This is a genomic window from Pseudomonas sp. NPDC007930 (assembly GCF_042958985.1).
Taxonomy (GTDB): Bacteria; Pseudomonadota; Gammaproteobacteria; order Pseudomonadales; family Pseudomonadaceae; genus Aquipseudomonas.
Window position 1 is genome coordinate 1 of the sequence record NZ_JBIBKC010000004.1, and the last position, 112,914, is coordinate 112,914.

The 112,914-nt window shown below is 63.9% G+C and carries 82 protein-coding genes, 1 other RNA gene, 6 pseudogenes and 1 riboswitch; of the genes and pseudogenes, 43 read left to right on the forward strand and 46 right to left on the reverse strand.

Annotation, left to right across the window (positions count from 1 at the left end; all coding sequences use genetic code 11):
- Nucleotides 1-370: 370 nt before the first annotated feature.
- From ACFZCE_RS10420 to ACFZCE_RS10460, 9 genes and pseudogenes are all read right to left on the reverse strand, one after another.
- On the reverse strand, nucleotides 371-559 hold the full coding sequence (locus ACFZCE_RS10420; protein ID WP_390938654.1) for a DUF1289 domain-containing protein: 189 nt from the start codon (nucleotides 557-559) through the stop codon (nucleotides 371-373).
- An 85-nt stretch (nucleotides 560-644) separates the two neighbouring features.
- Nucleotides 645-920, reverse strand: a pseudogene (locus ACFZCE_RS10425) (Fic family protein); the annotation flags it as partial.
- A gap of 52 nt (nucleotides 921-972) precedes the next feature.
- On the reverse strand, nucleotides 973-2,349 hold the full coding sequence (locus tag ACFZCE_RS10430; RefSeq protein ID WP_390938656.1) for a Fic family protein: 1,377 nt from the start codon (nucleotides 2,347-2,349) through the stop codon (nucleotides 973-975).
- A gap of 115 nt (nucleotides 2,350-2,464) precedes the next feature.
- The gene (locus tag ACFZCE_RS10435) at nucleotides 2,465-3,790 is read right to left on the reverse strand and encodes a C4-dicarboxylate transporter DctA (protein WP_390938658.1); all 1,326 of its coding nucleotides are present in this window, start codon (nucleotides 3,788-3,790) and stop codon (nucleotides 2,465-2,467) included.
- A 285-nt stretch (nucleotides 3,791-4,075) separates the two neighbouring features.
- The gene (locus tag ACFZCE_RS10440; protein ID WP_390938660.1) at nucleotides 4,076-5,422 is read right to left on the reverse strand and encodes an ATP-binding protein; all 1,347 of its coding nucleotides are present in this window, start codon (nucleotides 5,420-5,422) and stop codon (nucleotides 4,076-4,078) included.
- Nucleotides 5,419-6,120: a response regulator gene (locus ACFZCE_RS10445; RefSeq protein ID WP_390938662.1), complete on the reverse strand. Its 702-nt coding sequence runs from the start codon at nucleotides 6,118-6,120 to the stop codon at nucleotides 5,419-5,421. Before ACFZCE_RS10445 ends, ACFZCE_RS10440 begins: the two co-directional genes overlap by 4 nt.
- Nucleotides 6,121-6,323: 203 nt before the next feature.
- Nucleotides 6,324-6,923 carry a hypothetical protein gene (locus ACFZCE_RS10450; RefSeq protein ID WP_390938664.1) on the reverse strand — a complete coding sequence of 200 codons (600 nt, stop codon included), beginning with the start codon at nucleotides 6,921-6,923 and terminating at the stop codon, nucleotides 6,324-6,326.
- Between the two features lie 103 nt (nucleotides 6,924-7,026).
- A complete protein-coding gene (locus tag ACFZCE_RS10455; protein WP_390938665.1) occupies nucleotides 7,027-8,229 on the reverse strand; it encodes an aminotransferase class I/II-fold pyridoxal phosphate-dependent enzyme in 1,203 nt (400 codons plus the stop codon).
- A gap of 107 nt (nucleotides 8,230-8,336) precedes the next feature.
- Nucleotides 8,337-9,263 (reverse strand): LysR substrate-binding domain-containing protein, encoded by a 927-nt coding sequence (locus tag ACFZCE_RS10460; protein WP_390938667.1) that lies wholly within the window; start codon nucleotides 9,261-9,263, stop codon nucleotides 8,337-8,339.
- Nucleotides 9,264-9,396: 133 nt separating this feature from the next.
- Here ACFZCE_RS10460 and ACFZCE_RS10465 point away from each other — a divergent pair, with 133 nt between their 5' ends.
- From ACFZCE_RS10465 to ACFZCE_RS10475, 3 genes are all read left to right on the forward strand, one after another.
- A complete protein-coding gene (locus tag ACFZCE_RS10465; protein ID WP_390938669.1) occupies nucleotides 9,397-10,305 on the forward strand; it encodes a glycine betaine ABC transporter substrate-binding protein in 909 nt (302 codons plus the stop codon).
- Nucleotides 10,306-10,332: 27 nt separating this feature from the next.
- Nucleotides 10,333-12,375 (forward strand): FAD-dependent oxidoreductase, encoded by a 2,043-nt coding sequence (locus tag ACFZCE_RS10470; protein WP_390938671.1) that lies wholly within the window; start codon nucleotides 10,333-10,335, stop codon nucleotides 12,373-12,375.
- A gap of 89 nt (nucleotides 12,376-12,464) precedes the next feature.
- A complete protein-coding gene (locus tag ACFZCE_RS10475; protein WP_390938673.1) occupies nucleotides 12,465-13,073 on the forward strand; it encodes a TetR family transcriptional regulator C-terminal domain-containing protein in 609 nt (202 codons plus the stop codon).
- Nucleotides 13,074-13,264: 191 nt separating this feature from the next.
- Here ACFZCE_RS10475 and ACFZCE_RS10480 read toward each other — a convergent pair whose 3' ends face one another.
- The 4 genes from ACFZCE_RS10480 to ACFZCE_RS10495 form a co-directional block, all read right to left on the reverse strand.
- On the reverse strand, nucleotides 13,265-14,596 hold the full coding sequence (locus ACFZCE_RS10480) for an MFS transporter (RefSeq protein ID WP_390938675.1): 1,332 nt from the start codon (nucleotides 14,594-14,596) through the stop codon (nucleotides 13,265-13,267).
- 79 nt (nucleotides 14,597-14,675) lie between these two features.
- The gene (locus ACFZCE_RS10485; protein ID WP_390938677.1) at nucleotides 14,676-15,521 is read right to left on the reverse strand and encodes an NAD(P)-binding domain-containing protein; all 846 of its coding nucleotides are present in this window, start codon (nucleotides 15,519-15,521) and stop codon (nucleotides 14,676-14,678) included.
- 11 nt (nucleotides 15,522-15,532) lie between these two features.
- On the reverse strand, nucleotides 15,533-16,534 hold the full coding sequence (locus ACFZCE_RS10490; protein WP_390938678.1) for a transketolase C-terminal domain-containing protein: 1,002 nt from the start codon (nucleotides 16,532-16,534) through the stop codon (nucleotides 15,533-15,535).
- Nucleotide 16,535: 1 nt separating this feature from the next.
- A complete protein-coding gene (locus tag ACFZCE_RS10495) occupies nucleotides 16,536-17,408 on the reverse strand; it encodes a thiamine pyrophosphate-dependent enzyme (protein ID WP_390938680.1) in 873 nt (290 codons plus the stop codon).
- A gap of 132 nt (nucleotides 17,409-17,540) precedes the next feature.
- Between ACFZCE_RS10495 and ACFZCE_RS10500 the strand changes: the two genes are divergently transcribed.
- From ACFZCE_RS10500 to ACFZCE_RS10520, 5 genes are all read left to right on the forward strand, one after another.
- Nucleotides 17,541-18,446, forward strand: coding sequence for a LysR substrate-binding domain-containing protein (locus ACFZCE_RS10500; protein WP_390938682.1), 906 nt, complete (start codon nucleotides 17,541-17,543; stop codon nucleotides 18,444-18,446).
- 138 nt (nucleotides 18,447-18,584) lie between these two features.
- The gene (locus tag ACFZCE_RS10505; protein ID WP_390938683.1) at nucleotides 18,585-19,667 is read left to right on the forward strand and encodes an AbrB family transcriptional regulator; all 1,083 of its coding nucleotides are present in this window, start codon (nucleotides 18,585-18,587) and stop codon (nucleotides 19,665-19,667) included.
- Between the two features lie 159 nt (nucleotides 19,668-19,826).
- Nucleotides 19,827-20,144, forward strand: a complete 318-nt coding sequence (locus tag ACFZCE_RS10510; protein ID WP_390938684.1) for a hypothetical protein — start codon at nucleotides 19,827-19,829, stop codon at nucleotides 20,142-20,144.
- A 418-nt stretch (nucleotides 20,145-20,562) separates the two neighbouring features.
- The gene (locus ACFZCE_RS10515; RefSeq protein ID WP_390938685.1) at nucleotides 20,563-21,417 is read left to right on the forward strand and encodes an EamA family transporter; all 855 of its coding nucleotides are present in this window, start codon (nucleotides 20,563-20,565) and stop codon (nucleotides 21,415-21,417) included.
- A 174-nt stretch (nucleotides 21,418-21,591) separates the two neighbouring features.
- Nucleotides 21,592-22,236: an isochorismatase family protein gene (locus ACFZCE_RS10520; protein WP_390938687.1), complete on the forward strand. Its 645-nt coding sequence runs from the start codon at nucleotides 21,592-21,594 to the stop codon at nucleotides 22,234-22,236.
- A 92-nt stretch (nucleotides 22,237-22,328) separates the two neighbouring features.
- Here ACFZCE_RS10520 and mqo read toward each other — a convergent pair whose 3' ends face one another.
- Complete coding sequence (gene mqo, locus ACFZCE_RS10525; protein WP_390938689.1) at nucleotides 22,329-23,963, reverse strand: malate dehydrogenase (quinone); 1,635 nt, start codon at nucleotides 23,961-23,963, stop codon at nucleotides 22,329-22,331.
- 303 nt (nucleotides 23,964-24,266) lie between these two features.
- A complete protein-coding gene (locus ACFZCE_RS10530) occupies nucleotides 24,267-24,638 on the reverse strand; it encodes a winged helix-turn-helix transcriptional regulator (RefSeq protein WP_390938691.1) in 372 nt (123 codons plus the stop codon).
- A 135-nt stretch (nucleotides 24,639-24,773) separates the two neighbouring features.
- On the opposite strand from ACFZCE_RS10530, the gene ACFZCE_RS10535 reads away from it, so the two are divergent.
- Nucleotides 24,774-25,382, forward strand: coding sequence for an NAD(P)H-binding protein (locus ACFZCE_RS10535; protein ID WP_390938693.1), 609 nt, complete (start codon nucleotides 24,774-24,776; stop codon nucleotides 25,380-25,382).
- Nucleotides 25,383-25,632: 250 nt separating this feature from the next.
- Here ACFZCE_RS10535 and ACFZCE_RS10540 read toward each other — a convergent pair whose 3' ends face one another.
- From ACFZCE_RS10540 to dnaX, 5 genes and pseudogenes are all read right to left on the reverse strand, one after another.
- Nucleotides 25,633-27,711 (reverse strand): PAS domain-containing protein, encoded by a 2,079-nt coding sequence (locus ACFZCE_RS10540; RefSeq protein WP_390938695.1) that lies wholly within the window; start codon nucleotides 27,709-27,711, stop codon nucleotides 25,633-25,635.
- Entirely contained in the window at nucleotides 27,708-29,009 is a 1,302-nt protein-coding gene (locus ACFZCE_RS10545) for an ATP-binding protein (protein ID WP_390938697.1), read from the reverse strand. The genes ACFZCE_RS10540 and ACFZCE_RS10545 overlap by 4 nt, the downstream gene beginning before the upstream one ends.
- Nucleotides 29,010-29,112: 103 nt before the next feature.
- A pseudogene (locus ACFZCE_RS10550) lies at nucleotides 29,113-30,744 on the reverse strand (ATP-binding protein); the annotation flags it as partial.
- Between the two features lie 199 nt (nucleotides 30,745-30,943).
- Nucleotides 30,944-31,270 carry a YbaB/EbfC family nucleoid-associated protein gene (locus ACFZCE_RS10555; RefSeq protein WP_390938699.1) on the reverse strand — a complete coding sequence of 109 codons (327 nt, stop codon included), beginning with the start codon at nucleotides 31,268-31,270 and terminating at the stop codon, nucleotides 30,944-30,946.
- A 34-nt stretch (nucleotides 31,271-31,304) separates the two neighbouring features.
- Nucleotides 31,305-33,365 carry a DNA polymerase III subunit gamma/tau gene (dnaX, locus tag ACFZCE_RS10560; protein ID WP_390938701.1) on the reverse strand — a complete coding sequence of 687 codons (2,061 nt, stop codon included), beginning with the start codon at nucleotides 33,363-33,365 and terminating at the stop codon, nucleotides 31,305-31,307.
- A gap of 118 nt (nucleotides 33,366-33,483) precedes the next feature.
- Here dnaX and ACFZCE_RS10565 point away from each other — a divergent pair, with 118 nt between their 5' ends.
- Both ACFZCE_RS10565 and ACFZCE_RS10570 read left to right on the forward strand, forming a co-directional pair.
- Complete coding sequence (locus ACFZCE_RS10565) at nucleotides 33,484-34,221, forward strand: substrate-binding periplasmic protein (protein ID WP_390938703.1); 738 nt, start codon at nucleotides 33,484-33,486, stop codon at nucleotides 34,219-34,221.
- An 86-nt stretch (nucleotides 34,222-34,307) separates the two neighbouring features.
- Entirely contained in the window at nucleotides 34,308-34,790 is a 483-nt protein-coding gene (locus ACFZCE_RS10570) for an N-acetylmuramoyl-L-alanine amidase (protein WP_390938705.1), read from the forward strand.
- Here the strand turns inward: ACFZCE_RS10570 and ACFZCE_RS10575 are convergent, their stop codons facing one another.
- The 7 genes from ACFZCE_RS10575 to ACFZCE_RS10605 form a co-directional block, all read right to left on the reverse strand.
- On the reverse strand, nucleotides 34,791-35,054 hold the full coding sequence (locus ACFZCE_RS10575) for a hypothetical protein (protein WP_390938707.1): 264 nt from the start codon (nucleotides 35,052-35,054) through the stop codon (nucleotides 34,791-34,793).
- Nucleotides 35,055-35,135: 81 nt separating this feature from the next.
- A complete protein-coding gene (locus ACFZCE_RS10580) occupies nucleotides 35,136-35,450 on the reverse strand; it encodes a hypothetical protein (protein ID WP_390938709.1) in 315 nt (104 codons plus the stop codon).
- 48 nt (nucleotides 35,451-35,498) lie between these two features.
- Nucleotides 35,499-37,010: a hypothetical protein gene (locus tag ACFZCE_RS10585; RefSeq protein ID WP_390938711.1), complete on the reverse strand. Its 1,512-nt coding sequence runs from the start codon at nucleotides 37,008-37,010 to the stop codon at nucleotides 35,499-35,501.
- Nucleotides 37,011-37,034: 24 nt separating this feature from the next.
- On the reverse strand, nucleotides 37,035-39,200 hold the full coding sequence (locus ACFZCE_RS10590; RefSeq protein ID WP_390938713.1) for an autotransporter outer membrane beta-barrel domain-containing protein: 2,166 nt from the start codon (nucleotides 39,198-39,200) through the stop codon (nucleotides 37,035-37,037).
- A 196-nt stretch (nucleotides 39,201-39,396) separates the two neighbouring features.
- Nucleotides 39,397-41,442 (reverse strand): hypothetical protein, encoded by a 2,046-nt coding sequence (locus tag ACFZCE_RS10595; protein ID WP_390938715.1) that lies wholly within the window; start codon nucleotides 41,440-41,442, stop codon nucleotides 39,397-39,399.
- Nucleotides 41,443-41,473: 31 nt separating this feature from the next.
- Nucleotides 41,474-43,765 (reverse strand): hypothetical protein, encoded by a 2,292-nt coding sequence (locus tag ACFZCE_RS10600; protein ID WP_390938716.1) that lies wholly within the window; start codon nucleotides 43,763-43,765, stop codon nucleotides 41,474-41,476.
- Nucleotides 43,758-52,418 carry a hypothetical protein gene (locus tag ACFZCE_RS10605; RefSeq protein WP_390938718.1) on the reverse strand — a complete coding sequence of 2,887 codons (8,661 nt, stop codon included), beginning with the start codon at nucleotides 52,416-52,418 and terminating at the stop codon, nucleotides 43,758-43,760. Before ACFZCE_RS10605 ends, ACFZCE_RS10600 begins: the two co-directional genes overlap by 8 nt.
- A 251-nt stretch (nucleotides 52,419-52,669) precedes the next feature.
- Here ACFZCE_RS10605 and ACFZCE_RS10610 point away from each other — a divergent pair, with 251 nt between their 5' ends.
- The 5 genes from ACFZCE_RS10610 (at nucleotide 52,670) to ACFZCE_RS10630 (ending at nucleotide 62,843) form a co-directional block, all read left to right on the forward strand.
- Nucleotides 52,670-57,721 (forward strand): RHS repeat-associated core domain-containing protein, encoded by a 5,052-nt coding sequence (locus tag ACFZCE_RS10610; protein ID WP_390938720.1) that lies wholly within the window; start codon nucleotides 52,670-52,672, stop codon nucleotides 57,719-57,721.
- Between the two features lie 135 nt (nucleotides 57,722-57,856).
- Entirely contained in the window at nucleotides 57,857-58,414 is a 558-nt protein-coding gene (locus ACFZCE_RS10615) for a fimbrial protein (RefSeq protein WP_390938722.1), read from the forward strand.
- A 59-nt stretch (nucleotides 58,415-58,473) separates the two neighbouring features.
- The gene (locus ACFZCE_RS10620) at nucleotides 58,474-59,211 is read left to right on the forward strand and encodes a fimbria/pilus periplasmic chaperone (RefSeq protein ID WP_390938724.1); all 738 of its coding nucleotides are present in this window, start codon (nucleotides 58,474-58,476) and stop codon (nucleotides 59,209-59,211) included.
- Between the two features lie 29 nt (nucleotides 59,212-59,240).
- Nucleotides 59,241-61,697: a fimbria/pilus outer membrane usher protein gene (locus ACFZCE_RS10625; protein WP_390938726.1), complete on the forward strand. Its 2,457-nt coding sequence runs from the start codon at nucleotides 59,241-59,243 to the stop codon at nucleotides 61,695-61,697.
- Between the two features lie 21 nt (nucleotides 61,698-61,718).
- Complete coding sequence (locus ACFZCE_RS10630; protein WP_390938728.1) at nucleotides 61,719-62,843, forward strand: fimbrial protein; 1,125 nt, start codon at nucleotides 61,719-61,721, stop codon at nucleotides 62,841-62,843.
- A gap of 70 nt (nucleotides 62,844-62,913) precedes the next feature.
- Here the strand turns inward: ACFZCE_RS10630 and ffs are convergent.
- An RNA gene (ffs, locus tag ACFZCE_RS10635) (signal recognition particle sRNA small type) lies at nucleotides 62,914-63,010 on the reverse strand.
- Between the two features lie 141 nt (nucleotides 63,011-63,151).
- Nucleotides 63,152-64,342: a putative zinc-binding metallopeptidase gene (locus ACFZCE_RS10640; protein WP_390938729.1), complete on the reverse strand. Its 1,191-nt coding sequence runs from the start codon at nucleotides 64,340-64,342 to the stop codon at nucleotides 63,152-63,154.
- Between ACFZCE_RS10640 and ACFZCE_RS10645 the strand changes: the two genes are divergently transcribed.
- Nucleotides 64,341-64,847 carry a hypothetical protein gene (locus ACFZCE_RS10645; RefSeq protein ID WP_390938731.1) on the forward strand — a complete coding sequence of 169 codons (507 nt, stop codon included), beginning with the start codon at nucleotides 64,341-64,343 and terminating at the stop codon, nucleotides 64,845-64,847. The genes ACFZCE_RS10640 and ACFZCE_RS10645 overlap by 2 nt on opposite strands.
- Nucleotides 64,848-65,180: 333 nt before the next feature.
- Entirely contained in the window at nucleotides 65,181-65,552 is a 372-nt protein-coding gene (locus ACFZCE_RS10650) for a hypothetical protein (RefSeq protein WP_390938733.1), read from the forward strand.
- Here ACFZCE_RS10650 and ligA read toward each other — a convergent pair.
- The 4 genes from ligA to ACFZCE_RS10670 form a co-directional block, all read right to left on the reverse strand.
- Nucleotides 65,549-67,870 (reverse strand): NAD-dependent DNA ligase LigA, encoded by a 2,322-nt coding sequence (gene ligA, locus ACFZCE_RS10655; RefSeq protein ID WP_390938735.1) that lies wholly within the window; start codon nucleotides 67,868-67,870, stop codon nucleotides 65,549-65,551. The two genes, ACFZCE_RS10650 and ligA, sit on opposite strands and share 4 nt — an antisense overlap.
- 112 nt (nucleotides 67,871-67,982) lie before the next feature.
- Nucleotides 67,983-68,894 carry a cell division protein ZipA gene (gene zipA / locus ACFZCE_RS10660; protein ID WP_390938737.1) on the reverse strand — a complete coding sequence of 304 codons (912 nt, stop codon included), beginning with the start codon at nucleotides 68,892-68,894 and terminating at the stop codon, nucleotides 67,983-67,985.
- Between the two features lie 200 nt (nucleotides 68,895-69,094).
- On the reverse strand, nucleotides 69,095-72,583 hold the full coding sequence (gene smc, locus ACFZCE_RS10665) for a chromosome segregation protein SMC (RefSeq protein ID WP_390938739.1): 3,489 nt from the start codon (nucleotides 72,581-72,583) through the stop codon (nucleotides 69,095-69,097).
- Nucleotides 72,584-72,586: 3 nt separating this feature from the next.
- Nucleotides 72,587-73,246 carry a GntR family transcriptional regulator gene (locus ACFZCE_RS10670; protein ID WP_390938741.1) on the reverse strand — a complete coding sequence of 220 codons (660 nt, stop codon included), beginning with the start codon at nucleotides 73,244-73,246 and terminating at the stop codon, nucleotides 72,587-72,589.
- 281 nt (nucleotides 73,247-73,527) lie between these two features.
- Between ACFZCE_RS10670 and xdhA the strand changes: the two genes are divergently transcribed.
- From xdhA to guaD, 4 genes are read left to right on the forward strand one after another with little or no spacing between them, the layout of a single operon-like run.
- Nucleotides 73,528-74,982, forward strand: coding sequence for a xanthine dehydrogenase small subunit (xdhA, locus tag ACFZCE_RS10675; RefSeq protein ID WP_390938743.1), 1,455 nt, complete (start codon nucleotides 73,528-73,530; stop codon nucleotides 74,980-74,982).
- On the forward strand, nucleotides 74,975-77,368 hold the full coding sequence (gene xdhB / locus ACFZCE_RS10680; protein ID WP_390938745.1) for a xanthine dehydrogenase molybdopterin binding subunit: 2,394 nt from the start codon (nucleotides 74,975-74,977) through the stop codon (nucleotides 77,366-77,368). The genes xdhA and xdhB overlap by 8 nt, the downstream gene beginning before the upstream one ends.
- Before the next feature lie 3 nt (nucleotides 77,369-77,371).
- Nucleotides 77,372-78,217 carry a xanthine dehydrogenase accessory protein XdhC gene (gene xdhC / locus ACFZCE_RS10685; RefSeq protein ID WP_390938747.1) on the forward strand — a complete coding sequence of 282 codons (846 nt, stop codon included), beginning with the start codon at nucleotides 77,372-77,374 and terminating at the stop codon, nucleotides 78,215-78,217.
- Nucleotides 78,218-78,221: 4 nt separating this feature from the next.
- The gene (gene guaD, locus ACFZCE_RS10690; RefSeq protein WP_390938749.1) at nucleotides 78,222-79,520 is read left to right on the forward strand and encodes a guanine deaminase; all 1,299 of its coding nucleotides are present in this window, start codon (nucleotides 78,222-78,224) and stop codon (nucleotides 79,518-79,520) included.
- 245 nt (nucleotides 79,521-79,765) lie between these two features.
- Here guaD and ACFZCE_RS10695 read toward each other — a convergent pair whose 3' ends face one another.
- The 3 genes and pseudogenes from ACFZCE_RS10695 to ACFZCE_RS10705 all read right to left on the reverse strand — a co-directional run bounded on the left by ACFZCE_RS10695 (nucleotide 79,766) and on the right by ACFZCE_RS10705 (nucleotide 82,256).
- Nucleotides 79,766-80,500 carry a methyl-accepting chemotaxis protein gene (locus tag ACFZCE_RS10695; protein ID WP_390939313.1) on the reverse strand — a complete coding sequence of 245 codons (735 nt, stop codon included), beginning with the start codon at nucleotides 80,498-80,500 and terminating at the stop codon, nucleotides 79,766-79,768.
- A gap of 123 nt (nucleotides 80,501-80,623) precedes the next feature.
- Nucleotides 80,624-81,391: pseudogene (locus ACFZCE_RS10700) on the reverse strand (cache domain-containing protein); the annotation flags it as partial.
- 103 nt (nucleotides 81,392-81,494) lie between these two features.
- Nucleotides 81,495-82,256, reverse strand: coding sequence for an FCD domain-containing protein (locus ACFZCE_RS10705; RefSeq protein ID WP_390938751.1), 762 nt, complete (start codon nucleotides 82,254-82,256; stop codon nucleotides 81,495-81,497).
- A 174-nt stretch (nucleotides 82,257-82,430) separates the two neighbouring features.
- On the opposite strand from ACFZCE_RS10705, the gene ACFZCE_RS10710 reads away from it, so the two are divergent.
- Nucleotides 82,431-83,057 carry a LysE family transporter gene (locus ACFZCE_RS10710; RefSeq protein ID WP_390938753.1) on the forward strand — a complete coding sequence of 209 codons (627 nt, stop codon included), beginning with the start codon at nucleotides 82,431-82,433 and terminating at the stop codon, nucleotides 83,055-83,057.
- 49 nt (nucleotides 83,058-83,106) lie between these two features.
- Here ACFZCE_RS10710 and uraH read toward each other — a convergent pair whose 3' ends face one another.
- On the reverse strand, nucleotides 83,107-83,460 hold the full coding sequence (gene uraH / locus ACFZCE_RS10715) for a hydroxyisourate hydrolase (protein ID WP_390938755.1): 354 nt from the start codon (nucleotides 83,458-83,460) through the stop codon (nucleotides 83,107-83,109).
- A 299-nt stretch (nucleotides 83,461-83,759) separates the two neighbouring features.
- Between uraH and puuE the strand changes: the two genes are divergently transcribed.
- From puuE to ACFZCE_RS10775, 12 genes are all read left to right on the forward strand, one after another.
- Nucleotides 83,760-84,686: an allantoinase PuuE gene (gene puuE, locus ACFZCE_RS10720; RefSeq protein ID WP_390938757.1), complete on the forward strand. Its 927-nt coding sequence runs from the start codon at nucleotides 83,760-83,762 to the stop codon at nucleotides 84,684-84,686.
- A complete protein-coding gene (uraD, locus tag ACFZCE_RS10725; protein ID WP_390938759.1) occupies nucleotides 84,683-85,198 on the forward strand; it encodes a 2-oxo-4-hydroxy-4-carboxy-5-ureidoimidazoline decarboxylase in 516 nt (171 codons plus the stop codon). The genes puuE and uraD overlap by 4 nt, the downstream gene beginning before the upstream one ends.
- A 24-nt stretch (nucleotides 85,199-85,222) precedes the next feature.
- Entirely contained in the window at nucleotides 85,223-86,218 is a 996-nt protein-coding gene (gene alc, locus ACFZCE_RS10730) for an allantoicase (RefSeq protein ID WP_390938761.1), read from the forward strand.
- A 32-nt stretch (nucleotides 86,219-86,250) separates the two neighbouring features.
- Nucleotides 86,251-86,754 (forward strand): ureidoglycolate lyase, encoded by a 504-nt coding sequence (locus ACFZCE_RS10735; RefSeq protein WP_390938763.1) that lies wholly within the window; start codon nucleotides 86,251-86,253, stop codon nucleotides 86,752-86,754.
- Nucleotides 86,755-86,802: 48 nt separating this feature from the next.
- On the forward strand, nucleotides 86,803-88,131 hold the full coding sequence (locus ACFZCE_RS10740) for a urate hydroxylase PuuD (RefSeq protein ID WP_390938765.1): 1,329 nt from the start codon (nucleotides 86,803-86,805) through the stop codon (nucleotides 88,129-88,131).
- 276 nt (nucleotides 88,132-88,407) lie between these two features.
- Entirely contained in the window at nucleotides 88,408-89,193 is a 786-nt protein-coding gene (locus ACFZCE_RS10745) for an outer membrane protein OmpK (RefSeq protein WP_390938767.1), read from the forward strand.
- A 700-nt stretch (nucleotides 89,194-89,893) separates the two neighbouring features.
- On the forward strand, nucleotides 89,894-90,616 hold the full coding sequence (locus ACFZCE_RS10750) for a 4'-phosphopantetheinyl transferase superfamily protein (RefSeq protein ID WP_390938769.1): 723 nt from the start codon (nucleotides 89,894-89,896) through the stop codon (nucleotides 90,614-90,616).
- A gap of 338 nt (nucleotides 90,617-90,954) precedes the next feature.
- Nucleotides 90,955-93,834: a ribonucleoside-diphosphate reductase subunit alpha gene (locus ACFZCE_RS10755; protein WP_390938770.1), complete on the forward strand. Its 2,880-nt coding sequence runs from the start codon at nucleotides 90,955-90,957 to the stop codon at nucleotides 93,832-93,834.
- A gap of 191 nt (nucleotides 93,835-94,025) precedes the next feature.
- Entirely contained in the window at nucleotides 94,026-95,222 is a 1,197-nt protein-coding gene (locus ACFZCE_RS10760; protein WP_049860753.1) for a tyrosine-type recombinase/integrase, read from the forward strand.
- Nucleotides 95,219-96,676, forward strand: coding sequence for a hypothetical protein (locus tag ACFZCE_RS10765; RefSeq protein WP_296252985.1), 1,458 nt, complete (start codon nucleotides 95,219-95,221; stop codon nucleotides 96,674-96,676). Before ACFZCE_RS10760 ends, ACFZCE_RS10765 begins: the two co-directional genes overlap by 4 nt.
- Nucleotides 96,676-98,808 (forward strand): hypothetical protein, encoded by a 2,133-nt coding sequence (locus ACFZCE_RS10770; protein WP_082223645.1) that lies wholly within the window; start codon nucleotides 96,676-96,678, stop codon nucleotides 98,806-98,808. Before ACFZCE_RS10765 ends, ACFZCE_RS10770 begins: the two co-directional genes overlap by 1 nt.
- Nucleotides 98,809-99,225: a hypothetical protein gene (locus ACFZCE_RS10775; protein WP_049860751.1), complete on the forward strand. Its 417-nt coding sequence runs from the start codon at nucleotides 98,809-98,811 to the stop codon at nucleotides 99,223-99,225. It begins immediately after the preceding gene.
- Nucleotides 99,226-99,404: 179 nt separating this feature from the next.
- Here ACFZCE_RS10775 and ACFZCE_RS10780 read toward each other — a convergent pair whose 3' ends face one another.
- From ACFZCE_RS10780 to ACFZCE_RS10790, 3 genes are all read right to left on the reverse strand, one after another.
- Entirely contained in the window at nucleotides 99,405-100,034 is a 630-nt protein-coding gene (locus ACFZCE_RS10780) for an HAD family hydrolase (protein ID WP_049860750.1), read from the reverse strand.
- Nucleotides 100,035-100,472: 438 nt separating this feature from the next.
- Complete coding sequence (locus ACFZCE_RS10785; protein ID WP_049860748.1) at nucleotides 100,473-100,781, reverse strand: hypothetical protein; 309 nt, start codon at nucleotides 100,779-100,781, stop codon at nucleotides 100,473-100,475.
- Nucleotides 100,781-101,509, reverse strand: coding sequence for a metallophosphoesterase (locus tag ACFZCE_RS10790; protein ID WP_049860766.1), 729 nt, complete (start codon nucleotides 101,507-101,509; stop codon nucleotides 100,781-100,783). The genes ACFZCE_RS10785 and ACFZCE_RS10790 overlap by 1 nt, the downstream gene beginning before the upstream one ends.
- A 298-nt stretch (nucleotides 101,510-101,807) precedes the next feature.
- Between ACFZCE_RS10790 and ACFZCE_RS10795 the strand changes: the two genes are divergently transcribed.
- Complete coding sequence (locus ACFZCE_RS10795) at nucleotides 101,808-102,284, forward strand: helix-turn-helix domain-containing protein (protein ID WP_049860747.1); 477 nt, start codon at nucleotides 101,808-101,810, stop codon at nucleotides 102,282-102,284.
- A gap of 12 nt (nucleotides 102,285-102,296) precedes the next feature.
- Here the strand turns inward: ACFZCE_RS10795 and ACFZCE_RS10800 are convergent, their stop codons facing one another.
- From ACFZCE_RS10800 to ACFZCE_RS10820, 5 genes are read right to left on the reverse strand one after another with little or no spacing between them, the layout of a single operon-like run.
- Nucleotides 102,297-102,851, reverse strand: coding sequence for an arsinothricin resistance N-acetyltransferase ArsN1 family B (locus ACFZCE_RS10800; RefSeq protein WP_049860746.1), 555 nt, complete (start codon nucleotides 102,849-102,851; stop codon nucleotides 102,297-102,299).
- A gap of 19 nt (nucleotides 102,852-102,870) precedes the next feature.
- Nucleotides 102,871-103,605: an arsenical resistance protein ArsH gene (gene arsH, locus ACFZCE_RS10805; RefSeq protein ID WP_049860745.1), complete on the reverse strand. Its 735-nt coding sequence runs from the start codon at nucleotides 103,603-103,605 to the stop codon at nucleotides 102,871-102,873.
- Complete coding sequence (locus tag ACFZCE_RS10810) at nucleotides 103,605-104,075, reverse strand: arsenate reductase ArsC (protein ID WP_049860744.1); 471 nt, start codon at nucleotides 104,073-104,075, stop codon at nucleotides 103,605-103,607. The genes arsH and ACFZCE_RS10810 overlap by 1 nt, the downstream gene beginning before the upstream one ends.
- A 9-nt stretch (nucleotides 104,076-104,084) precedes the next feature.
- The gene (locus tag ACFZCE_RS10815; protein WP_049860743.1) at nucleotides 104,085-105,374 is read right to left on the reverse strand and encodes an arsenic transporter; all 1,290 of its coding nucleotides are present in this window, start codon (nucleotides 105,372-105,374) and stop codon (nucleotides 104,085-104,087) included.
- Between the two features lie 22 nt (nucleotides 105,375-105,396).
- Nucleotides 105,397-105,747, reverse strand: a complete 351-nt coding sequence (locus ACFZCE_RS10820; RefSeq protein ID WP_049860765.1) for a metalloregulator ArsR/SmtB family transcription factor — start codon at nucleotides 105,745-105,747, stop codon at nucleotides 105,397-105,399.
- Between the two features lie 638 nt (nucleotides 105,748-106,385).
- Between ACFZCE_RS10820 and ACFZCE_RS10825 the strand changes: the two genes are divergently transcribed.
- The gene (locus ACFZCE_RS10825) at nucleotides 106,386-107,363 is read left to right on the forward strand and encodes an SIR2 family protein (RefSeq protein WP_236690506.1); all 978 of its coding nucleotides are present in this window, start codon (nucleotides 106,386-106,388) and stop codon (nucleotides 107,361-107,363) included.
- A 2-nt stretch (nucleotides 107,364-107,365) separates the two neighbouring features.
- Nucleotides 107,366-109,072 (forward strand): ATP-binding protein, encoded by a 1,707-nt coding sequence (locus ACFZCE_RS10830; protein WP_049860742.1) that lies wholly within the window; start codon nucleotides 107,366-107,368, stop codon nucleotides 109,070-109,072.
- A 376-nt stretch (nucleotides 109,073-109,448) separates the two neighbouring features.
- On the opposite strand, the gene ACFZCE_RS10835 is transcribed toward ACFZCE_RS10830, so the two are convergent.
- Nucleotides 109,449-110,611 (reverse strand): IS3 family transposase gene (locus ACFZCE_RS10835; RefSeq protein ID WP_152965737.1). Its coding sequence is split into 2 segments (ribosomal slippage): nucleotides 109,449-110,359 and nucleotides 110,359-110,611, totalling 1,164 coding nucleotides; the frame shifts between segments, so codons are not numbered across the junction.
- Nucleotides 110,612-110,797: 186 nt separating this feature from the next.
- Here ACFZCE_RS10835 and ACFZCE_RS10840 point away from each other — a divergent pair.
- The 5 genes and pseudogenes from ACFZCE_RS10840 to ACFZCE_RS10860 all read left to right on the forward strand — a co-directional run.
- Nucleotides 110,798-111,145, forward strand: a pseudogene (locus ACFZCE_RS10840) (AzlC family ABC transporter permease).
- Nucleotides 111,146-111,433: 288 nt separating this feature from the next.
- The gene (locus ACFZCE_RS10845) at nucleotides 111,434-111,715 is read left to right on the forward strand and encodes an AzlD domain-containing protein (protein WP_349679031.1); all 282 of its coding nucleotides are present in this window, start codon (nucleotides 111,434-111,436) and stop codon (nucleotides 111,713-111,715) included.
- A 202-nt stretch (nucleotides 111,716-111,917) separates the two neighbouring features.
- A pseudogene (locus ACFZCE_RS10850) lies at nucleotides 111,918-112,073 on the forward strand (fluoride efflux transporter CrcB); the annotation flags it as partial.
- Between the two features lie 10 nt (nucleotides 112,074-112,083).
- Nucleotides 112,084-112,152 (forward strand): annotated as a pseudogene (locus ACFZCE_RS10855) (DUF190 domain-containing protein); the annotation flags it as partial.
- Between the two features lie 146 nt (nucleotides 112,153-112,298).
- A riboswitch (Fluoride riboswitch) is annotated at nucleotides 112,299-112,371 on the forward strand.
- Nucleotides 112,372-112,450: 79 nt separating this feature from the next.
- Nucleotides 112,451-112,914 (forward strand): chloride channel protein (locus ACFZCE_RS10860; RefSeq protein ID WP_390939315.1); only part of this gene is annotated, 464 nt, incomplete at its 3' end.

Below are 112,914 nucleotides of genomic sequence, written 5' to 3' on the forward strand. Positions count from 1 at the left end.
ATGCACAAAATCAGCAGAGCTCACAGATTGATCTCTTCCGTAAAGCCGTGAAATGGCTTAAGTGAACAACATTACAGCACAGCCGGCCTCCCACGAGCTCTGTGTTGCCTTGTAAATCAAGCACTAACACAAATCTGGTGGGAGGCCGGCTGTGCCGGGCGAAGGGCCCTGAAGCTCATGCACAAAATCAGCAGAGCTCACAGATTGATCTCTTCCGTAAAGCCGTGAAATGGCTTAAGTGAACAACATTACAGCACAGCCGGCCTCCCACGGGTTCTGTGTTGCTCGGTAAATCAAGTAGTTACAAAAATCCGGTGGGAGGCCGTGGTTCGGCACTCCGGCTGTGCCGGGCGAGGGGCCGGTGGCCTTGTCAGCCCTTCTTGCGCGCCTTTTTCATCGCCTTCACCCGCTGCTGCGCGGCTTCGGCCACCTGTTTCTTCTCGGCCTTCTTCATGCCCTTCCAGCCCTTGATCTGCTCACGCAACCGCCCGCAGCCCAGGCACACGCCGTCGCGGACCTTGCACTCGGAAATACAGGGGTTCTTCACCTCTTTGCTCACGGGGGCACCTCGTTGGCCGTTTGCATCTGGACTCGGCGGCGGGCGAGGTGGTTCGGCTCAAGGTAGCGGGCGGGCCTTCCAGGAGGTCAGAGGGGCGCAAGCCGTAGCGGGCCAGCACGCCCTCATGCAGGCGGCGCAGTTCCTCGATGATCAGCGCCTGCACACTGTCGCGGGCCTCAGCGGGCACGGCCTCGCCCACATGGCGAGCAATCAACCCGACCGGGTCGGAAGGCCGCTGCAGCACCACATCCTTGATCGTGCGCTTGATCAAGGCCCGTCAGGCCAGGCGCAATGGGTCTGGCTCGGCGAGCGCCTGGCGGATCGTCAGGTATTCCTGGGCCGAGCGCTCGTAGGCCCACACGGCTTGGCGCGATTCGGCTAATCGCGCCACGCTGCCTCGAATCGCGCCAACCTCACCCCGCCCCGCGTCTGCTTTCCCACGCCTGCATGAACGTACGCCCGGCCACACTCGAAAACACCCACTCACGGCCTTGCTGGCGTTTTTCGAACAGGCCGAGCTCCACCAGCCCGTTCAACGCCGTGGCCGCCGTGTTGTAGGCACAGCCCAGTTGCTGCTGGGCCTGGTTGGCAGTGAACCAGCGGGTTTGCCCCGAGCGCGCGGCCTGCAACAGCACTTGCTGCTTGTCACTGAGTTGCCGGTACAGGCCTGTGTCATAGAGGTAATGGTTGAAAGCGGTGATCTGCCGCAGGCTGTTTTCATGGCAGTCGATAAAACCGCGCACCGCGCGCAGGATCATCGCCGCCTGGAAGTCGACGAAATAGGTCAGGTCCATGCCGTCGGTTTCGCTGTACAGATAGCTGCGCCCGTACTGCACGTTGGCCTCCTTGAGCAGGGTGCTCAGGGCGATGTAGCGAAACGCGCCGTAGCCATGCTTGAACAGATACCAGTAGAACAGCGACCGCGCCACCCGCCCGTTACCATCGCGAAACGGGTGCTCGTAGCCAATGAAAAAATGCACCACGATCGCCTTGATCAGCGGGTGCCGGGCCAAGGCTTCACGGTGGGGGCCGTGTTCGTCGTTCAGCCAGCGCGCAAAGCGCTCGATGCGCGCCTCCAGGCCCTGAACCGGCGGCGGTTGGTGCACCACGTTGCCCTCGCCGTCTTCGACCACGACGTCGTCGCCCTGGCGAAACGCACCCGGTTGGTAGGCGTCGTCGTCCAGGCCCTCTACCCCTTCACTGTGCAGTTGCTGGATCAACTCCACGCTCAGCGGCTGGTCACGCAGGCGCCAGGCGCATTGCATCAGGCGGAAATTGCCAAGGATCATGCGCTCATCAGGCGTTCTCGGCTTGCGCCCTGCGCGCAGCATGTCTTTGGCCACGGCGGTGGTGGTCGCCGCCCCCTCCAACTGGCTACTGCTGATGGCTTCGTCCTGAATCAGATCGTTGAGCAGATAGCCCAACCGTTGCTCCTCGCCCAGTTGCCGCCCGAGCAGCTCCAGCCGCGCGGTGGTGGCGTGGCGGTCAACCGCCGACACCGCCTCCTGAATGGCGGGGGTGAGAAACACCGTACAGGTACGTGCCGGCGCGCCCATCTCGGCGAGTACCTGCGCCTGGCCCTGGCGGCCGAACTTGACCACGCTCCAGACCAGCCGGTGGTCCAAGCCCTGGGGGATGCGAAAACGCAGCTTGTCGTAGGGTAGGTAGCGGCCTTTGCTGTCTAGCGGCGAAACAAACGCCATGTACCGCGGCAGGTCGAGTGGCGCATGGCCAACGATGTCGCCGAACGGCTCGAGCGAATGCTCCGGAGGCGGCTTGATCGTTTTCATCTCAAAACCTCTCGAAATTGAGACAAGCCTACGCTCACATTGGCCGCTTCACCAAGCCCTGAATGCAAAAAAGCCCCTCACCAGGAGGGGCTTTTCAGTGCTTGCCGGCTAACCCTTAGCGGGTTTCCGCCACGCCCAGGTCGTCCTGGGGGGTGGTCAGTTCCAGCGGCGCGCCGCCAGAAGCCAGTTCGCTTTGCAGTTTGGCTTCGTCCAGCTCGCCAACCCACTTGGCAACCACCAGGGTGGCCACGGCGTTGCCGACCAGGTTGGTCAGCGCGCGGGCTTCGGACATGAAACGGTCGATGCCGAGGATCAGCGCCAGGCCCGCCACCGGCAGGTGGCCCACCGCCGAGAGGGTGGCCGCCAGCACGATGAAGCCGCTACCGGTCACGCCGGCCGCGCCCTTGGACGACAGCAGCAGCACCGCCAGCAGGGTGATCTGGTGGGTGATGTCCATGTGGGTGTTGGTCGCCTGGGCGATGAATACCGCGGCCATGGTCAGGTAGATCGAGGTGCCGTCGAGGTTGAACGAGTAACCGGTCGGGATCACCAGGCCCACCACCGACTTGGCGGCGCCGGCGCGTTCCATCTTGGCCAGCAGGCGCGGCAGGGCCGATTCACTCGACGAGGTACCCAGCACGATCAGCAGTTCTTCACGGATGTAACGCACCACGCGCAGCACGCTGAAGCCGTGGAAGCGGCAGATCGCGCCCAGCACCAGCAGCACGAAGAGCACGCAGGTGATGTAGAAGCAGATCATCAGCTGGCCCAGTTGCACCAGCGAGCTCACGCCGTAGGCACCGATGGTGAAGGCCATGGCGCCCAGCGCGCCGAGCGGGGCGAGCTTCATGATCATGTTGATCACGTTGAACATGCCGTGGGCGAAGCGATCGATCAGGTCGAGCAGCGGCTTGCCGTAGGCGCCCAGGCGGTGCAGGGCGAAGCCGAACAGTACCGAGAACATCAGCACCTGCAGCACGTCGCCCTTGGCGAAGGCGCTGTAGATGGTGTCGGGGATGATGCCGAGGATGAAGCCGATCACGCTCTGGTCAGCGCCCTGGCTCACGTAGCTGGCAATCTTCGAGGCGTCGAGGGTGGCCGGGTCGACGTTCATGCCAGCGCCAGGCTGGACAACGTTGACCACCACCAGGCCGATGATCAGCGAGATGGTCGAAACGATTTCGAAGTACAGCAGGGCGTAGCCGCCGGTCTTGCCGACCGACTTCATGCTTTGCATGCCGGCGATGCCGCTGACCACGGTGCAGAAGATGATGGGCGCGATGACCATCTTGATCAGTTTGATGAAGCCGTCGCCCAGCGGCTTGAGGGCCTTGCCGGTGTCCGGGTAGAAGTGGCCGATCAGGACACCGATGATGATCGCGACGATCACCTGGAAGTACAGCGATTTGTAGAGCGGCTGGCGCGCAGTCGAAGCAGTCATAGCAATTTCCTCAAGCGTATCGTCTGGCTATCCCTGGCCAAACGCTCACGACACCTTGTGTGCGAACCCTCCTGTCTGGAGGGATTTGTTGTTGGCATGGCCCCACCGGTAGCGGTGGCCTGCGTTCCCTATCGCAAGGCGCGTGCCAGCCTGCCGGGATAAGGCGTTTCGCTAGCATTGACGGGGGTTGCAGTGAGTATAGAAGCGTATAGGGCCGCGGCAAGGCTGGCGGGTTTCCGCCAATCGCCACCTACCGCCCCGCGCCGTTGGCGGAAAACCGCCACGCTACTGCGGGCGAAAGCGGATGCGGAATGCCGCGCCGCCGAGGGCGGATTCGTCCAGGGTGAGCTGGGCGTCGTAGCTGTCGATGATGTCCTTGACCACCGCCAGGCCAATGCCCTGGCCGGGGTGTTGGGTGTCGAGGCGTTCGCCCCGTTGCAGGATGCGCTGGCGCTGGCCGGCCGGCACGCCGGGGCCGTCGTCCTCGATGAACAGCGCCAGGCCCTGGCCGTCGTCCTTGAGGATGATCGCCACCTGTTCCAGGCACAGCCGGTAGGCGTTTTCCAGCAGGTTGCCGAGCAGTTCGAGCAAGGCGCCCTCCTCCATCGGCACCAGGCCCGGCTCGGCGAGCTCATAGCGCACCCGCACGGGCTTGTCGCGGTACACCTTGCTGAGGGTGGCGCACACGCTTTCGGCCAGCGGGCGCAGGGCGGCATGGTGGCGCACCAGGCCGCTTTTGCGCAGGCTGGCGCGCTGCAGCTGGTAGCCGATCTGCTGGCTCATGCGTTCTATCTGTTGCTGCAGGATGTACGCCTGGTCCAGGCTCTGGCCACGCTGGGCGATGTTCTCGCTCACCCCTTGCAGCACCGCCAGCGGGGTTTTCAGGCTGTGCGCCAGGTCGCCCAGCGAGTCACGGTAGCGCCCCCGCTGCTCGCGCTCGCTGCGCAGCAGGCGGTTGAGCGAGCGGGTCAGGCGCAGCAGCTCACGCGGGTGGTCGTCGGAAAGGTCTTCACGGTGGCCGGCTTCCACCTCATCGAGCTCGGTGCTCATTCGCCGCAACGAGCGCAGCGCCCAGGTCAGCCCGCCCCAAAGCAGTAACAGCAGCACCAGCAAGGCGGCGCCAAAGCCCAGGTAGAAGTGCTCACGCAGGTTGCGCAGGGTGTTCTGGTAGTCGTCGACCGACTGCAAGGCCAAAAAGCTGTAGGCCGCGCTCTGGCCGCCGAGCAGCTTCACTTCGACGTCGTACACCCAGTACTGGCGGCCGTCGTCGCTTTGCGCGCGGGAGAACTCATTGCCGGCGCCGTCGTAGCGCGGGGTGTAGGCCACGTTCTCCTCGGCGGCGGCGCGCGAGCGCCACACCAGCTTGCCGCGGCGGTCGTACACGTAGCCGAGCAGGCGGCCGTCAGGCAGGTTGAAGCGCTCGTCGGGCAGCAGGTCAGGCATGCGCAACTGGCCGCCTTCTACCCGCGCCGCGGAAATCAGCGTGGTCACGTCCGAGGCCAGGCGTTGCTCGATGGCCTCCTTGAGCGCCAGGCTCACCGCGCTTTGCAGCGCCGGCAGCAACCCGGCCATGAACAGCACCGAGAGGATTGCCGCCCCCAGCATCAAGCGCAGGCGCAGCGAACGGGTCATCGGCAACGCTCGGTGAACAGGTAGCCCAGCCCGCGCACGGTTTCGATCGGCTTGAAGCCGTCGGGGAAGCCGTCGAAGCGCCCCGGCGCGCCTTCGAGCTTGCGGCGGATGCGCCCTACCAGCACTTCGATCACGTTCGGGTCGCGCTCGTCGTCATCGGGGTACAACTGCTCCATGAGGCGGTCTTTGGCCACCACCTGCTGGTGATGGCGCATCAGGTACTCGAGGATGCGGTATTCGAACGCGGTGAGGTTCAGCGCCTCGCCATCAAGGCTGCCCTGCTTGCGGTTCAGGTCCAGAGCCAGCGGGCCGGCGACGATGCTGGCCTGGGTAAAGCCGCTGGAGCGGCGCAGCAGCGCATGCAAGCGCGCTTCGAGCTCTTCGAACTGGAACGGCTTGACCACGTAGTCGTCGGCGCCGGCGGCCAGGCCTTCGACTTTGTCTTGCCAGTTGCCGCGGGCGGTGAGGATCAGGATCGGAAAGGTTTTACCGGCGCTGCGCAGTTGGCGGATCAAATCCAGCCCGCCCATGCCCGGCAGGCCGAGGTCGATCACCGCCAGGTCATGGTGGAACTGCTCGGCCTGGTACAACGCCTCTTCGGCGTTGGCCACCGCGCTGATCACGTGGCCGCTTTCACCCAGCCGGGTTTTCAGGTGATGGCGCAACAGCGCTTCGTCTTCGACCACCAGTAGTTTCATTGAGGCTCCGGTTTCTGTGGGGGCCCTTCGCCCGGCACAGCCGGCCTCCCACGGGTTCTGTGTTGCCCAGTAAATCAAGTACTTACACAAATCTGGTGGGAGGCCGGCTGTGCCGGGCGATGGGCCAGTCAGGTCATGCGCTCGGTAAAATTGCTTAAGTGAACAGCATCACGGCACAGCCGCGCGAAGGGCCCTCAACGCCATCAGAAGTGATAGTTCGCCGCCAGGTACGTTTGCGCCGAGCTGTTCATCTGCAACGAGCCCTGCTTCTCGCCCGCCTGGTCGAAGTCGACCTTGGCGTTGCTCAGCAGGTAACGGTAACCCAGTTCCACCGACACGTTCTGCGACAGTTGCTGGAGGATACCGGCTTGCGCGCCGATCACATAGCCGGTGCCGCTGTCGTGGCCATAGCCGGCGCTCTTTTGCGTGAGCTCGGTCAGGCCCAGGGTGCCGCCGCCGAACAGCTTGGTGTTGCTGGCCACCGGGTAGAACAGGTCATAACTGCCGAGCAGGTTCTGCTGGCGCAGCTTCAGCCCTTGGTGGCTGCCGGCGTTGTACTCGTAGGTGGCGTAGTAACGGCCCTGGTCGTTCTGCTGGCCCACGCGGATGCCGCCAGTGTTTTCATGCTTGATGATGCCGTCGGTACCCGGGTTGCCCAGGTTGGCGTTGAGCGGGTTGGACTTGTCGAACTGGTCGCTGGTCTGGCCGTAGGTGATGCCGGCGAAGGTCGAATCTGCGGCCTGGGCCAGTTGGGTCGCGCCAAAGAAGGCGGTGGCGAGCAGCAGGCTTTGCAGGGTTTTCATCTAGCGCTCCTTATCGGGCGGATGCCCGTGGTTTGGATGCGCTCAGGTTATGAGGGCCGCCCTGAACGGCCCCTGAACCCTCCCTGAACCTGCGCTGAACCGCTCAGGCAAAAGCCGCGCGCAAGCGTTCCAGGCCCTGGTCGATGGCCTCGAGCCCCGGCGCGGCGAACGACAAGCGCAGGCTGCTGGGGTCGGGCTGGTCGCCAAAAAACGCCGCCCCCGGCACGAACAACACGTTGTGCTCAACCGCCCGCTCGAACACCTCGCGGGCCTGCACGCCATGGCGGCAGCGCCCCCACACGAACATCCCGCCCTCCGGCGGCGCCACCTCCAGGTGCTCGGCAAGCCCGGCCAGGCCGGCGAGCATGCGCTCGGCCTTGGCCCGGTAGCCGGCCACCAGGGCCGGCAGGTGCTGCTCCAGGGCGCCGGCGGCCAGGTACTCGGCGGCGATGCGCTGGGCCCATGGCGAGGTGCACAGGTCGACCGTTTGCTTGGCGATGGTGCAGCGCTGGCGCACCGGCAGCGGCGCGACCATCCAGCCTACCCGCAGGCCCGGCGCGACCACCTTCGACAGGCTCGACAGGTGCACCACCCGCCCTTGCGCGCCGGGCACCTGGTTTTGCAGGGCAAACAACGACGGCAGTGCCTCGCCACGGAAGCGCAGGGCGCCGTACGGGTCGTCCTCGACGATCAGAAAATCGTGCTCGGCCGCCAGCGCCAGCAACGCCAAGCGGCGCGCCAGCGGCAGGCAGGCACCGGTGGGGTTGGCGAAACTCGGCACGCAGTACAGCAGGCGGAAGTGCCCGCGCGGCTGCCCGGCCAGTTGTTCGGCCAAGGCCTCGGTGCTCAGGCCCTGGGCATCGGTGGCCACCCCGGCCAGCGCGCAACCGGCCAGGCGCAGCGCCTGCAAGGTGGCCGGGTAAGTGGGGCGCTCGACCAGCACGCGGTCCCCCGGGCTGAGCAGTACCTTGATCAGTAAATCCAGGCCCTGCTGCGAGCCGGTGGTGACCATCAGTTCATCCAGCGCCACGGGGCAGCCGCGCCGCGCCATCAGCGCCTGCAACTGCTCGCGCAGCATCGGCAGGCCCTCAGTGGCGGCGTATTGCAGGCAGTCGATCGGTGCCTCGCGCAAGGCACGCTCGGCCGCCGCCGCCAGGCCGGCCTGGTCGAACAGCGCCGGGGGCGGGTAGCCGCCGGCAAAGGAGATCATCCCCGGTTGCGAGAGGTACTTGAACAGCTCGCGGATCGCGGAACCGCTGGGAGCCTCGAAGGCGGGGGCGAAGCGGTAGGAAGGCTGTTCGGTCATGGTAGGGCTCGGGGCTGGGGCTGGGGCTGGGGCTGGGGCTTAGGGCAGCGTTATCTCGAAGTATCAAAGCCCAACCCCCACCCCACAAGCGACGATAATTCCCGACATCATGCCATCGCGGCATGGCTGACCCGTTCCAGCCAGCCCTGCAACTCGGCCACCGCCCGCGGCCGGGTGGAATGTTCGTTGATCGCCAGGTAATAGCCGCGGCGGGTGTTCAGCCGCTGCGGCAACACTTCCACCAGCCGCCCGCTGGCCAATAGGTCGGCGAGCATGCGCGGGCTGCCCAGGGCGATGCCGCGGCCGTCGAGGGTGGCCTGGATCTGCTGGGCATGGTTGTTGAACGCCAACCGCGCCGCCGGCAGCGTGCCGCGCACCTGCATGTGGTCGAACCACGCCGCCCAGTCGACCACCGCCCAGTTGAAGCCACGCCAGTGCTCGCGGTCGAGGTTGAGCAGGCGTTCGCCGAGCAGTTCGCCGGGCTCGCGCAGCACCCTCCCCGCCAGGTACGCCGGGCTGCACAACGGCACCAGTTCTTCGTCCATCAGGTGCGCCATGCGCACGCCGTGGCGCTGGCCTTCGCTGCCGCAGGTGATTGCCATGTCGACGTTCTCGGCGCGCAAATCCACCTCGCGGTCCAGCGCGAACAGGCGCAGCGCCACATTCGGGTGCTCTTGCTGGAAGGCGTCCAGGCGTGGCATCAGCCAGTAGGTCGACATGCAGATGGTCGCGGCGATGGTCACCGCATCACTGGCGTCGCCGCGGATTTCCGTGCTGGCCTGGGCGATGCGTTCGAGGCTTTCGTCGACCGCGCCGAACAGCCGCTGGCCGGCGGTGGTCAGCGCCACGCTGCGGTGGTTGCGAATGAACAGCGGGTTGCCCAGGTGCTCCTCAAGCTGGCGGATCTGCCGGCTGACCGCGGCCTGGGTGATGCACATCTCTTGCGCGGCGAGGGTGAAGCTTTGCAGCCGCGCGGCGGCTTCGAACACCACCAGGGCGGTGAGCGGCGGCAAACGCCGGCGTAGCCTTTCCATAATTTTTCCTCATGGCAACCGGCAGTATTAATCGGTTGTGCCCTGGGCCCGGCTTTGGTGTTATCAAAGAAAAACAGCCCGCGTTTTCTTCTACTGCCAAGCAAAAACAATACCTAACGGTAAGGAGAAGCCCATGCACGCCCTCTCGTTGTATAGCCCAAAAGCTTATGGCTGGCTCGCCGGCCTGGCGCTCGCCAGCTGTGCCGCCCTCGCCCAAGCGGCCGACCCCGCCCCGGTGCGCATCGGCTGGGTGAACTGGTCGGACACCGAAATCACCGCCAAGCTCGCCGAAACCGCGCTCAAGGACCACCTCAAGCAACCGGTGACGATGGTCCAGGCCGACATCGGCATTCAGTTCCAGGCCCTGGCCAACGGCAGCATCGACCTGATCCCGATGGTCTGGCTGCCCAACACCCACAAGGGCTACTACGACAAGTACAAAGACAAGCTCGAAGACCTCGGTGTGCTCTATGAGGGCCGCATCGGCTGGGCGGTGCCCGACATCGTGCCGGAAAGCGAAGTGGCGACCGTCGAAGACCTCAACAAGCCCGAGGTCAAGGCCAAGCTCAACAGCCAGATCCTCACCTCCGAGGCCGGCAACGGCCAGTACAAGCTCTCGCTCAAGGCCATCGACGAGTACCAGCTCAAGGGCTACAAGCTGGTGGCCAGCTCCGAAACCGGCATGCTCACCGAGATGGACCGCAACCTCAAACGCGGCCAGTGGTCGGTGATCAACGCCTGGAACCCGCACTGGATGTTCTCCAAATGGAAGCTGCGCTACCTCAAGGAGCCGAAAGGCCTGTTCGGCGGCGCTGAGCAGATCCACGCCGTGGCGCGCAAGGGCTTCAGCGCGCAGTACCCGCAGGTGGCGTACTTCTTCGCCCACTACAGCATGCCGCTGGCAGACCTCGAAAAACTGATGATGGACGCCAAGGGCAGCTCGACCGACAAAGTCGTGGCCGATTACTACGCCGCCAACCAGGCGCGCTTTGCCGCGATGTTCGCCCCAGCGGCGCAGACCGCCAGCACCGCCCAGCCCTGATTTCGCCGCCATCGATGAGGATGCACCATGGCCAGCGCCAATGATCCGCTGTTGCAACCCTTTACCCTGAAAAACCTGCACCTGCGCAACCGGGTGGTGAGCACCTCCCACGAGCCGGCCTACTCCGAGGGCGGCATGCCGCGGGCGCGCTACCGGCTGTACCACGAAGAAAAAGCCAAGGGCGGGGTGGCGCTGAGCATGATCGGCGGCTCGGCGATCGTCGCCGCCGACAGCCCACCGGCGTTCGGCAACCTGCACCTGTACAAGGACGAAGTGGTGCCATGGCTGGCAGAGCTGGCCGACGCCGTGCACCAGCACGGCAGCGCGGTGATGTGCCAACTGTCGCACCTGGGCTGGCGCGCGAGCAACTTCACCGATGACTGGCTGCCGCTGATGTGGCCCACGCGGGGCCGCGAACACAGCCACCGCAGCTTCACCAAGCAGATGGAAGACTTCGACATCCAGCGCATCGTACGCCAGTACGCCGAAGCCGCCGAACGCTGCAAGGCCGGTGGCCTGGATGGGGTGGAGATCGAAGCTTACGGGCACTTGTTCGACGCGTTCTGGAGCCCCGGCAACGGCCGTGAAGACGGCTACGGCGGCGGCCTCGAGGGGCGCCTGCGGTTCCCCCTGGAGGTGCTCGCGGCGATGCGCAAGGCGGTGGGGCCGCAGTTCATCATCGGCGTGCGCATGGCGGTGGATGAAGACATGCCCGGTGGCCTGGGCCAGGAAGAAGGCCTGGCCATCGCCCGCGCCCTGGCCGACCACGGCATGGATTTCATCAGCGTGACCAAGGGCCGCATCGACAGCGGCGAGGCGCTGGCGCGGGTGATCCCTGGCATGGGCACCCCCGCTGGGCCGCACCTGGAGCTGGCCGGGGCAGTGCGCCGCGCGGTGCCGGTGCCGGTGATGCACGCCGCGCGCATCAGTGACGTGGCCACCGCCCGCCACGCCCTGCGCGAAGGGCTGGTCGACCTGGTCGGGCTGACCCGCCCGCAGATGGCCGACCCGTACCTGCTGGCCAAGGTCATCGCTGGCGAAGAAGAACGCATTCGCCCCTGTGTGGGCGCCAGTTATTGCATCGACCGCATTTATATTTCCGGCGAGGCGCACTGCATTCACAACCCGGCCACCGGCCGCGAGGCGCGCATTCCCCAGCTCACCCCGCCAAGCAGCAACCCGGGCAAGCATGTCGTGGTGATCGGCGCCGGCCCCGGCGGGCTGGAGGCGGCGCGGGTGTGCGCCGAGCGCGGGCACCGGGTGAGCGTGCTGGAGGCGGCCGACAAAGCCGGCGGCCAGGTGCGCGTGGCGGCCACGCCGTTTCGCCGCCGCGAGTTGATCGGCGTGGTCGATTGGCGCCTGAGCGAGTGCGAGCGGCTGGGGGTGAGCATTCGCTACAACTGCTATGCCGAGGCCGACGACGTGCTCGCCCTGGCGCCCGACGTGGTGATCGTCGCCACCGGCGGCATCCCTGACTGCGACTTCCTCGAGGCGGGCAACGAGCTGGTGCACAGCAGTTGGGACGTGCTCACCGGTGACTTCAAACCCCAGGGCCGGGTGCTGGTGTTCGACGGCCACGGCGGCCACCAGGCCATGAGCTGCACCGAGGTGCTGGCGCAAAGCCCAGAGGTCACGGTGGAGTTGGTGACCGGCGAGGCGATGCTCGGCCCGGACGTAGGCGGGCTGAACATGCCGGCTTACCTCAAGGCGTTCGTCGAGCATGGCGTACAGCAAACCTTTTCCCAGCGCCTGGTGGCGGTGCGCCGCGACGGCGGCCACCTGGTCGCCACGCTGTGGAGCGAGGCCACCCGCGCCCACTATGAGCGCACGGTGGACCACGTGGTCGTCGAGCACGGCACGCTGCCGATGGATGAGCTGTACTTCGCCCTCAAGGAAGGCTCGCGCAACCGAGGCGAGCTGGACCACGAGGCGTTCACCGAGGTGCGCCCGCAAACCCTAGCGCCCAACCCGCAGGGCAAGTTCAGCCTGTTCCGGATTGGCGACGCGGTGGCCAGCCGCGACATCCACGCGGCCATCTATGACGGCCTGCGCTTGTCGCTGGCGCTCTGAAGCCTGGCGGGGGCTGTGCTACCCTAGCGGCCCCCGCCCGCTTCCTTTTACCTGCCACCGGGCGGCAACACAGGGCCCCCGCACCGCCGATGAGCAGCATTCGCGAACGCAACCGGGCGTTGATCCTGCGCGCTGCCAGTGAAGAATTCGCAGCCAAGGGCTTCGCCGCCGCCAAAACCCAGACCATCGCCGAGCACGCCGGGCTGCCCAAGCCCAACGTGTACTACTACTTCAAGAGCAAGGAAAACCTCTACCGCGAGGTGCTGGCGAGCATCATCGAACCGATCCTGGCCGCCTCGGCACCGTTCGACCCGCAAGGCGAACCGCGCGAGGTGTTGAGCCAGTACGTGCGCGCCAAGGTGCGCATCTCCCGTGAGCTGCCCCATGCCTCGAAGGTGTTCGCCAGCGAAATCATGCACGGCGCGCCGCACCTGGCGGCGGACCTGGTAGAGCGGCTGGACCGCCAGGCGCGGCATAACATCGCCTGCCTGCAAGGCTGGATCGACCAGGGCAAGATGGCCCCGATCGACCCGCAGCACTTGATGTTCACCCTGTGGGCGTCGACCCAGACCTACGCCGACTTCGACTGGCAGATCAGCACCGTGACCGGCAAACCGAAGCTCGACGAGGCGGATTACGAGGTGGCGGTGAAGACGATCCTCACCTTGGTGTTGGCGGGGTGTGGGTTGCCGGCTTGAGGGCCCTTCGTGAGGGTGAAAAGCCCCGACTTCTCTCGATGGTTTTACCGAGCGCATGACCTGGCTGGCCTATCGCCCGGCACAGCCGGCCTCCCACGGGTTCTGTGTTTCCCATTAAATCAAGTACTTACACAACCTTGTGGGAGGCCGTGGTCCGGCACTCCGGCTGTGCCGGGCGAGGGGCCAACCGATCAGGATTGCTGCATCCGCAACCCCGCGGCCCGCAGCCCTTCAATCTCAGGCTTGGCCACCGCCGGCGCGGTTTCGCGCATGCGCAGCGCGCACAGCGTACTGACCACGCCCAGGCAACTGAACAGCACCGCCGGGCCCACCCAACCGACCATACCGTACAAGCCGGTGGCCACGAACGGCAGCAGGCCTGCCACCAGCGAGGCGCCGTTGTAGCCCAGGGAGATCCCCGAAGAGCGCACGTTGGCCGGGAACTGCTCGGTGAACCAACTGGCCTCGACCGCGAAGATCGGGTCGTGGCTGAGCAACAGCGCCAGCGCCACCGCTGCGGCAATCAATACCACCGAGCCGCTGTTGACCATCATGAACATCGGGATGCCAAAGGCGATGGTGAACAACGAGCCGATCAGGAACACCGGCTTGCGCCCGATGCGGTCGCTCAGCGCGCCGTACAACAGGTGGCTGCCCAGGCCCAGCGCCGAGCCGATCATCGTGCCCCAGAGCACGTTCTGCTTGGTCGCCACACCGGCAAGCAACACGTAACTCAGCATAAAGCTGGTGGCGATGTAGTAACCGCCGGTTTCGGCCAAGCGCAGGCCCATGATCTGCAGGATCTTGCGCCAGTCGCTGCGGATCACTTCCAGCGCCGGTTGCTTGACCAATTTGTTCTCTGCCTTCATTTTTTCGAACTCAGGCGATTCGCTCACGCCCAGGCGGATCCACAGGCCCACGCCGACCATCAGCACCGACGCCAGGAACGGCGCGCGCCAGACCCAATCACCCTCGAACAACGCCGCCGACGCAAGAAACGCACCGTTGGCCATCAGCAGGCCCGCCGGAATGCCGATCTGCGGCACCGCGCCAAAGAAGCCGCGGCGCTTGGGTGGCGCGTGCTCACAGGCCATCAGCACCGCCCCGCCCCACTCCGCGCCAAAGCCGATGCCCTGCAGCATACGCAGCAAAATCAACAGCAACGGTGCCCACACGCCGGCTTGGGAGTAGGTCGGCAAGGCGCCGATCAGCACAGTGGCGCCGCCCATCAGCAGCAGCGACCACAGCAACACCGCCTTGCGGCCGATGCGGTCACCGTAGTGCCCGGCCAGGTAGCCGCCCAGCGGGCGCATGAAAAACCCCACGGCCATGGTGGCGAAGGCCGCCAGGATGCCGACGATCGGCTCGGTGGTGTGGAAGAACACACTGCCGAACCAGCCCGCCGCCGCGGTGCCGTAGATAAAGAAGTCATAACTTTCGACCGCCGAACCGACCATCGAGGCGAACGAGGTTTTCGCCGCGCGATCATGGGGTTGGGCGGGGGCCGCTGGTGAGTGGCTCATGGGGTAACTCCGAGGCTTATTGTTGTTGTGTCGGGGGCGCGAGGGCCCCCTTTTTCGGCACTGCGATATTAATACGCTACTACGACCAGGTTTCGATCACCCGGCTGTCGTCGCGCTTGCCCAGGCCCGCGTCCGCGGCCTGGCAAAAACGCGCGTGGGCGGTGGCCAGCAGCGGCACCTGGGCGTTGCAACCGCGGGCGGCTTCGGCCACCAGGCTGCTGTCCTTGACGAAGATGTCGACCATGCTGGTGACCTGCGTGTCGGTGCCCTCGAGCATCCGCGGGCCGCGGTCAGAGAGCATCCACGAGCCCCCGGCGCCGCGTTCGACCAGCGCCAGCACCTTGGCCGGGTCCATCCCCAAGGCCTTGGCCAGGCTCAGCGCTTCGGCGGCGGCGACCATGTTCACCGCACACAGGTGCTGGTTGACCACCTTGATCGCCTGGCCGTCGCCGACCTGTTCGCCGGCATCCTTCACCTCGCCCATGGCTTGCAGCACCGGGCGCACCGTGGCCACCGCGTCGGCATGGCCGGAGGCGAAGATCAACAGGCTGCCGGTCAGCGCGCGGGCCACGCCGCCGGTCACCGGGGCGTCGACCACGTTGGCTCCCAGGGCCTGCAGGCGCAGCGCTTGTTCGCGCACCGAATCCGGGCCCACGGTGCTCATGATCACCCAGTGCTGGCCGGCGCGCAGTTCACTGAACTGGCCGACCAACGCGGCCAACTGGGCCGGGGTGGCGACCATCACCACCACCACCTCGGCGGCGCTCGCGGTGTTCCAGTGGGCACTGGCTTCCACGCCCTGGGCCAGGGCGGTGGCGCGGTTCTGTTCACTCAACTCAACGCCGACCAGCGCGTGGCCGGCTTGCTGGATTCGCTTGGCCATGGGCAGGCCGATGGCGCCCAGGCCGATAAAGGCAACGTTCATGGCAGCACCCCTCAGGCCAGCCAGCGGCGAATGCTCGCCACCATGGTTTCAGTGGAAATCCCGTAGCGGTCGTGCAGCGTCGGCAAGGCGCCGGCGTCGAGGAACGCATCGGGCAGGGCGATCTGCTCGAACGCCGGGTGCACCCGCGCCTTGAGCAGCGCCAGGGCGATGGCTTCGCCGAGGCCGCCGATGGTGCTGTGGTTTTCCGCCACCACCACCAGCCGGCCGCTGCGCCGGCATTGCTCGATGATGGTCGCTTCGTCCAGCGGCTTGATGGTCGGCACGTGCAACACGGCCACCTCGGCGCTGCCGTCGCTCATGGCCTCGGCCACTTCCAGGGCGCGCATGGTCATGATCCCACTGGAGATGATCAGCACGTCCTTACCGTCGCGCAGCAGCTTGGCCTTGCCCAGCTCGAACTGGTAGTCGTACTGGTCGAGCAGCATCGGCACCTTGCCGCGCAGCAGGCGCATGTACACCGGGCCCTGGTGGGCGGCCATGGCGGCCACGGCCTGGGCGGTGTCCAGCGCGTCGCACGGGTCGATCACGGTCAGCCCGGGGATCGCCCGCATCAGCGCCAGGTCGTCGGTGGCCTGGTGGCTGGGGCCGTAACCGGTGGTCAGGCCGGGCAACGCCGCGCAGATCTTCACGTTGAGGTTTTCTTCGGCGATCACCTGGTGGATGAAGTCATAGGCCCGGCGGGTGGCGAACACCGCGTAGGTGGTGGCGAAGGGGATCAAGCCCTCCTTGGCCATGCCGCCGGCGGCGGCCATCAGCAGTTGCTCGGCCATGCCCATCTGCCGGTAGCGCTCAGGGAAGGCCTTGGCGAAGATGTGCAGGTCGGTGTACTTGGACAAGTCAGCGGTCATGCCGACGATCCGCGCATCGCGCTCGGCGGCCGCCACCAGGGCGTGGCCGAACGGCGCGGCTTCGGTGCGTTGGCCTTCGCTGGCGATCGAAGCGATCATCGCCGAGGTGGTCAGGCGCGGTTTTGCTACGGTTTGGCTGCCCATCTCAGTGCGCCCCTTGGTCGTAGTTGGCATCCAGTACGGCAATCGCGGCTTGCCACTCGTCGGGCTCGACCCGGATAAAATGGTTCTTCTCGCGGCTTTCGAGAAAGTCCACGCCCTTGCCCATCAAGGTGTCGAACAGGATCACCCGAGGCTTGGCCTCGGCCAGCGCCATGGCGGCGTCGAACGCGGCCAGTACCGCCGGCAGGTCATTGCCGTCGACCCGCTGCACGTGCCAGCCAAAGGCTTGCCACTTGTCTACCAGCGGCTCGAATTCGAGGATTTCGTGGGAGTTGCCATCGGCCTGCTGGCGGTTCAGGTCCACCAGCGCGACCAGGTTGCTCAGCTTGTGGTGCGCGGCGCTCAGCGCCGCTTCCCAGGTCGAGCCTTCGTCGAGCTCGCCGTCAGACATCGAGTTGAACACCCAGCGTGGGCTTCCCTTCATCTGCAGCGCCATGGCCATGCCGACACCGATCGCCAGGCCTTGGCCGAGCGAGCCGCCGGAGATTTCCATGCCGGGGGTGTAGGTGGCCATGCCCGACATCGGCAGGCGGCTGTCGTCGGAGCCGTAGGTGTCCAGCTCGCTTTCGGGGATCACCCCGGCTTCGATCAGCGCCGCGTAGAGGGCAATGGCGTAGTGCCCGTGGGACAGCAAGAAGCGGTCACGGTCTTCGGCTTCGGGGTTGTCGGGGGTCACGTTCATGGCGTGGCAGTAGGCCACGGCGAGCACATCGGCCCAGCCCAGGGCCTGGCCCACGTAGCCTTGGCCTTGTACTTCGCCCATGCGCAGGGCAAAGCGGCGGATCCGCCAGGCGTGGTAGGCGAGCCGGGCGAGCGTGTCCGCCGCCGGGTCGGCGCTTCGAGGAATTGTTGTCATTATGGTTTCCTGCTGTTGCTGTGTAGGTCCCGCGCCGCGACAGGTGTTCAGGATTCACCAAAGCCGGCAGCTTCGAGGTGGAATCACGCTATCATCGGGCCACACACCCTTACAAAAGGCATTTTTGCAGCAATGAGTGAACTCAATTCACGAATCGCCCTGCTACGCCGGGTGCCGCTTTCATCCTTGCGGGTGTTCGAGGCGGCCGGGCGCAGCGGCTCGTTCATCCAGGCCGCGCAGGAGCTGGGCCTGTCGCCCAGCGCCGTCAGCCATTCGATCCGCAAGCTTGAGGGCACGATCGACCTGGCGCTGTTCGAGCGCACCACCCGCGAAGTGCAGCTCACCGCCAAGGGCCAACTGCTGCTGGAGCACGTGCAGCGCGGGCTGGACGAAATGCACCGGGGCTTTGCCCTGGCCCACAGCAACGAACCACCGCCGCTGCGCCTGCACACCGCGCCGAGCTTCGCCACCCAGTGGCTGATGCCACGGCTGGGGCGCTTCGTGCAGGCCTACCCGCACATCGACCTGCGTTTTTCCGCCAGCACCGATTACGCCAAGTTCGACAACGACGACTTCGACCTCGACATCGTTTACGGCGAACCCCGGCAAACCCTGCACGAAAAAGTGCCGCTGGCGGTGGAGCACCTTACCCCGCTGTGCAGCCCGGAGGTGGCCGAGCGCATCCACAGCCCGCAAGACCTGCACGGCCACACGCTGATCCAGTGCGAGGTGCAGATGCTGCAATGGAAGGGCTGGTTCGAAGCCAACCACCTGCTGCCGCCGCACCACTACGCCCTGCGCTTCGACCGCAGCGCCATGGCCATCGCCGCGGCGGTGAACGGCATGGGCGTGGTGCTCGAATCCACCCTGCTGGCCGCCGGCGAACTGGAAAAAGGCACGCTGGTGGCCCCGCTGCGGGCGCTCACCCACGACATCCAGTACATCGGCCACTACCTGGTGTACCCGCGCCGGCGCACCCGCCATGAAGCCTTCGAGGTGTTCAAGAAATGGTTGCTGGATGAGTTGGGGGTGAGGTAAAGCCGCAACCGCCAGGCAGCCGGCAAACCCATTCCTGAAATCTATCAAACCATTCCCTTTAGCAAATAGACCGAATAGGTCCAGCGGCGGATAATTCGCACAAGCTTGGCCCCTTGCCCAGGCCCGGAGAACGCCACTTTGCCCCCCACCACCGCTACCCTGTCGCTCACCGCGCTGCCCGTTCGCCTGCAATGGCTGGCGCTGATCCTCCTGGCTGGCGGCGCCGGCCAGTTGCTCAAACACTTCAACCTGCCCGCCGGGCAATTCGTCGGCCCGATGCTGGTCGGCATCGCCTTTGGCGTCAGCGGCGCCACGCTGCGCATCCACCGCCAAGCGTTTCGCCTGAGCCAGGGCTGCGTAGGCCTGCTGGTGGCGCACTCGATCACCTGGGCGGTGCTCTCGGCGGTGGCGCAGTCCTGGCCAGAGATGCTCGGCGCCACGGTGCTGACGGTACTGCTCAGCGCCGTGGTGGCGCTGGCGCTGGTGCGCTACGGCGGCATCAACGGCAATACCGCGGCCTGGGGCACCTCACCGGGGGCGGCCTCGGCGATGGTGGCGATGGCCGAAGACCACGGCGCCGACCCACGGGTGGTGGCGACCATGCAATACGTGCGGGTGGTGTGCGTGGTGGTGGTCGGCGCGTTGGTCAGCCGCCTGTTGGGGGTCGAAGGCGGCGGCAGCGACAGCCACAGCACGGCCATGCTGCTGAGCACCCCGCACCTGGCCACCCTCGGCCTGAACCTGCTGGTGCTGGTGCTGGGCGTAAGCCTCGGCACTTGGGTGCCGGCCGGCGCGCTGCTGGTGCCGATCATGCTCGGCGGCGCCCTGCAACTGGCTGGCCTGTTGCCGATCAACCTGCCGGGCTGGCTGCTGGCGGTGGCCTACGGCACCATCGGCTGCTACATCGGCCTGCGCTTTGACCGCGCCACCATGGCCTACGTGTGGCGGCGGCTGCCGGCGATGGTCGCCGGCTCGTTGCTGCTGATCGTGTTGTGCGCGCTGTCGGCGTGGGTGCTGGCGCACCTGATGAACAAAGACTTCCTCTCGGTGTACCTGGCCACCAGCCCCGGCGGCCTGGATTCGATGGCGATCATCGCGGTCGACACCCACTCCGACATCGGCCTGGTGCTGGCCATGCAGACCATCCGCCTGTTCGGGGTGATCCTCACCGGCGCGTTCATTGCCCGGCAGATCATTCGCTTCACGGCGCGCCGCGCCTGACCGGTCGCTTTCCGGCGGGGCGTGCGGCCCCTTTCGCCACCCCGTGCTGCGCCATCGCCGACGCAGCCCTGGGTTTCATCGGTTTTCCCCGAGGGTTGCGCACAGGGGCGGTGAATGTGTGAAAATGCGCGCCGTTTCAATGCTTTGGAGATTTCAGGCTTGGTTATTCACTATTCCACCAATGGCCAGGACAGCGCCTGCGGGCGCAGCAGCGCCACCTTGAACAGCAGCGCCAGCGCCGAACAGGTGTCTTGCAAAACCTGCCAGCGTTCGCTGGGCAAGCAGGAACAACCCGCCGTGGCGGTGAAAAAGGCCACCCCGTCGCTGGCCGACCTGCGCAAGCCCAAGCCGGCCCCGGCCCCGGCCAGACCGGCGGCTACCGGTTTCAGCGTGGCCGCGGCATGGCAGCAGCGCCTGAGCGAACTGGGCGGTGGCTCGCGCCTGCCCCGCGGCAAGGCGCGCCAGCGGTTCGTCTAGTGCCTGGCTGAAGGGCCCCTCGCCCGGCACAGCCGGCCTCCCACGGGATCTGTGTTTCCTAGTAAGTCAAGTACTTACACAAATCTGGTGGGAGGCCGGCTGTGCCGGGCGAGGGGCCCTTCAACCCACCGCGGCCAGCAGGGCTTCGGCGGGCTTGCCGCGGCCGGCGCAATCTTTTACATTCGCTGCCACACCTCAGCCGAGTTTCTCTTCATGTTCGGGCACACCTCCAACGCCGTTGTTGCAGCCGCCGCCGTCCAGGCGCGCGGCCCGGGCGTGCCCGCTTGCGTGGTCGTTGCCACTGCGCCGCCGCCTCCTGGCCGCTGACCCTTATCGCCCTTCGCCCGTAGCCCGCCGCGCCTGTAAAGGCCGCCGGCGCGCGCTCGGGTGCCGTTCGACGATTCGACGCAGGTACACCATGAATACGCTGAAACACGCCTGGGCCGCGTATGGCCCGACCACTCTGTTCGTGCTGCTCTGGGGCAGCGCGGCGATCTTCTCGCGCTGGGGCCTGGACCACAGCTCGGCGTTCGCCATCCTCACCTTCCGCTTCACCGCCGCGCTGCTCGGCCTGAGCGTGCTCGCGCTGTTCCACCGCCACTGGCTGCCCGCCCGCGGCCAGCGCCTGGCCACCGCCGGCACCGGCGCGCTGCTGATCGGCGGCTACTCACTGTGCTACTTCCTGGCCCTGGAGCATGGCGTAACCCCCGGTGTGCTGGCGACGGTGCTGGGGGTGCAGCCCATCCTCACGCTGTTGCTGGTCGAGCGGCGCGCCTCACCGCTGCGCCTGGCCGGGCTGCTGTTGGCGCTGGCCGGCCTCACTCTGGTGGTGTTGCAAGGCTTGCGCGGCGCCCACCTGGGGCTGGCCGGGATTGGCTTCGCGCTGGCGGCGCTGGCCTGCATGACCGCCGGCGCGATCCTGCAAAAGCGCCTGCAACAGCCGCCCCGGCAGGCGCTGCCGCTGCAGTACGCGGTCAGCCTGCTGATGTGCCTGGCGTGCGTGCCGTTCAAGCCGTTCCACGTGGAGTGGGTGGCGGGGTTCATCATCCCCATGCTGTGGCTGGGCCTGGCGATCTCGGTGGGCGCGCAGTTGCTGCTGTACCGGATGATCGGCAGCGGCAACCTGGTCAACGTGACCAGCCTGTTCTACCTGGTGCCGGTGGTCACCGCGCTGCTCGACTACCTGATCCTCGGCAATGCCTTGAGTGGCTGGGCGATGCTGGGGATGCTGGCGATCCTCGCGGGGTTGAAGCTGGTGTTCCGCCGCGCCTAGGCCCCTCGCGCACGCTGAAGCACCCCGGGGCACCGGGATGTTTCTTTTTTTGAATCAATGAGTCTCGTTTTTGCTGGATTGTCTCACCTTCCGTGCAGCCCTAGAGTATCACCCATGCCACCGCGAACACGCCGGGCGCCAGTGATAATCCATTGATCTCAGAAGGAAATGACCATGTCCAAGCGCGAACTGCTGAACCCCTCCAACGCTGCCCTGATCCTCATCGACCACCAGCCACAAATGGCCTTCGGCGTGCAGTCGCTCGACCGCCAGACGCTGAAGAACAACACCGTGGGCCTGGCCAAGGCGGCCAAGGTGTTCAACGTGCCGACGATCTACACCTCGGTGGAAACCGAGAGCTTCAGTGGTTACATCTGGCCCGAACTGCTGGCGGTCAACCCCGGCAGCCAACCGATCGAGCGCACTTCGATGAACAGCTGGGAAGACGCCAAGCTGGTGGCGGCGGTCAAGGCCACCGGGCGCAAAAAGCTGATCATCGCCGCGCTGTGGACCGAGGTGTGCCTGACCTTCCCGGCGCTGGAAGCGATGGACGAAGGCTTCGAGGTGTACGTGGTCACCGACGCCTCCGGGGGCACCACCCAGGAAGCCCATGACATGGCCATCCAGCGCATGGTGCAGGCCGGCGCGGTGCCGGTGACCTGGCAGCAAGTGTTGCTGGAATTCCAGCGCGACTGGGCCCACAAGGGCACCTACAACGCCGTGATGGACCTGGTGCGCGAGCACAGCGGCGCCTACGGCATGGGCGTGGACTACGCCTACACCATGGTGCACAAGGCGCCGCAACGCACCCTGGGCTGAGCCACCCGAGCCCTTCGCCCGGCGCATGCCCATAAAAAAACCAGGCCACCGAAGTGGCCTGGTTTTCAGGGGTTACCCAGCAAACGCTTGGCTTACAGCGCCATGTCCTGCGAAGCCTTGGCGGGCTGCGCGGTACCGGCTGGGCCAACCGCGGCGGCCTGGTCGATCACCGGCGGCTTGGTCAGTTGCAGCACTTCGGCGGTGTAGTCCCATTCCTGCTGTACGCGGGCGGGGCTGTCGTTCAGCGCGGTGCCGTAGCTCGGCACGATCTGGTGCAGCTTCTCTTGCCAGGCCGGGGTGGCGACCTTGTCCTTGAACACCTTCTGCAACACGCTCAGCATGATCGGCGCAGCGGTCGAAGCACCCGGCGAAGCACCCAGCAGGCCGGCGATGCTGCCGTCCTGGGAGGCCACGATCTCGGTGCCCAGCTTCAGCACGCCGCCGTGCTCGGCATCACGCTTGATGATCTGCACGCGCTGGCCGGCTTGCCACAGGCGCCAGTCTTCAGCCTTGGCGTTCGGGAAGTATTCACGCAGCGCCGCCAGGCGGTCAGCGTCAGACAGCATCAGTTGGCCCGCGAGGTACTCGACCAGCGGGTACTCGTCGATGCCCACGCTCATCAGCGGCCAGGCGTTGTGCGTGGTGGTGGTGCTGAGCAGGTCGAGGTACGAGCCTTCTTTCAGGAACTTGGTCGAGAAGGTCGCGAACGGGCCAAACAGGATCACCCGCTTGCCGTCGAGCACACGGGTGTCCAGGTGCGGCACCGACATCGGCGGCGCGCCCACCGAGGCTTTACCGTAGGCCTTGGCCAGGTGCTGCTCGGCGACCGCCGGGTTATCGGTCACCAGGAACGAACCACCGACCGGGAAGCCGGCGTATTCCTTGGCTTCCGGGATGCCGGATTTCTGCAGCAGCTTCAGCGCGCCGCCGCCCGCGCCGATGAACACGAACTTGGCGTCGGTCTGGGTGACGCTGCCGTCCTTGAGGTTCTTGTATTCCACGTGCCAGCTGCCGTCGGCGTTGCGCTCGATGCTCTCGACTTCGCTCGACAGGTTCAGCTTGAAGTTCGGCTGGGCTTGCAGGTGGCTGGCGAACTGGCGGGTGATCTCGCCGAAGTTCACGTCGGTGCCGATCGGCGTCCAGGTGGCGGCGATCTTCTGGTTCGGGTCGCGGCCTTCCATCATCAGCGGCACCCATTGCTTGATCTGCGCTGGGTCTTCGGAGAACTGCATACCGGCGAACAGCGGGCTGGCCTTCAGCGCTTCATAGCGTTTTTTCAGGAACGCGCGGTTCTCGTCACCCCAGACGAAGCTCATGTGCGGGGTGGAGTTGATGAACGAGTGCGGGTTCTTCAGCACGCCGTTGCGCACTTGCCAGGCCCAGAACTGGCGGGAGATCTGGAACGACTCGTTGATCTCGATCGCCTTGGCGATGGTCACCTTGCCGTCTTTGCCTTCGGGGGTGTAGTTCAGCTCCGCCAGGGCGGAGTGGCCGGTGCCGGCGTTGTTCCAGCCGTTGGAGCTTTCCTGGGCCACGCCATCGAGGCGCTCGACCATTTCCATCGACCAGCTCGGCTCCAGCTCGTTGAGCCAGATCCCCAGGGTGGTGCTCATGATGCCGCCGCCTACCAGCAGCACGTCGACTTTCTTGGCGTCGGCGGCGTGCGCCGAGCCCATGGAAACTGCCACCGCAAGGCCGAGCAGCGCTCCATTGATTTTTTTCAGCATGTTTGTGTCCCATCGCTAAGAGCAAAATCTGCCCCCTTCTTCACCCCATGCCGGCGCATCGACACGCGCACGGCAACGGCGGCGCACCGGAAAACGGGCGCCCGCAGATGATCGGGGGCAGGCGTATACCTGTCCTCGCCACTGGTTTTTAGAAGTCGTTGGAATCAGAGGCTGGTGTGGCTTTTTTTGGCCACGCGATGCGGCGCGGGCTCTGGCCTGGCATCACGGTGCCAGGGCTCTGGCCACAGGGTTCGGCCGCATCGGGGCGGCATTGTAGCGCAGTGCTAGTACATTACCAATCCTTCAGATACTGACCGCCGCGGCCTGCCGGCGGGCCTGGCAAATGGCCCCGTGGTGGGTGTCTGCCCAGCGGATCAACTCGCGCAGCGGCACCAGGAACGAGCGGCCGAGGTCGGTCAGTTGGTACTCGGTGCGCGGCGGTACTTCGGCGTAGACCGTACGCAGGATGAACCCATCCTGCTCCAGGCGCTTGAGGGTGCGCGAGAGCATCTGCTTGGAGATGTCGCCGATCTCCCGGCCCAGTTCGTTGAAGCGCACCACCCGGCCGTCGAGGGCCCCGAGCAGCAGCAGGCTCCACTGGTCACCGATGCGGTCGAGCACGTCGCGGATCGGGCAGGGCTGGTCGAATTCCAGGGCTTCGGCGTTCGGTTGCATGGTAGGGCTCCAGGTGGGGGTGGTCAGCGCCGGGTGACCATGTCTCGTGGCGCTGACTTCTTGTGCGCGGCTGCGGCGCACCGTACCGTATTGCAGGTCTACTTTCCAGACCACTCTATCAGGAGCACTCCCCCCATGGCACACGTAGCATTGATCGGCGCCTCCGGCCAGGCCGGCTCGCGCATCCTCAAGGAACTCGCCGAGCGCGGCCACCGCGTGACCGCGCTGGCACGCCACCCGGAGCATATCGCCCAACTACCCGGGGTCACCGCCGCCGCGGTCGACATCCACGACCAGGCCGCGCTCAGCGCGGCGCTCAAGGGCCATGAGGTGGTGATCAGCTCGGTGCACTTCACCGCCAGCAACCCTGAGGTATTGCTTGCCGCGGTGCGCGCCAGTGGCGCGGCGCGCTACCTGGTGGTCGGCGGCGCCGGCAGCCTGCTGGCCGGCGGCAAGCGCCTGATCGACTCGCCGGACTTCCCAGCCCTGTACCTCGCCGAGGCCACCGCCGGCACCGCCTACCTGGAACGGCTGCGCAGCCAGCAGGGCCTGGACTGGACCTTCCTGTCGCCGTCGGCGATGTTCGTGCCAGGCGCGCGCACCGGGCAGTTCCGCCTCGGCGGCGATGACCTGCTGGTGGGGCCGGAGGGTAGCCAGATTTCCTTTGAAGACTACGCGGTGGCGTTGGTGGATGAGATCGAGCAGCCCAAGCACCGTGGGCAGCGCTTTACCGTGGGGTATTGAGGTTGCAGGGCGTTTCGCACGGCACAGCCGTAATGCTGTTCATTTAAGCCATTTCACGGCTTCATGGAGAGGGTCAATCTGTGAGCTCTGCTAATTCCGTGCATGAGCTCCAGGGCCTATCGCCCGGCACAGCCGGAGTGCCGGACCACGGCCTCCCACGGGTTCTGTGTTGCCCCATAAATCAAGTACTTACACAAATCTGGTGGGAGGCCGTGGTCCGGCACTCCGGCTGTGCCGGGCGAGGGGCCTGTCAGGTACTCGCCTCAAGCATCTGCTGCACCCGCTCGACCAGCGTCTCGAGGTTGAACGGCTTGGTCAGCACGCGCATCCCCGGGGCCAGGTGGCCGTTGCCGATCACCGAGTTTTCGGCATAGCCGGTGATGAACAGCACCGGCAGCGCCGGGCGCAAGGCGCGGGCGGCGTCGGCCAGTTGGCGGCCATTGAGGCCGCCGGGCAGGCCGACGTCGCTGACCAGCAGGTCGATGTTCAGCGGCCCCTGCAACAGCGCCAGGCCGGTGGCGCCGTCGGCGGCTTCCAGGGTGTGGTAGCCGAGGTCTTCAAGCACCTCGACCACCAGCATGCGCACCGCCGGTTCATCGTCGACCACCAGGATCGAACGGCTGCCGTCAGCCCGCGCCGGGGTGCTGGTGGGTGCGCTGTCGGCCTCGTGCGCGGCCTCGCCGTAATAACGCGGCAGGTAGATGCACAGCGTGCTGCCATGGCCCACTTCGGAATAAATCCGCACCTGCCCACCCGACTGGCGCACAAACCCGTAGACCATCGACAGCCCGAGCCCGGTGCCCTCCCCCAGCGGCTTGGTGGTGAAGAACGGCTCGAAGGCGCGGGCGATCACGTCTTCGCTCATGCCGCAGCCGGTGTCGGTCACGCACAGCGAGATGTACTGCCCAGGGGGCATGTCGCGCTCGCGGGCCAGGCGCTCGTCGATCCAGCGGTTGGCGGTTTCAAGGGTGATGCGGCCGCCGCCAGGCATCGCGTCGCGGGCGTTCAGGCACAGGTTGAGCAGGGCGTTTTCCAACTGCGGCGGGTCGATCAGGGTGGGCCACAGCCCAGCGGCAGTGACCACTTCGAGCAGCATCTGCGGGCCTATGCTGCGCCGCACCAGGTCTTCCATGTGCTTGACCAGGCGGTTCACATCGGTGGGCTTTGGGTCCAGCGTTTGCCGGCGGGAGAACGCCAGCAGCCGGTGGGTCAGCGCGGCAGCGCGGCGCGAGGCGCTTTGCGCGGCACTGACGTAGCGGTCCAGCTCATTCACCCGGCCCTGGGCCAGGCGGGTTTGCAGCAGTTCGAGCGAACCGGCGATGCCGGTCAGCAGGTTGTTGAAGTCATGGGCGATGCCACCGGTCAGTTGGCCCACCGCTTCCATCCGCTGCGATTGGCGCAGGGCGTCTTCGGCCAGGCGCAGGCGGGCTTGCTCGCGCACCCGGTCGCTGACGTCATAAACAAACTGATAGGCGCCGATCAACGCCCCGTCGGGGGCGCGCAACGGGGTGAACTGCATGTCGAAATGCCGCGGCAGTTGGGCCGTGCCCAGCGCCACCACTTCGCTGAATTCCTCGCCGGCGAAGGCCCGCGCCCACAACTCGCGCACCCGCGCCTGGCGCTCGGGCTCGGCGTCCATCGCCTGCAGCAGGTTGTCGCCCACCCGTGGGCGCACCCCATAGAACTGCTCGAAGCTGCGCACCGCCGAGCCGTTGATCGCCAGCCAGCGGTAATCCGGGGCCAGCACGTGGATCATCGCCCGCGAACCGTCGACCACTTCGGCCAGCACCCGGCGCGCTTCGAGGGCATCGCGCACGCGGGTTTCGAGGTGTTCGTTGAGCTCGCGCAGGGCTTTTTCCGCGGCCTTGCGCGGGGTCACGTCCTGGAACAGCACCGCCACCTGGTTGCGCGCCGCCGGCTCCATGCGGAACGCGGTCACGTCCAGGTAGCGGCCGGTGGCGATCAGCTCTTGCTCGAAGCGCACCGGCTCGCCGCTGTGCAGCACGTGGCCGTAGCGGGCGACCCACTGGTCGGCCTCGGCCGGGACCATCTCGCGCAATTTTTGCCCAACCACGTTTTCGATGCCGGCGTGCTTGGCGTAGGCCGGGTTGGCCTGCACGTGCACGTAGTCACTGAGCGGCCCGTGGGGGCCGTCGAAAAATTCGATGATGCAGAAGCCTTCGTCCATGGTGTCGAACAAAAACTGGTAGCGCTGCTGCGCCAACGCCAGCGCGGCGTCGGCGACCGGCTGGCGCGCGCGCAGTGCGCTCAGTTCGGCTTCCAGCGCCTGCACACGGGCGTGCAGCGCTTGTACGGTGGGTTCGCTCACGCCGTGGCTTCGGCCGCGGGTGCCTTGAGCCACAGCACCAGCTCGGTACCCTGCCCCGGTGCACTGCTGACCCGCGCGGTGCCGCCGGTTTTGCTGGCGAAGGCGTACACCTGGGCCAGGCCCAGGCCGGTGCCGTCGCCACCGGCCTTGGTGGTGAAAAACGGCTCGAAGGCACGCTCGGCCACCTCCGCCGGCATGCCCGGGCCGTTGTCACGCACGCTCAGGCGGATGTACTCGCCGTCGTCCAGCTCGGCATCGCCGCTTACCTGTTGTTCGCTGACCCCGATAACGATCTCGCCGGGGCCGGCGAGGGCGTCGCGGGCGTTGACCAACAGGTTGAGCAGGGCCGCTTCCAACTGGGTGGCGTCGGCCTCCAGCGCCAGTGGCGCGGCGCACAGGTCGAGGCCCAGGTCGATCTGCGGGCCGATCAGCCGGCCATACAGGTCGCAGCCCGAGGCCACCCGCTCGACCACGCAAAAGCGCTGGGGCTGGCGGTTGTCGACACGGGCGAAGGACTGCAAACGTGCCACCAACTCGGCGGCATGGGTGACCGCGCGCTGGCCCAGGCCGACCAGGTGCTTGATGTCGGCCGGGCGCTCGGCGCGGCGGTCGATCAGTTGCAGGGTGGAGTTGATCGCCTGCAGGGTGTTGTTGAAGTCGTGGGCAATGCCACTGGCCAACTGGCCGACGGTGGCGATGCGCTGGCCGTGGCGCAGCGGCGCGTGCACGGCGAGGTCATCGGCCAGCGCTTCGATCACCTGGCGGCTGAGCAGGAGGTTTTCTTTTTCACGCTGCAGTTGCGCTTCGCGCAGGCCCAGCAATACCCCCACTTGGCGCGCCAGCGCCTGCAAGGCCGAGTACTGTTCGGCGCTCAAGTCACGCGGGGTCTGGTCGATTACACACAGGGTGCCTAACGGGTGGCCGCTGGGGCTGATGATCGGCGCGCCGGCATAAAAGCGGATGTAGGGGGCATGCAGCACCAGTGGGTTGGTGGCAAAGCGCGGGTCGAGCTCGGCGTTGGGCACCACCATCAACTCATCCGGCGTGAGGATGGCGTGGGCGCAAAAGGCTTCGTCACGCGGCGTTTGCGAGGCGTCCAGGCCCACGCAGGCCTTGAACCACTGGCGGTCGACGTCGATCAACGAGACCAGCGCGATCGGCACTTGGCAGATGGCCTTGGCCAGCTCCGCAAGGTCGTCGAAGGCTTGCTCCGGCAGGCTGTCGAGCAGCTCGAGATCTTGCAGGGCCTGCAGGCGGCGGGCTTCGTCGAGTGGCAGTGCAGCGGGAATACTGGGCATAAGGCTGGGCTCAGGTGGGCCGGGCGGTGCCCGGCGCAGGGCAATGAGATGATTCTATGCTGAGTGTCAGGGTGTTTCCAATCTCAGGCCATCGGCGCCGCGCTCAACCGGCCTGGGCGATCAGGCTGTGCACGCGGCGCGCCAGGGCGTCGATCTCGAAGGGTTTGGTCAGCAGGGCCATGCCCGGTTCCAGGCGGCCTTCGCCGACCACCGCGGCCTCGGCATAGCCAGTGATGAACAACACCTTCAGGCCCGGGCGCAGCACCCGGCCGGCGTCGGCCAACTGGCGGCCGTTCATACCGCCGGGCAGGCCGACGTCGGTCAGCAGCAGGTCGATGTGCAAGCCCGACTGCAACACCGCCAGGCCCTCGGGGCCGTCGCTGGCTTCGATCACGCTGTAGCCGGCATCACTGAGCACTGCGCCGGTGAGCAGGCGCACCGTGGGTTCGTCGTCCACCAGCAGCACCGTGCGTGCCTGCCCGGCGCCACTGGCCGGGGCCTGCCCAGGTGAAGCCTCGGGCGCGCTGGCCGGGCCGTAGTAGCGCGGCAGGTAGAGGGTGAGGGTGGTGCCGCTGCCCACTTGCGAGCGGATCCGCACCTGGCCACCGGACTGGCGCACAAAGCCATAGACCATCGACAGGCCCAGGCCGGTGCCCTGGCCGATCGGCTTGGTGGTGTAGAACGGGTCGAAGGCCCGCGCCACCACCTCCGGCGCCATCCCGGCGCCACTGTCGGCCACGCTCACGGCCAGGTACTGCCCCGCCGCCAGGCCGCGTTCCAGCGCGGCGCCGGCATCGAACGAGCGGTTTTCGGTGGCCACCCGAATACGCCCGCCGCCGGGCATCGCGTCACGGGCGTTGATGCACAGGTTGAGCAGCGCGGTTTCCAGTTGGTTGGGGTCGATCAGCGCCGGCCAGAGGTCTTCGGCGCAGGCCAGTTGCACATCGATTTGCGGGCCCACGCTGCGCCCGATCAATTCTTCGAGGCCCAGCGCCAACTGGTTTACGTCGGTGGGCTTTGGGTCGAGGGTTTGCCGGCGGGAAAACGCCAGCAGGCGGTGGGTCAGTGCCGCCGCGCGCTTGGCCGCGCCCTGGGCGGCGTCGATGTAGCGCTCCATCTCGCCATGGCGGCCTTGGCGCAGGCGCAGGTGCAGCAGTTCGAGCGAACCGGTGATGCCGGCCAGCAGGTTGTTGAAGTCATGGGCCAGGCCGCCGGTCAGTTGGCCGACGGCTTCCATCTTCTGCGCTTGGCGCAGGTCTTCCTCGACCTTCTCTCGCTCGGCGATGGCATCGGCCACGCGCTGCTCCAGGCTTTCGGTGAGCGCCCGCAGCATACCGGTGGCGCGGTCACGCTCGGCCTCGATGGTGCGGCGGTGCTCGATGTCCAGCAACACCCCGGGGAAGCGCAGCGGCGTGCCGTCTTCGCTCATCTCAACCCGGCCGTTGGCCTCGATCCAGTGATACTGGCCGTCGGCGCGGCGCACGCGGTACTGGTAGGCATAGGCGCCGCCCCGGGCAATCGCTTCGTCGATGGCGGCGATCAGCCCTGGGCGGTCGTCGGGGTGCACGGTGTCGATGATCCGCGCCAGCGGCAGGCCCATGCGCGGGCCGGCGGGGTCCATGCCGAAGGCGGTGGCGAACTGCTCGTCGATGGTGAAGCGGTCAGTGGGCAGGTGCCAGAACCAGGTGCCGATGATGGCGCCGGCGGCCAACGCCAATTGCACGCGCTCGGCATCGCTGTAGCTGTCCGGGCCGGGGTCGGCCAGGCCGGTGGCGGGCTGCTGAAGGGTCATAGGGTGATTATCCGCCCGCGCCAGCGGGGTGTGGCTACAGAAGAGCGATGGCTAATTCTATACCGATACTGGCCCTTTGATGCGAGTGCTGCGACAAAGTGCCATGGCGCCGCCACTGGCCGGTAGCGGCGCCGGGCGGCCGTCAGAACGGCATCTTGAAACCAGGCGGCAGTTGCATGCCGGCGGTCATGCCACTCATCTTGTCCTGGCTGTTCTGCTCGATCTTACGCACGGCGGCATTGACCGCGGCGGCGATGAGGTCTTCGAGCACGTCTTTGTCTTCCTGCATCAGGCTGGCGTCGAGGTTGACGCGCTTGATTTCATGGCGGCCGGTCATGACCACGCTGACCAGGCCCGCGCCCGCCTCGCCGGTCACTTCGGCGTTGGCCAGTTCTTCCTGCATCTTGGCCATTTTTTCCTGCATTTGCTGGGCCTGCTTCATCAGGCCGGCCATGCCACCTTTCATCATGGGGATCACCTTAAGTGTGCGTGGTGTGGGTCGATCACTGGCTTTGGCTAGGCGTAGCGTCGACAGGTTCAATGGTATCAGCGCGAACGCTGGCACCGAATGTTTCGATTAATTGCAAGATCAGCGGGTCGCTCTGGATGGCCCGCTCGGCATCGCGCTGGCGCTCGTGGCGCTGGCGGGCGGCGGCGCGGGCGGGGGTTTCCTGCTCGGGGCGCAGCAACTCGATGGTGAGGGTGAGCGGGCGGCCCAGGTGCTGGCTGAGCGCTTCGGTCAGCCGGCGCTGCTGGGTGGCGTTGAACAGCGCGCCCTGGGCGGGGTCGAGGTGCAGGTGCCAGTGGTCGCCCTCGGCGCTGACCAGCGTGCAGTTGGCGGCGATGCTGCCGGTCAGGCCCGACACGTTGAGCTGGGGGAACAGCTCGAGCCACTGCAGGCCCAGGCCAGTGGCCGGCAGTGCCGGCGGCAGGTCGGCCTCGACCGGGGCCGCGGCGGGCTGCTCGGCGGCGTGGCTGGCCAGTTCCTCGAGGTAGCCGTACTGGGAGGCGTCGGGCTCGGGGCTGTAGCCGGTCTCGAAATAGTCGTCGTCCAGCGGCGGGGCGTCGTCGCGCAACATGCCGGCGGGGCGGTACTCGATGTCTTCGTCACTGCCCTCTTCCACTTCCGGCTCGGCTTCCGGCTCGCCGGCCGGCAGCGGCTCGGGCTCATCCTGGGGCGCCGGCGGCACGGCGCTGGCCGGCACCGGGGTGGGCATGGGCGGCAGCTCAGGGGCTTCGGCCTGGGTGTCGAGCAGCGGCACGTTCACCGGGGCCGGGGCCGCTGCGTCGTTCCAGGGCAGTTCATGCTCGGGCACCGCGGGTTCGGCGGCCGCCTGCGGCGCTGGCGCTGGCGCGGGGGTTGGGGCTGGCAGCGGCGCGGGCACGGCCGCCACCGGCTTGGCCACCGGTGCTTGGGGGCTAGCCGTGGCCGGGCTGGCCCCCAACGGCTTTAATTCGCGGGGGGGCGCCTCGCTGTCGGCGGCCGGGCGGAACGCCAGCATGCGCAGCAGGGCCATCTCGAAACCGCCACGCGGCTCCGGGGCCAAGGGCAGGTCGCGGCGCCCGTGCAGGCCCATCTGGTAATAAAACTGTACGTCTTCGGCCGGCAGCGCCTGGGCCAGGGCGAGCACCCGGTCGCGGTCGCCGTGGCCGTTGTCGACCGCCTCGGGCAGCGCCTGGGCAATGGCCACCCGGTGCAGCACGTTGAGCATTTCGGCCAGTACCCCGGCCCAGTCCGGGCCCTGCTCGGCCAGCTCGGCCACCGCCTGCAACAGCGCACGGGCGTCGCCCTCGAGCAGCGCGTTCATCACCCCGAACACCTGGCCGTGGTCGAGCGTGCCGAGCATGGCGCGCACATCGGCGGCGAGCACCTTGCCCTCACCGAAGGCGATGGCCTGGTCGGTCAGGCTCATCGCGTCGCGCATCGAGCCGTCGGCGGCGCGGCCCAGCAGCCACAGGGCGTCGGGCTCGAACGGCACGCTCTCGGCGGTGAGCACGTGCTGCAGGTGTTCGACCACCCGCTCCGGGCTCATGTTCTTCAATGAGAACTGCAGGCAGCGCGACAGCACCGTGGCCGGCAGCTTTTGCGGGTCGGTGGTGGCGAGGATGAACTTGACGTAGGGCGGGGGTTCTTCCAACGTTTTCAACAAAGCGTTGAAGGAACTGGTCGAAAGCATGTGCACTTCGTCGATCAGGTACACCTTGAAGCGCCCGCGGGTGGGCGCGTACTGCACGTTGTCGAGCAGTTCGCGGGTGTCTTCGACCTTGGTGCGGCTGGCGGCGTCGATTTCGATCAAGTCGACGAAGCGGCCTTCGTTGATTTCCTGGCAGGCCGAGCACACCCCGCACGGCTCGGAGGTGATGCCGGTTTCGCAGTTCAGGCACTTGGCGATGATCCGCGCGATGGTGGTTTTACCCACCCCGCGGGTGCCGGTAAACAGGTACGCATGGTGCAGGCGCTGGTTGTCCAGAGCGTTGATCAGCGCCTTGAGCACGTGCGCCTGCCCGACCATTTCACGGAAGGACCGAGGGCGCCATTTACGTGCAAGTACCTGATAACTCATTGAACCGATCACACCCTTCACAAAGACGGCACATGCTATCGCAGCGAGGGTTCAAAAGCACTCGCCATTGGTTATGATCAGGCCTGGGTGGCGTATCGCCATGGTTGGAGGTCGATGCATGCGGGTACTCTTCGGCACGCTGGCCCTGTTGGCCGGCCAGGCATTGGCCGAGCAAGCGCCGCTGCGTTTTGCCGTGGCCGAAAGCTGGAGCATGCCGCTGGTGCGCATCGAGCAGGGCGTGCCCACCGAGGGCATCCTTTACGACATCATGAAAAGCGCCGCCGAGCAGGCCGGCAGCCGCGCCGAGTTCCGGGTGATGGCGCGCCTGCGCACCCAGGCGGCGATGGACCAGGGCGAGGTCGACGTGCGCTGCTACACCGGCCAGTCGTTCAGCCCGAACCTGTCGGGGGACTTCATCTGGAGCCTGCCGCTGGTGCGCCAGCGGGATTTTCTCGTGGGCCTGCCGGGTAACCCCAGCGAACCGCCCAGCGGGCAGGCCCCGGCCGCACACGTCGGCACCGTGCTGGGCTACCAGTACCCGGCGCTGCAGGGCGCCTTCGACACCCAGGCGCTGGTGCGCGACGATGCCCGCAACCAGGACCAGGTGCTGCTCAAACTGCTGGTAGGCCGCTACCGCTACGCGGTCAGCAACGAGCTGACCCTCGACTGGTTCAACAGCCTGCAGCCGCCCGAACAGCGGCTGAGCAAACTGCGTTTGCTCGACGACCAGGTGCTGGGCTGCTATGTACGTAACGACCCGCGCCTGCCGGTGCAGAGTTTGCTGCGGGCGTTCGTGCGCATGCGCCAGTCGGGGGAGCTGGAGCGAATTTTCCAGCGCTACCAGCCGGGGCCTTGAGCGCCCCGGGAGCAGGCTTCCAACTGCCCACACCCACCCTGCGCAGCTCAGATGGGCGGCCATCCCTTGCCCAGGAGGCAACCCCCATGGCCCCATCCCCACTCATCCCGCGCCGGCGCACCACGCTACTGGTAGTACACTGCTCGGCCACCGGCCCCGACTCCGACATCGGCTGCCAGGACATCACCGCCTGGCACCTCAAGCGTGGCTGGGCCGCGGTTGGCTACCACTATGTGATCCGCCGCGACGGCACCCTTGAGGCCGGCCGCCCGGAGGGCAGCATCGGCGCCCATGTGGCCGGGCACAACGCCACCTCGATCGGCGTGTGCCTGGTCGGCGGGCTGGACGCTGCCGGGCAACCGGCCTGCAACTACACCGAAGCGCAAATGGCCAGCCTGCGGCGGGTGCTCGGCGAGTTGCACGGCCGCTACCCGGCCGCGCGCATCGTTGGCCACCGCGACCTGTCACCGGACGGCAACGGCGATGGGGTGATCAGCCCAAACGAATACCTCAAGGCCTGCCCGTGCTTCGACGTCGGCGAATGGCTGGCGGCCAACCCGCTGGGGTGATCAGCCGGCCTTGCGCAGGCGCACCGTGTAGTGCGCCTGCACGCCACTCATCTGCGGCTGAAAGTGGGTATTGGTGATCGCGTACAGGTCCACCACCCCAGCGCCCTTGTGGTGTTCAAGGGTGTCGCCGGCACCGGCATTGAGGGTCACTTCCCAGATCAGCGCCTTGTTTGGCTCCAGCTGTGTTTCAAAAGGGCCGAAGCGGGTGCCATCGATACGCACGATATAGACCGTATCCAAAGGCTGGCTGAGCGACTGTTCCACGTGCGGGTACTCCGTAACAAATTCATACTTCATCAAACCGTGAAATATGAAGCAGCCGCCGAAGCTTGTAAATGTGCAGCGTTATTTGGCCAGGTAATACTGGTGGCAGTCGTTGAGGTACTGCTCCTTCACGCTGCTTACGCTGGTGGTCGCGCTGCTCCGGTACACGCTGTCGGCAATCGCCTGGCTCATGCGTGGCTGCCAGCCGCGGGAATAATGAAGCTGGTCGAGCGAGACCATGAAGTCTTTACGGCTAACCCCCTTCAGGAGTTTCTCCTGGGCCAGCCCGGCGATGCTTTTGCCCCACAGGCAGCGGGCAGCGATGCCTTCGTCGAGATCACCCGCTTCCGGCAGGGCCCCTGCCTGGGCGCTTGCGCACACACCTACCAGGGCCAAGGCCCCAGCCCATTGCCAAACACACTGAAAAACCATGACCGAACGTCCTTAATTGAGCCAGAAGCAGTGACCCAACCTGCGCGCAAAAGTGCGGAATTTATTTAGCCATCTTTTTACTAAAGGGCCGCCTGAGGGCACCAGCCGTGGCGTCAGCCGAGTGTAGGCTTTCGGCCAGCTACTGCCGCGGTCGAAGCTCACCCAGGCTTGGATGTCGGCCTGTACATTCGGCTTGAAGCCCGACAGCGAGGTCACTGGCAGCAGCACGGTCAGGGTTTGCCCCACCTCACTGGCAATTACCGCCCGCGCCACTACCTCAACTTCACGGCTTTTCCCACTGCTGGCATCGAGCCCGGTCACCGACACACGGATGAACTGCCCCACGTGCATCATCGCCCACTGGTGTAAATAGAGGGTGGCGCCCTGGCTGGGCAACTCACTGAGCACCAACGCGTCCCTGCCGCGCAGCTCCAGGCAGTCCAGCGCGGCCAGGGTAAAGTCAGCCTGCACCGCCAGCACCAAGGCATCGGAGCCATGCACCACGCCCTTGGCGTCGGTCACTTCATAGCGCACCTGCAGTTGGCCCTCCAGGTACGCCGCCGCAGCCTCGGCGGGCAGCTCATTGGTGCCCGGGGCAACCGCCGGGTCGATGCGCCGGTAGCCAGCCTCGCCCGCTTGCCCCCAATGCAAGACCACCCGCTCACCCGGGTTGATCACCGCCGCCGCCGGCACCTGCACGCTCACCCCGCGCACGCCCTGGGTGGCCTTGAGGGTTTGCGCCGCGCCCGTACCACTGGCTTGCTCAACCTGCGCCGGCGGCAACACCCGCGGGATGGGCCGGGTGTCGAACGCCACGCTGGCCGCCCAACTCACATTCGAGGTGTTACCGGCGCGGTCGGCCAGTTGGTAAAAAGCACTGAAGTGGCCTTGGCCACGCTCGCGCAGCGGCGCGCCTGGGAAGCTGAGCGTGCGTTCAGGTTGCAGCTCGCCCAGTGTGGCGCGCCCCGCCTGCTGCTCCGCTTCGCCGTCGAACTGCCAATACCAGGTGATCACATCGGTGGCCAGCGCCCCGCTGTAGGCCGGGAAGCTGGCGTTCAGGGTTTCGCCGTGGTCCTGCAGCCACTGGTCGGTTACCCCACCGCTGACCACCTCGGGCGGGAACTGCAACTGGCCAGCGGAGCCTGAGACGGGCTGGGGTGCCTGGGTGTCGACCGTGATCACCAGGGAGTCGCTGCGGTCGGTCATGCCGGTAAGTTCGATAAATATCTCGTAATGCAGCGTATGCGGGCCGTCGGGCAGGTCGTACGGCATCAGATAGAACCGTACCGCCTGGGCATCGCCTTCTTCGATGTCACTGAAGTAAAGCTCTTGGCCGTTGACGAACAGGCCCACGCGCTGCTTGCCCTCCCCCGGCTTGGGCATGTTCGCCCACGGCGGCACGACCACCTCCACCCCGGCGATCACCAGCGCCATGGGCAGCAGGTTAAGCTTGCCGTCGCCGGCGTCGGGCAGAATGCCCTCCACCTGTGGGTGGACCAGCTCACGGGGGGTTGGGCGTGCCATGGTGATGCTCCTTGATCAGCGGTTTTACCAGAGGTATCGCACCCCGGCATTGACGCCCCAGGGCTGCTCGATGCGCTCGCCCTTGGCGTAATCGAAATCAGCATGCAGTTGCAGGCGCTCGGCCAGGTTCACCGCAACGCCGGCACCCAGCTCGCCACGCGAGCCAGCCAAATCATTGTTGAAACGGTTGCCGTTGACCGCCACCTCGTTGCGCTTGGCGAACTCGTGGGCCAGCGCGGCGCGCACATAGGGTTGCACGCTGCGGCCTTCGCCCAGCTCGATGCGCCGGCCAAGCGTGGCGCCAGCCTTGCCCAGCAGCGAGCGGGCGCTGTCGCCGCTGGCCTGCAGGCCATTGTCGAGGTTGAACTGGCGGCCCTGCACCACCAGGCTGGAGGCCTGGGCATAGGGTTCGACGAACCAGCCCTCGGCCAGGGCAATGTGCCGGCCCACTTCCAGCGAGGCGCCCACGCCGTAATTGTCGTAGTCGCCCTGGGTGCGGCTGCCGTCGCTCAAGGCCACCTTGGCCTCATTGCGGAACTGGTTCACCTTGGCCACGGCGTCGATGTAGTACCCGCTGGGGGCGTCGAGCCAGGTGGCATAAGCGCCGGCGTAGAGGCTTTTCACCTCGCCAGTGGTACCGCGCTGCAGGTCGAGGGCCGACTGGCTGTAGCCGCCCATCAGGCCGAGGCGCCATTGGCCGTCGCCCAGCGCCACCGGGGTGTCGGCGCCAAACGAGAGGCCCTGCTGCTGCTGGCGGTAGCCGATGCCTTCGGCGGTCGCCACGTTCATTTTGTTGCCGTAGGCGCGCAGCCAACCACCGGCCTGGCTGGCATCACGGCGGATCTCGCCCATGCGGCTGCGCAAGGTGGTCATCTCGCCGTACCACACGCTGGGCGCGGTATTGAACAGCGCCAACGCGGAGGCGGCACCCGGGCTGATGATCTTTTGCGTGCCATCAAGGTACCAGTCGCTGTTACCGTTCTCGCCCACCAGTTGGTAAGACCACGCGCCGAGGTCGACCAGGCCGTTCTTCAGCGAGAAGCTGGCGTTGCCGTCGGCGGTGTGAACCACTTGGATCCGCGCCTGGGCGGCGTCCTGGCCGCTGCTGGCAACGTTGAGCACATGGCTGCCGGCGGAGCTGCCGGTGACGTCGATAAAGTCGGTCTGGCCGGTGGCGAAGTTGGTGCGCAGGTCGAACTCACCGTTGCCGGAGAGGTTGCCCACGGTCAGGCTGCGAAAGGCGTTGTCGTCGCCCAGGCGCACCACACCACCGCTCAGGGCGAGGTTTTCCTGGGTGGTGTTCTCCACCAGTTGCCAGGCGGCGCCATTGGCCAGGCTGACGTTGGCGACGTTTTCCAGGCGGCCGGTGAACAGCGCGCCGTCGGTCATGCTCAACGCGGCGGTGCCAGTGGCCTGGCCGAGGATGTTCCCGGTGAGGCTGGCGCCCTGGCCGAGTGTGAGGTTCAAGGTGGCGTTGTCGCCGGCGAGCAGGCTGCCTTCCAGCGCCGAGCCGAGCACGGTCACGTCTGCCTGGCTGTCTTGGGCGACGTCGATCAGGCGCCCGCCTTCGCCCTGCAGGGTGCTGCCGTTGCTGATCAGAATCTGCGCCGTGCCCTTGCGCGCGGCAGTGCCGACGGCGATCGCCGCACCGCCGAGGCCGGTCACGTCGGTGTCGCTCAGGCTCAAGATGCTCAGCTCGGTACCGACAAAGCCATCGTTGACGCGGATCCCGTACAATGCGCCAGTAATCGCCGAGCCGCGCGCGTCGAGCGTGGCGTTGTAGCTTTCTAGCCCGCTCACGCTGTTACCGGTGACCGTGCTGTCGATCAGCGTCAGCGTTGAACCCACGCCCAGATACACGCCCACGGTACCCTCCACGGTGCTACCGCCTCTGACGGTGGCCGTGGCCATCGTGCCGGTGGAGGGGTCTTCCAGCATCGCCAACCCCCGGCCGCCGCTGGAGCTCACATGAACCCCGTCGAGGTCCGCGCTGGCGCCCCTCAAGTCGATGGCATGGCTGCTGTTGGTCACCGTGCCCCCTTGCAGGACCAGGGCGCCGCCCCCCCTCGCCTGTACCGAATTCAGCCGGGCGCCGTTACCGGTCAAGGTCGCCCCGGAAAAAATCACGTAATCATCAGGCGCGGTATTGCTATTGATGGTCAGGTCACTGGTGACATCGCGTGCCAGCACACTATCGCTTAACATCCATAATGAACCGAACAAAGCTAAGTGAACCGAGCGAGCCAGCAATGACGCAGTGCGAGTTGTCATGATGTTTCCCTTTGGAAATGATGTGATACGGAATGCCCTGCAAAGTACCCATCGGCTCACATCAAGTAACTCAGACAACTCCTAAACTGACCGAAAGCCACGCTTAACCCTCCCGTTAACGCAACGTACAACTGTCTTGCCCCCAGCAATCGCCATCGGCCCTGAGCAAGGTCAACTGCACATTGCTCGCTACCGGGCCCTGGACCACCTTGCCGTCGGCGCGGGTGACGCTGAACCCCACCTCAAGCCGCGCGGTCGGCGGCGAAGCGCAGCTGCCGTCCCAGTGGTAAGTGACCTTGCCGTGCGGTACGTAGGGGACTAGCACGTCAAAGCCCTGGACTTCAGCCGCGGTGAGGGGGTGGTCAACCAGCTCGAACCTGCCGCCTTGGTTTTCGGGGATCGGGTCTGAGCTGGTGGGCCCTTTGTAGCTTTGCCACGTCAGGCTCAGGGTGTCGCCCGCCTTGATGCTCAGCGGTGGTTGCGACAGGTCGGGGATGCGCACCACCATCACCGCGTCGTTTTCATCCGCCGGTATGCTCGGCGTGCCCAGCGCGTTGCGATCCTGCAGGGCGCCACAATGCACACGGGTGGTGCCGTTGCCGGGGTCGTAGGCGTTGGGGAAACTCACCGGCTCGGCCAGCAGCGGCAACTGTGAAGTGTCCACCGGGGTATCGGCTGACTGTTGGAAGTTGCCCACAGGGTACTCAGGCTTATACAAGCGGTAATAAGCGATGGCCTGTTGCTGGCCGAGGATGCTTTCCAGGTCTGCCCAGGCGAGGTCGACTGCACGTTCATCCTGAGGTTTATCGGCGGCCAGTACTGTGTAAGTGGCGATCTTCTGGTCTTGCCAGTAGAAGTCGATCACATCGTCCGCCTCGGCGCCTTCGAACACCTCGAAGCTGAATTTACCGTCCTTGCCATAGTCGGCTTCGGGGATTTCATCGGTGGCGCCGCTGGCGCTTTCAAACGCCAGCCGCGCCAGGTTGGGGTTGACCGGGTCGGGGAAGTTCGGGTTGGTCGGCCCGGTGCTGCGCAGGTCGACCGTCACCGTCAGCCCCGCCGACTCGCTCGAGCGCCAGCCCAGGCGGGTGACTCTGTAGCTGACCGGCACATCGACCGGCGCGGTGGCGGCGCCGAACGAGGCGATCACGGTGGCGCTGGCCACCGAAACCAACGAATCGGCACCCGCCGGGTTGGCCAGGAAACCGCCGACCGGCTGCTGCCCCCACTGCACCGGCAAACCATCATCGCGTTGCTGGTTGGCATAGGCCTTGACCCGCAGGTCTACGCCGTTGCGTACGTCTTCAAGGTCGATATAGGCGCGCCCACTGACCAGCTCGGGCGCCGGCAAGCTGGCCGGGGGCAACGCGCTGAGCACCAGTGAAACCCGGGCCGGCAGGGCCAGCGCCGAGAGGTTGCCAGACACATCGCGCAGGGCGTAGGTCAGGTAGTACTCGCCCTCGCCTTTGGCTTCCAGCGCGGCACGGGAGATGGCCACTTCCGTATCCCCCGCGACAGTGGCGGCCTGGTGCAGCGGCACCGTACCCGGCTGCTCGGGCATTTCGCTTTCCAGGAACAGGTATACCTGGTCCTTGCTGGCCCAATCGGCATAGCTCGGCACGGCCACCTTCAGTTCATCGTTGTTCGCGCCAAGGTATTCCAGGGTGACTACGGCTTCGGCTGGCAGCGGTGGCAGCGGGTTCTTGTCGTTGTTGCCGGCGTAGGGCGCCAGCTTGTCGGCGACGACCGTGAGCGCTTTGCCTGTGACCGGCGTTCCCCAGGTGTCAACCACCGCCTGGAATCGATAGCTGCCATCAGGCACCAATTCGCTGGCGGGTACGGTCCATTCATACGGCAGGGCGGGGTCACCCAGGCCGTAGTTCTTATCCTCGTGAACAGTCTCCCAATCACCGCCCTCCCGCGAGCGCTGGATCACCAGAGTGCCTCCGTCATCCCAATTGACCGGTGGCTGCACCTGGATTGGCAGGCCATTGACCCAAGCACTGCGCTTGAGGCGGTAGTCGCCGGGGTCGCTGGTATCGGCATAGGCCTGCGGGTCTACGGTGGTTTCAGAGGGTTCGGCCATTACCACGCTTAGGCGCAGGTGAGCGTTGAGTTGGGTGGCGTGGGCGGATAGCCGTGGGGCGGTGTTGTGGGTCATGGGCAGTCCTCGGGGCAGGGTGGCGGTCAGGTCAGGCCAGTGCCAGGAGGGTCACGGGCAGGGGGATCAGGGCGTAGCCATAGAGCGTGGTGCCCAATGCCTGGGCAGAAACCTCAACCAGCGCGAAAGGTTTTTGCGGGGTACCGGAAGGCGCTTGATAAGTGGCGCTGGACTCAGTAAATGCGCTGATCGTGCCTTCACCGGCAACCACTGACCACGAAGTGCTTTTAAGCCCCGCGGCCAGTGTGCCCGGTACCTTGAGGCTCACCTGGCCATTGGAAAAGTCGCTCTTCTCATGGTCGATTTGCAGCCCGACACTGCTGAGCTTTACGCTGATCTGGTAAGCGGTTGCGCTGGCCCCACCCGCAGTGGCGGTGACTTCATCCACCATCACGTTACCGTCGTAGGCCGCCGGCGCGGTGTAGTCGGCTTTGCCGCCCGTGCCGGCGCTCACCGTGCCCGACTTGGCGTGCCATTGCAGGTCACCTCCGGCCAGGGCCGCACCGCTCAAGTTCGCTGTGGTGCCCCCCGGGGGCAGAAGCCGCACCACCGGGTTGACCGAAACACCGTCGAGGCCGATGGTCACCAGGGCATAGCTGGTGGCATTACCGAGCTTGGCCACCACCCGCACCCGCGCGAAACGCCGCCCGCCTTCCAGCGAGCTGGGCGCGGTGTATTTGCCGGCGGTGGTGATGCTGCCTGTGTTGCTGCCCGCGCCATCGGCCCATTCCAGGCTGAAGGTGGGGGCGGTGCCACCGCCCCAGGTGAAGGTTTGCGAGGCGCCGGCGCTCAACACCGGCTCGAGTGGGCTCAGCGCCAGGGTAGTCAACGCGGGGGCCACGTCGCCCCACAGGAGCATGTCGCCAGGGACGCTCGCGCCCTTAAGGGCCAATGGGTTTTGGCTGCGGAACAGCAGGTTGCCGAGGTGGGCGGTATTGAAGTTTTTGAAGGCGCCTAAAAAAGCTTGTGTGACGAGCGGCAGGAGCACATTTTTAACACGATGCTCTAACGCGCCCATGAAGGCTTGCGTGCGCTCATTGTCGAGTGGTTTCTCAAAGGTGATGTTTTGGTCAGTCGAAAAAGGGGTGGCGAACTCCAGCTTTCCGCCCTGCAAAGACATATTGAACGGCGTTGAATAACTGAACGAACCTGTGCCCCTGGCAAATTCCAGGCTGTTGTCCTTGCGAATGTTCGTATCAAAGCGGAAGTGCTGACCTTGCCAACTAAGCTCCAGATGCTTGTCGATAACTTTGACGGTCAACTCCCCAAGCAGCCAGCGACCCTCGTCAAGTTCTTTGACATTGAAAGGAAACGCCAATATGTTCCAGCTCACCGTATAACCGTCGGACTCGTCTTGCTCGTTGCCGCTCTGCCACCAGGCCTCATCATTCAACTCCAACTGTTTGAAAGCGCCGTTGGCTGTCAATACCGGCGAGAAGGCGGCTTGCCCCCCCTCCGCCCCCCTTATGTTCCCCATCGCCTGCGCGCCCGCCCCGGCAATGCTGCGCATGATGAACTCATGCCCCAGCACCAACATCGCATCGTGCGACCCCGGCTGAAGCAGGTACTTCCAGTCTCCCCCCTCCACCGGCAAACTGCCCGCGGGGTTACCCTTCATCGCCACGAACATCAGGATGGCACCGTCGCCAGCGTTGCTGGCGTTGGCCAGCTTGGCCCCCGGCGCGGCCTGGCTACGGATGCGCAGCGTCTCCGGCTGAATCAGGTCCGAAGCGCCGTAGCTGGCGTATCCCAAGGGAAAGCGGGTCTGGGCATCCGCCATGGCCTTGAACTTCAGCAAGATCGCATTGCCATCCAGGCTTTGCTCCACCGGGCTCGCAGTGGCGTCCAGGGTGGGCCGCTGGCCGTCCTTGAGGTCCAGTACCACTTCATGGCGGCTCTGGGTGAGTGTGTTGTCTTTCAGTTCTATCGTGGCGGTATAGGTATGCCCGGTCAGCGGGTTGATCTGGTAGATCGTACTCAAGCTCCCCAGCGCAACCGACTCGCCCTTCCACTCCAGGTAAGTTCCGCCCACGGCGCGCAGGGTCATCGTGACTTGGCCGTTTTCGAGGCTGGCGTTTTCGAACGACACCCGTGGGTGGTCGAAGCGGTAATCGAGAAATTGCTGGACCGCGCCGGTCAGTTTGGTCTCTTCGGTGATCGCCGGCAGGTAACTGCTGCTGTTGAAACGTTCGATATATTCCTGAAGCAACAGCTGGTTGGCCTTGGCCTGGTCCACTGCCATGATGGCGTCCCAGCCCAAAGTGCGCGGTTTCTCGCCGAACCAGGTCTCTAGGTTTGCAATGCTTTCGTAGAGTTCACTCATGATGGCTGCCCTCCTCGGGCTGGCGTGCGTCATTGCCGGCTTCGGCGATCAGGTGCTCACCGGCGCGGACGATGGTGGTGGCTTGGCCGGCGTCGAGCAGGGTGTGCAGTTGGCCGTCGCGGTAGAAGCGGCCTTCCCGCGGCGTGGTATTGGCGGCTTCGGCGCGGGCGCTGATCACGTCGAGTGGGTCGTAGTGGTAGTAGCTGGGGGTTTCGCCAGGCAAGGCACTGACTGCCACCAGCCGGCCGAGTGCGTCGTAGTTAAAAGCACGGCCTGATTCGTCGTTGAGCAGGTTGCCGTCGTCGTCGTAATTCAGCTCCACCTGGGCGGGGTAGCCATCGCCGCTGTTGCTGTTGGTGATCTTCACCAGTTGCGCGGGGTCCTGCTCGCTGTAGGCGTACTGCGCGATGTTCTGCCCGCCGTTCCAGGAGGTGACCACCCGGGTGTGGTTATCCAACCCGTCGACGATGAAGTTCTGCCCGGTCATCTGATGCCCGTAAGGGTCCAGCGGGCATTCATCGCCCTGGCAGGTGTAGGCCTGCAGGTGCCCGCGGCGGTCATAGGCGAAGGTTTCTTCGCGCAGCAGCGGCGCCTGCTCGCCCTCGCCAGCGCGCAGGGTTTTGCGCACGATGCGGTCCATCTCGTCATAGGCCTGGGTGAGCTGGTCGGTACCACTGTCGTAGCGGAACACCCGCGAGATCTCGCGGCCATAGGCGTCGTAAGCGAGCTCGGTGGTGAGGTTGCTGCCTTCGGCGCGGTCATGGGTCGCCACGCTATGCACCCTGCCCAAAGCGTCGTAACTCAGGGTGCAGGCCAGCATACCCAGCGTTGTGCCGCCCAGGCGGCCAACGCTGTCATAGCGGTAGGTTTGCGCCTGGCCGACCACATCGGTGTAGCTGAGCAAGCGCTCGCCCACGCTGTAGGCGTAGCTCATGGCCTTTTGCTCAGTACCGTGCAGGCGGGTTTCGGTCTTGAGCCGGCCGTTGCTGTGGTAAGTACGCTGCAGCAGCGTTTGCTCGCCGCGCCGGCAGGCGATCAGGCGCGCGTCGAGCGGGTCGTAGTCGTACGCCTCGGTGAGGGTTTCGGCCTGTACCGCCTGGCCCAGGTCGACCACTCGGCGGATCGGCTGGTCGCCCAGGCGCGGCTGATATTCGTACTTCAGCTCCGCGCCGCGCGGGGTGGTTACGCTGTCGGGGCGGGTTTGCCCAGGAAGATAGGTGAACGTGCGCTTGCGCCCGCCGGTCACCGCCTCGGTCATCCGCCCCAGGCCGTCGAAGGCCTGGGTGCCGAGCAGGTTGACCTTGCTGCCGACCTTCACGCTGATCGAGGTCGGCCAGTCCTGGTCGCTGTGGGCGGCATACTCGCGGGTGACCACCGCGCCGTCCTGCAGGGTGGTGGTCAAGCTGCGGTCAAAACCGTCGTAGGTAAAGCGGGTGGTGTACTCGGTGGTGCCGGTTTTCTCCACCTCCAGCACCTTGCGGCCGAGGCCGTCGTAACCGTAACGGTGAATGCTGTAGGGCAAGCTTTGGGGGTTCTCATAGGCGGCCAGGCTCTCATAACGCGCCACCCGCAACGGGTTATCGAAGGCATCGAGCCAGGTCACCTGCACACCGCTGGCCAGTGCGCCACCGGTTTGCCGCTGCACCTGCACCTGGGTGACCTCCGGCTGGCCCTCGAGCGTGGCACGCACGGTGCTGTCGTGGTGGGTCACGCCGTCGGCGCTGACGGTCGTGGCGCGGTCGCCCCAGTCGTTGTAGGTGTAGGTTTCTTGCAGTTCAAGCATTTCGCCGTTTGCCAGGCAATCGTCGAACTCGCTGGCGCTCTGCAGTTGGCCAAGGCCATCGTAGCTGGCCTGGTACACGGTTTGCGGCACTTCACTGCCCGGCTCGTAGCGGTCTACCTGCAGCGGCTGGCCGAGGCCATCGACCCAGGTGACCTCGCGCACGCCTTTTACATCGGTAACCGTTTGGCTGGCGCGCTGGCCGGCGCTGGCGACCATGCCATAGGCATAGCGCTTGGTGGCTTCCTGGGGGGTGTCGGGGGCGATGGTTTCGCTGATCACCCGCTGCAAGCGGTCATAGGCACGGCGGATGTCGACGTCTTCTTCGCTCTGCTGATCACGCTCCAGCAGCATCAAGCCATTGAGGATCGACTGCTCGCTCAAGCGCACCTTTTCGGTACCGTCATGGCCCGTGGTGGTTTCGGTGGTTTTCAGCACGGTGCCGGTCCCCCAGCTGCCGTTGGTTTTCTCGTAAGTCAAACCCAGGGAGGTGGTGAGCTGGCCGTAGCTCACCTCGGTTTTTTGCAAGCGGCCAAGGGTCAGGGCGTTCCCCGTGTCGGCGTAGTAGCTGTAGGCAGTTTCACGCAGCGCCTCGGCTTGCCCCTGCTCGGCGAGGGTCTCGCTCGCCGGCAGCACTTCGCCCTTGCCCTCGCTGGCGGCCAGGGCGGGCTGCAAGCTGTAGGTGGTGGTGGTCACCCGCACCGGCGCGCCGGGTTCAGCCTGGCTGGCCGGGGCCACGCTGCGGGTGTGTTCGTAGCGGGTAAAGCCCCAAGGGTCTGCCGGGCATCCTGGGCTGGCCTGTTTGCCGGGGTAATAGGTGTAGGTGGTCACCACGCCAGTGGCAGCGGTTTCCTGGAGCAGGTTGCCTTCGCCGTCATAGGCGGTGGCGGTGGTCTCGCTGGCCTGCCGCTGGTTGCCGATCGCCCAGGTGGTGGTTTGGCTGGCGGGCAACTGGAATTGCGCGGGCAACTGGCTGATCGGCTTGCCAAACTCGCCGTGGTAGGTGGTGGTGGCCCGGCGCGCGTGCTCGTTCTGGGTGGTCAGCTCTTCGGTCAACAGGTGCAAGGCGTTGTAGGTGCGTTTGACCGTACGGGTCACGCCGCTGCCGGCATGGGTGGCGGTGCTGCTGTACTCATAGCTGCTTTGGGTGCGGTACAGTACATAGAGGTTGTCTTCGCTTTCGGTCCAGGCGGTCAGGCCGTTGTAGCCGAGGAAGTTGTTGTCGGACCAGGCATAGGTCACCTCGCGTGGCGTGGTGCCCGCCAGCGTGGGGTAAGTGATGTGCCGCTGCACCCTGGGCAGGCGCGGCTTGGCGTTGGCCGGCACGCCGTGACCGAGGCTGTGGTAGGTCACGGTTTCGCGGCCACCGGTGGGGGTGTCGAGTTGGCTCACGCACAGGTAGTCCCCCTCGTTGTACTGAATGCGCCAACTGGCGGCAGGCTCGGTGGGCAGCACCAGCTCAGTGAGCTTGCGTGCAAGAAAGTTGAACACGAAGCGCGCCGCCTCAGCCTCGCCGCTCACCTCCAGGCGCAGCACCGTTTGGCTGGTGCCGTGGTCGAGTTGCAACAGCACCCGGCCGCTGTCGTCCACGACTCGCTGCAGCCGGGGGTTGCCATTGAACGGAGCATAGGTCAAGTCGGCGCCATGCCCGCGGGGGGTTTCGATACGCCGTGGCACGGCCAGGCTACCGAAGCCGGGGTTGCCGAGGTATTCCACCTGGCCGTCGCGGTGTACCAGCCGGTACTGGCCGGTGCCCAGGCGAAACAAGCGGAAGCTCGGCAGCTTTTGTTCGGCCATCACCAGCTCATCGCTGCCGCTGACCGTGCCGGTGATGCGGTAGCTTTCGCCATTGTTCACGCGCACGGTGCCCAGGCCGCCGCTGGCGCTGTCGACATGGCTGAGGTTCAGCGACCAGCCGATGCCGAAGCCAGTGTCCAGTGGCGCCAGCGGGCTGAAGCTCAAGCTCAGTGGCAACAGCGGCCCGGCCAGGTCGTTGGCGGCCACACCGGGCAACTCCAGCGCCAGGGTGTACTGGCCGGTGCGCGGGTCAACGCCGCCCTGCACGTAGCTCAGGAAGTTGAACGCATTGGAGTGCAGCGCTGCGGCGGGTGCCGCCTGCGCGGTGGCGCTGGCCTTTTTTTGCCATATCAGAGAGTCGCGGTTGGCAGTGCTACCGCCGCTGTCGCCGGGCAGGCCCACGCTGCCGTGATACAGCGTGCCGTACTCATCGCGCACGCTGAACACTGGGCCCTCCAGCGAAAGCTTTTCCCTGAGGGCCTTGAGCTTCTCAACGAGATCGGCATCGGTATCGCCCGGCCATTGCCAAGGCATGTCGCGCATTTGCTCAAGGGTAAACAACACTTTGCCGGCGCTGGGCGTGACGCTTGGCGGCAGCGCGGACCATAGCGGCACCGGCCCCTGCAGCGGCCCGCGGGCCGGCGCCGGTTGTGGTTCAACGTGATCCGGGCGCAGCAGGGCATTGAGCTCGAGCAGTGGTTCGCCCAGTGCCAAGGCATAGCCGCCTTCGCCGTTGGGCTCGGCGAAACTGGTGTAGCTGAAACCGCCCTCGCCGAGGTAGTCACTTTCCCACCGGGCCATGTTCAGGCTGCCAGTGGCCTTGACAAAACGCAGGTTCAATGGGGTTTGGCTACCGGTGTAAGCCTCCAGTTCATAGTACGTGCTACTGGCATCGGACATGCCATAGTCCAGTTGCAGGCTACCGCTGGAGGTGTCCTTCACCACCTGGCCCTTCCAGTCGACGACGGGGAGGGACGTTTTATAGCCGAGGTAGAAGTTCGGCTCGGGCTGCCACTGCGCGGTGACGGTGACGATCCCTTTAGCGGCCGTAATGACCCGTGACTCGAAGGATTGGCTGTTACTAGAGGTGAAGCGCGCAAACAAATCCCATTTTTTATTGCCCACCACATTCACGTACAGCGTCACCCTACGGGTGCTTTGCTCGTTACCATCATCATCGGCCAATGGACGGCCACTCTCCTGGGTAGCGGTACCAGCCAATACATAGGAATTGCGATCCGGCGTGTAGGCCAGCGAAACACCGGGAACCTCGATGCCCTCGGCCCCCGGGGCGAGTTTCAAAATCGCCTGATTATTCGATTGGTCAACCAGCTCGAGGGTGTCGAGTTCCTCTTGGCTGATGGGGTTGTAATAGCTGATGCCCCCCTCAATGACGGCAGAGGTCACGATCTCGACCTGTACCTGGATCTGCTGGTAGCCATTGCCATACGCCGCGCCCTGGCTCGGGATAGCCGCCCCCACGGCGATGACTGTGAACTGGGAGAGCGTTTCCCAATGAGTGGGGATGGTCTTGGCCGCCGGGCGAGTGTGCACCACGATATGGCCGTTCAGTAAGGTGCCGAATACTTTCACCCCCAGATGGATCACATCGGCGCTGTGCTTGACCGTGGCCGGCGGGGTGTAAACGATGGCATCGCCCTCGACCACGACACTGCCGCCCTCCGGGTTGACCACCCGCGCCGTGAGGTCATCTTCGTGCAGCTGCGCCATTACCATCGGCTGGCCGTCGCTGCGCCGCGCGCCGTTCAAGCCGAAGCGTATCGGCGGCCCGCCGGCGGCGACGTTCAGGGCGTAGTTCCGCGGCAGGGTAAAACCCGGCGGCGCCCCCAGCAGGATGATCGCCGCCTCACTGGCGCTGCCCGGGGCGCCGGCGATGTTGGCGCTGACGTAATCGACCGCCACGTAGTCATTCAGGCTGGCCGGTGGCTGGTAGCGCGCGGTGCCGGCGCTGCTCTGCTCACTCAAGCGCCCCAGTGCTGGCGTTTGCCATTGCACGCTCTGCCCAGGGGCGACCGCGCGCAGGCTCAGCCCGGCTGCTTGCCCCCCCAGGTGCTGCACAAATACCCGGCCAGGCTGCAGGATAGGGCTGGCTTGGGTGTACACCCAGGCCAGGGCGGTCTGTTCACGCGTGCCCTGGCTCTGGTTGACCCGTACCGAGCTCACGCCGGTTTCTGCGGCCAACGCCGAGGTATTGGCGGCGGTATAGAAGCCCGCCTGGTTCACAGTGCCCGCGGCGCTGCCGAACACCTGGGCGCCGGCTTGCCAGCGCGCGGTGGCGTTGGCCAAACCGGCACGCGCAGCAAAGTCACGCGTGCCACCAGCGACCAAGGTGCTTTGCGCCGGCTCCAGGCGCAGGCTTCCATCGGGCTGCAGGCTACCGGCGAACAACAGGTCGAACGGCGTACGCTGTTGCCCAGCCTGGTAGGCCAAGCTGCCGGCGCGCAGGCCCGTGAGCACGCCGGGCAGGCGCCCGCCGTAGAGCCAACGCCCCAGCCCCTGGCGCAGCAGCAGCGTGGCGTGGTAGCTGTCCTGGCCATCGGGGATCAGGTAGGGCAGGCCGCTGGCCGGGTCCGGCAGGCCGCCGCTGCCCTGGTCACTGAAGGCCAACATCACCAGGGCCGCGCCGCCATCGCCCTGCTCGCCAGTGTTCTGGTAAGTCAACACCTGCGCGCTGTGCACATCCCATTGCTCAGTGGTGCCGTGCGCTAGGGTGAGCAGCGGGAACACCGTGGTCGGCAGCGCCGGTACCGCGGCCGTGCCGGCTTCATCACGCAGGTAAGCCAACAGCTGTTCGCCCAGGTGGATCTGCTCCAAATCGATGGCCGAGAGGTTGCACAGCGGGTCACGGGCGTCGCTGCCCAAATCCAGTACCAACTGCCAGCCGAATGGCTGCTGCAGCAGGCGCAAGTCGGTGGTCCATTGCACCCAAAGGCCTTGCGCCGGCGATACCGCGTCGATCGACAACAGGCCAGCCTGGCTGCCGCCTACCAACACGCTGACCAGGTTGCCCGCCACCAGCGGGATGCGCACCCTGACCGCGGCGCGGCCCAAGTGGCTGCCGGCGAACGACAACTCCGGCAGGCCAAAACACAGGCCGCTGGCGTGGATCTTCGCCGCGCCTGTGCGGTTGATTTCCAGCTCGCCGTTGAACGGCCGGGCGAAGCCGTCGAGGCGTTGGGTCACTGCATGGACCAACGCATCCTGCAACTGCGCCTGGCTGACCGCCAGCAGCGCGTCCCAGCCGAAGGTCCAGGTTTTCCCCGCAAGTGCTTTTTCCAGGGCATCCAGGTTCATAGCAGGCTCCTGTGGCAGTTCATCCACCAGTTGAAATGAGGTTCTTTGGGTCAGCGCCGGGGCATCGCCGCCCAGTTGCACGATCACGTTCACGTCCAGTTGTTGCGGGCGCTTCAAGGTCTCGAGAAAGCTCACCGGCAGCTCCCCGGTGACCGCCGAGGGGTTGCTCGGCGCGGCAGCGTCGAAGATCGTGTGGGCCAACGGGCTCGTGCCGCTGGCCGGGAGGCCGCTGGCGACGATGCTGACCGGCTGCCCAGCGAAGTAGAACGGCCACGGCGGTTGCTGAAAGGTCGCCTTGCCGTTGTGCTGGCTGCGCAGGGCACTGATGGACATGGCAGAGCCGCCAGGTACTTCATTGCAACGGATCGCCTGCAGGCTGCCGAGCGGCAATGGCAAGACCTTGAAGTGGTAGGCCGGCGAGGTCCGCGCCTGGCCATCGAGAACAACGCTGTAGTGCACCGGGTACAGGCCGCCTATACCCGGGACCAGGTATTGCGCGGGTATAGTGAAAACACCCTCGCTGGCCGGAACATCGGTGCTGTACTCGCCGCCCTCGGGGTGCCCCTGGTAATGCACCGTCAATTTCGAGGGCACCCCCGGCAGCGCGGGGATCAACACGCTCACCCCTCTGATCGCGCTGGCCGCGGGTACCTCGGCGCTGTCGCTGGCTTCCTTGACCGACGGCGCCTGCAGCGGGGCGGCGTTGCGCAGGTGCAGTACCTTAGCCTGGCTGTGAGCGGCCGCGCCGGGGCGGGCCCATTGCCAGGCCAGCGAGGCATCGCCGCCCAAACCAGCACTGAGCACTGCCGTTTCGATGCGCACCCACACCTCGCCGGTATGCAATACGCTGGCATCCACGCGGCCGTGCAGGGTGCGCGAAGCGGCCTGGTCCTTGCCACGCCAGTGCAGCAGCCAAGTGTCACCGTCCTCCAGCCCGGCAGGCAGGGGCAGGCGCACGCGCAACCCGTTCGGGTAGTCGCCAGGGTCCAGGGTATCGCCGGGTACGTCGGGCAACTCGGCATCGGCCAGCCAGCCGGCTTGGCTGGGCTGCTCGGCAATCACCTGATAGTGCTGCGCCGCCAGCTTGGTTTTTGTATCCGGCAGGCCGCTCGCATGGGTGATGGTGGCATAGGCCGCCAGGGTACTAATCCCGGTCAGCACACTGGTATCGGTCTCCCACTGCACGGCCTGGCCCAGGTTGGCCGCGGTCACCTGGTAGGGCTCCTCCGGCAACGCGTACTCTGAGCTGGTACCCGGGCCCAGCACCACCTGCAAGGCCACCGTATCCCCCGGTTGCATGGCCGCGTAGGCGGCCATGGCCCAGCGCAGGGTGGGCCCGGTGATCAAGTCGAGGTCAAGAGTCAGGCCATTTGCCTGGCTCGGCATCACCACCGGCGGCGGGCAACCCAAGCGAAACCGCCGGCGCAGGCTGGGCTCACCATCGGCCTCGTAGTGCAACCAGATCCAACGATCCAGCGCGGCCAGCGCCGTCTCTGCGGGTACGGGGATCAGCAGCCCCTTCTTGTCGATGATTTCCTCCGGGTCGACCGGAAGAGCGCGGATGTAATCCCCGGAACTGGGATCATCCTGGCCCACCCGCCAGATCAAGGTAACGACTTTGGTATTGGCCAAACCAGCGAAGTTGACCCAGACCTTGATCACCCCGCTGTCAGGTTTGTCCGGATCCCGACTATAGCGATCGTAATCCAGCGCCATCACGGTGAGATCCAACCCTTCGATCGTGGGATAATCCAGTGCCATCGCCGGCGCTCCTTGTGGTCGGGCAATGGGGCCACTGTGCAAGAGCCCAGCGCGGCAGGTAACTAGTAGATTTACTAGGTCAACGCGGGAGGAACGGTTATTTTCAGCGCGAACTCATCGGTAACTGCTCGCCCTGGCAAAGTTGCTAGGTTTACAGCCCGTTCGCACTTTGTTTGAGTGAAAGCCTCTTGGCGGCCGGGTAACTCGTGCCCGGGCGTTTACGCTCTTCATTCTTTGATCCCGGTGATGCCATGGCTGAAAACCTGTCTTCCGCGACCCAGAACTTCGCCAGTGCCGCCAGTGGCGGCGTTGATCCGCGCACGGGCCTTTATCACTTCAACGTGACGGTGCCGATGGCGCCGGCCAATGACCTGGCCGGGCCGGACTTCAGCCTGGTGCTCAGCTTCAGCCCGCTGGGTAACGACGATTGGGGCTACGGCCAGGGCTGGGCACCCAACCTCAGCCGGCTGCACACCACGGCGCCGCGCACCCTGGCCTTGAGCACTGGCGAGCGTTTTGCCATTGGCGCGCAAACAGGCGGCGAGCCTCAGGTGTTTCAATCCCACTTGAAGTCGTTCAGGTTGTTTCGCGACGACAGCCAGCACGCGCGGGTGGTGCACCGTGACGGGCGGGTCGAGCATTTGAGCAGCCCAGGCTTTGGCGAGTACCTGGTGCCGACCGTGATCGAGGGCCCGAACGGCCGCTGGATTGCCCTGGAATACACCCCGGACAACGGCCGCGCTCGGCTGGTGCGCATCGTCGATGAATACGCCACGGAGCTGCTGCGCCTCGCCAAGGCCGGCAGCGACCTGCTGCTGCACGTACCTAGCGAAACCGAGGATTTTTATTACCGGATGGCCTTCCAGGGTGGCCGCCTGCACACCCTCACCCTGCCACCGAGCATCGGTGGCCAGTGGGCCTTCAGCTACTACGACAACGCCAACTACCCGACCATCAGCCAAGTGCAGCAACCGCTGGGCGCGATCGAGCAAATGCTGTACCACGGCGTGCACAAAGTACCCGGCGGGCGCCCCGACCTGCCGCGGGTGACCCAGTACACCCTGCTCCCCACACCCGGCGCCGAGCCGGTGGTACAGGCCTTCAGCTACAGCGCCCAGGAAAAAAACTTCCTTGGCTACAACGAAATCACCAGTTGGCCAGCCGACGGCACCGAGCCGTTGTACAAGGTACGCAGCGACTACCAATACAGCACCACCATCCGCCAACAGCACGCTGGCAAAACCCGCACCGTGCAGCGTACCTACAACCGCTTCCACCTGCCGTTGAGCGAAGTCACCCAACAGGGCGACTGCACCTTCACCCGAACCACCGATTACGGCGACCTCACCGGGAAAAACTTCGATGAGTTGCCCGGGACCTTCCAACTGGCGAAAAAACTCACCTCTCGCTGGCACCAGCCGGCGACACCGGAGCGGCCCGAACAGGCCCGTGAGGAAACCACCCGCACCGAATACGATGAGCATGGCAACGTGACCTTGCAGGTCGAGCCCAGCGGCGTGCAGACCGCCTTCACCTACTATGCCGCCACCGGTGAGGACGGCTGCCCGGCAGACCCCTGGGGCTTTGTGCGGCACATCAAGGCCAGCACCCGCAGCCCTGCGCCCGCGGCGCCGGAACAGCACATCGACGGCGGCGGGGTGGTGGAGGTGACCGAATACCGCTACACCGCCTTGCCCCTGCCGGCCCTGGCGCAAAAACAACTGACCCGCCAGGTACCTGGTGCTCAGGCTACGAGCAACTACCTGCTGGTAGAGCAGGTCAACACACTGGTGCAAAGCGCCGATGGCACGCAACTGGCGAGCCAGGCGGTGGACTACACCTATCACGCCGATGCCACTGACCGCGTCAGCTTTGGCCGCCTGGACGCTCGCACCGCCCGCTATAACGGCCACAGCAGTACCCAAAGCAACCGCTATGAGCGGCTCGATGGGCGGCTGAAAACCACCGTCGAGCAAACCAACAGCGACGGCACCACCACCACCACGGTTGTGCAGCAGTGCCTGCTCACAGCCCGAACCCTGGCCGCCGAGGATGCCCTGGGGGTGGCCACGGCCTCCCGCTACGATGGCCTGGGCCGCCTGCTGGCGTTGACCATCGCCCCGGGTGACAAAGAGATCGAGGCCACACGCCGGTTCAGCTACAGCCTCTACACCCCGCCCGCCGGCACGGTGCCCTATGTGTTGGCCGAACACACCGAAACCAGCGCCGCGGGCGTGTGCCGGCGGGTCAAGGTCGATGGCCTTGGCCGCCCGCTGGAGCGCCACCTCGATGAAGGCTGGGGCGAGGCGGCCAGCAGCACCTGTGAGTGGGAGGGCCGCTACAACGCGCTGGGCCAGCTCGAAGAGGAAACCGAATACGACAACGTCGACAGCAGCGGCCCGGCGCGCGCGCTGACCACGACCCATGAGTACGATGACTGGGGCCAGCGCTGCGCCAGCACCGGCCCCGATGGGGTACGCCGGGTCAGCGCTACCAGCCCCTTCGGCGCCGCCGGCCCGGTGGTGCGCAGCTGGCGGCAGGCCGCGGGCGGTGACGAAAGCGCCACTGACGGCGTGACCGAAACCGAGTACAACGCTTTCGGCAAGGCGGCAGTGACCTCCACCTATGACGCCAGCGGTACCCTGGCCGAGAAGCGCACCTACCATTACGACGGCCTCGGGCAACTGCTGCGGGAGGTACAGTGGTATAGCGTGTGGCTGGACGACGGCAGCGACTACGGCGAACGCACCACCGCCTACAGCTACGATGCCTGGGGCCGCACCCAACTGATCACCCTGGCCAATGGTGACCTGGTGGGCCAGGGCTACCCGGAGCACACCCCGCAGGCGATGCTCGCCACACTCAGCCATGGGCGCAATGCCAACGCCCTCACCGAGCTGGCCAGCCGAGGGTTCGACCAACTGGGCCGGGTGACGCAAACCACCATCGGCAAGCGCACCGTGGCGTACCGCTACAGTGGCGCCCACCCAGCGCCCGAAGAGATCACGCTCGCCGATGGCAGCCTGTTGGGCTACACCTACCGCCCGGCCTTGAGCCAAGGCCCGCAAACCCTCAGTGCCAATAACCAGCATTACAGCTTTGGCTATGACTCAGTCACCGGCCGGCTGCAGAGGGCTGGGCCGCAGGCCTCCCACCAGGGCCAGGCTGCGGCCATCGATTGCACCTACGGTTACAACCGGCTGGGCCAACTGATCGAAGAAACCCGTGAGGGCAGCACCTACACCAGTACCTACGGCCACAGCGTGCAAGGCCGCCGCCTATGGCGGGAAGACAGCGGTATGGGCCGTAGCCTGTGGGCCTACGATGGCGCCGGGCGGCTGGAGCGCCACAGCGCCAATGGCACCGTCGCCAGCCAAGGCTATGACCGCTTCGGCCGGGTGGCGGAGCAGCTCTGCGCCGGCGTGCAAGTGAAACTGACCTACGATGGGCTCGGCCGCGAAGCCGAGCGTGAGCACCTTGAAGCCGCCAGTGGCAACACGCTGCGCAAGCAGGTACTGCATTGGCATGGTGACGGCACCTTGGCCGGGCGCGATACGTATAGCGGCGCTAGCACGGCGCCAGCGCTCAGCGAACGCTTTAGCTACGACCGGCGCAACCGCCTGCAAGCCCATACGTGCAGTGGCGAGCCGGCCTGGCTGCCGCGGGACCGGTTTGGCGCGGCGTATACCTCGCAGGTGTTCATGCTCGATACCCTGGATAACGTCGTCCGCCTGGTGACCACCCTCGCCGAAGGAGGGGCCTCGGTCAGCGCCTTCAGCTACTCCGCCAGCGACCCCTGCCAACTGGCCAGTGCCACCCATACCCAACCCAACAAACCGACGCTGCAGGAAACCTTCAGCTACGATGCCAACGGCCAGATGACCGGCCGCACCCTGGACAACGCCACCACCACCCTGGAGTACGATAGCCTCGGCCGCCTCGCCGCCCTGACCGACGCCGCCGGGCGCAGCACCTACCATTACGACCCCCATGGCAGCCTGTGCGCGGTGGAGCATGGCGGGCAGCGCCAGGCGCGCTTCTACGAGGGCTACAGGTTGGACCACACCCGCGAAGGCAGCGGCCAGCAACGTTACCTGAGCACCGCCGGTACCCCGTTGGCACTGCTCGACGGCAGCGGCGAGGCCAGCGCGCTGCTCAGCGACAGCGCCGGTAGCGTGACCGGCCAATGGCAGGCCAACCGCCTCAGCCGCGCGGTGTACAGCGCTTACGGCAGCCATCACCAGGCCGAAGGCAGCGCCAGCCACGCGCTGGGGTTCAATGGCGAACCCCGTGACGCCGCCCGCGACGCCTACCTGCTCGGGCGCGGCTACCGGCTGTACCTGCCGGGGTTGATGAGCTTCAACCGCCCCGACAGCGAAAGCCCGTTCGGCGCGGGCGGGCTGAACCCCTACCGCTACGCCCAAGGCAACCCGATCATGTTGCACGACCCCAGCGGCCACGCGCCGATGCCGATCTGGACCGCCGCCAACCTGCCCTATTACATTGCCCCGGAGAAGCCGGCCGAAGGCGGTGGCGGCTTGCTGGGCTCGTTGTTCAACATGCTCACCCTGGGTTTTATCGCCTGGGAGGCGGTGAGCGTGGTGCAGATGATCATCGGCGTGGTCACCGCCCCCTTGGGCGGCGCCGCGCTGGCCCTGGCCGGTTCCGCCGCGGTGGCGGCAGCCGCGCTGGGCACCGGCATCGCCTCATTGGTCGACCCAGACAACGATGCCCTGATGTGGGTTTCGATCGGCCTGGGGATTGGCTCGATGGCGGTGAGCAAGGGGGTCGAGAAAGCCATCGGGGGGGCGGGCAAGGCTGGGGCCAGGCGGGCGTCGAGTACGGCGGATGTGGGTTCCAGGCGCTCATCGGTCAGCGCTGTCGAATTGTCCGACGAAGTTGCGGCGAGCGTATCCTCACGATCAAGCGTGAGTGGGGCCAGCGTTTCACGCCGCGCATCGAATGCAAGCCAGGTAAGCCAAGGGCAAGCACTCGATTCAGCCGAAGATTTGCTAGAGGGTCACTTCAGGACCGTTAAGGTTGTAGTTGAACCACCACCACGTTCGCCGACCCCAAGCGTTGATTACTCCCGCAGCAGCATCAGCAGCAGTGGTTCAGGCACTAGCAACTACTCCACTGCGCCATTGCCGCCCCCAAGCCCCCCAAAACAGCCACTGGCAAACACTGGCCAGGCACGTAGCCCCTATATGGACGCCGCCGCGCGTGCTGTAAGGAATGAAAACGGCCCAAGCCCTATACACGTGGCGAGCGCAACGCTGGATCCCGCGGTAGTACGCGGCTAGCCCCCCAAACTCAGACCCGCGCCGATACCCACCCCTCGCCACACCCTCTACTCTCCCACCCCGCGGCACCGGCCCCCCCGGTGCCGCCGGGGGGCGGCTGTCGCCTCCTGTACCGTTTACAGGAGTTCTTCCCACATGAAACGCCTTATTCTGGGCCTGCCCTTGCTCGCCCTGGCCAGCGCCGCGCAGGCCAACACCGGCACCATCAACTTCACCGGCGAAATCCTCTCCGGGGGCACCTGCCCGATCGAAATCATTGCCCCCGGCGGCGGCAGCAACGGCACCGTGGAAATGGGCGAGGCCTATGCGTCGGACTTCCGCGGCGCCGGCACCGAGCACAACAACCGCACGTTCAACCTGCGCGTAACCGACCCGACCCAATGCACCGGCTGGGACCCTAGCAACCCTGACCAGAACGCCGCGGTGGTCAAGTTCGACGGCCGCCACGGCGGCGCCAGTGGCGACACGTTGTTTGCCTTGAACCCCGACAACAGCCCGGCCGGCGGCATCGCCTTGGGTATCCGCGATGCCAGCGGCAAGCTGGTCGGCCATGGCGCGCGGTCCGAGGAATACGCCCTCAACGCCAGCGGCAACACCGACCTGAACTTCACCGCCCACTACCGCTCGACCGCCGCCACGGTCACGCCGGGCCATGCCAACGCCGACGTCAGCCTTGAAGTGATCGTCAACTGACGCCTCACCGGGGCGGCCACGCTGCCCCTTCCGTTGCCGCGTAATTGCCGAGCCCTACCATGCCTAATTTTCGTTTGAGCGCAGCCATGCCGGCCTGCGCCGCGGCGTTGCTGGCGTTGCTGGCCACTTCCGCCCAGGCCGCGCTGAGCATCAGCGCCACCCGCGTGATCCTGGCGCAAGACAAACGCAGCGCCGCGCTGATCGTGCGCAACCCCAGCCGCGAAGCCTACGCCGCCCAGGTGTGGGTCAACACCGGCGCCGACGACACCCATACACCGGTGCCGCTGCTACCGGCGCCGGGGCTGTTCCGGCTAGAGCCGGGCCAGGAGCAGATGGTCACCCTCAACCGCCTGCCCCACGACCTGCCCACCGATCGGGAGAGCGTGTTCTGGTTCAACCTGCAGGAAATCCCCCAGGCAACCGCCGAGCCAGGCAACCGCCTGCGCCTGGCCCTGCGCACCCGCATCAAGGTGTTCCTGCGCCCCACCGCGCTGCGCAACCAAGACCCCACCGAGCAACTGCCGCAACTGCGCTGGCGGCGGGTACAGGAAGGCGGCCAAGCCTGGCTGCAGGTGGATAACCCCACGCCGTTCCATTACTCGTTTCGCCTGCTCAAGCTCAGTGGGCCGAACGGTGAGTACGCCCTGACCACCGCGCCGATGGCCGAGCCCTTCAGCCAGCGCCGCTACCCCCTGCCGCAAAACGTCGGCAGCCCGGCGCGGCTGGCGCTGTCGGTGATCAACGACTACGGCGGCGACACCCCCGCCGTGACCCTGCCGCTGCCCGAAGGGCCCTGAGCCCGCCACACCGGTTTGAAAGGACGCCCATGAACCTACCCCTCCCCCCTGGCCAGGCAGGCCGGGCCGCCGTGCGCGCGCGGCTGCCACTGGCCGGGCTGCTGCTCGGCCTGGCCGGCACGGCCCAGGCCAGCACTGGTGCAGGCTTTGACCCAGCGTTTTTGCGCGCCACCCCCGGCTACCCCGAGGGCACCGCCGCCACCAGCCTGGCCAGCCTCGCCGAGGGCGACAGCCTGCCCGAGGGCCGCTATCGCTTCAGCGTATACCTCAACGACGAACCTCTGGGCGCGCAGGAGCTGGCCCTGGAACGCGGCGCCGATGGCCGCCTGCTGCCCTGCCTGAGCCGCGCCTGGCTGGTCGAGGCCGGCGTGCAGCCACAGGCGCTGGACGCCTTGGCGCAGTGCACCGGGCTGATGCAGGCGATCGAAGGCAGCCGGGTCGCCCTCGACACCCAGCGTTTCACCCTCACCCTGCAGGTGCCTCAGGCCGCCATGCAGGTGCGCCGGTTGGGCGCCACCCAACCCCATGAATGGGACAGCGGGGTGAGCGCGGCCTTCGTCAACTACCAGGCCTCGCTCAGCCACGCGCGCAGCCGCTACGGCGGCAGCAGCCCGCAACATGCGCTGTACCTCAACGGCGGCGCCAACCTCGGGGACTGGCGCCTGCGCACCAGCCAGGCGCTGAGCGACAGTGGCCAGCGCTGGCAACGCCACACCACTTACGCCCAGCGCGACATCAGCCCGTGGCGCTCGACCCTGACCCTGGGCGAAACCTTCAGCGGCGGCGAGGTGTTTCGCAGCGTGCCGCTGCGCGGGGTACAACTGGCCACGGAAATGGACATGCTGCCCGACGTGCTGCAAGCCTATGCGCCGGTGATCCGCGGCATCGCCAAGGACCGCGCGCGGGTAGAGGTGCGGCAGAACGGCTACCTGCTCTACACCACCACGGTCAGCCCCGGGCCGTTCACCCTCGACGACCTCTCGGTGACCGGCAGCGGTGAGCTGGAGGTGCGGGTGATCGAAGAAGACGGCAGCGAGGCGAACTTCACCCAAGCCTACTCGACCCTCGGCAACCTGCTACGTGATGGCGTGTGGCGCTATTCCGCGGCGGTCGGGCAATACGTGCCGGCCGGGGCAGCCCTGAGCCGGCCCATGCTGGCCCAGGCGACCTTGGCCCGCGGCCTGCCGGAGCGCTGGACGCTCTACGGCGGTGGCCAGGCTGCCGGCTTCTACCATGCCGGCAGCCTCGGCCTGGCGCGCGACCTCGGCGCCTTCGGCGCGCTGGCAGGGGACCTGACCCACTCGCAAACCCCGGGCCTGCAGGGCATGAGCTACGCGCTGCGCTACGGCAAAGCCTTCGCCAGCCGCACCCAATTGCGCTTCGCCGGCTACCGCTACTCCACCGAAGGCTTTCGCGAATTCGACGAAGCGGTGCGCGACCGCCACGCCAGCACCGCCTTGGGCTCGCGCCGCAGCCGCCTGGAAGCGGCGCTGTACCAAGGGGTGGGCGAGCGCTCCAGCCTGAACCTGACCTACAGCCAGGAGCGCTACTGGGGTGCCGAGCGCCAGCGGCGGCAATTCCAGGGCTCGTTCAACACGCGCTGGCGCGAGCTGTCGATCAGCCTGTACGCGGCGCAAACCTTCGATGAGCGCCGGCGTGAGATCCACCACTGGGGCCTGGGCCTGACCCTGCCACTGGGCACGCCCCGCGCCAGCAGCCTCAGCTACGATGCCCAACACAGCGGTGAACGCCTGAGCCAACGCGCCTCACTCAACGGCCGCGCCCAAGGCCTGCCGCTGAGCTGGCGCGCCGCGGTGGCCCACAACGACAGCCAGGGCAGCCAGGGTTCGGCCTCGGCCAACTGGCAAAGCCAGGCCTTCAACCTGGGGCTGGGCGCCAGCGCCGGCGCCCGTTACCAAAGCGTGTCGCTCAATGCCAGCGGCGCCTGGGTGGCGCACGCCGGTACGCTGATCGCCGGCCCTTACCTGGGAGAAACCTTCGGCATCGTCGAGGTGCCGGGCATCGCCGGCGTGGGCGTGAGCAACAGCGCCAGTAAAACCAACGCCCAAGGCCTGGCCCTGGCGCCCTACCTGCGGCCTTACCGGCGCAACAGCGTGCGCCTCGACACCAGTGAGCTGGGCCCCGACGTTGAGATCGCCAACGGCCTGGCGCAACTGGTGCCGCGCCGCGGCGCGGTGACCAAGGTGCGCTTCGAGGGCCGCCAGGTGCGCCGGCTGTTGCTCACCGCCCACGCCGCCGATGGCCAGCCGTTACCGTTTGGCGCCGAACTGCTTGGCCGCGACGGCGGCACTCTGGGCATTCTCGGGCAAGCCGGCCAGGCGCTGCTCGAAAGCGATGGCCAGCCCTTGAGGTTGCTGGTGCGTTGGGGCGCCAGCGCCGGCGAGCGCTGCTGGCTCGCCCTCGACCCGGCCCAGGCCAAACACCACCAGGGCTTCGAAACCCACCACGCCACGTGCACCGACTAGCCCTTCAGGCAGGACCCACCCATGTTCAAACCCAGCCTCACTCTGCTGGCGGCGCTGGCCACCAGCACTCTGCCCCTGCCCACAGCGGCCAATGACTATCCCGTAGGCCCGGGTTGTTTCTGGCGCAACGACTCTGGCCCGACCGATCTGATCCTGCGGATCCCCGATACTCTGTACGTTGAAAGCACCCAGGCCGATGGCAGTTTGATTGGCGGCCAAAGCTACAACCTGCGTGCCACCGCCGCGTCGCCCAGCCACTGGAAGTGCTATAACCGTGACAGCGACACTCCTGTCATCAACACCCTGACCGTCGACGCGCTGCAACCGCCAGCGGTTCTCAACGCCACGGCCAGTGGCGGCGGCAACCGTACGCTGCCGCCAGCAGACAAAATCCGGCAAACCTCAGTGCCAGGCATCGGCGCCGCGATCGACTGGGGCAGCCGGTTCAGCGGCGGCAACGCTGACAGCTTCGACGCCAATGGCCCGGCCATGGCGCCCTTTGTGGCCCAGCAACGCCTGCGCAGAGCCCACGACATCGGCTTCATCCCCAACCAGTTCTGGGTGGTCCATCTGGTCAAGACCGGGCCGCTGGAGCCCGGGCGCTACCGTCTGGACCCGGGCCAGAAGCAGTTCAGCAGCCGCCTCAGCCCTTTTGCCGGGCAGATCAGCGACCTCTGGGAGATGGGCCTGAGCGCCGAGATCGTGGTGACCGGCTGCGGCACCGCGCCCACCCCGATCAGCCCCAACCCGGTCGACCTGGGCAGCCACGACCTGGCCAGCTTCGCCCAGGGTAGCTACACGCCGGCGGTGCCCTTCACGCTCAACCTCACCGGCTGCCTGAAGCCGCCGGCGGGCAGCGTACTGGGCATCTACGTGCAACTGGACCCCGCCGAAGGCTCGGCGCCGCTCGACCCGGACAGCGGCCTGTTCAGCCTGGGCCATGGCGCCACGGCGCAGAACGTCGGGGTGCAGATGCTGCGCGCCGATGCCCGCACGCCGATGCCATTGGCCCGCAAGGAGCGGATGAACACAGTGGCCGACGGCGACCTGGCGCTGGGCTTCAATGCGCGCCTGGCGAAACTCGCCGACCCAGTGAAGGCGGGCAAGGTGCAAGCTGCCTTGAAGTTTACCGTCACGTACGAGTGAGCGCCCTGGCGCCTTCGGGGGCCGGGCACAACAGCGGGGCAATAAGGGGGGGTAAACAGGAGGGTGGCGGCCCCACCAGCCACACCCCGGCACACGATGTTCCCGCTGTGGCTGCTCCCTTCCGGGCCTGACCAGGTTAACGGGTAATCATTGCGAGGGGACCGATGGGGCCACCATAACGCACGCTGCACCGGGTTGCCCGGCGAGCGGGGGCCATTGTACAGGCTTGGCGGCCGGTTACAACCGGCGCCCACAAAAAAAGCCAACCCGCTCAGCGCGTTAACGCGCCTTCGAGCGCCGCGTGGGCACTAGGCCTGATCCGCCTGGGCAACCGCTTCGGCTTCTTCAATGATCTCGTCGGCCCGGCCACCGGCCTGCTGAACCACCAAGTGAATAAAATGCAGCTTGGCCACCACCGCGGGCGGCAGCACGAACGGGTAGAAGTCTGGCTGGCCCATGGCCCGCGACAGCTCGTTGAGCATGCCGGCCAACTCGATCCACGCATTGATGAAGGTTAAAAACGCCGGGCCGGTTTCATGCTCAGGCGCATACAACGTACTGAGCGGGTAAGACACGTAATCCAAGCCCGTGTCGTGGCCACTCATCCCAAAACCCAACGCGGTGTCGACCGCGTCCATCATGTGCAGGTAATGCGCCCAGGTTTCCGCCCAGTCCTCCCACGGGTGCATGGTCGCGTAGGCACTCACGTAATGTTCGGCCCAATCAGCGGGCGCGCCGTGCTGGTAATGCTGCTCGAGCGCGTCGGCGTAGCTGGCCTGCTCATTGCCGAACAGCGCGCGGAAGGGTTCCAGCCAGGTGCTACCGGCGATCAGGCGGTCCCAATAATAGTGGCCGACCTCATGGCGAAAATGCCCAAGCAAGGTGCGGTAAGGTTCGCGCAGGTTCTTGCGCACCTGCTCACGGTGGGCGTCGTCGGCTTCCTTGATGTCGAGGGTGATCAAGCCATTGGCATGGCCGGTGGTGGGCGCATTGCCCGCCGTGTCGGTGCCGATGAAGTCAAACGACAGCCCGTTGGGTTCGTCTTCAGCCTTGGGGATCACTGCCAGGCCCAGCCCGACCAGTTGCGCCACCATCCGCCGCTTGGCGGTTTCAACCTTCAGCCAATAGCCGGAGTTCTCGGGCACCGAAAGGTCGGGGATCGTATGGTTCAACCGGCACGCCTGGCACAACGGGTTGGGGTCGCCGGCCGGGACCAGCCAATTGCAAGCGGCTGGCGTATCGAGATTGGCGCAACGCCGATAAAGCTTCGCGCCAGCCGAGGCATCCCCTTGCCAACAGTGGTTGGCATCAGGGCCGCTGAGGCTGCTGACAATGCCCTCCGAGGGGATGTAACCCAACGCTGCCTCGCAGGCCAGGCAACGGCTGTTGACGAAAAAAATCGCCTGCCCACAGCGGCAAGCCCAACGCCTGGAAGGCGCGGGCGCAGCCGCTGGCTCGCGAACAAGCCGAGACGATAACGATTTGAACGAACCTGGCATGACCCACACCTCCTTGGCTGATGGGCAATGGATACTTGCCGCGGCAAACAGTTCAGCGCTTTCGGCCAGCGGCGCGGCAGAGGTGTACAGGCACACACCCCTCAACCTTGCTAGGTTCCGGATGGCGCGTGATTGGTTAGTCTCGACCCCAACATACCCTCACGGCGGAGAAAGCATCGTGAACACTTTTTACTTCACCAAAGCCAAGGCGCTGATGTGCGTGGCGGCCTGCCTCGCGGGCCTCAACATGGCGCCTGCAATCAGTGCCACCACGGCGGGCGCCCAAGCCGCAGATTCTTCCGCCATCGTACACCTCTATAACGGTAGCAATCAGGATTGCCCGGTTATCGTCGACGGGGAGGGCCAGTCTGCTTACAACCGCTCCTGCGATTACAGCCCTGACACGGTGCTGGTTGAAAAAATGCCGTCTACCGCAACGCTGTTGATCAGCGATAGAGACTGCTCCGAGACGACCGGTGACGGCAAACAGCAATGGTGGGTCTAGCTGCAAGCGACGGCCCGTACCACCAGCACTGAAAAACTCTCCGTTCAAGCGATTCTCAGCAAGGCCAGTGCTTGGGTGGGGAACCCGTCTGAAGTGACCTACGTCGCGCCCCATTTGAAAATCGTTGGCGCGGGCCTGCGTTCTACCACCAGCGCCATGAACTGCGCCCTACTGCAAACGCCCTCAACGACCACGGCCGGGCTCAGAACGCTGCCGGGGAGCTTCACCGCGATGGACTCGGATCGGCCTGCATCCTGTAGCAATGGCGTACTACTGGGGCTGTATATGGAGGGCCCCACGCGCTTTTCCTATCAATGCGCTAGCCTTCGAGACATGAACGACCAACCGTTCAGAGCCTATGACATATCTAATGTCGCGGTAAACAAGGCAGACCCCGTACAGTCATGCCCGTCGGGCAAGGTCGTGACGGGCGTGGTTTTTTATAGGGATTTCGAGGCTTTCCATGCCGCCAGGCTTGAATGTGCACGCTTTCAAACCACTAACGGACAAGCACTGAACATCGGCACTCAGCAACAGCAGAACCGTTGGGTTGAGTATGATCACCATAACAGCATTTGCGAACGCCCCGCCAACCAAGGCCCCACCTACTTGTTGTCGTCTGCTAATCATTTCATGACAGGCCTTCAAATCGAAAGCTTCAAAACTCGATGGTCCTGTTCAGAGGCAAGCTTCACGCCCCACTAAAACCCTGCTAACGCCTCCAGCCACTGCTGCTCGTCCAGGGTACGCACCCCCAGCTGCTGCGCCTTGGCCAGCTTCGAGCCGGCCCCCGGGCCGGCCACCACGGTGTGGGTTTTCGCCGACACCGAGCCGGCCACCTTGGCGCCCAGGGCTTCGAGTTTGTCCTTGGCCTCGTCGCGGGTCATGCTCTCCAGGGTGCCGGTGAGCACCCAGGTTTGCCCGGCCAGCGGCAGGTGTTCGCCGCCGCCCTGGCGGGCGCTGGTCCAGTGCATGCCAAAGGCCTTGAGCTGGGCCTCGAGGGCCAGGGCTTCAGCGCGCCGTGATTGGTCCTCAAAGTACTCGCGCACGGCCTTGGCGCTGCGTTCGGTCACGGTTTGGCGCAGGTCGAGCCAGTCGGCCTCGGCAAGCTTCTCAAGCGAGCCGAACTTCTCCGCGAGCTTTTGCGCGGCACCTGGGCCTACGTAGGCGATGCCGAGTTTTTCCACCAGCGATTCGAACGTGGTGCCGGCGGCGAACTCCGCGTGCAGCTCGCCCTGCCCTTGCGGTTCGACGCCGCGGGCCAGCAGTTGCTCGATCACCGTGCGGTTGTGTTCTTCCTCGAAGAAGTGGGCGATCTCGTAAGCCACTTCGTGGCCGATGTCGGGCAGGTAGGTCAGCAGCAGCGGCTTGGCCGCCATGATCCGCTCCAGGTTGCCCAGCGAACGGGCCAGCACCTTGGCAGTTTCCTCACCCACTTCAGGGATGCCCAAGGCGAAGATAAAGCGCGCCAGGGCCGGCTGGCGGCTGGCGGCGATGGCGTTGACCAGGTTGCGGCTCGACACCTCGGCAAAGCCTTCCAGCGCCAACACCTGTGCCTCGGTGAGGGTGTAGAGGTCGGCCGGCGAGCGCGCCAGGCCGCTGTCGACCAGTTGCTCGACGATCTTGTCGCCCAGGCCGTCGACGTCCATCGCCCGCCGCGAAACGAAGTGGATGATCGCCTGCTTGAGCTGCGCGGCGCAGGCCAGGCGGCCAACGCAACGGTACACCGCGCCCTCGCTGACGGTTTGCTTGCCCTTGGCGCGCTTGACCAGTTGCGTGCGTTCAACCTCCGAGCCGCACACCGGGCAGTGGCTGGGCACCTCCACTGGGCGGGCGCTTTCGGGGCGGCGCTCGAGCACCACCTGCATCACTTGCGGGATCACGTCGCCGGCGCGGCGGATGATCACCGTGTCGCCGATCATCACCCCCAGCCGGGCCACTTCGTCCATGTTGTGCAGGGTGGCGTTGGCCACCGTCACGCCGGCCACCTTCACCGGCTTGAGCCGCGCCACCGGGGTGACCGCGCCGGTGCGGCCGACCTGGAAGTCCACCCCGAGCAGCTCGGTCAGTTCCTCGGATGCGGGGAATTTATGGGCGATCGCCCAGCGTGGCTCGCGGGCACGAAAGCCCAGCTCGCGCTGGGCGGCAATGGCGTTGACCTTGAACACCACGCCGTCGATTTCATAGGCCAGGGCCTGGCGCCGCGCGCCGATGTCGCGGTAGTACGCCAGGCATTCAGCCACGTTGGTAGCCACCTTCAGCTCGCGGCTGATCGGCAGGCCCCACTGCTGCAACTGTTTGAGGTTGCCGATGTGGCTGTCGGCGATGTCGTGGCTGACCTGGCCCACGCCATAGCAGCAGAACTCCAGCGGGCGGCTGGCGGTGATTTTCGAATCGAGCTGGCGCAGGCTGCCGGCCGCGGCGTTGCGCGGGTTGGCGAAGGTCTTGCCGCCGGCCTCGGCCTGCTGGGCATTGAGCCGCTCGAAGCCGGCCTTGCTCATGTACACCTCGCCGCGCACCTCGAGGGTGGCCGGCCAGCCGCTGCCTTGCAGTTTCAGCGGCACGTTGCGGATGGTGCGCACGTTCACGCTGATGTCTTCGCCGGTGCTGCCGTCGCCGCGGGTGGCGCCCCGCACCAGTTGGCCGTCCTGGTACAGCAGGCTCACCGCCAGGCCGTCGAGCTTGGGCTCGCAGCTGTACTGCACGGTGCCGGTGTCCAGCCCGTCGTGCACGCGGCGGTCGAAGTCGAGCAGGTCTTGCTCTTCGAAGGCGTTGCCCAGGCTGAGCATGGGGATTTCATGGCGCACCGTGGCAAACGCGCTGAGCGCCGCGCCGCCAACCCGCTGGGTGGGCGAGGCGGGCGTGATCAGCTGCGGGTTTTCACCTTCCAGGGCCTGCAGTTGGCGAAACAGGCGGTCGTATTCGGCATCGGGAATGCTGGGTTCGTCGAGCACGTAGTAGCGGTAGTTGTGCTCATCCAGTTGCTGGCGAAGTTCGAGGATGCGGGTTTCGGCGGTGTTCATGGGCTGGGATCTGCTGGGGTGAAAAACAATCGCCCGGCGAGGCCGGCCTCTCACAGATTAGCCTTCAATCCTGTGGGAGGCCGGCTGTGCCGGGCGATTTGAGTAACAGCGCTTAACGCTTTTGGGTCAACGCCCGGCGCTCGAACTCGACGATACGCTGGCGGTAGTGCTCGATGGTCTGGGCGGTGAGCACGCTGCGCTGGTCGTCTTTGAGCTCGCCATCGAGCTCGGCGGCCAGCTTGCGCGCGGCGGCGACCATCACGTCGAACGCCTGCTTGGGGTGGCGTGGGCCGGGCAGGCCGAGGAAGAAGCTCACCGCGCGGGTACTGAAGTGGTCGATGTCGTCGAGGTCGAACACCCCAGGGCGAATCGCGTTGGCCATGGAGAACAGTACCTCGCCGTTGCCGGCCATGCTCTCGTGGCGGTGGAAGATGTCCATTTCGCCGAAGCGCAGGCCGCTTTCGAGGATGTTCTGCAACAGCGCCGGGCCTTTGAAGCCGGTTTCGCTGCGCGACACCACGTTGATCACCAGCACTTCGTCGGGCTCGGCCAAAAAGCCTGCCTCGCCGCCGTGGCTGGCCGGGGCGTCTTCGTCGGGGAAGTCGTTGTGGCGCTCACGCTCGCGCAGCGGCTCGCGGGCCGAGAAGCGCGGCTCGTCGACGGCCAGGTCAAGGTCGCCCTGGCGCGGCGACGGGCCGCGCGGCGCTTCACGCTGAGCTTCGGCGGCGGCTGCCGCGGCGGCGGCCTTCTTGGCCTTGCGGCTTTCCTTGGGCTCGCGCACCGGCGCGCTCATCGACGGCAGGTCGTCTTCGTCGAGGTCCGGCTCCTGGGGGGTGTCGAGCACCCGTGGCGGGCCCAGCACCTCGGCGCTGCCTTCGTCGTCGGGCATGTTGGCGTAGTTACGGTCGAGGCGGAACCTCAACTTGCCCTTGCCGCCGCGCATGCGCCGCCAGCCATCGAACAAAATACCGGCGATCACGATGACGCCGATGACGATCAGCCACTCACGCAGACCGATTTCCATGTAAACCTGTGCCTCGATTGAAGATGTTGACGATGAACCAGGGTGTAAACCCCTTGAAATCGTGGCGCCAAGCCGCTGTTCTGGTTGGCGTTTTTACCCACGCATAGAAAAATTTGAACATTAAACTAACACGCCCTTGGGAAACTTTACACCGTCAGTCGCCTGCGGCTTGCATTTGGGCATGTTTCGCCCTCCCGCGGCTAACTTTCGACCATGGCCATGGCCTCTTCGACGTCCACCGCCACCAACCGCGAGCAGCCCGGTTCGTGCATGGTCACGCCCATCAACTGGTCGGCCATTTCCATGGCGATCTTGTTGTGGGTGATGTAGATGAACTGCACCGTTTGCGACATTTCCTTGACCAGCCGCGCGTAGCGGCCAACGTTGGCGTCGTCGAGCGGCGCGTCTACCTCATCGAGCATGCAGAACGGCGCGGGGTTGAGCTGGAAAATCGAAAACACCAGGGCCAGGGCGGTCAGGGCTTTTTCGCCACCGGACAACAAATGGATGGTGCTGTTCTTCTTGCCGGGCGGCCGGGCCATGATCGTTACCCCCGTATCGAGTAGATCTTCGCCCGTGAGTTCCAAATACGCGGAACCGCCACCAAAAACTTTTGGAAACAATGCCTGCAAACCGCCGTTCACCTGGTCGAAGGTGTCCTTGAAACGGTTGCGGGTTTCCTTGTCGATCTTGCGGATTACGTTTTCAAGTGTGTCCAGCGCTTCGACCAGGTCGGCGTTCTGCGCGTCGAGGTAGCGCTTGCGCTCGGACTGCTGCTGGTACTCCTCGATCGCCGCCAGGTTGATCGCCCCCAGGCGCTGGATGCGCGCGTCGATCAGCCCGAGGGTTTGCTCGGCGCCCTGCTCGGTGGCGCCGGCCTCGAGGGTGGCGAGCACCCCGTGCAGGTCGTAGCCGTCGGCGCGCAGTTGGTCGGCCAGGGCGGTGCGGCGCACGCTCAGCGCTTGCCATTCCATGCGGTGCTGCTCCAACTGGCCACGCAACAGTTGCGATTGCTGCTCGGCCTGGGTGCGGCGTTTTTCCGATTCACGCAGGGCACGGTCGGCGTCTTCCATTGCGGCGCGGGCGATGCGCATTTCGTCGTCCACGGCCATGCGCTGCTCGAGCAGCGCCTCAAGGCGCTCGCGCAGTTCCAGCAGCGGCGCGTCGCCTTCTTCGAGGTTCAGCGCCAGTTGCTCCTGCCGCTCGACCAGGCGCACCGATTGTTGCTCAAGGCGCTCCAGGGCCTGGGCGGTGGAGGCATGCTGGGCGCGCAGCGAGCCCAGGCGCAGGGCCAACTGGTGGGCTTTGTCCTGGTCCTGGCGGTTGGCCTGGCGCACCTGCTCGAGGCGCTCGCGCACCTGGTCGCGCTGGGCCATCAGCAACTCGCGTTGTTCGGTGTCGTCGGCCATGGCGTCTAGCGCGGCCTGCAGCAGCAGGCGGCTTTCGCCGATGGCTTCGGTTTCCAGCGCGCGCTGCTCGCTGGCCTCGGCCAACTCTTCGTCGAGGCGGCGGCGGCGCAGGGTAAGCTGCTCGGCGCGGGCCTGGCCGGCGCTCAGCCGGGCCTTCACCTCGCTGTGCTGGCGGGCTTCGTCCTGCAGGCGCCGGCGCAGTTGTTCGCGCTGCTGCTCCTGGTCGGCCTGGGCCTGGCGCAGGCTGGCAAGTTGCTCATCGAGGGCTTCCAGGGCCAGTTGCCCTTGCTCACCACGGGCACGCAGCGCATCGAGCTCCTGGGCGCGGGCGAGCACGCCGCCCTGGGCTTCGTTGCCACGGCTGACCCTTAAAAAGTGCCGGCCTACCCAGTAACCATCGCGGGTGGCAAAGCTGTGCCCATCGGCCAGGCCGGCGCGCCGGGCCAGGGCCTGTTCAAGGCTGCCTGCGGGCTGCACAGCGGCCAGCCACGGCGCCAGGTCAACGCTGGCCTGCACCTTGGCCAGCAGGCTGCCGGCCGGCGCGCTGCCGCCACGGCCGGCCTGGGCCAGGCGCAGTTCGCCCTGTTCGAAGCCGCTGTAGTCGGCGGCGTCGAGGTCTTCGACCAGCACCGCTTGCAGGTCAGCGCCGAGCACCGCCTCAACCGCCTGCTCCCAGCCGGCCTCGACCTTCAGCCCATCGGCCAGCCGCGGGCGCTGGGCCAGGCCTTGGCCGGCGAGCCATTCGGCGGTGCCGCTGCCCGGTTCGAGGGCGGCTTGTTGCAGGGCTTCGAGCGAGGCCAGGCGGCCTTCGAGGCGCTGCTGCTCGCCTTGCGCACGCTGTTGCTCGGCGTTCAGCGTTTGCAGTTGTTGGCGGGTGAGTTCCAGCGCCTCGGCCTGTTCCAGCTCCTCGGCGTGGAGGGTTTCCAGTTGCAGCTCGGCCTCGGCCTGTTGCTCGGCTAGCTCCAGCAACGCGGCGGCTTCTGGGTCGGCCGCCAGTTGCGTGCGTTCTTCGCCCAGGCGCCGCTGGCGCTCGGCCAGGCGCTCCATGGCCTGTTCCAACTGGGCGATGCGCGCCTGCTGCACCTCGGCCTGGCGGCGCGGCTCGGCGGAGCGGGTGTTGAAGGTGTCCCACTGTTCTTGCCAGTGCTGCTGGGCGGCCTCGGCTTCTTCCAGGCCAGCGGCGCCCTCCTCCGCCGCGGCCGCGGCCAGTTCGTGCTCGGGCTCGAGCATGGCCAGTTCCTCGCCGAGGGTGGCCAGCAGGGTTTGGTCGTGGCCCAGGTGCGATTCGGTTTCCTGGCGGGCGCGCTCGGCCTCTTGCAGGTCGTCCTGCAACTGGCGCAGGCGCTGCTGGCCATGCTGGATGCTCTGCTCGACGCGGGCGATGTCGCCGCCCACCGAATAGAAGCGCGCCTGCACCTGGTTGAAGCGCTCGGACAACTCATGGTGGCCGTCGCGGTAGCGCTCGATGCTGGCATCGGCGCTGCGCTGGTCGGCCACCAGCGCCTCGAAGCTGACCTCCTGGTCGCCGATCAGGCTTTCGCGCTGGGCTACTTGTTCGTTCAGCGCGCTCCAGCGCAGGGCCGACAGCTGCGCCTTGACCTGGCGCTCCTCGGCTTTGTATTCCTGGTACTTCTCGGCGGCCTGGGCCTGGCGGTGCAAGCGCTCGAGCTGGCGCTCGAGTTCTTCGCGCAGGTCGGTCAGGCGTTCGAGGTTTTCCTGGGTGCGGCGGATGCGCGTTTCGGTTTCGCGGCGGCGCTCCTTGTACTTGGAGATGCCCGCGGCTTCTTCGATGAAGTTGCGCAGTTCTTCGGGGCGGGCCTCGATCAGCTTGCTGATCATGCCCTGCTCGATGATCGAATAACTGCGCGCGCCCAGGCCGGTGCCGAGGAAGATGTCGGTGATGTCGCGGCGCCGGCACTTGGTGCCGTTGAGGTAATAGGTGTTCTGCGCGTCGCGGGTGACCTTGCGGCGGATGGAGATTTCCGCGTAGGCGGCGTATTCGCCCACCAGGGTGGTTTCGGCGTTGTCGAACACCAGTTCGATGCTCGCCTGGCTGACCGGCTTGCGGCTGGTCGAGCCGTTGAAGATGACGTCGGTCATCGACTCGCCGCGCAGGTTTTTCGCCGAGCTTTCGCCCATCACCCAGCGCACCGCGTCGATGATGTTCGACTTGCCGCAGCCATTGGGCCCGACCACCGCCGCCATGTTGCTGGGGAAGTTCACGGTGGTTGGGTCAACGAAGGATTTGAACCCCGCCAGGCGGATGCATTTAAGCCGCATCGGTCAGGCCTGTTCCAGGGCGGCGAGCACTTGCTCGCAACTGCGCTGGCCATAGGCGGTAAGCACCTCGCGGATGCCGCCGGGGTGGCGTTGGCGCACCGCCTCGAGCAGGCGCGCGAACAACTCGAGGTAATCGCTCATCGACGCCTTGCGCTGCTCCAGGGCCAGGTAATAGAAGCGGCTCATCGCCGGCTGCAGGTTTTCGACGGTTTCCTGCAGGTAGGGGTTGTCGGCGAACGGGTAGGCGGCGCGCATCACGTTGAAGCTGTCTTCGACGAAGGCGTCGATGTTCTGCGCCTGGCGGGCGGCTTCGAGGCGTTGCTGCAGGATCAGGAACGGCGCCAGTTCGTCGGCGGCCTGCCACCGCTCGGCCACGGCATGGCCAAGCAGGATGTACAGTTCACCCATCAGCGTGCACAAGCTGCGCACATGGTGGGCGGTGATGCGCGAAACCTGGGCACCACGGCGCGGCAGGATCACGATCAAATGGCGCCGCTCGAGGATCAGCAGCGCCTCGCGCACCGAGCCACGGCTGACGTCCAGCGCCTGCGTCACCTTTTGCTCCTGAATACGCTCGCCCGGGCGCAACTCGCCACGGATGATGCGCTCGGCCAGGTGCTGGGCAATTTGCTCGGCGAGGCTGTCAAGAGCCTTGAACGTCATGGTGTTCCTTCAAAAAGGCGCGTGGGCTGGCGTAAAGGCGCCGATTGTATCGCATCTGCTCGCAAAAACAGCAGGGGCGAACTGGCACGAATCGAGCACGCTGATGCTTCACGATCGGCCACGGGCGAACAAGCTGACTTCAAGGTCAGAAATAATTTGACCAGAAAGTCAGCTATTAATAGGATCAGCAGGGTTTCAGGGCCCTTCGCCCGGCACCGCCGGCCTGCCACGGCCACCTATGGCAGGCCCAGAAAGAACAGCCTTAGCGAGAGGCGCTTACCGTGATCCAGTTTTTACTCAACCAGCAGTTGATCAGCGAACACACGCTGGACCCTAACCTCACCGTGCTGGAGTACCTGCGCCGCCAGCGAGGCCGCACCGGCACCAAGGAAGGCTGCGCCAGCGGCGACTGCGGCGCCTGCACGGTGGTGGTCGGCGAGCTGCAGCCCGGCGCCGACGGCCAGCCGGCGCTGCGCTACCGCAGCCTGAATGCCTGCCTGACGTTCGTTGCCGCGTTGCACGGCAAGCAGTTGCTTAGCGTCGAAGACCTCAAGCACCAGGGCGAACTGCACAGCGTGCAGCGGGCGATGGCCGACTGCCATGGCTCGCAGTGCGGCTTTTGCACCCCCGGCTTTGTGATGTCGCTGTTCGCCCTGCAAAAAAACGCCCAGGGCGCCGACCGTAACGAGGCCGAACAGGCGCTGGCCGGTAACCTCTGCCGCTGCACCGGCTACCGGCCGATCCTCGCCGCCGCCGAGCAGGCCTGCGGCGCCCGGCTGCCAGACCAGTTCGATGCCGCCCAGGCCAGCACCGTGGCGCGCCTGCGCAGCATCAGCGCTGCGGGCACCCCAAGCCTGGATAACGGCCAGCGGCGCTGCCAGGTACCGGCCAGCGTGGCCGAACTGGCCACCCTCTACCTGGCCAACCCCGACGCGCGGCTGCTGGCCGGCGGCACCGACCTGGCGCTGGAAGTGACCCAGTTCCACCGCCCGCTGGCGCACCTGATCTACCTCGGCAACGTGCCCGAACTCAAGGGCGTGACGGTATTCGATGAGCACCTGGAAATCGGCGCCGCCACCCCGCTCACCGATTGCTACGCGGCGCTGGCCAGCGAGTACCCCGACTTCGGCCACCTGTTGCAGCGCTTCGCCTCGCTGCAGATCCGCAACCAGGGCACCCTGGGCGGTAACATCGGCAACGCCTCGCCGATCGGCGACAGCCCGCCGCTGCTGATCGCCCTGGGCGCCAGCGTGGTGCTGCGCCAAGGCGCGCGGCGGCGCACGGTGGCGCTGGAAGACTACTTCATCGACTACCGGGTGACCGTGCGCGAGCCGGGTGAATTCATCGAAACGGTGATCGTGCCGCGGGCCCGCGCGGGCCAGGCGTTTCGCGCCTACAAGCTGTCGAAGCGGCTCGACGACGACATCTCGGCGGTGTGCGCGGCGATCAACCTGCACCTCGAAGACGGCGTGATCCGCCAGGCGCGGCTGGCCTTTGGCGGCATGGCGGCGATCCCCAAACGGGCCGCCGCCTGTGAGGCGGCGCTGCTCGGCAAGGTGTTCAGCAGCGCGGCCCTGGAGGCGGCCTGCAGCGCCCTGGCTGGGGACTTCACCCCGCTCTCGGACTTCCGTGCCAGCCGCGAATACCGCCAGCTCGCCGCGCAAAACCTGCTGCGCCGCTGCCACCTGGAACTGACCCAACCCACTGTACCTACGCGGGTGACCGAGCATGGCTGAGCACGCTGAAACACTGAGCCCCGAACAACTCGCCGAACGCTTCCGCCAGGGTATTCACACCGGCGTGGGCAAGCCGATCAAGCACGAGAGCGCCGACAAGCACGTCACCGGCGAAGCACTGTACATCGACGACCGGCTGGAGTTTCCCAACCAGTTGCACCTGTACGCGCGCCAATCCGACCGTGCCCATGCGCGCATCCTGCGCATCGACACCACGCCCTGCTATGCCTTTGCCGGCGTGCGCATCGCCATCACCCACGCCGACATTCCCGGTTTGAAAGACATCGGCCCGCTGCTGCCGGGAGACCCGCTGCTGGCCATCGATACCGTGGAGTACGTTGGCCAGCCGGTGCTGGCGGTGGCCGCCACCGACCTGGCCACGGCCCGCGCCGCGGCGATGGCGGCGATCATCGAATACCAGGACCTGGAGCCGGTGCTCGACGTGGTCGAGGCCCTGCGCAAACGCCACTTCGTGCTCGCCAGCCACACCCACCAGCGCGGCGACTCCGCCACCGCGTTGGCCAGCGCGCCGCACCGGCTGCAGGGCACCCTGCACATCGGCGGGCAGGAGCATTTTTACCTCGAAACCCAGATCGCCTCGGTGATGCCCGGCGAAGACGGCGCCATGCTGGTGTACAGCTCGACGCAAAACCCCACCGAAGTGCAAAAGCTGGTGGCCGAAGTGCTGGCGGTGCCGATGCACAAGGTGGCGGTCGACATGCGCCGCATGGGCGGCGGCTTTGGCGGCAAGGAAACCCAGGCCGCCAGCCCCGCGTGCCTGTGCGCGGTGGTCGCCCGGCTCACCGGCCAGCCGGCCAAGATGCGCCTGCCGCGGGTCGAAGACATGCTCACCACCGGCAAGCGCCACCCGTTCTACCTCGAGTACGACGTCGGCTTCGACGACCGCGGCCGCCTGCACGGCATCGCCCTGGAGCTAGCCGGCAACTGCGGCTGCTCGCCCGACCTTTCCGCGTCGATCGTCGACCGCGCGATGTTCCATGCCGACAACGCCTATTACCTCGGCGACGCCACCATCAACGGCCACCGCTGCAAGACCCACACCGCCTCCAACACCGCCTACCGCGGCTTCGGCGGCCCACAAGGGATGGTCGCCATCGAAGAGGTGATGGACCGCATCGCCCGCCATCTGCAACTCGACCCCCTGGCGGTGCGCAAGGCCAACTACTACGGCAAAACCGAGCGCAACATCACCCACTATTACCAAACGGTGGAGCACAACCTGATCGAGGAGATGACTGCCGAGCTCGAAGCCAGCGCCCAGTACGCCGAACGCCGCGCGGCCATTACCGCGTACAACGCCAGCAGCCCGGTGTTGAAGAAGGGCCTGGCGCTGACCCCGGTGAAGTTCGGCATCTCGTTCACCGCGAGCTTCCTCAACCAGGCCGGGGCGCTGGTGCACGTGTACACCGACGGCAGTATCCACCTGAACCACGGCGGCACCGAGATGGGCCAGGGGCTGAACACCAAGGTCGCGCAGGTGGTCGCCGAGGTGTTCCAGGTGGAAATCGACCGCGTGCAGATCACCGCCACCCACACTGAGAAAGTCCCCAATACCTCGCCGACGGCGGCCTCCAGCGGCGCCGACCTGAACGGCAAGGCCGCGCAGAACGCCGCCGAAACCATCAAGCAGCGGCTGGTGGAATTCGCCGCGCGGCACTGGCAGGTCAGCGAGGAAGACGTCGAATTCCGCGGCGGCCAGGTGCGCGTGCGCGCGCACTACCTGAGCTTCGATGCGCTGGTGCAACTGGCGTATTTCAACCAGGTGTCGCTGTCGAGTACCGGCTTCTACAAAACCCCGAAAATCTTCTACGACCGCGCCGCCGCCCGCGGCCGGCCGTTCTACTACTTCGCCTTTGGCGCGGCCTGCAGCGAAGTGATCGTCGACACCCTCACCGGCGAGTACAAGCTGCTGCGCACCGACATTCTCCACGACGTGGGCGACTCGTTGAACCCGGCGATCGATATCGGCCAGGTCGAGGGCGGCTTCGTTCAGGGCATGGGCTGGCTGACCACCGAGGAGTTGGTGTGGAGCGCCAACGGCAAGCTGCTGACCAGCGGCCCGGCCAGCTACAAGATCCCGGCGGTGGCCGACATGCCGGTGGACTTCCGCGTGCGCCTGGTCGAAAACCGCAAAAACCCCGAGGCCACCGTGTTCCACTCCAAGGCCGTCGGCGAGCCGCCGTTCATGCTCGGCATCAGCGTGTGGTGCGCCTTGAAAGACGCCGTCGCCAGCCTCGCCGGCTACCGCGCGCAGCCCAACATTGCCGCCCCGGCCACCCCCGAGCGGGTGTTCTGGGGCTGCGAGCAGATGCGCGCCCTCGCCCGCCAAGCCGAACCCGCAACCGCCCCGCTGCCGGAGGTTTGAGCCATGCCCAACTGGATCGATGCCCTGGCCGGGCTGCAGGCCCGCGGTGAAGCCGGCGTGCTGGTGACCATCCTTGAAGAACGCGGCTCGACCCCGCGCAACGCCGGCTCGAAGATGGTCGTCACCGCCAGCGCGCTGTTCGACACCATCGGCGGCGGCCACCTGGAATTCAAAGCCCTGGAGATCGCCCGCCGGCTGCTCGCCGAGGGCACCCTGCAGCCGCACCTGGAGCGCTTCAGCCTGGGCGCGAGCCTCGGCCAGTGCTGCGGCGGCGCCACCGTGCTGTTGTTCGAGCCACTCGGCCAGGCGCAGGCGCAAATCACCGTGTTCGGCGCCGGCCATGTCGGCCGGGCGCTGGTGCCGTTGCTGGCGAGCCTGCCGTGCCAGGTGCGCTGGGTCGATGCCCGCGAGCAGGAGTTCCCAGCGCAACTGCCGGCCGGGGTCAGCCGGGTGCTGACCGACGACCCGCTCGAGGAGGTCGAACACTTGCCGGCGGGCAGTTACTGTATCGTCATGACCCACAACCACGCGCTCGACCTGGAACTGGCCGCGGCCATTCTCGCCCGTGGCGATTTTGCCTACTTCGGCCTGATCGGCTCGCAGACCAAACGCGCGCGCTTCGAGCACCGCTTGCGCGAGCGCGGGGTAGACGCCGCGCAGCTGCAACGCATGCGCTGCCCGATGGGCCTGCCCCAGGTCAAAGGCAAGCTGCCGGTGGAGATCGCCGTGTCGATCGCCGCTGAGGTGATCGCCACCTACAACGCCGACTTCGGCCAGCACAGCGCCCGCCACGAACCCATCGCCCGCCTGCTGCCGCGTTCGCGCCGCCAGCAGGCCCAGCAAGGATAACCCCATGCCTGCCCACGCTTACCGCAGCGCCCTGCTGCACAGCCTTGGCGACCCCGCCGAGGTCGGTACCGAGGCCTCTTACCAGTACATCGCCGACGGCCTGCTGGTGGTCGACAACGGCAAGATCATCGCCATGGGCGAGGCCGCCGACGAACTGCCGCGGCTGGCCGCCGGCACGCCGGTTGAACGGCTCGACAACGCGCTGATCACCCCGGGGTTTATCGACACCCACATCCACCTGCCGCAAACCGGCATGATCGGCGCCTTTGGCGAGCAACTGCTCGACTGGCTGAACACCTATACCTTCCCCTGCGAGCGGCAGTTCAAAGACTCCGCCCACGCCGAGAAAGTGGCGAAGATCTTCCTCGCCGAGCTGCTGCGTAACGGCACCACCACCGCGCTGGTGTTCGCCAGCGTGCACCCGGAGTCGGTCGAGGCGTTCTTCAGCGAGGCCCAGCGCCTCGACCTGCGGATGATCTGCGGCAAGGTGATGATGGACCGTAACGCCCCGGACTACCTCACCGACACCGCCCAGAGCAGCTATGCAGACAGCAAGGCACTGATCGAGCGCTGGCACGGCCGGGGCCGCCTGCACTACGCCGTGACCCCACGCTTCGCCCCCACCAGCACGCCGCAGCAACTGGCCCTGGCCGGGCAACTGCTGGGCGAGCACGAGGGGCTGTACCTGCACACGCACATCAGTGAAAACCCCAAGGAAGTGGAATGGGTCAAAGCGCTGTTCCCCGAGCGTAGCGGCTACCTGGATGTGTACGACCATTACCGCCTGCTCGGCCCGCGCTCGGTGTTCGCCCACGGCGTGCACCTGTGCGCCGCAGAATGCGCGCGGCTGGCGGAAACCGGCTCGGCGGTAGCGTTTTGCCCCACCTCCAACCTGTTCCTCGGCAGTGGCCTGTTCAACCTGCCAATGGCCGAGCGGCATAAGCTCAAGGTCGGCCTGGGCACCGACGTCGGCGCCGGCACCAGTTTTTCGATCCTGCAAACCCTCAACGAAGCCTACAAGGTGATGCAACTGCAGGGCGCCCGGCTGAGCCCGTTCAAGTCCCTCTACCTGGCCACCCTCGGCGGCGCCCGCGCGCTGGCACTGGACGGCCGCATCGGCAGCCTGAAGGTGGGCCACGAGGCTGACTTCGTGGTACTCGACCTCGCCGCCACGCCGCTGCTCGATTACCGCTTGCGGCAGTGCCAGAGCATCGATGAAACCCTGTTCGTGTTGATGACCCTGGGCGACGACCGGGTGATCGAACGCACCGTGGCCCATGGGCGGGTGGTGCACCGGCGTTGAGCTTCAGGGCCTATCGCCCGGCACAGCCGGCCTCCCACGGGGTCTGTGTTGCGCCTAAAATCAAGGGTTTACACAAATCTGGTGGGAGGCCGTGGTCCGGCACTCCGGCTGTGCCGGGCGAGGGGCCAGTCAGGTCATGCGCTCGGTAAACCACTTAGAAAAATCAGGGCGTTTTACCCTCGATTAGCGCTCTGATTGCTTAAGTGAACAGTATTACGGCTGTGCCGGGCGATAGGCCCTGAAGCTCACACCCTGAACTGCCCCAACAAGCCATTGAACTGCTCACTCAACCCACCCAACCGCGCGCTGGCGGCGTTGGACTGCTGCGCCGCCAATGCCGCCTGCTGGGCCAACCCGGCCGCTTCGCTGACGTTCTGGTTGATGCCCTCTACCACCTGCGACTGCTGCAGGCTGGCGCTGGCGATCGAACCGTTGAGGCCATTGAGCTTGCCCAGTGCCTGGCGGATCGACGCCAGGCTGGCGCTGGCGCGCTGGGCCTGTTCGATGGTCGACTGCGAGGCGCTGCTGCTGGCGCCGATCACCTTCACCGCGGCGTCCGAGTGGCTTTGCAGGCGTTCGATCATGGCGTGAATTTCCGCGGTGGATTTTTGCGTTCGCTGCGCCAGCAGGCGCACTTCATCAGCCACCACCGCAAAGCCGCGGCCCTGGTCACCGGCGCGGGCGGCTTCGATGGCAGCGTTGAGCGCCAACAGGTTGGTTTGCTCGGCAATCGCGCTGATCACCTCGAGCACGCTGCCAATTTGCGTGCTCTCACTGGCCAGGGTGCGGATCACCCCCACGGCCTGGTCGATGGTGCCCGACAGCGCGCTGATCTCCCGCAGGCTGCTGTCGATGCTGGCCTGGCCGTGCTCGGCCTGGGTTTGCGCGTTGTGCATTTCCTGGGCGGCGTGCTCGGCGTTACGCGCCACTTCCTGGGCGCCCTGGGTGACCTCGCTGACCGCCGCCGCCACCTGCTCCATACGCTGAGATTGCTGCTGGCTGCGCAATTGCGCCTGGTCGGCGCTGCTGCCCAGCTCGGTCGAGGCGCGGCCCAGGCCAGCGGCCGAGTGCTGCAGGTCGCTAACCACCCGTTGCAACTTGCTGCTGAAGCCGTTGAAGTGTTCGGCCAATTGCGCGACCTCATCCTGGCCGCCGCTTGCCAGGCGGCAGGTCAGGTCGCTCTCGCCGCTGGCGATGTTGGCCATCGCCTGCACGGTGGCGTCCAGCGGCTTGACGATGCTGCGGCCGATCGCCATCAGCAGCGCAGTCATCAGTACCACGATCACCAGGCCGATGCCGGCGACCTTCCACAATTGCTGCGCGAACTGGGCCTTGACGTCATCGACATACACCCCCGAGCCGATCACCCAGCCCCAGGGCGCGAACAGGCTCACGTAGGAGGTTTTCTCCACCGGCTCGGCCGAGCCGGGCTTGGGCCAGCGGTAGTCGATGGCCCCCGCACCCTTGGCCTTGGCCAGCGCGACCATCTGGTTGAACACCTCGAAGCCGTCTGGGTCTTTGATGCCGGAGAGGTCCTGGCCGATCAGCTTGGGGTTGGCGGGGTGCATGATCATCACCGGGCGCAGGTCGTTGATCCAGAAATAGTCGTTCTGGTTGTAGCGCAGCCCACGCACCGCCTCGATGGCCTGTTGCTGGGCCTGCTCGCGGGTCAGCGTGCCGGCCGCCTCCAGCTCTTGGTAATAGCCCAGCACGCCGCTGGCCGCCTGCACCAAGTGCATGGTTTTCTCGGCCTTGGCCGCGTACAGGTCAGTGTGAAGCTGCTTGAGCATCGCCCCGGCCATTGCCACCAGCATCAACACCGCCACCAGCAGTACCAACCACAGCCGCCGATTGATCGAAAGCCCTCGCATACCGAACCCCCACACGCATTATTGTTTTTGAATGGGCAAACGCCGCCCGCGCATCGAGGCGCTGGCTATAGGGGTATCGGCGTGGCGGGCTGAAACCTTAGGCTCAGGGCTTGCGGCTGCCGGCGTGCGGCTTGTTCTTGAGAATGTGCCCGAACACCGCGTGCAAATCATCCGAGGCACCGTCGTCATCGAAGTTGAGCTTGCCGTCGATGTGGTCCATGTGGTGCATCATCAGCTCCACGGCGCGGGCGGCGTCGCGGCTTTCGAGGGCGTCGATCAGTTGGCTGTGTTCATCGTAGGAGCAGTGCGTGCGGTTGCCGCTTTCGTACTGGGCGATGATCAGCGAGGTTTGCGACACCAGGCTGCGCTGGAAGCTGACCAGCGGCGCGTTGCCGGCGGCTTCGGCGAGCTTGAGGTGGAACTCACCGGACAAACGAATGCCCGCGCCACGGTCGCCGCGGGTGAAGCTGGCGCGTTCGTCGTCGACCATTTGCCGTAGCTCGGCCAGTTGCTCGGCGGTGGCGTGCTGGGCGGCCAGTTCGGTGATGGCTTTTTCAACCAGGCGGCGGGCGAAGAACACCTGGCGCGCTTCCGCCACGCTAGGGCTGGCCACCACCGCGCCACGGTTGGGCCGCAACAGCACCACGCCCTCGTGGGCCAGGCGTGACAGCGCACGGCGGATGATGGTACGGCTGACCCCGAAAATCTCCCCCAGGGCTTCTTCGCTGAGCTTGGTGCCCGGCGCCAGGCGCTGCTCCAGGATCGCTTCGAAGATGTGCGCGTAGACCATGTCGTCTTGCGTACCGCTGCGCCCGAGCTTGGCGGTACGGGCCTGTTTCTTCAGGGGTTGCAGCTGTTCGTTCATGGGCACTCGACGACGGGGGAGACCGGAGGATGGGGCATTGTACACAGCCCCGCGCGCCTGTGCCTACGCGGCTGGCCGGGCGCCGGGCGCTTGCGCTGGAAAAGCGTTGGCAGGGATTGTATACATCCTCATACTTGCCCCTCGCCCGCGGGCTTTTCTCACAGGTACTTAAGCATGGCCGTTGAAACCTGGTTGTTGTTCTGCGCCGCCGCGGTGGTGGTGATCCTCATCCCTGGGCCGCTGTCGTTGCTGATGATCGGCAACAGCCTGAACTACGGCGTGTTGCGCTCGTACCCGGCGTTTCTCGGCGGGGTGCTGGCCTCGAGCAGCCTGCTGTGCGCCTCGGCGCTGGGCCTGGGCGCGCTGCTGCTGGCCAGCGAGCGGCTGTTCGAGCTGCTGAAGGTCGCCGGCGGGCTGTACCTGTTCTACCTGGCTTGGCAAAGCTGGCAGGCCTCGCGCAGCGCCGGCCAGGCCGGGCAACAGCCCGGAGCGGTGAGCGCGCCGCGCTTCGGCGCGCTGTTTCGCCGGGCCTTTGTGCTCGGCGCCAGCAACCCGAAAGACATCCTCTTCTTTGCCGCCTTCCTGCCGCAGTTCATCGACCCCCAGCGCCCGCTGGCGATGCAACTGCTGGTGCTGCTGCTGAGCTGGGCCGGGCTCGACCTGCTGTGCAAGCTCGGCTACGGCCTGGGCGCCCATGGCGCCGCGCGTTACCTGCGCAGCGGGCGTGGCCAGGTGTGGTTCAACCGGGCCAGCGCGGGGTTGTTTGGCGGCGCGGGGGCGGCGGCGTTGCTGGCTCGCTGAGGCGAGGAGCGGTAAGCGTGACCCACTTGCCGCTTGCCGCTGGCCCCTTTCAACTCCCCCGATACGTCGAGTAGCTGTAAGGCGATAGCAACAGCGGCACGTGATAATGCCCCTGCGCCGCGTCCAGCCCGACCCGCAGCACCACCACGTCGAGAAACGCCGGCGCCGCCAGCGCGGTGCCGCGGGCGCGGTAGTAGGCGCCGGCATGGAAGTGCAACTGGTACACCCCGCTTACGAACGCCTCGCCCTCGAGCAACGGCGCGTCGCAGCGGCCATCGCTGTTGGTAGTCGCCTCGCCCAAGGCCTGCAAGCGTTCGCCTTCGACGCGATACAGTTCGATGCGAATGCCTTGGCCCGGGCAGCCATGGGCGGCGTCGAGCACGTGGGTGGTGAGTGTTGCCATGCTGGCCTCCTGGGGCTGAGCGCACCACTACGGTGCATGAATACTGGCGAGCGCAGGCTGATTAAGACAGTTTCCGGTAAAATTGTACACATTAATCAACGCTATCCATCCGGCGCCCGCGCCACAGCGTAATCTCTTAGGAAATCCGCCGCTTTGCCACGCAACCTGACCACCTAGGCAGGTTTTTTGCAAGGTAAATCGGCGCCCTTTTCAAGGGGCCGGCGGCAAAAAGCGCATTACAATTCGATTATAAAGTTGTATACAATTAGCCACTCCTACCTGCCTGCAAGGACATCACCGTGAGCGCAGACTACCCCCGCGACCTGATCGGCTACGGCAACCGCCCGCCCCACCCGCAATGGCCCGGCCAGGCGCGCATCGCGTTGTCGTTCGTGCTCAACTACGAAGAAGGCGGCGAGCGCAGCGTGCTGCACGGAGACAAAGAGTCCGAAGCGTTCCTCTCGGAAATGGTCGCCGCCCAACCCTTGCAGGGCGTGCGCAACATGAGCATGGAGTCGCTGTACGAATACGGTAGCCGCGCCGGAGTGTGGCGTATTCTCGAGTTGTTTCGCCAGCGGCAGGTCCCGCTGACCATCTTCGCCGTGGCCATGGCCGCCCAGCGCCACCCGGAGCTGATCCGCGCCATGGCCGCCGCCGGCCATGAAATCTGCAGCCACGGTTACCGCTGGGTCGACTACCAATACCTGAGCGAGGCCCAGGAGCGCGAGCACCTGCACAAGGCGCTGGCGATCCTCACCGAGATCACCGGCCAGCGCCCGCTGGGTTGGTACACCGGCCGCAACAGCCCGAACACCCGGCGCCTGGTGATGGAAGAAGGCGGCTTTCTGTACGACAGCGACAGCTACGACGACGACCTGCCCTACTGGGCGCCCAACAGCCCCACTGGCAAGCCGCACCTGGTGATCCCCTACACCCTCGACACCAACGACATGCGTTTCACCCAGGTGCAGGGCTTCAACACTGGCGAGCAGTTCTTCCAGTACCTCAAGGACGCCTTCGACGTGCTTTATGAAGAAGGCGCCAGCGCGCCGAAGATGCTCTCCATCGGCCTGCACTGCCGGTTGATCGGGCGCCCGGCGCGGCTGGCGGCGCTCAAGCGCTTCATTGAATACACCCAGGGCTTCGAGGGCGTGTGGTACGCCCGCCGGGTCGACATCGCCCGCCACTGGCACGCCACCCACCCGCACCCAGGGGCCGCGCAATGACCGCCTTTACTACCCTGACCCCGTCGCGGTTGGCGCGCCCGGCATTCATCGCCGCCTTCGGCGACATCTACGAGCACTCACCGTGGGTCGCCGAGGCCGCCTTCGCCAGCAGCCAAGGGCCCGAGCGTGATGATATCGAAAGCCTGCACCGGCACATGAGCCGCGCCCTGCAGAGCGCCAGCCGTGAACAGCAACTGGCGCTGATCAACGCCCACCCGGACCTCGCCGGCAAGGCCGCGATCGCCGGCGAGCTGACCGCCGCCAGCACCGCGGAGCAAGCCGGCGCCGGCATCCATGCCTGCAGCGCCGAGGAGTTCGCCCGCTTCACCACGCTCAACCAGGCCTACAAAGCCCGCTTTGGCTTCCCCTTCATCATGGCCGTCAAAGGCAGCAACCGGCAGCAGATCCTCGCCGCGTTCGAACAACGCATCGGCCACAGCCCGGAGCAGGAGTTTCACTGCGCCCTGGCCGAGATCGACAAGATCGCGCTGTTTCGCCTGCAGGCCCTTTAATTCACGCACATAAGGCACACCCCCATGAAAGCGTACGCCGCCCCCTTCGAGAAGTTCGTCAACCTCGCCGACGCCCGCCTCGGCACCCGTGCCGTGAGCGTGACCGACGATTGGTTCGCCGAGGTCAACCGGCTGTTCCAGCCCACCCCGGCGGTGTGGAAAGAAGGCGTGTTCGACGACAACGGCAAATGGATGGACGGCTGGGAGTCGCGCCGCAAGCGTTTCGAAGGCTTCGACCACGCGGTGATCCGCCTGGGCGTGCCCGGCACCCTCAAGGGCGTCGACATCGACACCTCGTTCTTCACCGGCAACTACCCGCCGTCGGCCTCGCTCGAAGCCTGCTTCGTCGCCGAGGGCGACCCGCTCGAGAGCACCGAGTGGACCGAGGTACTGCCCGCCGTTGACCTGCAAGGCAACAGCCACCACTACCATGAAATCCACAACACCCAAGCCTTCACCCACCTGCGCTTCAACATTTACCCCGACGGCGGCGTGGCGCGCCTGCGGGTGTACGGCATTCCGTTCCGTGACTGGGCGCAGGTACCGGCCAGCGAAACCCTCGACCTCGCCAGCGCCCTCAATGGTGGCCGCGCCCTGGCGTGCTCCGACGAGCACTACGGGCGCATGGGCAACCTGCTCAACCCCGGCCGCGGGGTGAACATGGGCGACGGCTGGGAAACCGCGCGCCGGCGCACCCCGGGCAACGACTGGGTGATCATCGCCCTGGGCCACCCCGGGGTGGTCGAGCAGGTGGTGGTCGACACCCTGCACTTCAAAGGCAACTACCCCGACAGCTGCTCGATCCAGGCGGCCTACGTGAAGGGCGGCACCGACAGCCAGATCGAAACCCAAAGCCTGTTCTGGCGCGAGCTGCTGCCCAGCCAGAAGCTCTCGATGCACCAGGAACACAGCTTCAGCGAACCGCTCAAGGCGCTCGGGCCGATCACCCACATCCGCCTGAACCTGTTCCCCGACGGCGGTGTGAGCCGCCTGCGGCTGTTCGGCAAGCTGGCCAAATAACCCTCTATAACCCTTAACCGCGGACCCCGAGCATGCGCACTCTCGCCATCGAGCCCTTGACCAAAGCGGCCTTCGCCCCCTTCGGCGACGTGATCGAAACCGACGGCAGCGATTTTTTCATGATCAACAACGGCTCGACGCAGCGCTTCCACCGCCTGGCCCAGGTGCAGACCGAAACGCCCGAAGACCAGGCGATCATCAGCATCTTCCGCGCCCAGGCGCTGGAGTACCCGCTGACCGTGCGCATGCTCGAGCGCCACCCGCGTGGCAGCCAGGCCTTCGTGCCGCTGCTGGGCAAGCCGTTTCTGATCGTGGTCGCGCCCGTTGGCGATCAACCGCAGGCAGGCCTGGCCCGCGCCTTCCTCAGCAATGGGCGGCAGGGCATCAATTACCATCGCGGCGTTTGGCACCACCCGGTGCTGGCGATCGAAAAGCGGGATGACTTCCTGGTGGTCGACCGCAGTGGCCCTGGCGCCAACTGCGACGAGTTCTTCTTCGGTGAGGACCAGTTGCTGCTCCTCGACTTCCACCCCTAAGAGAAGACCGGCCCCGCCCCTGGCGGGCGCTGGCGTGAGGCAACCACCGTGCAAGCACATCTGCTGGAATGGCTGAACCTGGGCGTGCGCTGGGTTCACATGATCGTCGGGATCGCCTGGATCGGCGCGTCCTTTTATTTCGTCTGGCTGGAAAACAACCTCGACCGGCGCAACCCCCGCGAGGGGCTATCGGGCGACTTGTGGGCCATCCATGGCGGCGGCATCTACCACCTGGAAAAATACAAACTGGCCCCCGCGCAGATGCCCGAGCACCTGCACTGGTTCAAATGGGAGGCCTACACCACCTGGCTCAGCGGCGTGGCGCTGCTGTGCGTGGTGTTCTACTTCAACCCCAGCCTGTACCTGCTGGCCCCCGGCAGCAGCCTAAGCGGGTTGGAGGGCGTGGGCCTGGCCCTGGGCGCGCTGGCGCTGGCCTGGTTCGTCTACGACATCCTCTGCGACTCCTACCTGGGCGAGCGCCCGGCGCTGCTGGGGCTGATCCTCTTCGTGCTGATCATCGGCGCCTGCTACGGCTTCAGCAAAGTGTTCAGCGGCCGCGCGGCGTACCTGCACACCGGGGCGATCATGGGCACGATCATGGTCGGCAACGTGTTCCGCATCATCATGCCAGCGCAGCGCGCGCTGGTGGCGGCGATCAAGGAGAACCGCACGCCAGACCCCAGCCTGCCGGCCAAGGGCCTGCTGCGCTCGCGGCACAACAATTACTTCACCCTGCCGGTGCTGTTCATCATGATCAGCAACCACTTCCCCAGCACCTACGGCAGCCCGTACAACTGGGCGATCCTGGCGGGCATCGCGATCGTGGCGATCCTGGTGCGGCATTACTTCAATACCCGCCACAACAGCCAGCGCTATGCCTGGGCCTTGCCAGTGGGGGCACTGGGCATGCTGTGCCTGGCCTACGTGACCGGCCCGGCACCGGTGGCGCGCCCGGCCAACACCCAGGTGGAGTTCCAGCCACTGCCGGAAACCGCCCTCGGCGGGCACCGCGCCGATGAGCCCAAGCCGGTGCCGGCGCCCACCCCTGCCGCGGCGCCAACCACCCCTGCCGCGCCCCCGGCGGCCGCCGCGCCGGCCGAGGCCAGCACCGGCGGTGGGGGCTTCGCGCAGGTGAATGGGGTGATCCAGGCGCGCTGCACGGTGTGCCATTCGGCCAACCCCACCAGCGCCCTGTTCAGCTCGGCGCCGGCCGGGGTGATGTTCGACACCCCCGAGCAGATCCGCCAGCAGGCGCCGCGCATCCAGGCGCAGGCGGTGAACAGCCAGATCATGCCGCTGGGCAACATCACCCAGATGACCCCCGAAGAACGCCAGTTGATCGGCGCCTGGATCGCCAGGGGCGCCCAGGCCAACTGACCTTGCCGGGCGGCCGCAATGGCCGCCCCTGCGCCAACACGACGCTTGTTCATCCGCCCTTGCCCCAGTATCGTGCGCGCCCCCTCGCGGCCGCGCTGGGCGCTACCCGGGCAAACGCCGATTTCTAACCGATCGGACAGTTTATGACCGGTTTTTTACCGAGTTGGCGCGGCCATTGCTAACAGCATCGGGCTGCCTAAAAACCTGACCAGATGAACAACAAACGAGCAAGGCGCCGCAGACGCGCCACTCGCCTATCACCTTTGGAGCACGCGCATGAAATCGATTCTTTGCGGCCTGGCGTTGGCCGGCGGCGTACTGGCCAGCGCACAGGCCTCGGCCGGCGAATGGCTGCAATGGCAAAGCAACAGCCTCACCTACCTGTGGGGCAAGGACTTCGCTGTAGACCCTGAAACCCAGCAGACCTTCACCTTCGAGCACGCCGACAGCTGGAAGTACGGCGACAACTTCCTGTTCGTTGACAGCATCCACTACCAGGGCAAGAAGAGCGCCAGCGCCGGCAACAGCACGTTGTACGGGGAGTTCAGCCCACGCCTGTCGGCCAGCAAAGTTTTCGGCCAGCCATTCGCCTATGGCCCGGTCAGCGACGTGCTGCTGGCCATGACCTACGAGTTCGGCGAGGGCGACGTGGAGAGCTACCTGATCGGCCCGGGCTTCGACCTCAAGGTGCCGGGCTTCGACTACTTCCAGCTGAACTTCTACAAGCGCTACACCGACGGCCCCCGCGCCGGCGATAACGTCTGGCAGATCACCCCGGTGTTCTCTTATACCGTTCCGATGGGCAAGTCCGATGTGCTGATCGACGGCTACATCGACTGGGTGATCGGCAACGACGCCAACGACCACGGCGACTACCACGCCAACCTGCACGTAAACCCGCAGATCAAGTACGACCTCGGCAAAGCCCTGAGCCTGGGCGAGAAGCAACTGTACGTGGGGATCGAGTACGACTACTGGAAAGACAAGTACGGCATCAAGGACACGCCGTATTTCGACACCAACCAGAACACCGCGAGTTTGTTGGTGAAGGTGTTTTTCTAAACGGCTTGACCGGCCCCTCGCCCGGCACAGCCGGAGTGCCGGACCACGGCCTCCCACCAGATTTGTGTAAGTACTTGATTTATTGGGCAGCACAGAACCCGTGGGAGATTCTATGGTTTTGAACAAGTGAGCTGATCCGTTTCCTGCGGCGACATCACTTCACCTTTCCGCCTTTACGGCGTCCTACTTTTCTTCCGGGAAAAGTAGGCAAAACCATTGCGCTCAATCGTCCGGCCCCGCCTACGGCGGGGGTTCCCTCGCTCCGGCGCCGCTCCAGGGGCCCGCGGCGAAGGGCCATCCCTGGCCAATCGCCGCACTCGGCGCATCCCTGCGCCTCGACCCCTTCCGCGACACCTCCACTCGGCCTCCCGAATCGCGCGTTCGGCGGCGCCTGGGCGATCGCGCACCAAAAGCAAGAGCAAGAGCAAGAGCAAGAGCAACCCTCAAGCCATTCCTATAACTCCAGTTCACCTCAACGGGTGGGAGGCCGGCTGTGCCGGGCGATGGGCCCTGAAGCTCATGCACAAAATCAGCAGCGCTCACAGATTGATCCCTTCCTTAAAGCCGTGAAATGGCTTAAGTGAACAGCATTACGGCACAGCCGGGCGAAACGCCAGCAGCCTATAAATACTCATTTCAAGCTTGCACCTCACGCCCTGAAGCTTGAAGCTTGAGGCTTTGAACTTCTTCCCTGAAGCCCATGCCCCAGCCCCTCCCCCCCTCCCTCACCCCGCCGCAGGCCCACTGGCCCCTGCCCTTGCCGCTGCCCGGCGTACGGCTGGTCAGTTGCGGCTTCAGCCCGGCAAGCTTGCAAGCCGGCGACTTCGCCCACTGCGCGATCACCCCGCCGCCGAGCATTGAACGCTCGGTGGCCAAGCGCCAGGCGGAATTTCTCGCCGGGCGGGTGTGTGCCCGCGCAGCGGTGCAGGCGGTGGCCGGGGTGAGCTGGGTGGCGCCGATCGGCGAGGACCGCGCGCCGGTGTGGCCCGAAGGGGTCACCGCCTCGATCACCCATGGCGGCGGCTGGGCCGCCTGCGTGGCCGCCCGCGCCGAGCACTGGCAGGGCCTCGGCCTCGACGTTGAAAACCTGCTGCCGGCCGAGCGCGCCCGGCGCCTGGCCGGGGAGATCCTCACCCCGGCCGAGCTGGCGCGGCTGCCCGCGGACGACGCCAGCGCCGCCCTGGCGATCACCCTCACCTTCTCGCTCAAGGAAAGCCTGTTCAAGGCGCTGTACCCGCTGGTGCGCCAGCGCTTTTACTTCGAACACGCCGAACTGCTGGGCTGGAGCGCCGATGGCCAGGCACAGCTGCGGCTGCTCACCGACCTCAGCGAAACCTGGCAAAACGGATCGCAACTGGCGGGGCAGTTCCAGCTCAGCGAGGGGCGCTTGCTGAGCCTGGTGGCGGTGGCGGCCGCGACATAAAAAACCTTCACATCGCTGCAGCCCAAGCCCCCTGCGGGCTGCCCGCCGATGGCCGCCAGCTCCCCACATTTTGCCCACACGTTATCCACAACCGGTGGTGTTGCCAATCGCTGCCGACCGCATTATCTTGTATCCCGAAATTACCGAACCACTACATATTGGGGTTACGGTGGAACCAGAACCACAACTCGTAGTCCTAGCGCAAGCATTGGCAATCCCAATTTTTGCCAAATACTTCGAGTTTTTGCCGAGTCGCGCAGCCGTCGCGCGCACCGGCCTGAAGCCTGCCCAACCAGGCCCAGCATTCAGCCAGGGATAGAGACATCGTGGAGACCCCCATGCACACCGAACCGACTCGCGAGAACCCAAAGGCCACCGCGCCCCAGGGCGCTGATCAGTCCCAGGACCTGACCGCCACCGCACCAGGCCAACTGCGCGTCATCAAGCGCAACGGCACCGTGGTCGCCTACAGCATCGACAAGATCAAGGTCGCCATCACCAAGGCGTTCCTCGCGGTCGAGGGCGGCACCGCCGCCGCCTCCTCGCGCATCCACGACACCGTCGCGCGCCTGACCGAACAGGTCAGCGCCACCTTCAAGCGGCGCATGCCCTCGGGCGGCACCATCCACATCGAAGAGATCCAGGACCAGGTCGAACTGGCGCTGATGCGCGCCGGCGAGCACAAGGTCGCCCGCGACTACGTGATCTACCGCGACCAGCGCGCCAAGGAGCGCGCCAGCCGCACCGTGGAAGGCGCCCCGGCCGAGCCGCACCCGAGCATCCGTATCAAGCGTGAAGACGGCAGCCTCGCGCCGCTCGACATGGGCCGCCTGAACACCATCATTTCCGAAGCCTGCGAAGGCCTGAAGGAAGTCGACGGTGGCCTGATCCAGCGCGAAACCCTGAAGAACCTCTACGACGGCGTGGCCGTCAAAGACGTCAACACCGCCCTGGTGATGACCGCCCGCACCCTGGTCGAGCGCGAGCCGAACTACTCGTTCGTCACCGCCCGCCTGCTGATGGACACCCTGCGCGCCGAAGGCCTGGGCTTCCTCGGCGTGGCCGAAAGCGCCACCCACCACGAAATGGCCGAGCTGTACGCCGCGGCCCTGCCGGCCTACGTCGCCAAGGGCGTGGAATACGAGCTGCTGAACCCGGAACTGGCCAACTTCGACCTGGCCAAGCTGGGCAAGGCGATCGATCACGAGCGTGACCAGCAGTTCACCTACCTGGGCCTGCAAACCCTGTACGACCGCTACTTCATCCACAAGGATGGCATCCGTTTCGAGCTGCCGCAGGTGTTCTTCATGCGCGTGGCCATGGGCCTGGCGATCGAAGAGAAAAACCGCGACGACCGCGCCATCGAGTTCTACCGCCTGCTGTCGTCGTTCGACTACATGGCCTCGACCCCGACCCTGTTCAACGCCGGCACCCTGCGCCCGCAGCTGAGCTCGTGCTACCTGACCACCGTGCCAGACGACCTCTCCGGCATCTACGGGGCTATCCACGACAACGCCATGCTGTCGAAATTCGCCGGCGGCCTGGGCAACGACTGGACCCCCGTGCGCGCCCTGGGCTCGTACATCAAGGGCACCAACGGCAAGTCGCAAGGCGTGGTGCCGTTCCTGAAAGTGGTCAACGACACCGCCGTGGCGGTGAACCAGGGTGGCAAGCGCAAGGGCGCGGTGTGCGCGTACCTCGAAACCTGGCACCTCGACATCGAGGAATTCCTCGAGCTGCGCAAGAACACCGGTGACGACCGCCGCCGCACCCACGACATGAACACCGCGAACTGGATCCCCGACCTGTTCATGAAGCGCGTGTTCGAAGGCGGCAAGTGGACCCTCTTCTCGCCATCGGAAGTGCCTGACCTGCACGACCTGACCGGCAAGGCCTTCGAAGAGCGCTACGAGTACTACGAAGCGCTGATCGAGTACGGCAAAATCAAGGTCTACAAGACCCTCGAAGCCAAAGACCTGTGGCGCAAGATGCTGTCGATGCTGTTCGAGACCGGCCACCCGTGGTTGACCTTCAAGGACCCGTGCAACCTGCGCAGCCCGCAGCAGCACGTGGGCGTGGTACACAGCTCGAACCTGTGCACCGAGATCACCCTGAACACCAACAAGGATGAGATCGCCGTCTGCAACCTGGGCTCGATCAACCTGCCGAACCACATCGTCGACGGCAAGCTCGATACCGCCAAGCTGCAACGCACCGTGAACACCGCCGTGCGCATGCTCGACAACGTGATCGACATCAACTACTACTCCGTGCCCCAGGCGCAGAACTCGAACTTCAAGCACCGCCCGGTCGGCCTGGGCATCATGGGCTTCCAGGACGCGCTGTACCTGCAGCACATCGCCTACGGCTCCGACGCCGCCGTGGCCTTCGCCGACCAGTCGATGGAAGCGGTGAGCTACTACGCGATCCAGGCCTCCTGCGACCTGGCCGACGAGCGCGGCGCCTACGAGACGTTCCAGGGCTCGCTGTGGTCCAAGGGCGTATTGCCGCTGGACTCGCTGGCCACCCTGATCGAACAGCGCGGCGCCAAGTACATCGAAGTCGACCGCAGCGAAACCCTCGACTGGGCACCGGTGCGCGAGCGTGTGCAAAAAGGCATCCGTAACTCGAACATCATGGCCATCGCGCCGACCGCGACCATCGCCAACATCACCGGCGTGTCGCAGTCGATCGAGCCGACCTACCAGAACCTGTACGTGAAGTCGAACCTCTCCGGCGAGTTCACCGTGATCAACCCCTACCTGGTGCGCGACCTCAAAGACCGCGGCCTGTGGGACTCGGTCATGATCAACGACCTGAAGTACTACGACGGTTCGGTGCAGCAGATCGAGCGCATCCCGCAGGAGCTCAAAGACCTCTACGCCACCGCGTTCGAAGTCGACACCCGCTGGATCGTCGAAGCCGCCAGCCGCCGCCAGAAGTGGATCGACCAGGCGCAATCGCTGAACCTGTACATCGCCGGCGCCTCGGGCAAGAAGCTCGACGTGACCTACCGCATGGCTTGGTTCCGTGGCCTGAAAACCACTTACTACCTCCGTGCCCTGGCCGCGACCAGCACCGAGAAGTCGACCATCAACACCGGCAAGCTCAACGCCGTGTCCAGCGGTGGCGACAGCGCCCCGGTCGAGGCCGCCGGCCCCGCCCCGGTGCCGAAAGCCTGCGCGATCGACGAGCCGGATTGCGAAGCCTGCCAATAGGGTTCATAAGTATTAAAGCGTATACTTAGTCAAACCCATGACCTTCCAACCCCAATAGATACAAGGGGTTGGAGGGTTTACTTCTCGTATACCCCTCCCTATACTCGCCGCCCTATCTAGCTCATAGGTCGGAACCGTATACATTGCCTAGTTACTCCATCAGATCCTTCACCGCATCAGACGACCTTCCGATGGCCGTGCTGGTCGATCAGGAAGGACGCCCGCTCTTCCTGCCCAATGTGTATGCCACTCTCCGATACAGGGACGTTGGCTTTGCCTTGACCACCATCGAAAAGGTTCTCCGCGCTGTAGGTATGGCCTACCTATGGGCGACAACCAGAAAGATTGATCTGGAGGTAGAGCTGCGCTCCGAGTCATTCCTGTCGATGGAGCAGTGCGAGGATTTGGCCTTCTTCCTTCGCCTTGATCGGGCGGCACAGGATCGGCTTGTCGAAGCCTCTCTGGAAGTAAGATCCAACAAGGTAGTGCGGCTTGAACAGGTGCGCAGCGGCGGTACACCGACCCCAGAGCGGACATTGATTTCCGCAGTCGAAGGTGGTTACCGGATCCGAACCGTGGCGAACTTTCTGCAGTTCAATCACGAACGCATTGCCCCTAAAGCCTCCCAGAAACCCCGCAAAGACCTCGCCAAGGCTCGTGAGAACGCGATTGCTGCCCTGCGAGCCCAAGAGCCTCGGGCCACCCCCTCTGATGAGGGAGATGCGCCAGAGGGGCTTTCTGAAGATCTCATGACAGCCATCGATGCGGCGTTTGAGCCAGGCTCAGTGACCAATCCATTTCAGTCTGATTTTCATCAGTACCGCAATCACCTGATGTACCGGATCTTCAACGAAACAGCGGTCAGACGCAGTGAGTTGCGATACATCAAGGTGGAGGACATTGATCATGCAGCCCGACGAGTGAAGGTACGTGTTTCGAAAACGATTGCCAGAACCTTGCCCATCTCCGAGCAAACCGCAGACGACTTCCATGAGTTCGTGATGAGGCACTGGGCCAAGATTCCCGTCAAATCCAGGAGGCACGGTTACCTTTTCACAACCGCTAAAGGCGACCACCTGTCCGTAGAGGCCATCAACCTCACGTTCCGGGAGCTGCGTCGAAAGAACGAGCTATCAGAGAGTATTGCGCCGCATGCACTGCGCAGGACGTGGAATGATCGTTTAAGCAGAAAGATCGATAGCCTCCCTCCAGAGAAACGGATGAGGCCCGAGGAGGAGAAGCGGGTGAGAACCCGCTTCAACGGTTGGTCGAAGGAATCCAAAATGGAAGAGCGCTACTCACGTCGGCATATTCGCGAAAAGGCTGACAGGATCGCAGAGGACTTGGCAAACGACTTGCGCACAAAGAAAGATGAAGTAGAGCAATGAACATTTCAAACAAAAGCTCCACAACTAGCAAACACCCCCCCATTACAAAAAAGGATCAGGTGATTCTACTGGACGGTAGGATAATTGAGATCGAAATGGGCAAAAAGGAGCGCATTGCAGATCGCGACGGCAATTCAAAACCAATGAGGCTCGATATACTTGAGCCGGGCAACCTGCTGCATGAAAGCATTTATGCTTCATACAAGAATTTGCTATCCACGCACAGCCTATCCTACAGCAATACTGTTATGTATGCCGTAGCCAACTGGTTTGCATTGCCTGAAATGAAAGGCAAGACTGAAATCGATATCCCTGAAATAAACTTGCTAAATAACACCCACCCGAGCTACAGAGCATTCGTTATCCCGCTGCTACGCCAGATTTCCGCACACGAAATGCGTGGACTTTCAGAGCAGGTCTGTGACTTCATCAAGCACCCAATAAAATGGGAGGAGCAAGGGGTTGGTGCATATTTCAATCTTGTAACCAACGACCCTGAAAGGGGGGCTTTCACCGAGCAAGAAATCCACAACATTCACCACCAACTCAATCGAGCATATTCAGACAGGACAATAAGTCAAGCTGACTTCACTATATGCTGGTTTTTTATCGGAACAGGGGTAAGGCCCGCCCAAGCCTTTCGAATGAAAAAGAGTGATGTAATCATCCACAGCAGGAACGGGATGGAAGTCACCTTAAAAGTTCCGCTCGCTAAAGGCGAGATGACATCCTCAAATGAATATTGGGCGCGCCGAGCCCCCACTGTGCTTGCTGAATGCCTCATAATGTATTTGGATCAAGACGCCAGAGGCATGAGCCAGGCTGAATGCAGATTATTTGATCAGCCCTCAGCCCAGGCACTAGGAAGCCGCGTTATATCTTGTTTGGAAAAGCTAGACACTTACTCCGAACGCCTCGGAACTAAAATTCCGATTAATCCCTATCGCTTCAGATACACACTGGCTACCCGAGCCCTAGCGCAAGGAGCATCTGACTACGAAGTGGCACGACTTCTCACACACCGCAGCACGTCCTGCATTCACTACTACAGAGCCTCCATGCCCGAACTGCAGAAACCCGTGCGTGATGCCTTGGGGAAAGAAATGGGGTACTTCGCGAGGGCGTTTCAAGGGAAGTCTATCTCTGGACTTGAGGAAGCAACCAGGGCGGGCGATCCCGACGCCGTGATAACGGACTTTCTCCGGCTGATGGGCAAGCCTGTAGGCGCTTGCGGGACACGCGCCGACTGCCACCAAAATGCCCCGGTAGCATGCTTAGCCGGCTGCGCGCATTTCGAGCCTCTCTTGAGCGCCCCCTGGGAGACATTGATGGTCTCATTGGTGGCCGACCAAGAAATGGAAACGGAACCCAGGATCCGTCAGATCAATCACAATGCCATGTCTGCGATCCAGCAAATCATTGCTCTCCGAGATGAATCGGCAGGTACTGAGTAATGGGAACAATTGTTCACTTCGTAGGCAAAGATGATTTAAGCGCTCAGGAAAACCTGAATCGCTATATAGAGCATGCTCGCAAAAATACACCATTCGCCAATGTTGAGTGGGAAGATAACATCTGGGACATCACAACTTTTGTCATCGGCAGAGCTCAGGGGAAAACTAAGAAGCTGGTGTACTTCAGATCTTTAAAAGACAAATCCGGCAATAAGCCCTTGGTTCAAATACCGCTCGACCCATGCTTCATGGATTTTGCAAAATCTGCGTTCAGCGAAACGATGCGACGCCTTCGCCTTGTTGAATACAATAGGCACTTAGGGGTTTTACGTGTAATCGAACAAGCTTTAATTGATTTTAAATTGAAGCCGTGCATTACCAAGCTCACGCCATTTGTGCTCGATAGGGCAGCTGAAATACTCAGAGAGAAGTTTCAGGATGCCTGGCCCATGGGTCGAGTTTTGGAGCGAGTGGTAACGGAAATCGTTAACCCGGCTCGTCTAACTCCAGTGATACTCGAATGGCGCAGCCCATTCGAGTACAAACAACCTGTGCGGAATGACAGGGTCTCTACCAAAGACGCCGAAAAATCCACATCAAGGCTTCCATCCCTTGAATCTATTCTCGCCTTGGCTGATATCCACCATAAAAGCAAAGCCATGCCTGACAGGGTAGCAACTGCTTTCGTCACATTGGCCATGTATGCACCAAGCCGCGCCAGTGAGATTCTCAGTTTGCCTGTCAACTGCATACGTCGCGCTGACACCAAAGATGGGCCCATAATGGGTATCGCATGGGCACCCGCCAAGGGGGCTATGCCAATGACAAAATTCGCCGCAAGCGATGAATTTGAAGCCATCATTGAATCTACAGTCAGATATCTAGCGGAGCTGGGTGCCCCCGCCCGAAAAGCCGCAGAGTGGTACCTTAACAATCCTAAAGACCTCTATCTTCCTCCCGGCACTGAGCATCTGCGCGGATCTCCGATAACGTTGAAAGAGGTGTCACAAATTCTGGGCAAGGAAACAGCAATTCAAACTTCGCACGCCAAGAGAGGCTACGGATTGGTAGCAACTGGCGAAGTTACAAATGACCGGAGTCGGATGCAAGACTCCAGAAAAACAGGGCTCGCCCCGCTATACGAATTTGATTCTCTGGAAAGATACGTACTGGGGAAATTGCCTGCTATTTTCCCGATCCTGGATGGGCATACCAAGATCAAATGGCACGAGGCCCTCTTTGTTCTCCCTACTAACGTTTTGCGGCCTGATGGGGAAACCCTGTTATACCTGCCATCTCCAATTTCTACGAACCAGATCAACCATCAGTTGGGTACCAATCCCAGCGGAGTCACGGTGTTCACACGGAATAGCAAAGCCAATCCGGATGGCAGCCCCATGGGCATCTCCACCCATGCTTTCCGTCACCTGCTGAACACCTTGGCTCAGAGCAAGCACCTGAGCGAGGCCCTGATTGCATTTTGGTCTGGGCGTAAGAACATCAGTCAGAACGAATGGTACGACCATCTTCCCCAAGAGGTCTTCATTGAGGCCTACCTCAAGCTCGGGGATGTAGGTAAACCACTGCAGGTAGCAGGTCAGCTCGAAGCGAAAGTGCGCTCTATTGAAGTCACCCATGGGCTTACCAGGGAAGAGGCGCTCAAGCTTGAGTTGGGAGCGACACACCGCACCCGCTACGGCATTTGCCGCCACGACCACGCTCTCACGCCTTGCCCCAAGGACAAGGATTGCGTGAGCTGTGGTGAGCACACATTCGTTAAGGGCGAACAACGCCACCTTGATGAAGCTGAGTTTCAATTCAAAATGCACGAGAAGGCCGTAGCAGATGCCCAAAAGGCTGTAGAGGAAGGCGAGCCGGGCGCAGCCCGCTGGTTGAAGTTGCATCTGCCCAAGCTTGAGCGCTGGAAACTGGTTCTTGAGATGCTGAACGATCCAAGCATTCCAGATGGCACCCTGCTGACTCTCCCACCTCCTGACCAACCTCAGTCAAAAGCCGGGCTAGCGCAGGCGGTAAGGATCATCAACCAGGCCGGCCCAAGCACCAACCTTGCCAAGCCTGAGACCGAAACTGATGCTGACGAAAAGCTGTTGCTTGATATGGGGTTCTTCTGAATGGGCGCGCCAAAACTAAACGATACGGGGATCGAAAAAGCCGTACGCCTGCTGGACGGCTGGACTGGGAAGCTCACTTGGGATCGATATCTGGCCATGCTTGAGGTAGATATCGGCCATAAGTACACCAAGGCAGCAATGCTCAGACATCCACGCATCAAGTCGGCCTGGGATCACGCCAAGGAGCAGGCTAAGGATGATGGCGGCGTGACTACCTCCCGCAGCGCCATAGAGACTGAGAAGGCTTTAGAACGTGTGAGGCTTCTTGAGGAAAGGGTCAAGCGCCTGACCCGTGAAAACCACGCCTTACTAGAACAGTTCCTGAGATGGAGCCACAACGTCATTCGTAGCGGCAAAATGACTCTCGATGAGCTTGAACGACCACTACCGTACGCGAAGCCCAAAGAGATTCGATAGGAAGTAGCGCTCACCTGCCTGGGAGCTTACCAAGCAGGTAGCAGTAAGCCAGAAAATCATCGTGTAAACCTCATCGACTTACAGTATGAAAAATAGGTTTACACTCTGGTGCTCCTGATTGGTATTGGAAGGATGAATGAATGCCTCAGATACCCTTCGGCGACACCCCTTCAACAATGCTACGACTCGCGAAGCACATGGTGGGCAAAGCCCGTCAAATCACTGATGCGACCACCCCCTGATCTATCCAAATGTATGCCGGTAATCCCCACTTCGCGCGGGCCATGGCAATCGCAGCGTAGGGAATCTCCTACCATAATTACTCTGTGCTCGCCAAACACGTTGTCGAGCTCAACGTCTATCATTTCGCAGGTTGCTCGGTACATCCATGGATTTGGTTTAGCCAAGCCAGTTTCGTAGCTAAAGCCGAACCCATCCATGGTCGGAAATAACCTTTTGACCGCACGACCGTATGGGTACGCCAGATTGCTGCAGACCGCCAGTAGAAGCTCATGCTGCTGCAACAGGGCGACTGCTTCCAAAGCATCGGGAAATGCGACTATCGAGTCGACTTCCTGCTCAAGCATTTCTTCGATTTCAGCCAACCGGAGAGGGTGAACGCTGATACCTAGGTACTCAGCTGCTTGGGGCAATCCTCCGTTAAATGTCATCAATTTTTTTGCATCATCAGGATTCGGACGGCGTCCGTTACGAAGCCCTTCCTTCAGAAGCTGTCGATATGGATGCTTGCCAGTCTTGATTCTCAAGATTGTGCCGAATGCATCTAGAAGCACGGCCCGGTATCTCATCATGCATCACCTGATTCGAGGGTGGATCTAGTCAAAATTTACAACCAGAGCTCATGAAAGTGTGCCTTGCACCACTTGGGCACAACTGTTCAGCCCTCGATATGCTGGCGCCAGCCCGCCTCGTGGAGCCCTGCCCCTCCACTCCATCGTCAACCCCCAGGCAGCGTCAGCATTTCGCAGCTGGGCGCTACCAGTACGTAGGTACTGCCAGTGAGTGTAACCGCCACGAGGTGGTCACCAATTTCGACAAACTCCAGAACATCGGACGTCCGAATCAGGCGACCATTTTGGAATCTGTCCTTGCGATCAAAATAGACTCGCCCTGTCAGCGAAAACCCGCAGACCTCAGGGTGGTGCAAATAGGCAGTGATACCGATGCCAAAATTTAGGCGGGCAGCATTAACCACATCATCGGGAGTTTTCGTTTCCACCGATTTCTTATTCCCTAACTGGCTCATGCCGGCTGACGATAACGTAGTGATCCTGGCCGCTCAGGCTTCGTACGAGCACAAACCCGCTCCTCTCGACCATCACCCCCACCACGGGGGTCAGTACCGTCATGCCGTCGTCAATCGCTCCAGAGCGATCTAGGAACGCACGGGCGGCATAGCAGCCCCCTACAAACGCTGCGCCAAAAAGATATGCATCAACCATCACCTCCCAATCGATAGCGCTCGCTTGCAAGACCTCATCCGGAATGCTGCTTGGCAGAACTTCGGCAGTAGTTCGTTTTATGGTGCGGCGCATCAGAATTCCACAATTTTGTATGGGTCGAACCCGGTAACTTCCGAGGGATACCCCCTCGGATTGGAAATCACCCGACACTGGCCAAAATGGACATCAATGGCGTGGTGGGTATGGCCAAAAATCCATCCGTCAGCTTGAGCAATAAAGTCGTACCACCGATTGAAATAAGCAGCACTGATGTGTCCTTCGTTCTCATCTCCAGCTGCCTCTGGTATCGGACAATGGTGATTCACGACCACGGTTTTTCCGGGAAAAGGGATCGCCAGCTCGCGCTTGAGAAACTCACGAGTCAATCGGTTCTTCTCAATGACATCGGCAGGGCGTAACCGCCTGTAGTTATCCCCTGCCCTGATTACGCGGAAGTCAGTCATCTCTCTAGCGCAGACAGAGGAAGCTGCCACAACATCACCAGTACCAGTGAAGTCAGTCCAAGCCGTACCAACCAAGAAACGCACATCACCTTGGATTAAGGTTTCGTTTTCCATGACACGAACGTGGCTGTGAGCTGCGGCTTTCATTTTCGCAAGCGTCCGATCGATGTGCCCTTGGTACAGCTCGTGGTTGCCGCAGCAGTAGATTACCGGGCAGTCAAAGGAGTCATTGGCCCATAGAACGCCCCGTGTTCGCAGATCAATATCCCCTGCAAGCACCACCAGATCGACCTCTGCTAGCGGCGGCTCAAAGCGATCAAACTCATTGTGCAGATCGGAATAAATCAAGATTTTCATAAGACCCGTTACGGTTCTGATATCGCAGTGAACCGGCCACGCTGGTTCGGTTTTAGCCTTAGTCCCGGCCTCATCGATCATGAGCTGAACGACGTTTTACCGGTATATTGAGGTTCAAACGAAGGCCTCGCAGGCTCCTGGATTGATCCCACCGACTCGCCCGCATAGCGGAAGCCCCCAGCACATACCCAGAGCCCTTTCATGAAAACAGGCGCTCACAGCAGTCCGGACTTGTTCACTATATACAGTAGAACCGGACTGGGCAACGTGGCTTTATCCTCATCTTTGAGGAATTTTCATGTCGCTTAAGCTTGCCTTGGCCGCCGTGCTTCGTACCTTGCGTCGCCAGGGCCGCCATAGCCAAGAGAGCCTAAATTATGGAAGCAGCCGTACCTACATGTTCCGCTTGGAGAAGGGAGCATCAACGGTCACGCTGGACAAGCTCGAATCGATCTGCGCAGGGCTAGGGATTAGCCCGCTCACATTCCTAGCACTGACTTTGTCAGCGAATAGCGGCCATTCCACCCAAATGCTTCTGCAGAAGGTACAGGCAGAACTAGACGATTTTGAGCATTCCGGTGGTGGCGAAGTCCTCAAAGCAGAGGTCGCTACGGGAGCGGTGGTTGAGCGCCGGCCAGGGAAGCCGGTCGATCCAGAAAAACTCCAGAAAGTCCTTAAGTGCAAGGCAGAAGGAATGAGTCAAAAGATGACGTCCGAGATGCTGGGGATACCCAAGCAGACAGTACACGACCTTTGGCGACGTGATGTTGAATAGGTAGGCTCCAGGCTAGATCTGCGGACTAATCTCATTGAACGGCACGGCTGGTTTCGGCGGACTCGCGACATCCAGCGCAATTCGCCAATACCCGACGTCATGCCAGACACCATGCTTGAATCCTACTTCTGGATACGTACCGATGTGAGCGAAGCCAAGCGCTTCGTGTAGCCCCACGCTGCCATCGTTGGGAAGCGCGATCCCGGCATAGGCTGCGTGAAAGCCTTGCCTCTTCAGTGTCGGCAGCAATACGTCATAGAGAGCCCGGCCAACGCCGCTACGGTGTGCGTTGGGCGCTATATAGACCGTGACGTCGACCGACCAGCGATAGGCCTCACGAGCACGATGCTGACTGGCGTATGCATAGCCGATCACCTGGCCGTCTCGCTCCGCTACGAGGTAGGGGTAAGTCGGCAAAGTCGATTTAATCCGCTTGGCCATCTCTTCGACTGAAGGGGACTCTAGCTCGAACGAAATCGCGGTACGCTCAACCATCGGTGCGTAGATTGCCTGGATATCTTGCGCGTCCGAAAGCTGCGCAATCCTGACTGTGCTGATGTTGCTCATCCTTAATCCCCTTGGTGGCTCAAATCGATCTTTGGTTGACCCGTTTCGAGAGTGCCTCAGCGCTTTCCTTACGCTCGGAGTAGCGGTCTACCAGATACGTTTCCCGGCCCCGAACCATCAACGTGAACTTCATCAGTTCTTCCATCACGTCCACCACACGGTCGTAGTAGGCAGATGGCTTCATACGCCCTGCATCGTCAAACTCCAGGAACGCCTTGGGTACGGACGATTGGTTTGGGATGGTGATCATTCGCATCCAGCGCCCGAGGATCCGCAGCTGGTTTACCGTGTTGAAGGACTGTGATCCACCGCAGACCTGCATTACGGCGAGCGTCTTGCCCTGGCTAGGCCGGACAGCGCCCATCGTGAGAGGAATCCAGTCGATCTGGGCTTTGAATACAGCAGACATTGCACCGTGACGCTCTGGCGAACACCACACCTGTCCCTCTGACCACAGAACCAGATCTCGCAACTCTTTAACCTTTGGATGGTCTTCCGGGGCGTCATCAGGGAGAGGCAGACCTGACGGGTCAAAGATCACGACCTCGGCCCCCATTAGAGTCAGGATGCGTGCCGCCTCCTGAGTCAGTAGCCTACTGAAAGAGCGCTCACGGGTTGAACCGTACAACAACAAAATGCGTGGCTTGTGAGTCGCTTGGTCGTTGTTTTGAAGACGATCCAGTGTTGGGACGTCGATCACTGATAAATCCAGATTTGGAATTTCCGGACTGCCCTCCGAGGAAAATTCGTCCATTACAGTTCACCTATCCGATCTAGCTCGCACTTCAGCTCCTGCGGTGTAAACGCCGAATGATCCAGGCTGAAGAACGCGTCGAAACGCTTTCTGATTTGGACGACGGTCGAGTCAAATGCAGCCTGTATGTCGCTGTCCGTTCCTTCAACATCGGAAGGGTCGGCAAGGCCCCAGTGGCTTTTGACAGCAGGCCCAAAATAGACCGGGCAGGGTTCGCCTCCGGCCTTGTCACAAACGGTGATAACCACATCGGGTGGTGAGTCCGAAAAGACCTCTGAACCTTTGCTGTAGAGATCTGTGGTGTCGATGCCCAGCGCTTGCAGCGTGCTCACAGCGCGGGGATTCAGTTGCCCACTGGGGAAGCTGCCTGAACTGACGGCAGTAAAACCGTCCGGGGCCGAGTGGTTGAACAGCCCCTCAGAGAGAACGCTCCGACAGCTGTTGGCCGTGCACATAAACAGTACTTTCATGGGTGTCTCCTAGACGGGAATGCTCAGCCGCAACGCCAGTGCCGCAAGCGTTACCAGCAAGATAGGGAGGGTGAGGATGCTGCCGACTTTGAAGTAGTAGCCCCAGGTGATACGGATATTTTTCTGCGCCAGGACATGGAGCCACAGCAGCGTGGCCAAGCTTCCGATTGGGGTAATCTTTGGGCCGAGATCGCAGCCGATGACGTTGGCGTAGATCATGGCTTCACGCACCAAGCCCGTAGCGTCGCTACCCTGAATGGATAGAGCGCCGATGAGCACACTCGGCATGTTGTTCATGATCGAGGACAACAGCGCAGCGGTGATGCCCGTGCCGAAGGTCGCGACCCACAGTCCATGTTCGGCGAACGTGTTAAGCAATCCCGAGAGGGAGTCAGTCAGACCGGCATTGCGCAGGCCATAGACCACCAGATACATGCCCAGCGAGAACACGACGATCTGCCAGGGTGCGTGCTTGATGACTTTCCTCGTCGAGATGATGTGGCCTTTCCCTGCGATGACCAGCAGGATCACCGCACACACAGCAGCGACGGCGCTGATAGGGATGCCTAACGGTTCCAGTGCGAACAGGCCAACCAGTAGTAGGCCAAGCACCCACCAGCCAGCAATGAAGGTCGCCCGGTCACGAATCACAGCCTCTGGTGCCTCAAGCTCATTCGCGTCGTACTGGGCGGGAATGTCCTTTCGATAAAACATCCAGAGCATGAACAGCGTCGCGGCCACTGCCACTAGGTTCACTGGCCACATGACTGAAGCGTACTCTCCGAAACCTACGCTGAAAAAGTCTGCCGAAACGATGTTGACCAGGTTCGACACCACCATGGGCAGACTGGCGGTATCGGCGATAAAGCCTGCGGCCATCACGAACGCCAAGGTCGATGCAGGGCTAAAGCGCAACGCCGTGAGCATCGCTATAACGATGGGAGTGAGGATCAGTGCTGCGCCGTCGTTGGCGAAAAGCGCCGAGACGGCTGCCCCGAGCAAGATCATCAAAGCAAACAGGCGCCCGCCTTTCCCACCGCCCCAGCGGGCGACATGAAGCGCTGCCCATTTGAATAAACCCGCTTCATCAAGCAGCAAACTGATGATGATTACGGCGATGAAAGTCGCGGTAGCGTTCCAGACGATGTGCCACACCACCGGCACATCCCCCAGGCTCACGACGCCAGCCAGTAGTGCCAAAACGGCACCCGCTGCCGCGCTCCAGCCGACACCTAACCCCTTGGGTTGCCAGATAACAAGGACGAGCGTAACTACGAAAATCGACGCAGCGATGAGCATGGGTATCTTCCAGATCAGGAGGTCAGCAGCAGGAGGCCTGGCGTACGGGCCGGTCTTCCATGGAAGCCAGCCTTCCTTGATGGTCGTTAACCCAAGACAGGTGGGCCTGCGTAGTGACGTTCAGAACATCCAGCGCCCACTGTTCAAGCTCGGGATGCAGCCGGTAGTAAACCCACTGACCCTGCCTGCGATCCGCGAGTAACCCGCAAGCACGCAACTGTGCAAGGTGTCTGGAAACCTTCGACTGGTTATCGTCCAGAGCCCAGATCAACTCGCAGACGCACAGCTCACCCTCAGCCGAAAGCATGAGCATAATCCGAGCGCGGGTTTCGTCCCCGAGGCATTTGAAGAAGGTGTGTGGTGGAAGGCTCACAAGCAATCAACCTCAATATGTGAATAACCGAATATACGCATATAAACATATCCAGCTCGCTTGTACAAATACCTAGTGACGGGACTCGATGATCCGGGCTTCAGTGATCGCCGATCACTTCAGCAGCGCGACGGAGATATCACTCGTCAGCCATCATATGCTCGGAGGTTTGGAGCTTGGCTGATCCCCCATGGACTCCCCATCTGACTCGGCTCCGGTGTAGGCGATCTGCCATACGTCGCTAAGTCCGCTTGCGATATGATGCCAAGCAGATATCAACACAGGCAGCTTGGGAACGGTTGAAGACCGAGGCTGTATGGCTTTCATTTCACAACACAGGATCGTGTTCTATGCCAGTCGACGCACCTCCATTTGTCCCTCCACCACGACTGCCTGTAATTCCTCTCCCACCTCCGTACCAAGGGCAGCAGGCATACCTTCCGCCAGGTGCGAGTGAGTGGATGCCGCTGACAGCTGAGGCTTATCAAGTCCTGAAAGGGGTCGAGCCTGATGATGAAAATATGATCAGCTCGAACAGGAATAGGCTTAGCGAGATGTTTTCGTCTGCTCTTCAGGTACCTAACCTAGGGTTTTTTGCTGGAAGCGGTACATCTCTAGGCAACCCAGGCGGGCCTAGCATGTGGAAGCTATGGCAAGACTCGATGTGCGACCCGCAGACCCATGCGCTGACAGCTGCCGGTCAGCAGGTTACTGAGCGTGTCCGTTACGCCGAGCGCCGAAATCCGAACATCGAGCATTTCTTATCACAGTGCGATGCCTACCTGGCGTTCAATGACGACCCAGTCGTTGATGAGTTTGTCGCACTCGTGAAGGAGCAAATCCTACACGCTTGCTCAACGTTCATTACCCTGCCCACTTCAGACATATCGGCATATCGTGAACTCCTCCAGAAGCTGGCTAGGAGAAGGGTTCGTGACCCGCGCCTGAAGGTGTTTACTACAAACTATGACATGTGTTTCGAAACGGCAGCGTCGGAACTGGGTATGGTCATTATTGACGGATTTTCCTACACCCGCAGACGCCGGTTTGACGGCAAACATTTCACGTACGACATCGTACGCCGGGAGGCAGACAGCCACGAGTTTGCCGAAGGCATTTTTCAACTGCTGAAGCTACACGGATCAGTCAGCTGGAGCCGAGATGGTCATGAAATCTACGAGGACAGCCGACCGACGCCGGAAAACGCGTGCCTAATATATCCCGCAAAAGGAAAATACCAGCAAGCGTTTCTTCAACCCCACTTGGAGCTGCTTTCAAGATTTCTGGAGTTTTTACGACAACCAAACAGCTGCCTGGTTGTGTCAGGATTCGGGTTTAACGATGACCACCTTTCCGAACCGATTTATTCGGCATTGCAATCCAACCCCAGCCTGAAGCTGATTCTCTGCGACTACAATGGCATCAGCCATGTCCACAACCGTGGGGACAATGGATCGAGCCCCTACTGGGGAAAATTCCGCGATCTCGCTGAACGCGGTTTCGACGTCCATTTCGTCAGCGGTTCATTTGGCGATTTGGCGGCTCACATCCCCCACCTGCGCACCGCTTCGCCAGCTGAACAGTTGGCGAATGCTGTTAAACGGATCGGTAGATAACCATGTCTCCAGAAGGGATACTTCTTAGCACACTGAAAATCGGAGTGGTCACCAGCGTTGCAGCGCAATTGATCAAAATCAACCTGGCACATGCTGGAGAAAACAGCGGTCGATATCTAGGTCAAAATCGCTATGGCAAAGGTGAGGTGGGGGAACTGGTACTGATCGAGGGTCAGCAAGCGGTGCTCCTAGGACGCATTACTGAAGTGAACCTTCCTGATCGTGAGCGTACCGAAATTTCCCAAGACTTCGCTGGCACGCAGGCTATTGACGCAATCGGCTTGATACGCCTGCTAGGGTCTGTTCACCCACACACCTTGAAGGTCACTGCAGGCGTCAGCTCCTACCCACGACTAGGAGACCGGGTCTACTCAGCACCCGGCTCGTTTATCTCCAAAATCCCGACACTGATTTCGAGCGGGATAAATGGGGAGCCCCCTCGCGTAGCGCTCAATCTCGGACATGTATCTGGGGATGGCGGTTTCGCGATTGCTGTAACGCCAGAAAAACTCTTTGGTCGACATTGCGCGATCTTGGGCTCAACTGGAGGTGGGAAAAGTTGGACGACTTCAAAGCTCATCGAGGAATGCCGTCGATACGCTTGCAAGATCGTGCTTGTGGACGCGACAGGGGAATACCGGTCACTCGAAGGGGAAGACACAACACATCACCATCTCGGAAACCCGCTGCATCGAACTCCAGGCTCTCTTGAGGTAGGTATTCCGCCCAGATGCTTCAATGAAACTGATTTCATCGCACTCTTCCAGCCGTCAGGTAAAACCCAAGGCCCCAAACTCAGAGAAGCCATAAGGAGCCTGAGGCTTGCCGCCTTAGCTCCAGATATCTTCACAGAAGGGTACGTCCCGAAGGTAGGTCAACTCAAAGCTGATTTTCGTCGAGCGATGAACAGGGATGACAACGCCAACCGGGTAGGCAATCCAAATCTTCCCTTCGATATGAGCATGTTGGTTCGGCAAATTGTCGAGGAATGCTGCATGCCGACGGGATACAACAACGACATGACCAGATGGGGCGCTGCAAGCACCGAGCTATCGTACTGCTCCTCTCTCATGACGCGAATCATGAGCGTAATGGACTCTCCGTCGTTGAGCTGTGTGTTTCGCCCGGCAGAAGGCCTTCCGAGCCTGGTTGAACATCTCGATGAATTTATCGCTGGAGAAAAGCGGCTGTTCAGAATATGCCTCAGCTCAGTCGGCTATGAATTCAACGCGAGAGAAGTCATCGCCAACGCCATCGGCAGACTGCTATTGCTGCGAGCCCGTCACGAGGCCTTTCGACAGCGACCGTTGATCGTCATTTTGGACGAGGCTCACAACTTCCTAGGGAAAACCCTAGGAGGTGAAGATGACGTTCAGAACCTGGATGCGTTCGAACTCATCGCGAAAGAGGGCCGAAAGTACGGACTCAACATTTGCCTGGTCACCCAGCGACCACGAGACATTACCGAAGGAGTGTTGAGTCAGATGGGCACGTTGCTGGTTCATAGACTGACCAATGACCGTGACCGAGAAGTGGTTGAACGTGCGTGTGGGGAGCTGGATCGTTCAGCCGCCGCTTTCTTGCCCAATCTGAAGCAAGGTGAGGTGGCTTTGGTAGGTGTAGATTTCCCAATTCCGGTGACTATTCAGATCGGGCGTCCCACCCAGCCTCCAAAATCGGATGGGCCAAGCTTTCAAGGGCTATGGTGAAATCGCAATCCTTGTCGATGGGCGCTAGCTTATCCGGGCGGACAATTTACCTGCAGCTTCGGGTTGGTCAGGGACGTCCACGTAAGAAAATTTTGGGTCGAAATTTGGCTGATAAGGCGTATACTTCGACCCTGAAAATGAAGCTGAAACGGTCAAAAGTATACGTTTTTACCCGAGCGTACCGGCTAAGACTTGATGAAAGCCCCGCCAGCGCTGAGCTTCGCGAATGTATACACAGACGGATATGAGTATTTTGCCAGTGAAATTCAGGTAGGCAAAAGCGTATACATTAATCTAAAAAACACTAAGAACCCCCTTGCTAATGAAGGGGGTTTTTTTATAGAAAAATCAACTGCCTATACGCCCCGTGTAGTGGTCAACTGATCCCGGACACTGAATTGAGTTTTTCCTCAGCGACCGCAGGCGTTTGCCCTTCGTTGAACTGATGCGGTCGCCGCCAGTTGTATCGCTCCATCAGGAACCGGCCAATATCCTGTTGCGCTAGCGAAGCGCTCATATAGCCCACCGTCGGTATCCATTCAGTTTTCAGGCTGCGAAATAGCCGCTCCATTGGCGCGTTGTCATGGCAGTTGCCGCGCCGACTCATGCTCTGTGTGAAGCGGTATCGCCATAGTCTCTGGCGGAAACTCCGGCTGCCGTATTGACTGCCTTGATCACTGTGAAACAGCACATTTTGAGGCCGACCACGCTGCTCATAGGCCATGTCCAGCGCTTTGATCACCAGGTCGGCGTCGGGCTTGGCCGAGAACGCCCAGCCCACAACCCGGCGCGCATAAAGATCGATTACCGCCGCTAGATAGTGCCACCGACCTTCGGCCCAAACGTACGTGATGTCACCGCACCAGACCTTGTCGGGGGACGCCACGCTGAACCCTCGATCAAGCACGTTCGGGATATCAGGTCGCTCCACGGTCGCCTTTTTGTAGGCATGTGAGCCCGGCTGTTTGCTGATCAAGTTCATCTCGCGCATCAACTTACGTACCTTGAATCGCCCGATCTGCATGCCGTCCTCTTTCATCATCAGCATGATGCTCCTGCTGCCCGCAGCGCTTCGGCTTTGCGTAAACAGCTTGTTCACGCGACTGCGCAAAACCACCCGTTCGGCATCTGGATACCGACGTTTCCGGCAGTACGCGTAGTAGCACGATCGGGTTACTTCAAATACCGAGCACAACAGATCAATCGGCTCTTGAGCCCGAAGTTGATCGATTAACGCGAACGCTCGTGTTCCTCGGCCATCAAGAGCGCGGTGGCCTTTTTTAAGATGGATTTTTCCCGTTCTAGCCGGTTGATACGGGCTTCGAGTTCCTGGATTTTTTGCTGCTCAGGCGTCAGGGCTTTGCTGGTCGGAGTAGTACCGCCACGTTCTTGCTGGAGCTGGTTCACCCAACGGCGCAAGGCCGACTCAACAAGCCCAAGCGAACGGGCTGCTTCGGTATGGCTGTAGCCTTGGTCGAGCACCAGGCACGCCGCCTCGCGCTTGAACTCAGGGGTAAAGGTACGACGTTGCTTGGTCATCAGACACCTCTCTGTGGCGAGCATTCTCGCCTAAATGGGTGTCCGGTTTCATTAGACCACTACACTGGATAACGCTATTCGCTGGAGCACAAGAACGCTGCCATGATCGAAGAAAACATCAGAGCCGAAGTTGTAAGGGGCGTGAAAGACGCATTCCCCGTGCTGTTCGCCGTCGCGCCCTATGCGATGGTGCTAGGAGCTCAAGCATCCCAAGTCAGACTCTCCGTTGGGGAAGTGACCACCATGACAGGGCTGAATTTCGCTGGGGGATCTGAGTTTGCGGCTATTCAGCTCTGGTCGGCCCCTATCCCGATTTAGACGATCATTCTGATCACCTTCCTGATCAACAGTCGCCATATCGTCATGGGCGCTGCTTTGGCCCCATACCTCCAGCACCTTCCAAAAAGGAAAATTGTTCCGGCCCTTTTCTTCATGGCTGACGGAGGCTGGGCAATAAGCTATGCCGATACGCTGCGACGTTCTCTCGCCGGTTATGAAACGGCTTTCTGTAGGCCGTACTACTGGGGAGCGTAATTCCCCTTTTATCCGGTATGGGGGGGTATGCTGTTCTCGGCGCTTTGATGGGGCCGGTGCTGGGAGATATAGACCGCTACGGGTTCGCCACGGCATTCCCAGGGGTCTTCATTGTCCTGCTCCGTGGCATGTGGAACGATTTGCCAAGCCGAGGCTGATTGGCTTGATAGTGGCAGCAGCTACCTTTCTCTTGGTTCCAGGCGCGTGGTTCGTATTAGCGGGCACCGTTGCAGGCATTGCTTGAGCATACCTAGAGGCTTCAGTCGAATGATCAGTTACGCCTCTCTCATGACGATAATAGGTATGGCTCTGGTGACTTACGCCACGCGAACCAATGGGTTTCTGCTGTTGCGAAACCGTAAGCTCAGTCCACGGGCACGGGCGGTACTAGACGTTGCGCCTGGTTGCGTTTTGATTGCGGCTATCGCACCGCACTTCGTCTCGCCACACCCTGAAAAACTTCTTGCATTGGCAATTACGATAGCGGCTGCCTGGAAAAGACCAATGTTGGTGATCGTGGCAGCTGGTGTTTCTTCGCTGGCACTTTTCAAATACCTGTTGAGCAGCTAGGGAAAACTACCGTCGAAATGGATCGATCTCTGATTCACTCGCGATGGGTGTAATTGCATTCACTTGACCACCCGTTTGCATTCGACTTGACCAGTCGTTTGCATCCGACTTGACCAGTGCACATGATGCGTACGTGAACCTTAGACAGGGTGCGTAGGTGTATCAGCTTCATGTCGCCAATCCAGGACAGGACTATGATTGGTTAACTACCTTTTTTACGTTTTCGGCAGAAACCGTTGTCCTAATCCAGAAAGGCAGGCTGTTCTGGGTGCTCGGCTCAGTTTCACTACACGTCCTGGGTTCGCTGGCAATGACGGCTGCCGGGCTTCTGTCCTATCAAATATTCGACACGCGCTGAGGAGATGAACATGAAAAGTTTCCTGGTGACTTTCTTTACCCAACAGAACCGTCGCTATCAGGGAAAGATGCTCGGCGAGGATATCTCGTGTTTTTCATAAAGACCCCAATTGAGATGGGCTTCGTCGGAAAAGATGCTACGTAGTCTAACGTGCTTTCATAAGCTGTGACTTGACGACGACTTTCCGTAACACGATTTTACATTTTGGACAGGACTAGCTAAGATCGGCGCATTGGAGATGGCATTCCTCCATTAACCAACCGCTGCGCCCGTAGCAGCTGATGATGCCTACAGAAACCTGATCAAACCAGGTCTGTAGGCGTTCGCGCTCAGAATCCCTTTTTGGTCAGGCCTACTTACTTTTTGTGGCTGGCCAAATGTCTAAATTTCGACGACCTGAACAACTCGACCTACTGCCCTATATTGCGAAATGGCTTGCGCTTGCTGGTCTTGTAGCTCTTTTGGCAGGCTCTGCCTCTGCGTTATTCCTCCTTTCTTTGGATCATGCCACCCAATGGCGAGAAGCCCATCCCTGGGTGCTCTGGCTCCTGCCAGTTGCTGGCTTCGCCGTCGGACTTGCGTATCACTTGATAGGCAAACCCGTTGATGCCGGAAACAACCTGATCATCGATGAGATCCATGATCCTAAGAAGATCGTGCCTTTGCGCATGGTGCCGATGGTGCTAATCGGAACCGTGGTTTCCCACCTCTTCGGTGCATCTGTGGGACGTGAGGGAACGGCGGTGCAGATGGGCGGCGCTCTTGCCGATCAACTGACGCATGTCTTTCGGCTACGCCGCGAAGATCGCCGGGTGATTCTCTTGGCCTGTGTCAGTGCTGG

Coding starts and splice junctions, on each gene's coding strand:
- ACFZCE_RS10430 (WP_390938656.1), bottom strand. CDS start 2,349: ATGAAAACGATCAAGCCGCCTCCGGAGCATTCGCTCGAGCCGTTCGGC.
- ACFZCE_RS10435 (WP_390938658.1), bottom strand. CDS start 3,790: ATGACTGCTTCGACTGCGCGCCAGCCGCTCTACAAATCGCTGTACTTC.
- ACFZCE_RS10440 (WP_390938660.1), bottom strand. CDS start 5,422: ATGACCCGTTCGCTGCGCCTGCGCTTGATGCTGGGGGCGGCAATCCTC.
- ACFZCE_RS10445 (WP_390938662.1), bottom strand. CDS start 6,120: ATGAAACTACTGGTGGTCGAAGACGAAGCGCTGTTGCGCCATCACCTG.
- ACFZCE_RS10450 (WP_390938664.1), bottom strand. CDS start 6,923: ATGAAAACCCTGCAAAGCCTGCTGCTCGCCACCGCCTTCTTTGGCGCG.
- ACFZCE_RS10455 (WP_390938665.1), bottom strand. CDS start 8,229: ATGACCGAACAGCCTTCCTACCGCTTCGCCCCCGCCTTCGAGGCTCCC.
- ACFZCE_RS10460 (WP_390938667.1), bottom strand. CDS start 9,263: ATGGAAAGGCTACGCCGGCGTTTGCCGCCGCTCACCGCCCTGGTGGTG.
- ACFZCE_RS10465 (WP_390938669.1), top strand. CDS start 9,397: ATGCACGCCCTCTCGTTGTATAGCCCAAAAGCTTATGGCTGGCTCGCC.
- ACFZCE_RS10470 (WP_390938671.1), top strand. CDS start 10,333: ATGGCCAGCGCCAATGATCCGCTGTTGCAACCCTTTACCCTGAAAAAC.
- ACFZCE_RS10475 (WP_390938673.1), top strand. CDS start 12,465: ATGAGCAGCATTCGCGAACGCAACCGGGCGTTGATCCTGCGCGCTGCC.
- ACFZCE_RS10480 (WP_390938675.1), bottom strand. CDS start 14,596: ATGAGCCACTCACCAGCGGCCCCCGCCCAACCCCATGATCGCGCGGCG.
- ACFZCE_RS10485 (WP_390938677.1), bottom strand. CDS start 15,521: ATGAACGTTGCCTTTATCGGCCTGGGCGCCATCGGCCTGCCCATGGCC.
- ACFZCE_RS10490 (WP_390938678.1), bottom strand. CDS start 16,534: ATGGGCAGCCAAACCGTAGCAAAACCGCGCCTGACCACCTCGGCGATG.
- ACFZCE_RS10495 (WP_390938680.1), bottom strand. CDS start 17,408: ATGACAACAATTCCTCGAAGCGCCGACCCGGCGGCGGACACGCTCGCC.
- ACFZCE_RS10500 (WP_390938682.1), top strand. CDS start 17,541: ATGAGTGAACTCAATTCACGAATCGCCCTGCTACGCCGGGTGCCGCTT.
- ACFZCE_RS10515 (WP_390938685.1), top strand. CDS start 20,563: ATGAATACGCTGAAACACGCCTGGGCCGCGTATGGCCCGACCACTCTG.
- ACFZCE_RS10520 (WP_390938687.1), top strand. CDS start 21,592: ATGTCCAAGCGCGAACTGCTGAACCCCTCCAACGCTGCCCTGATCCTC.
- mqo (WP_390938689.1), bottom strand. CDS start 23,963: ATGCTGAAAAAAATCAATGGAGCGCTGCTCGGCCTTGCGGTGGCAGTT.
- ACFZCE_RS10530 (WP_390938691.1), bottom strand. CDS start 24,638: ATGCAACCGAACGCCGAAGCCCTGGAATTCGACCAGCCCTGCCCGATC.
- ACFZCE_RS10535 (WP_390938693.1), top strand. CDS start 24,774: ATGGCACACGTAGCATTGATCGGCGCCTCCGGCCAGGCCGGCTCGCGC.
- ACFZCE_RS10545 (WP_390938697.1), bottom strand. CDS start 29,009: ATGCCCAGTATTCCCGCTGCACTGCCACTCGACGAAGCCCGCCGCCTG.
- ACFZCE_RS10555 (WP_390938699.1), bottom strand. CDS start 31,270: ATGATGAAAGGTGGCATGGCCGGCCTGATGAAGCAGGCCCAGCAAATG.
- dnaX (WP_390938701.1), bottom strand. CDS start 33,365: ATGAGTTATCAGGTACTTGCACGTAAATGGCGCCCTCGGTCCTTCCGT.
- ACFZCE_RS10565 (WP_390938703.1), top strand. CDS start 33,484: ATGCGGGTACTCTTCGGCACGCTGGCCCTGTTGGCCGGCCAGGCATTG.
- ACFZCE_RS10570 (WP_390938705.1), top strand. CDS start 34,308: ATGGCCCCATCCCCACTCATCCCGCGCCGGCGCACCACGCTACTGGTA.
- ACFZCE_RS10585 (WP_390938711.1), bottom strand. CDS start 37,010: ATGGCACGCCCAACCCCCCGTGAGCTGGTCCACCCACAGGTGGAGGGC.
- ACFZCE_RS10595 (WP_390938715.1), bottom strand. CDS start 41,442: ATGACCCACAACACCGCCCCACGGCTATCCGCCCACGCCACCCAACTC.
- ACFZCE_RS10600 (WP_390938716.1), bottom strand. CDS start 43,765: ATGAGTGAACTCTACGAAAGCATTGCAAACCTAGAGACCTGGTTCGGC.
- ACFZCE_RS10605 (WP_390938718.1), bottom strand. CDS start 52,418: ATGGCACTGGATTATCCCACGATCGAAGGGTTGGATCTCACCGTGATG.
- ACFZCE_RS10610 (WP_390938720.1), top strand. CDS start 52,670: ATGGCTGAAAACCTGTCTTCCGCGACCCAGAACTTCGCCAGTGCCGCC.
- ACFZCE_RS10615 (WP_390938722.1), top strand. CDS start 57,857: ATGAAACGCCTTATTCTGGGCCTGCCCTTGCTCGCCCTGGCCAGCGCC.
- ACFZCE_RS10620 (WP_390938724.1), top strand. CDS start 58,474: ATGCCTAATTTTCGTTTGAGCGCAGCCATGCCGGCCTGCGCCGCGGCG.
- ACFZCE_RS10625 (WP_390938726.1), top strand. CDS start 59,241: ATGAACCTACCCCTCCCCCCTGGCCAGGCAGGCCGGGCCGCCGTGCGC.
- ACFZCE_RS10630 (WP_390938728.1), top strand. CDS start 61,719: ATGTTCAAACCCAGCCTCACTCTGCTGGCGGCGCTGGCCACCAGCACT.
- ACFZCE_RS10645 (WP_390938731.1), top strand. CDS start 64,341: ATGACCCACACCTCCTTGGCTGATGGGCAATGGATACTTGCCGCGGCA.
- ACFZCE_RS10640 (WP_390938729.1), bottom strand. CDS start 64,342: ATGCCAGGTTCGTTCAAATCGTTATCGTCTCGGCTTGTTCGCGAGCCA.
- ACFZCE_RS10650 (WP_390938733.1), top strand. CDS start 65,181: ATGAACGACCAACCGTTCAGAGCCTATGACATATCTAATGTCGCGGTA.
- ligA (WP_390938735.1), bottom strand. CDS start 67,870: ATGAACACCGCCGAAACCCGCATCCTCGAACTTCGCCAGCAACTGGAT.
- zipA (WP_390938737.1), bottom strand. CDS start 68,894: ATGGAAATCGGTCTGCGTGAGTGGCTGATCGTCATCGGCGTCATCGTG.
- smc (WP_390938739.1), bottom strand. CDS start 72,583: ATGCGGCTTAAATGCATCCGCCTGGCGGGGTTCAAATCCTTCGTTGAC.
- ACFZCE_RS10670 (WP_390938741.1), bottom strand. CDS start 73,246: ATGACGTTCAAGGCTCTTGACAGCCTCGCCGAGCAAATTGCCCAGCAC.
- xdhB (WP_390938745.1), top strand. CDS start 74,975: ATGGCTGAGCACGCTGAAACACTGAGCCCCGAACAACTCGCCGAACGC.
- xdhC (WP_390938747.1), top strand. CDS start 77,372: ATGCCCAACTGGATCGATGCCCTGGCCGGGCTGCAGGCCCGCGGTGAA.
- guaD (WP_390938749.1), top strand. CDS start 78,222: ATGCCTGCCCACGCTTACCGCAGCGCCCTGCTGCACAGCCTTGGCGAC.
- ACFZCE_RS10695 (WP_390939313.1), bottom strand. CDS start 80,500: ATGGAGCAGGTGGCGGCGGCGGTCAGCGAGGTCACCCAGGGCGCCCAG.
- ACFZCE_RS10705 (WP_390938751.1), bottom strand. CDS start 82,256: ATGAACGAACAGCTGCAACCCCTGAAGAAACAGGCCCGTACCGCCAAG.
- ACFZCE_RS10710 (WP_390938753.1), top strand. CDS start 82,431: ATGGCCGTTGAAACCTGGTTGTTGTTCTGCGCCGCCGCGGTGGTGGTG.
- uraH (WP_390938755.1), bottom strand. CDS start 83,460: ATGGCAACACTCACCACCCACGTGCTCGACGCCGCCCATGGCTGCCCG.
- uraD (WP_390938759.1), top strand. CDS start 84,683: ATGACCGCCTTTACTACCCTGACCCCGTCGCGGTTGGCGCGCCCGGCA.
- alc (WP_390938761.1), top strand. CDS start 85,223: ATGAAAGCGTACGCCGCCCCCTTCGAGAAGTTCGTCAACCTCGCCGAC.
- ACFZCE_RS10735 (WP_390938763.1), top strand. CDS start 86,251: ATGCGCACTCTCGCCATCGAGCCCTTGACCAAAGCGGCCTTCGCCCCC.
- ACFZCE_RS10745 (WP_390938767.1), top strand. CDS start 88,408: ATGAAATCGATTCTTTGCGGCCTGGCGTTGGCCGGCGGCGTACTGGCC.
- ACFZCE_RS10750 (WP_390938769.1), top strand. CDS start 89,894: ATGCCCCAGCCCCTCCCCCCCTCCCTCACCCCGCCGCAGGCCCACTGG.
- ACFZCE_RS10755 (WP_390938770.1), top strand. CDS start 90,955: ATGCACACCGAACCGACTCGCGAGAACCCAAAGGCCACCGCGCCCCAG.
- ACFZCE_RS10760 (WP_049860753.1), top strand. CDS start 94,026: ATGGCCGTGCTGGTCGATCAGGAAGGACGCCCGCTCTTCCTGCCCAAT.
- ACFZCE_RS10765 (WP_296252985.1), top strand. CDS start 95,219: ATGAACATTTCAAACAAAAGCTCCACAACTAGCAAACACCCCCCCATT.
- ACFZCE_RS10770 (WP_082223645.1), top strand. CDS start 96,676: ATGGGAACAATTGTTCACTTCGTAGGCAAAGATGATTTAAGCGCTCAG.
- ACFZCE_RS10775 (WP_049860751.1), top strand. CDS start 98,809: ATGGGCGCGCCAAAACTAAACGATACGGGGATCGAAAAAGCCGTACGC.
- ACFZCE_RS10780 (WP_049860750.1), bottom strand. CDS start 100,034: ATGAGATACCGGGCCGTGCTTCTAGATGCATTCGGCACAATCTTGAGA.
- ACFZCE_RS10785 (WP_049860748.1), bottom strand. CDS start 100,781: ATGCGCCGCACCATAAAACGAACTACTGCCGAAGTTCTGCCAAGCAGC.
- ACFZCE_RS10790 (WP_049860766.1), bottom strand. CDS start 101,509: ATGAAAATCTTGATTTATTCCGATCTGCACAATGAGTTTGATCGCTTT.
- ACFZCE_RS10795 (WP_049860747.1), top strand. CDS start 101,808: ATGTCGCTTAAGCTTGCCTTGGCCGCCGTGCTTCGTACCTTGCGTCGC.
- ACFZCE_RS10800 (WP_049860746.1), bottom strand. CDS start 102,851: ATGAGCAACATCAGCACAGTCAGGATTGCGCAGCTTTCGGACGCGCAA.
- arsH (WP_049860745.1), bottom strand. CDS start 103,605: ATGGACGAATTTTCCTCGGAGGGCAGTCCGGAAATTCCAAATCTGGAT.
- ACFZCE_RS10810 (WP_049860744.1), bottom strand. CDS start 104,075: ATGAAAGTACTGTTTATGTGCACGGCCAACAGCTGTCGGAGCGTTCTC.
- ACFZCE_RS10815 (WP_049860743.1), bottom strand. CDS start 105,374: ATGCTCATCGCTGCGTCGATTTTCGTAGTTACGCTCGTCCTTGTTATC.
- ACFZCE_RS10825 (WP_236690506.1), top strand. CDS start 106,386: ATGTGGAAGCTATGGCAAGACTCGATGTGCGACCCGCAGACCCATGCG.
- ACFZCE_RS10830 (WP_049860742.1), top strand. CDS start 107,366: ATGTCTCCAGAAGGGATACTTCTTAGCACACTGAAAATCGGAGTGGTC.
- ACFZCE_RS10845 (WP_349679031.1), top strand. CDS start 111,434: ATGACGATAATAGGTATGGCTCTGGTGACTTACGCCACGCGAACCAAT.